Origin of the sequence: Cystobacter fuscus DSM 2262, assembly GCF_000335475.2 — a bacterium.
Lineage (GTDB): Bacteria > Myxococcota > Myxococcia > Myxococcales > Myxococcaceae > Cystobacter > Cystobacter fuscus.
On the sequence record NZ_ANAH02000022.1, the window covers coordinates 1 to 108472 of the forward strand.

90 protein-coding genes are annotated in these 108472 nt (G+C 68.7%); 51 read left to right on the top strand and 39 right to left on the bottom strand.

Annotated elements, in window-relative coordinates; translation table 11 throughout:
* Positions 1 to 1092: 1092 nt before the first annotated feature.
* The gene (locus D187_RS31030) at positions 1093 to 1695 is read left to right on the top strand and encodes a hypothetical protein (protein ID WP_002632052.1); all 603 of its coding nucleotides are present in this window, start codon (positions 1093 to 1095) and stop codon (positions 1693 to 1695) included.
* Positions 1696 to 3835: 2140 nt separating this feature from the next.
* On the top strand, positions 3836 to 5290 hold the full coding sequence (locus D187_RS31035; RefSeq protein WP_211241589.1) for a glycoside hydrolase family 43 protein: 1455 nt from the start codon (positions 3836 to 3838) through the stop codon (positions 5288 to 5290).
* A 187-nt stretch (positions 5291 to 5477) separates the two neighbouring features.
* Here D187_RS31035 and D187_RS31040 read toward each other — a convergent pair whose 3' ends face one another.
* Positions 5478 to 6230 (bottom strand): hypothetical protein, encoded by a 753-nt coding sequence (locus tag D187_RS31040; protein ID WP_245591865.1) that lies wholly within the window; start codon positions 6228 to 6230, stop codon positions 5478 to 5480.
* A gap of 358 nt (positions 6231 to 6588) precedes the next feature.
* Here D187_RS31040 and D187_RS59315 point away from each other — a divergent pair, with 358 nt between their 5' ends.
* Positions 6589 to 6765, top strand: a complete 177-nt coding sequence (locus D187_RS59315) for an ATP-binding protein (protein ID WP_155893710.1) — start codon at positions 6589 to 6591, stop codon at positions 6763 to 6765.
* A gap of 20 nt (positions 6766 to 6785) precedes the next feature.
* Here the strand turns inward: D187_RS59315 and D187_RS31045 are convergent, their stop codons facing one another.
* Positions 6786 to 7505: a DUF4386 domain-containing protein gene (locus tag D187_RS31045; RefSeq protein ID WP_002629559.1), complete on the bottom strand. Its 720-nt coding sequence runs from the start codon at positions 7503 to 7505 to the stop codon at positions 6786 to 6788.
* Between the two features lie 92 nt (positions 7506 to 7597).
* On the opposite strand from D187_RS31045, the gene D187_RS31050 reads away from it, so the two are divergent.
* On the top strand, positions 7598 to 8491 hold the full coding sequence (locus tag D187_RS31050; protein ID WP_002629560.1) for a LysR family transcriptional regulator: 894 nt from the start codon (positions 7598 to 7600) through the stop codon (positions 8489 to 8491).
* Positions 8492 to 8575: 84 nt separating this feature from the next.
* On the opposite strand, the gene D187_RS31055 is transcribed toward D187_RS31050, so the two are convergent.
* From D187_RS31055 to speD, 6 genes are read right to left on the bottom strand one after another with little or no spacing between them, the layout of a single operon-like run.
* Positions 8576 to 10210 (bottom strand): FAD-dependent oxidoreductase, encoded by a 1635-nt coding sequence (locus tag D187_RS31055; protein ID WP_002629561.1) that lies wholly within the window; start codon positions 10208 to 10210, stop codon positions 8576 to 8578.
* Positions 10201 to 11697 (bottom strand): polyamine aminopropyltransferase, encoded by a 1497-nt coding sequence (locus D187_RS31060; RefSeq protein ID WP_002629562.1) that lies wholly within the window; start codon positions 11695 to 11697, stop codon positions 10201 to 10203. Before D187_RS31060 ends, D187_RS31055 begins: the two co-directional genes overlap by 10 nt.
* Positions 11698 to 11722: 25 nt before the next feature.
* Complete coding sequence (locus D187_RS31065) at positions 11723 to 11950, bottom strand: DUF350 domain-containing protein (RefSeq protein WP_043432323.1); 228 nt, start codon at positions 11948 to 11950, stop codon at positions 11723 to 11725.
* 5 nt (positions 11951 to 11955) lie between these two features.
* Positions 11956 to 12135 carry a hypothetical protein gene (locus tag D187_RS31070; protein ID WP_002629564.1) on the bottom strand — a complete coding sequence of 60 codons (180 nt, stop codon included), beginning with the start codon at positions 12133 to 12135 and terminating at the stop codon, positions 11956 to 11958.
* A gap of 10 nt (positions 12136 to 12145) precedes the next feature.
* Positions 12146 to 14044, bottom strand: a complete 1899-nt coding sequence (locus D187_RS31075) for a DUF4178 domain-containing protein (RefSeq protein ID WP_043432284.1) — start codon at positions 14042 to 14044, stop codon at positions 12146 to 12148.
* Positions 14041 to 14427 (bottom strand): S-adenosylmethionine decarboxylase, encoded by a 387-nt coding sequence (speD, locus tag D187_RS31080; RefSeq protein ID WP_245591866.1) that lies wholly within the window; start codon positions 14425 to 14427, stop codon positions 14041 to 14043. Before speD ends, D187_RS31075 begins: the two co-directional genes overlap by 4 nt.
* A 129-nt stretch (positions 14428 to 14556) precedes the next feature.
* On the opposite strand from speD, the gene D187_RS31085 reads away from it, so the two are divergent.
* The 3 genes from D187_RS31085 to D187_RS31095 are packed head-to-tail and all read left to right on the top strand — an operon-like array spanning position 14557 to position 20553.
* Positions 14557 to 15516, top strand: a complete 960-nt coding sequence (locus D187_RS31085) for an alpha/beta fold hydrolase (protein WP_245591867.1) — start codon at positions 14557 to 14559, stop codon at positions 15514 to 15516.
* Between the two features lie 15 nt (positions 15517 to 15531).
* Complete coding sequence (locus D187_RS31090) at positions 15532 to 18978, top strand: WD40 repeat domain-containing serine/threonine protein kinase (RefSeq protein ID WP_002629568.1); 3447 nt, start codon at positions 15532 to 15534, stop codon at positions 18976 to 18978.
* A gap of 57 nt (positions 18979 to 19035) precedes the next feature.
* Positions 19036 to 20553 (top strand): vanadium-dependent haloperoxidase, encoded by a 1518-nt coding sequence (locus D187_RS31095; protein WP_002629569.1) that lies wholly within the window; start codon positions 19036 to 19038, stop codon positions 20551 to 20553.
* 7 nt (positions 20554 to 20560) lie between these two features.
* On the opposite strand, the gene D187_RS50620 is transcribed toward D187_RS31095, so the two are convergent.
* Complete coding sequence (locus D187_RS50620; RefSeq protein ID WP_002629570.1) at positions 20561 to 22444, bottom strand: ATP-binding protein; 1884 nt, start codon at positions 22442 to 22444, stop codon at positions 20561 to 20563.
* Positions 22445 to 22743: 299 nt separating this feature from the next.
* On the opposite strand from D187_RS50620, the gene D187_RS50625 reads away from it, so the two are divergent.
* Genes D187_RS50625 through agmC form a run of 3 tightly spaced genes read left to right on the top strand, consistent with a single transcriptional unit; the run spans position 22744 to position 27479 of the window.
* Complete coding sequence (locus tag D187_RS50625; RefSeq protein ID WP_155893715.1) at positions 22744 to 23559, top strand: cytochrome P450 family protein; 816 nt, start codon at positions 22744 to 22746, stop codon at positions 23557 to 23559.
* Entirely contained in the window at positions 23556 to 25412 is a 1857-nt protein-coding gene (locus tag D187_RS31110; RefSeq protein ID WP_002629572.1) for an OmpA family protein, read from the top strand. The genes D187_RS50625 and D187_RS31110 overlap by 4 nt, the downstream gene beginning before the upstream one ends.
* A 36-nt stretch (positions 25413 to 25448) precedes the next feature.
* On the top strand, positions 25449 to 27479 hold the full coding sequence (gene agmC / locus D187_RS31115) for an adventurous gliding motility protein AgmC (RefSeq protein WP_051256630.1): 2031 nt from the start codon (positions 25449 to 25451) through the stop codon (positions 27477 to 27479).
* 6 nt (positions 27480 to 27485) lie between these two features.
* Here the strand turns inward: agmC and D187_RS31120 are convergent, their stop codons facing one another.
* A complete protein-coding gene (locus D187_RS31120; RefSeq protein WP_043432290.1) occupies positions 27486 to 28070 on the bottom strand; it encodes a DJ-1/PfpI family protein in 585 nt (194 codons plus the stop codon).
* A 120-nt stretch (positions 28071 to 28190) separates the two neighbouring features.
* Here D187_RS31120 and lepB point away from each other — a divergent pair, with 120 nt between their 5' ends.
* Positions 28191 to 28868, top strand: coding sequence for a signal peptidase I (gene lepB, locus D187_RS31125; protein WP_020918402.1), 678 nt, complete (start codon positions 28191 to 28193; stop codon positions 28866 to 28868).
* Here lepB and D187_RS31130 read toward each other — a convergent pair.
* Positions 28858 to 29646, bottom strand: a complete 789-nt coding sequence (locus D187_RS31130; RefSeq protein WP_002629576.1) for an alpha/beta fold hydrolase — start codon at positions 29644 to 29646, stop codon at positions 28858 to 28860. The two genes, lepB and D187_RS31130, sit on opposite strands and share 11 nt — an antisense overlap.
* 305 nt (positions 29647 to 29951) lie before the next feature.
* Between D187_RS31130 and D187_RS31135 the strand changes: the two genes are divergently transcribed.
* The 4 genes from D187_RS31135 (at position 29952) to D187_RS31150 (ending at position 33736) form a co-directional block, all read left to right on the top strand.
* Positions 29952 to 30836: a hypothetical protein gene (locus D187_RS31135; protein WP_002629577.1), complete on the top strand. Its 885-nt coding sequence runs from the start codon at positions 29952 to 29954 to the stop codon at positions 30834 to 30836.
* A gap of 112 nt (positions 30837 to 30948) precedes the next feature.
* The gene (locus tag D187_RS31140) at positions 30949 to 32130 is read left to right on the top strand and encodes a HEAT repeat domain-containing protein (protein WP_002629578.1); all 1182 of its coding nucleotides are present in this window, start codon (positions 30949 to 30951) and stop codon (positions 32128 to 32130) included.
* Positions 32127 to 33140 carry a HEAT repeat domain-containing protein gene (locus tag D187_RS31145; RefSeq protein WP_002629579.1) on the top strand — a complete coding sequence of 338 codons (1014 nt, stop codon included), beginning with the start codon at positions 32127 to 32129 and terminating at the stop codon, positions 33138 to 33140. Before D187_RS31140 ends, D187_RS31145 begins: the two co-directional genes overlap by 4 nt.
* A gap of 53 nt (positions 33141 to 33193) precedes the next feature.
* Positions 33194 to 33736: a hypothetical protein gene (locus tag D187_RS31150; protein WP_002629580.1), complete on the top strand. Its 543-nt coding sequence runs from the start codon at positions 33194 to 33196 to the stop codon at positions 33734 to 33736.
* A 54-nt stretch (positions 33737 to 33790) separates the two neighbouring features.
* Here D187_RS31150 and D187_RS31155 read toward each other — a convergent pair whose 3' ends face one another.
* A complete protein-coding gene (locus tag D187_RS31155) occupies positions 33791 to 34504 on the bottom strand; it encodes a hypothetical protein (RefSeq protein WP_002629581.1) in 714 nt (237 codons plus the stop codon).
* A 151-nt stretch (positions 34505 to 34655) separates the two neighbouring features.
* Between D187_RS31155 and D187_RS31160 the strand changes: the two genes are divergently transcribed.
* Together D187_RS31160 and D187_RS31165 are read left to right on the top strand one after the other, a co-directional pair.
* Positions 34656 to 37382, top strand: a complete 2727-nt coding sequence (locus D187_RS31160; RefSeq protein ID WP_043432293.1) for a bifunctional acetate--CoA ligase family protein/GNAT family N-acetyltransferase — start codon at positions 34656 to 34658, stop codon at positions 37380 to 37382.
* Positions 37383 to 37677: 295 nt separating this feature from the next.
* Positions 37678 to 39987, top strand: coding sequence for a di-heme oxidoreductase family protein (locus tag D187_RS31165; RefSeq protein WP_020918403.1), 2310 nt, complete (start codon positions 37678 to 37680; stop codon positions 39985 to 39987).
* A gap of 50 nt (positions 39988 to 40037) precedes the next feature.
* Here D187_RS31165 and D187_RS31170 read toward each other — a convergent pair whose 3' ends face one another.
* Positions 40038 to 42713 carry a carboxypeptidase regulatory-like domain-containing protein gene (locus tag D187_RS31170; protein ID WP_002629585.1) on the bottom strand — a complete coding sequence of 892 codons (2676 nt, stop codon included), beginning with the start codon at positions 42711 to 42713 and terminating at the stop codon, positions 40038 to 40040.
* Between the two features lie 248 nt (positions 42714 to 42961).
* On the opposite strand from D187_RS31170, the gene D187_RS50630 reads away from it, so the two are divergent.
* Both D187_RS50630 and D187_RS31180 read left to right on the top strand, forming a co-directional pair.
* Positions 42962 to 43483 carry a MarR family winged helix-turn-helix transcriptional regulator gene (locus D187_RS50630; RefSeq protein WP_002629586.1) on the top strand — a complete coding sequence of 174 codons (522 nt, stop codon included), beginning with the start codon at positions 42962 to 42964 and terminating at the stop codon, positions 43481 to 43483.
* Positions 43484 to 43502: 19 nt separating this feature from the next.
* On the top strand, positions 43503 to 44912 hold the full coding sequence (locus D187_RS31180) for a cytochrome P450 family protein (protein ID WP_002629587.1): 1410 nt from the start codon (positions 43503 to 43505) through the stop codon (positions 44910 to 44912).
* Between the two features lie 62 nt (positions 44913 to 44974).
* Here D187_RS31180 and D187_RS50635 read toward each other — a convergent pair whose 3' ends face one another.
* A complete protein-coding gene (locus tag D187_RS50635; RefSeq protein WP_002629588.1) occupies positions 44975 to 48133 on the bottom strand; it encodes a lipase/acyltransferase domain-containing protein in 3159 nt (1052 codons plus the stop codon).
* A 206-nt stretch (positions 48134 to 48339) separates the two neighbouring features.
* Between D187_RS50635 and D187_RS31190 the strand changes: the two genes are divergently transcribed.
* The 3 genes from D187_RS31190 to D187_RS31200 are packed head-to-tail and all read left to right on the top strand — an operon-like array spanning position 48340 to position 50347.
* Entirely contained in the window at positions 48340 to 49152 is an 813-nt protein-coding gene (locus D187_RS31190; RefSeq protein ID WP_020918404.1) for a peptidylprolyl isomerase, read from the top strand.
* A 15-nt stretch (positions 49153 to 49167) separates the two neighbouring features.
* Complete coding sequence (locus tag D187_RS31195; RefSeq protein ID WP_002625848.1) at positions 49168 to 49902, top strand: alpha/beta hydrolase; 735 nt, start codon at positions 49168 to 49170, stop codon at positions 49900 to 49902.
* Between the two features lie 31 nt (positions 49903 to 49933).
* Complete coding sequence (locus D187_RS31200; RefSeq protein ID WP_002625847.1) at positions 49934 to 50347, top strand: secondary thiamine-phosphate synthase enzyme YjbQ; 414 nt, start codon at positions 49934 to 49936, stop codon at positions 50345 to 50347.
* Positions 50348 to 50371: 24 nt separating this feature from the next.
* Here D187_RS31200 and D187_RS31205 read toward each other — a convergent pair whose 3' ends face one another.
* Genes D187_RS31205 through D187_RS31215 form a run of 3 tightly spaced genes read right to left on the bottom strand, consistent with a single transcriptional unit; the run spans position 50372 to position 53466 of the window.
* The gene (locus tag D187_RS31205; RefSeq protein ID WP_002625846.1) at positions 50372 to 51709 is read right to left on the bottom strand and encodes a sigma-54-dependent transcriptional regulator; all 1338 of its coding nucleotides are present in this window, start codon (positions 51707 to 51709) and stop codon (positions 50372 to 50374) included.
* Positions 51710 to 53104 (bottom strand): sensor histidine kinase, encoded by a 1395-nt coding sequence (locus D187_RS31210; protein WP_002625845.1) that lies wholly within the window; start codon positions 53102 to 53104, stop codon positions 51710 to 51712.
* On the bottom strand, positions 53101 to 53466 hold the full coding sequence (locus D187_RS31215; RefSeq protein WP_051256631.1) for a hypothetical protein: 366 nt from the start codon (positions 53464 to 53466) through the stop codon (positions 53101 to 53103). The genes D187_RS31210 and D187_RS31215 overlap by 4 nt, the downstream gene beginning before the upstream one ends.
* A 375-nt stretch (positions 53467 to 53841) precedes the next feature.
* Between D187_RS31215 and D187_RS50640 the strand changes: the two genes are divergently transcribed.
* The gene (locus D187_RS50640) at positions 53842 to 54129 is read left to right on the top strand and encodes a hypothetical protein (protein WP_002625843.1); all 288 of its coding nucleotides are present in this window, start codon (positions 53842 to 53844) and stop codon (positions 54127 to 54129) included.
* 84 nt (positions 54130 to 54213) lie between these two features.
* On the opposite strand, the gene D187_RS31225 is transcribed toward D187_RS50640, so the two are convergent.
* Positions 54214 to 55008 carry a hypothetical protein gene (locus tag D187_RS31225; RefSeq protein ID WP_002625842.1) on the bottom strand — a complete coding sequence of 265 codons (795 nt, stop codon included), beginning with the start codon at positions 55006 to 55008 and terminating at the stop codon, positions 54214 to 54216.
* A gap of 190 nt (positions 55009 to 55198) precedes the next feature.
* On the opposite strand from D187_RS31225, the gene D187_RS31230 reads away from it, so the two are divergent.
* From D187_RS31230 to D187_RS31240, 3 genes are read left to right on the top strand one after another with little or no spacing between them, the layout of a single operon-like run.
* Positions 55199 to 55522 carry a hypothetical protein gene (locus D187_RS31230; protein WP_002625841.1) on the top strand — a complete coding sequence of 108 codons (324 nt, stop codon included), beginning with the start codon at positions 55199 to 55201 and terminating at the stop codon, positions 55520 to 55522.
* Between the two features lie 53 nt (positions 55523 to 55575).
* Positions 55576 to 58659 carry an MG2 domain-containing protein gene (locus tag D187_RS31235; RefSeq protein WP_002625840.1) on the top strand — a complete coding sequence of 1028 codons (3084 nt, stop codon included), beginning with the start codon at positions 55576 to 55578 and terminating at the stop codon, positions 58657 to 58659.
* Positions 58656 to 61016, top strand: coding sequence for an alpha-2-macroglobulin family protein (locus D187_RS31240; RefSeq protein WP_002625839.1), 2361 nt, complete (start codon positions 58656 to 58658; stop codon positions 61014 to 61016). The genes D187_RS31235 and D187_RS31240 overlap by 4 nt, the downstream gene beginning before the upstream one ends.
* 2 nt (positions 61017 to 61018) lie before the next feature.
* Here the strand turns inward: D187_RS31240 and D187_RS31245 are convergent, their stop codons facing one another.
* Positions 61019 to 61774: a class I SAM-dependent methyltransferase gene (locus D187_RS31245; RefSeq protein ID WP_002625838.1), complete on the bottom strand. Its 756-nt coding sequence runs from the start codon at positions 61772 to 61774 to the stop codon at positions 61019 to 61021.
* A gap of 196 nt (positions 61775 to 61970) precedes the next feature.
* Here D187_RS31245 and D187_RS31250 point away from each other — a divergent pair, with 196 nt between their 5' ends.
* The 4 genes from D187_RS31250 (at position 61971) to D187_RS31265 (ending at position 70145) form a co-directional block, all read left to right on the top strand.
* The gene (locus tag D187_RS31250) at positions 61971 to 63791 is read left to right on the top strand and encodes a serine/threonine-protein kinase (RefSeq protein ID WP_002625837.1); all 1821 of its coding nucleotides are present in this window, start codon (positions 61971 to 61973) and stop codon (positions 63789 to 63791) included.
* 71 nt (positions 63792 to 63862) lie between these two features.
* On the top strand, positions 63863 to 67639 hold the full coding sequence (locus tag D187_RS31255) for a DUF3858 domain-containing protein (RefSeq protein ID WP_002625836.1): 3777 nt from the start codon (positions 63863 to 63865) through the stop codon (positions 67637 to 67639).
* 198 nt (positions 67640 to 67837) lie between these two features.
* Complete coding sequence (locus tag D187_RS31260) at positions 67838 to 68947, top strand: glycoside hydrolase family 5 protein (RefSeq protein WP_245591868.1); 1110 nt, start codon at positions 67838 to 67840, stop codon at positions 68945 to 68947.
* A 103-nt stretch (positions 68948 to 69050) separates the two neighbouring features.
* Entirely contained in the window at positions 69051 to 70145 is a 1095-nt protein-coding gene (locus D187_RS31265; RefSeq protein WP_002625834.1) for a hypothetical protein, read from the top strand.
* A 194-nt stretch (positions 70146 to 70339) separates the two neighbouring features.
* Here D187_RS31265 and D187_RS31270 read toward each other — a convergent pair whose 3' ends face one another.
* Positions 70340 to 70741, bottom strand: a complete 402-nt coding sequence (locus D187_RS31270; protein WP_043432338.1) for a hypothetical protein — start codon at positions 70739 to 70741, stop codon at positions 70340 to 70342.
* Positions 70742 to 71393: 652 nt separating this feature from the next.
* Between D187_RS31270 and D187_RS31275 the strand changes: the two genes are divergently transcribed.
* Entirely contained in the window at positions 71394 to 74471 is a 3078-nt protein-coding gene (locus D187_RS31275) for a CHAT domain-containing tetratricopeptide repeat protein (RefSeq protein ID WP_002625832.1), read from the top strand.
* Between the two features lie 505 nt (positions 74472 to 74976).
* On the opposite strand, the gene D187_RS58240 is transcribed toward D187_RS31275, so the two are convergent.
* Positions 74977 to 75210: a hypothetical protein gene (locus D187_RS58240; RefSeq protein WP_002625831.1), complete on the bottom strand. Its 234-nt coding sequence runs from the start codon at positions 75208 to 75210 to the stop codon at positions 74977 to 74979.
* A 447-nt stretch (positions 75211 to 75657) separates the two neighbouring features.
* On the opposite strand from D187_RS58240, the gene D187_RS31285 reads away from it, so the two are divergent.
* The 3 genes from D187_RS31285 (at position 75658) to D187_RS58250 (ending at position 77935) form a co-directional block, all read left to right on the top strand.
* Positions 75658 to 76224: a TFIIB-type zinc ribbon-containing protein gene (locus tag D187_RS31285; RefSeq protein ID WP_162159717.1), complete on the top strand. Its 567-nt coding sequence runs from the start codon at positions 75658 to 75660 to the stop codon at positions 76222 to 76224.
* A gap of 182 nt (positions 76225 to 76406) precedes the next feature.
* Complete coding sequence (locus D187_RS58245) at positions 76407 to 77093, top strand: hypothetical protein (RefSeq protein WP_245591869.1); 687 nt, start codon at positions 76407 to 76409, stop codon at positions 77091 to 77093.
* Positions 77090 to 77935, top strand: a complete 846-nt coding sequence (locus D187_RS58250; RefSeq protein WP_002625828.1) for a hypothetical protein — start codon at positions 77090 to 77092, stop codon at positions 77933 to 77935. Before D187_RS58245 ends, D187_RS58250 begins: the two co-directional genes overlap by 4 nt.
* Before the next feature lie 129 nt (positions 77936 to 78064).
* Here the strand turns inward: D187_RS58250 and D187_RS50645 are convergent, their stop codons facing one another.
* Positions 78065 to 78238: an HD domain-containing protein gene (locus D187_RS50645; protein WP_081713935.1), complete on the bottom strand. Its 174-nt coding sequence runs from the start codon at positions 78236 to 78238 to the stop codon at positions 78065 to 78067.
* Positions 78239 to 78428: 190 nt separating this feature from the next.
* Here D187_RS50645 and D187_RS55610 point away from each other — a divergent pair, with 190 nt between their 5' ends.
* The gene (locus D187_RS55610; protein ID WP_020918405.1) at positions 78429 to 79730 is read left to right on the top strand and encodes a glycosyltransferase; all 1302 of its coding nucleotides are present in this window, start codon (positions 78429 to 78431) and stop codon (positions 79728 to 79730) included.
* A 45-nt stretch (positions 79731 to 79775) separates the two neighbouring features.
* Here the strand turns inward: D187_RS55610 and D187_RS31310 are convergent, their stop codons facing one another.
* The 3 genes from D187_RS31310 to D187_RS31320 all read right to left on the bottom strand — a co-directional run bounded on the left by D187_RS31310 (position 79776) and on the right by D187_RS31320 (position 81725).
* Positions 79776 to 80222 (bottom strand): GNAT family N-acetyltransferase, encoded by a 447-nt coding sequence (locus D187_RS31310; protein ID WP_002632418.1) that lies wholly within the window; start codon positions 80220 to 80222, stop codon positions 79776 to 79778.
* Between the two features lie 105 nt (positions 80223 to 80327).
* A complete protein-coding gene (locus D187_RS31315) occupies positions 80328 to 81128 on the bottom strand; it encodes a hypothetical protein (protein WP_002632419.1) in 801 nt (266 codons plus the stop codon).
* A gap of 195 nt (positions 81129 to 81323) precedes the next feature.
* On the bottom strand, positions 81324 to 81725 hold the full coding sequence (locus D187_RS31320) for a winged helix-turn-helix transcriptional regulator (protein WP_002632420.1): 402 nt from the start codon (positions 81723 to 81725) through the stop codon (positions 81324 to 81326).
* 100 nt (positions 81726 to 81825) lie between these two features.
* Between D187_RS31320 and D187_RS50650 the strand changes: the two genes are divergently transcribed.
* Positions 81826 to 82806 (top strand): MBL fold metallo-hydrolase, encoded by a 981-nt coding sequence (locus tag D187_RS50650; RefSeq protein WP_002632421.1) that lies wholly within the window; start codon positions 81826 to 81828, stop codon positions 82804 to 82806.
* Positions 82807 to 82881: 75 nt separating this feature from the next.
* Here D187_RS50650 and D187_RS31330 read toward each other — a convergent pair whose 3' ends face one another.
* Together D187_RS31330 and D187_RS31335 are read right to left on the bottom strand one after the other, a co-directional pair.
* A complete protein-coding gene (locus D187_RS31330; RefSeq protein WP_002632422.1) occupies positions 82882 to 83550 on the bottom strand; it encodes an NAD(P)-dependent oxidoreductase in 669 nt (222 codons plus the stop codon).
* A 68-nt stretch (positions 83551 to 83618) separates the two neighbouring features.
* Positions 83619 to 84092, bottom strand: coding sequence for an SRPBCC family protein (locus D187_RS31335; RefSeq protein ID WP_002632423.1), 474 nt, complete (start codon positions 84090 to 84092; stop codon positions 83619 to 83621).
* A gap of 168 nt (positions 84093 to 84260) precedes the next feature.
* Between D187_RS31335 and D187_RS31340 the strand changes: the two genes are divergently transcribed.
* A complete protein-coding gene (locus tag D187_RS31340; protein ID WP_043432307.1) occupies positions 84261 to 85154 on the top strand; it encodes a LysR family transcriptional regulator in 894 nt (297 codons plus the stop codon).
* A gap of 63 nt (positions 85155 to 85217) precedes the next feature.
* Here D187_RS31340 and D187_RS31345 read toward each other — a convergent pair whose 3' ends face one another.
* On the bottom strand, positions 85218 to 86060 hold the full coding sequence (locus D187_RS31345) for a nuclear transport factor 2 family protein (protein ID WP_002632425.1): 843 nt from the start codon (positions 86058 to 86060) through the stop codon (positions 85218 to 85220).
* Positions 86061 to 86154: 94 nt separating this feature from the next.
* Between D187_RS31345 and D187_RS31350 the strand changes: the two genes are divergently transcribed.
* Positions 86155 to 86805: a TetR/AcrR family transcriptional regulator gene (locus D187_RS31350; protein WP_002632426.1), complete on the top strand. Its 651-nt coding sequence runs from the start codon at positions 86155 to 86157 to the stop codon at positions 86803 to 86805.
* A 240-nt stretch (positions 86806 to 87045) separates the two neighbouring features.
* Positions 87046 to 87816 (top strand): carboxylesterase family protein, encoded by a 771-nt coding sequence (locus D187_RS31355; protein WP_002632427.1) that lies wholly within the window; start codon positions 87046 to 87048, stop codon positions 87814 to 87816.
* Between the two features lie 163 nt (positions 87817 to 87979).
* Here the strand turns inward: D187_RS31355 and D187_RS31360 are convergent, their stop codons facing one another.
* Positions 87980 to 88465, bottom strand: coding sequence for a MarR family winged helix-turn-helix transcriptional regulator (locus D187_RS31360; protein WP_002632428.1), 486 nt, complete (start codon positions 88463 to 88465; stop codon positions 87980 to 87982).
* A gap of 47 nt (positions 88466 to 88512) precedes the next feature.
* Between D187_RS31360 and D187_RS31365 the strand changes: the two genes are divergently transcribed.
* From D187_RS31365 to D187_RS31380, 4 genes are all read left to right on the top strand, one after another.
* Entirely contained in the window at positions 88513 to 90033 is a 1521-nt protein-coding gene (locus D187_RS31365; protein WP_002632429.1) for an FAD-dependent oxidoreductase, read from the top strand.
* A gap of 104 nt (positions 90034 to 90137) precedes the next feature.
* Positions 90138 to 90335, top strand: a complete 198-nt coding sequence (locus D187_RS31370; RefSeq protein WP_002632430.1) for a hypothetical protein — start codon at positions 90138 to 90140, stop codon at positions 90333 to 90335.
* Between the two features lie 292 nt (positions 90336 to 90627).
* Positions 90628 to 92784: an ATP-binding protein gene (locus D187_RS31375; protein WP_002632432.1), complete on the top strand. Its 2157-nt coding sequence runs from the start codon at positions 90628 to 90630 to the stop codon at positions 92782 to 92784.
* Complete coding sequence (locus D187_RS31380; RefSeq protein ID WP_002632433.1) at positions 92781 to 93260, top strand: response regulator; 480 nt, start codon at positions 92781 to 92783, stop codon at positions 93258 to 93260. The genes D187_RS31375 and D187_RS31380 overlap by 4 nt, the downstream gene beginning before the upstream one ends.
* On the opposite strand, the gene D187_RS55615 is transcribed toward D187_RS31380, so the two are convergent.
* Complete coding sequence (locus D187_RS55615; protein WP_002632434.1) at positions 93257 to 93430, bottom strand: hypothetical protein; 174 nt, start codon at positions 93428 to 93430, stop codon at positions 93257 to 93259. The two genes, D187_RS31380 and D187_RS55615, sit on opposite strands and share 4 nt — an antisense overlap.
* A 125-nt stretch (positions 93431 to 93555) precedes the next feature.
* Between D187_RS55615 and D187_RS31385 the strand changes: the two genes are divergently transcribed.
* Complete coding sequence (locus tag D187_RS31385; protein WP_081713932.1) at positions 93556 to 94662, top strand: YopT-type cysteine protease domain-containing protein; 1107 nt, start codon at positions 93556 to 93558, stop codon at positions 94660 to 94662.
* A gap of 179 nt (positions 94663 to 94841) precedes the next feature.
* Here D187_RS31385 and D187_RS31390 read toward each other — a convergent pair whose 3' ends face one another.
* Entirely contained in the window at positions 94842 to 95729 is an 888-nt protein-coding gene (locus D187_RS31390) for a LysR family transcriptional regulator (protein WP_043432314.1), read from the bottom strand.
* A 78-nt stretch (positions 95730 to 95807) separates the two neighbouring features.
* On the opposite strand from D187_RS31390, the gene D187_RS31395 reads away from it, so the two are divergent.
* Positions 95808 to 96599, top strand: coding sequence for an SDR family NAD(P)-dependent oxidoreductase (locus tag D187_RS31395; RefSeq protein ID WP_043432316.1), 792 nt, complete (start codon positions 95808 to 95810; stop codon positions 96597 to 96599).
* Positions 96600 to 97005: 406 nt separating this feature from the next.
* On the opposite strand, the gene D187_RS55620 is transcribed toward D187_RS31395, so the two are convergent.
* From D187_RS55620 to D187_RS59585, 3 genes are all read right to left on the bottom strand, one after another.
* Positions 97006 to 97149: a hypothetical protein gene (locus D187_RS55620; RefSeq protein WP_155893721.1), complete on the bottom strand. Its 144-nt coding sequence runs from the start codon at positions 97147 to 97149 to the stop codon at positions 97006 to 97008.
* 177 nt (positions 97150 to 97326) lie between these two features.
* Entirely contained in the window at positions 97327 to 97920 is a 594-nt protein-coding gene (locus D187_RS31405; RefSeq protein ID WP_002632439.1) for a peptidase inhibitor family I36 protein, read from the bottom strand.
* Between the two features lie 232 nt (positions 97921 to 98152).
* The gene (locus tag D187_RS59585; RefSeq protein WP_081713933.1) at positions 98153 to 98668 is read right to left on the bottom strand and encodes an aldo/keto reductase; all 516 of its coding nucleotides are present in this window, start codon (positions 98666 to 98668) and stop codon (positions 98153 to 98155) included.
* 91 nt (positions 98669 to 98759) lie between these two features.
* On the opposite strand from D187_RS59585, the gene D187_RS58900 reads away from it, so the two are divergent.
* Positions 98760 to 99479: a LysR family transcriptional regulator gene (locus D187_RS58900; RefSeq protein WP_002632441.1), complete on the top strand. Its 720-nt coding sequence runs from the start codon at positions 98760 to 98762 to the stop codon at positions 99477 to 99479.
* A gap of 116 nt (positions 99480 to 99595) precedes the next feature.
* Here D187_RS58900 and D187_RS31415 read toward each other — a convergent pair whose 3' ends face one another.
* Complete coding sequence (locus D187_RS31415) at positions 99596 to 101035, bottom strand: FG-GAP repeat domain-containing protein (protein ID WP_002632442.1); 1440 nt, start codon at positions 101033 to 101035, stop codon at positions 99596 to 99598.
* Positions 101036 to 101471: 436 nt separating this feature from the next.
* Here D187_RS31415 and D187_RS58905 point away from each other — a divergent pair, with 436 nt between their 5' ends.
* Complete coding sequence (locus D187_RS58905) at positions 101472 to 101693, top strand: hypothetical protein (protein WP_281171800.1); 222 nt, start codon at positions 101472 to 101474, stop codon at positions 101691 to 101693.
* Positions 101694 to 101744: 51 nt separating this feature from the next.
* Positions 101745 to 102611 carry a M57 family metalloprotease gene (locus tag D187_RS58910; protein WP_281171801.1) on the top strand — a complete coding sequence of 289 codons (867 nt, stop codon included), beginning with the start codon at positions 101745 to 101747 and terminating at the stop codon, positions 102609 to 102611.
* Here D187_RS58910 and D187_RS59320 read toward each other — a convergent pair.
* Both D187_RS59320 and D187_RS31430 read right to left on the bottom strand, forming a co-directional pair.
* Complete coding sequence (locus tag D187_RS59320) at positions 102562 to 103011, bottom strand: flavodoxin domain-containing protein (RefSeq protein ID WP_368665059.1); 450 nt, start codon at positions 103009 to 103011, stop codon at positions 102562 to 102564. The genes D187_RS58910 and D187_RS59320 overlap by 50 nt on opposite strands.
* A gap of 92 nt (positions 103012 to 103103) precedes the next feature.
* Complete coding sequence (locus tag D187_RS31430; RefSeq protein WP_002632445.1) at positions 103104 to 103580, bottom strand: MarR family winged helix-turn-helix transcriptional regulator; 477 nt, start codon at positions 103578 to 103580, stop codon at positions 103104 to 103106.
* Between the two features lie 313 nt (positions 103581 to 103893).
* On the opposite strand from D187_RS31430, the gene D187_RS31435 reads away from it, so the two are divergent.
* Positions 103894 to 104643, top strand: coding sequence for an SDR family NAD(P)-dependent oxidoreductase (locus D187_RS31435; RefSeq protein WP_002632446.1), 750 nt, complete (start codon positions 103894 to 103896; stop codon positions 104641 to 104643).
* A 54-nt stretch (positions 104644 to 104697) separates the two neighbouring features.
* On the opposite strand, the gene D187_RS31440 is transcribed toward D187_RS31435, so the two are convergent.
* Both D187_RS31440 and D187_RS31445 read right to left on the bottom strand, forming a co-directional pair.
* Entirely contained in the window at positions 104698 to 104907 is a 210-nt protein-coding gene (locus tag D187_RS31440) for a hypothetical protein (protein ID WP_245591872.1), read from the bottom strand.
* Between the two features lie 35 nt (positions 104908 to 104942).
* Positions 104943 to 105728: a helix-turn-helix domain-containing protein gene (locus tag D187_RS31445; RefSeq protein ID WP_162159719.1), complete on the bottom strand. Its 786-nt coding sequence runs from the start codon at positions 105726 to 105728 to the stop codon at positions 104943 to 104945.
* Between the two features lie 120 nt (positions 105729 to 105848).
* On the opposite strand from D187_RS31445, the gene D187_RS31450 reads away from it, so the two are divergent.
* Both D187_RS31450 and D187_RS50655 read left to right on the top strand, forming a co-directional pair.
* A complete protein-coding gene (locus tag D187_RS31450) occupies positions 105849 to 107264 on the top strand; it encodes an FAD-binding oxidoreductase (RefSeq protein ID WP_002632449.1) in 1416 nt (471 codons plus the stop codon).
* Positions 107261 to 108106, top strand: coding sequence for a class I SAM-dependent methyltransferase (locus D187_RS50655; protein ID WP_002632450.1), 846 nt, complete (start codon positions 107261 to 107263; stop codon positions 108104 to 108106). Before D187_RS31450 ends, D187_RS50655 begins: the two co-directional genes overlap by 4 nt.
* The last annotated feature ends 366 nt before the right edge of the window (positions 108107 to 108472 follow it).

Sequence of the window (108472 nt, forward strand, 5' to 3'; positions counted from 1 at the left end):
GTCGCCGCGCAGGCTGCAGGCCCAGCCGGCGCAGCGCGGGCGCCCGCTCCCCCAGCAGCTGCACCGGTTCTTCGGCAGCCAGGGCGGGCGCAAGGAGCGCTACGCGACGCTGCTCGTCGAGGCCCTCGCCCCGTCGGCACTGCCGGCACCGCTGCTGCACGCACTCGCCGGAGCATAGGAAGGACAGGAGCCCTCTTGGGCGTAGCGGGCGGGAGCAGAGCGGGAGATGAGGGACGCGGACGGGGAGCCCATGAGCCGCACGCCGGGCCGGCGCAGAAGCTTTTCATCTCCAGCAGACACACGCCAGCCCAGCCCAGCCCCCTTCCCAGGAGGGGCGCGGCAGGGGCCTGGCTCTCTTTGCTGGCTGTGGCGGCTCGAGCTTCAACACCCCGCGCTCTGGGGCCGCCCTCGCGCAGGGGCCAGGTGCGCACTCGCCGGGGGCTACCCCAGGTGCTCCACCATCGCTCTCTCCCCTGCTGCTCCCTTCACCTCCGCCAACACCCGCCGCCTGCCTCCACTCCTCTCTCTGGCGAACACTTCCACCGCGAATCTCCTGCGCAGTCGTTCTGCCCAGTCCACTCGCGCCGTCCTCTCCCTCCTCGCTTCCTTCCTGGTCTCTGCCTCAAGCGCCACTCTCTCCTTCTCTCCTGCTTGGGGGAGCGAACGTCCTGCGCAGCAGGCCGGCCCAAGCCAGTCGTGGCGTGCTCCTCTTCATCGGCTCCTCCACCATCTCTGCCAACGGCGGCGGATTCGCTTCTTCCGACCGTGCATCCATCCTCGCTTGAGGGAGGCGTAGGCAGAAGCGCTTGATTTCCCTCGTATTTTTTCGCCCCGAGGGGCCAGTAAATCGGCTCTGCACGGGAGCCCGCAGATTTTCTGCATGATTTCCCTCCTCGTCGGCTCATTCAATTTGAGGGGGACCTGCTCGGCCCCACGAAGTCGACCCGGGACGAGCCGAACACCCACTCATGCTGCACTGGGGAGCCAACAGATGACTGCTCCCCGTGGACGCGCAAGCACAACAGAGCCATCGGTACGCGCTCCATTCGAAGACCAAACGGCTTCCACCCGATGTCCCAAGAAAGAGAAGACATGCAAAACAAGATCGTCCTCGTCTCTGCTGGTTTCCTGCTCGCCGTAACCGGTTGTGGTGGCCCGGTGGACAGCCACGAGATGGAATTGGGCAGTGACACGAAGGGGCTCGGGCGCCCCGCTCAGCACTGCGTCTCCAAGGCCTTCGCACAGCCGATGGGCCTTCCCGCTCCCGAGAAACTCCCGGCCACCCAGTTCGAGTGCTTCAATACCTTCGCGGACGCCATCGCCCATGCGAGCAAGGGCGCCGTCCAGCTCCCCGCGAACGCCACGCCCCAGAACCTCAAGCAGGAGGACGAGGACCTGATGGTCGCCGCGGCGAACATCATCGCCGTGGAGTACGATGCCAACAACTTCACTGGCCCCACGTGGACCATCCAGAGCGACGTCACCTGCTCGATGGGGTACATGATCGGCTCTCCAGCCACGCCGCCTGGCTGGGACAACGTCATCTCGTCCGCACGATCCTACGCGGGGTGCAACAACGCGTATCACTACGAGAACGCCAATTACTCGGGCGCGTCCACCAACTGCTTCTCGACCTGCAGCTTCGCCAGCTTGTTGATGGACAACCAGACGTCGTCCATCATCTGGGCTCCGTAGAGAGCCCCTCCCGCATCTCGGCAGTCTCCCCCATCCGAGGCATGCCTGAGATGCATTCTGGGTAAGGGACTGCTGAGCGCGGTAGAGCCGGAGCGCTCCTTACACGCGCTTCGGCCATGCCGCGCCACCCTCCGCAGCCGCTCCACCTCTGCTTGCGTGGGCGGCGGCAACGCTTCGAAGCACACGGACCTATCCAGAGCACAGTTCGACCCTGACGCTGTCTCCAACATGTCTCCACGACAGGAGGGGCCCCCGGGGGACACATGGGACTGCCAGGGACTTCCCCGTGGACTCGAAGTGCCCGGGTTCACTCGCGATTGCTCGAAAGGCGTGTGCCGTCGCGAGTTTGGGGCACCCCTCCTCCACGGGTTCGAATCCCGTCGGGGACACAAAAGCCGAGGCCGGAAGCCGCTGAAATCTCAGTGGTTTACGGCCTTGGTGTTTTCAGGCCCAGACCCGTCTCCAGAATGTCTCCACGCTGGAGACTCTCTCCGCCCCTCCTCCAGCATCTGGATGGCGCGGTGCGCCCCACCCGCTTCTGGGCGGCGGCCATCCACGAGCGGACCGTCTGCTGGACACTGGGGTACCCTCCTCGCGGTAGAGCACCCCTTCTCCTGACCATGCACTGAGCCCAAAGGAATACAACCGCCCATGAACATCGTCATCACCGGAGCCAACCGCGGCATCGGCTTGGAACTGGTGCGCCAGTTCCTCGCGCGCGGAGACACCGTGCACGCTGGCGTCCGTGACCCCGCGAGCGCAGCCGAGCTCACCGCGCTCGGGCAACAACACGCGGGCCGTCTGAGCATAGGAAGGACAGGAGCCCTCTTGGGCGTAGCGGGCGGGAGCAGAGCGGGAGGTGAGGGACGCGGACTTGGAGCCCATGAGCCGCACGCCGGGCCGGCGCAGAAGCTTTTCATCTCCAGCAGACACACGCCAGCCCAGCCCAGCCCCCTTCCCAGGAGGGGCGCGGCAGGGGCCTGGCTCTCTTTGCTGGCTGTGGCGGCTTGAGCTTCAACACCCCGCGCTCTGGGGCCGCCCTCGCGCAGGGGCCAGGTGCGCACTCGCCGGGGGCTACCCCGATCCTCGCGTTGAGCAGCTCGATCTGGCGGATAGGCGGGAGAGAGGCCGTGTGGAGGGTGAGGGCTGGTGCAGAGGGGCCGAGAAGGGCCGCTGACGGAGGCCGCCCGAGCACTGCGCCAGGCCAGTGCAGAGGCCGCACAGCCCCCTTTGGGTACACGCCTGCTCAGGCCGCGCTCCCCTCAGGGGCGAGGCAGTGGGCTTGGGCCTGTGGGCCACCGCGGCCTGGCGCTCAACACCACGCGAGCTGCGCTGGCCCCTGCGCCGAGGCCCGCTTCGCAGGCCGCGTAGGTAGTTGCATGTGCTCCAAAATCGCGCGCACCCCACCGGGTGCCGTCAGGTACGCCAGCACCTGGCGCCTGCCTCCACAGCGGGCGCAGGCGAACACGTCCAGCGCGAACGTCCTGCCCAGCAGCCCGGCGAGAGTCCAATCGTGGCGCGCGCTCCTTCTTCGGCTCCTCCACCGTCACGGCCATTGACGGGCGCTCCTCCTCCGGCTCCGCAACGGCGTCTCACGGGTCGTCTGGATGAGTACAACCCCACCGTGTACCTGGTGTGGGGCAGGCTCCTTGCGCGCAATCATCACCCTGTCCTGGCGGGTATGTACTTGCTGTTGTCGGGGATGGCGACTCCCGAGGAGCGCGTGCTGTGCGAGCGGTTCAAACAACGGTGTCAAACAACGGTGTCAGAAGATGCACCCGAACCAGGTCGTCGCGGCGTTTCCCAGGTCCATCCGGACGCGGCGGGCACGGTGGCGCTTTCCCGAACAGGTGTACACGGATCTCGCCGAGGTGCCCTGTCCCGCGTGGTGGCGTCAACGCCCGAAACGGCCCTGAGTTGATCAATCCCTTCTCCGCCGTGGAATGACGCGCCCTGACGAGCGAGCGGAGGTCGCCGCGCTGGACGCACTGCGTCCACTCGGAGCACAAGCAGACAATCCGGAACACCACGACAGGGCCTTCACATCGGTGTCTCGATCGTGCATTGTGAGCGTTAACATTCGTCGATCCGGAACACACGAAAAGGGGCCCCCATGTCGAGACTCACGTGGCGTCGAGCGTTGCGATGGTGCCTTACCTGGCTGACCGCGGCGCCTCTGGCCCTCGCCCTGCTGGTCGCCATCGGCCTCTCCCCCCGGGCCGAGGCCGCCGAATCCTTCACCGGCTATCTCATGGTTCATTTCATCGGCGAGGGGCCTGAAGGGGAGCAGATCTATTTCTCCCACAGCCGCGACGGGTTGAGGTGGCGAGACCTCAATGGAGGCCGGCCCACCCTGCTCACCACGATTGGCACCCGGGGCGTGCGAGATCCCACGCTGGTCCGCTCCCCGGCGGGAGACCGGTATTGGATCGTGGCGACCGACCTGTGCATCGGCTGCGGCACCTCCTGGGGGCAATCCATCGACAATGGCAGCCGGAACCTCGTGGTGTGGGAGTCGACGGACCTGATCAACTGGTCCGCGCCCCGTCTGCTCAACGTCGCCTCCGCCATCTCCGATGCTCGCAACGCCTGGGCTCCGGAGGCCATCTGGAACCCGGCGACCAACGACTACGTCTTGTATTGGGCGAGCAACGTCCCGGTGAACGGACGGACCAAACACCGCATCTTCTACGCGCGCACCAGCGATTTCCGCACCCTCACCCAGCCGCAGGCCTACATCACGCCCCCCGGGACGGACGAGATCATCGACACGCAGATCATCGCGACCCCGACCAGCCCGAACGGCTATCGCTATTACCGCTCGAGCGCGACCGCGGGGCAGATCACGGTCGATGCCAGCAATGACATCCTCAGCGGCTGGACGAACCTGGGCAACCTGTCGCGCGCCGGGTATTCCAATGGTGCCACCCCGGGCACGATCGTCGTGGAGGGCCCGATGTGGGCACAGTCCAACGACGGCAGCGGGTGGAACCTGTGGCTCGACCAGTTCGCCACCGGGCGCGGCTACACCCCGGTCGCCACGAACGCTCCGGGCAACCTGGGCTCCTACTGGGGCCGTTCGGCGGGCGAGATCGACCTCGGCGCCACCACCAAGCGGCACGGGTTCATCATGAACCTCACCGCCGCCGAGGAGAGCCGGATCCTCGCCCAGTGGGGCAGTGCCACCATCAGCCGCCTGCGCTCCTACAACTTCTCCGACCGCTACATCCGTCACGCCGCCTTGCAGGGCCGCGTCGATGCCAATGTGCAGCCGTCCGAGGACGCTCAGTTCCGCGTGCGCACCGGCTGGGTGGGAGGCTCCGACTCCGTGTCGTTCGAGTCGGTCAATTTCCCCGGCTACTACCTACGCCACTCGGCCTTCGAGATCGTGCTCGCGCGCTACGACGGCTCGGCCCAGTTCCGCGCCGACGCCAGCTTCACCCGGGTCGCGGGGCTCGCCGACGCGAGCGCCTCGTCGTTCCGCTCGGTGAACTTCCCCGAGCGCTACCTGCGGCACTACAACCAGAAGCTGCGGATCGATCCCATCGACAGCAACCTCGCGGCCGCCGACGCGACCTACCGCGTGGTGCCCTGAGGGCCCGTTCGGGCCGGCCGGAATTCCCCCCCGGCCGGCTCGAACACCTCACCTACCGGGTCCGACGCTCCTGCCGCTCGCGGGCCTCGGTCTGCTTGCGGCGCGAGGCCTCGGCGTGGGACTCGGGCGGCACCAGCGCGTGGGGGCCCCGGCCGATCAAGTCCTCCCGGCCCGCCCAGAGAGGGTGTCAAAGAACTCGAGCGACGCGACCTGGCACCACCCGCGGCGGGAAGGAGAAAGGCGGAAAGGGCGCTGAGAAATCCCCTCGCCCCCAGCGAGCCGCCGCCTCTCGGAACGCCGCGACGAAAGTCCGGTACTGCTCACGCAACTCCCGCAGCGCCTGGCTCGTGGAGGCATGCCCCAAAGGCCGCGGGCTGCGCTTGAGGTGCTCGGGCCGGGTATGCGGGTGCTGGGCCCTCACGGCTCGCACACCGAGGACGGGCTTGTTCCTTGCGCGAGCCTCTACCTCCACTTCCTCCACCAGGGCCCGCACCGCACGCTGCCTCTCTTCCTCCCCCAGTCCCTTCCAGCACGGCAGGGGCGCCAGCTCCAACGCCACCGGCTCGGCCCATTCCTCGGCGAAGCGCCCCTCCCCCACTGCCAGCTCCTCGCTTCCCCGTTTGCTCCAGCGCTTCGTCCAGTTGAACCACCGGAACAGCCGCCGCGTCGACCCCAGCAACTGCGGCAGACACGTCAGGCCCGGCCATTCGGCGCTCCGCTCCACCAGCCCCTCCTTCACCCCGTGGGCCAGCACGTAACGCAGCCGGCCCACCAGTGCCGTGTCGTCCAGCACCGGCTCGGCCGAGTAGCGCCTCTCCCAGAAGCCGCCGCTCCAGTCCACCAGCCTCCCCACCTTCTTGGACAGGTTGGCTCTCAGGTACTGCATGAAGGAGGCGAGCGCGGCACCGCGTGCCCACACCAGCTGAAGCCGACAGGACATGCCCACCGAGAGGCCCGCGTCCGACGTGGCCGCCCATGAGTCGGAGCGCTCACCACGTCCGCCATGTTGCACGTATGTCGCAGGAGACTGCGGAATGACCTGGAACAGAGCGGGACAGGAGGGGTGGCGACGCCCAAGCATTCCAGGCGGTTGCGAGGTAAGGGCGCGATTCTGCTGGGAGTTTCGCATCGCCCGGCGTGGGTTCGATTCCCACCGCCTCCAAAGCGGAGGGGCCGAGGAGGGCCGCGGACAGAGGCCGGTCGAGCAGTGCGCCAGGCGGGTGGAGAGGCCGCGCAGCCCCCTTGAGTAGGCTGCGCTGCGCATCGCTCGAGGACAGCTCAGCCACTGCCACGTGGAGATGGGGCTGGCCGTGTTCCACGGCATCGTCACCGCCCATGGCGGCCGAAGAGAAGTGGAGAGTACGCCGGGGAAGGGCTCCTGCTTCACCCTGCATCTGCCTCGCGTCCCGCCCCCACCCGAGAGCGCCCGCTCCTCGCCGGCGGCTCCCATGCAGCCCCCTCGGCCGTCGCCCTGAACGCTGGTGCCGGACGGCGTTCAGGAGTGGGTGGCTTGCCTGGCTTCGAGCGCCGATGGGTTGAAGCCTTTTGCCAACAGCCATATCGGCATCAGGATGATCTCGAAAACCATGACCGGAATGGCGAGAATCGCTCCTCGGCCGCTCGGCGAGGTATCGATAACACCCAACAAAGGAAGTATGGCCATTGGCAACAACATGGCGTACCCAACGACACCGACCGCGGAAACGGGCCGTGGAACGAGCCGGGACTTCCACAGCAAGCTGGCAAGAATGACGCCGCCAAGACCCAGGAAAAACAACATCATGGGCGTCAAACACAGATACCTGGCCTGTTTGAGCAACAAGCCCGCCGTTTGATAATGGGCGGCATCCGCCGCGCCCGAGCTGATGTACTCCTGGCTCAGCGGGATGAGCAACAAGGCGCAGACGACGCCAATGACCAGGAAGACGCACTCCAACATCCGCATGCCCACGTACCCGAGGGCCAGGCTCTCATCGTGCTTCCTGAGGAGTGGAAACATGAGAAGCCCGATGAAGACAATGCCAATGTCATTGAGCAGCCAGAGGAGCACTCCGCTGACGACGGAGGCGCTCCTGGAAGAAACCGTGATCAGATAGTCAGGCGTATCGACGACGGAGTCCAAGAGCGTGCTGCCGGCGACACTGCCAAAGGCCGTGATCAAAAACAGGGAAGCGACCAATATTTCTGTTCTTCGGTGGGTTGCTTCGAGCGTCATGCATTGCTCCTGGTGGGCGGACATCACCCTACCCGTGCGAAAACAGGCGCCCAACGGGTGTTTTCGGGACACCTGCGTGCAAAAATGTGCGCATGGACTGGGACGACCTTCGCTACGTGCTGGCGATCCACCGCGAGAAGACGTTGTCCGGTGCCGCCGCCACCCTCGGGGTCTCCCGGACCACCGTCGGGCGGCGCCTGAAGGAGGCCGAGGATCGGCTGGGCGTCCGGCTCTTCGACCGCACCGAAGAAGGCTTCGCGGCCACGGCTGCCGGCGACGAGCTGGCCGAGACAGCGGTGCGCCTGGAGGCGGAGATCCACCTTGCCGAGGGGCGGCTTCTGGGCCGCGACGCCGAGCTCCGCGGGCGGCTGCGGGTCTCGACGGTGGACTTCGTGTTCACGGGTTTTCCCGAGGTGTTTTCCAGCTTCATCCAGCGCTATCCGGGAGTGGAGGTGACCCTCGGCGTGACCCATGAGCAGGTCTCGCTCATTCGCCGCGAGGCCGATGTGGCGCTGCGTCTGGACAACAATCCGGCGGATGGCCTGGTGGGCCGCCGCATCGGTCGATTGCAGTTCGAGGCCTACGCCGCGCGTTCACTCGTCGAGCGGGTGGGTCCCGGTGCCACCCTCGCGGACTTCCCGTGGCTCCATTCGGACGAGCGCTCCGACGGGCGTTGGCTCGATGACTGGCTGGCCCGGAACGCACCGGGGGCCAAGGTGTCGCTGCGTTCCGACGACTTCGCGGTCCGCCGGCGCGCGCTCTCGGCCGGCATGGGCGTCACCTTCCTGGCGTGCTTCGACGGCGACGCCGATCCAGGGCTGGTGCGCGTGGGGGCCCGCCTTTCCGACGAGGCGCGCGATCTCTGGGTGCTGACGCTGCCCGAGCTTCGCAACAACAGCCGCATTCGTGCCTTCATGGACCACGTCTACGACGCCTTCCAACCCCATCAACGCGCGCTAGAGGGGGCGCTCACCCCGGCCCCGTGAGCCAGGCCCGCTCTGGGAGTGCCAGGCGGCGGGGTCGATTCCCGCCGCCTCCATCCCGAGAAGCTCAGCAAGGTCAAGGGCAGCTCAGAGCCAGCTCGGGCTCTCGCGGCCGAGGCCCTTCAAGGCCCGCTCCGCCGCCTTCACACCGAACCAGTTGGCCTCCTCGAAGAGCGCCAGTCCTCCCAGGTCCGAGTGCGCGAAATGGAGCTGCTCGCCCAGGCTCTCCTGGGCGGCGAGGCGCTCCGGGCCCCACAGGAAGCCCGGCACGGGGCGCACCATCGCATGCCCCCAGCGCATGACCTCCAGCCGCCGGGCCCGCGAGGCGATGCCGGGATGCGCGGGCATCAAGTCGGCCATCACCAGCCCCTCCCAGTCGCCATAGCTCGCGGAGAGCACCTTCTGGCGCTCGGCCTTCATGTCCAGGCCCGCCATGGGCAGATACCAGGTGAGCACCGTGGGCCCCTGCTCGTCCATGCGCAGCCGCTGGTGCGTGGCCACCACGTAGCCCAGGCTGCGGCTCTCGTAGAGGACGTTGTCCCAGGACAGCGGAAAGCCGCGCGACAGCGGTGCCTCCGACAGCGTCAGGTTGGCCACCACCCACGGCCCATACTGGAAGGCACCGAGCCACTCGGGACGCCGCTCCCGCCAGGGCGCCACCAGGTGCGCGGCCACGAAGCGCGGACACGCCAGCACCACCTGCCGGGCCCGCCACGCCCGGGGCCGTCCCGTGCCCGCCTCCACCGCGTCCACCCGGCAGCCGTCCGGCCCCGGCGTCACCGTGTGCACCAACACGCCCGGCTCCACCTGCCCCGGAGGCAGCGCGGACAGGAGCTGGTGCACCAGGCGGCCATTGCCCTCGGGCCAGCTCAGGAAGCCCTCGCTGCGCTCCCCCTGCCCGTTCTGCCGGGCGGCGAAGTACCAGATGCCCGCCCACGCCGACACGCCCTCCGCCGTGGTGCCGTAGTCATCCCGGCACGCGTAGTCCACCAGCCACTTCAGCCGCGGCGAGCGGAAGCCCTCCGCCTCCAACCAGTGCGCGAAGGAGAGCTTGTCCAACGCCGTCCACTCGGCGTCATCGCTGGAGAGCGCCGTGGGCACCGCGAAGGCCTTGCGCCCACGCCCATCCCGCGCCGCCGCGAAGGCGTTCATCCGTGCCTCGAAGCGCCGCAGCTGCTCCAGGTCCTCGGTGCTGGCCCCCGCGCGCAGGTACAGGCCCTCGTACCACTCGCCCCGGTAGAAGATGCGCTCCTCGGGCTCGCTCACGAGCAGGGTCTCGTCGAAGGTGGGCTGGCCCTGGTCGTCCACGCCCGTCACCGCGTCCATCTCGCGCAGCAGCCGCATCACCGGGCCCGCGTCCACCAGGGGCGCCGGCAGGTAGTGCGCGCCCCACGGGTAGGCGGACACCGCGTTCTTCCCCGAGCGCGACGTGCCGCCCGCCTCCGCGTCCAGCTCCAGCACCCGCACGTCCTTCACGCCCGCGGCCGCCAGCCGCCACGCCGCGCTCAGGCCCGCCACCCCGCCGCCCACCACCAGCACGTCCACCGGCTGGGCCTCGGCCGCGAGCGGGAGCGGGCCCGCGCGCAACCGGTGGCCCGTGTCCACCACCCGGTCCACGAGCGCTCCGGGCACGGGCTCGCGCGGGGCCGTCTTGCGGCACGCGCTGGCCGCCACGGCCGAGCCGAGGAACGCGGCCACCAGCTCCCGCCGCGTCAGTTCCACCGCCGCCACTCCTCCTCGTAGTAGTGGACGAGCACCTGGTTGTTCAGCCGGTTCACCTCCGTGGGCAACGGGCCCATGTCCGGGGGGAACAGGAAGAGCGAGGCGTGGGTCTCCTCGGAGAGGAAGCGCAAGCCCTCCACCAGCGGCCGGCGCGGCGGCGTGCGCTCGTGGGCGACGAGCACGTAGCCCCACTCGCCGAACGAGGGCACCAGGGCGTGGTAGGGCTGGGTCCAGAAGCCCGCCGCCGCGAGCGTGGTGTTCACGCACCAGAAGGAGCGCCGGGCGTAGAGCGGCGAGGTGCTTTGGATGACGGCCACCCCGTCCGGCGCCAGCCGCTTCTTGAGCAGCCGGTAGAAGCCCGTGGTGTACAGCTTGCCCAGCGCGAAGTTGTTCGGATCCGGGAAGTCCACCACGATGACGTCCCAGGGCTCGCCGTGCTCACGCAGGAACTCCATGGCGTCGGTGTTGACGACGTGCATGCGCGGATCCGCGAGCGAGTGCGCGTTGAGCTCGGCCAGCTCGCCGTAGCGCGTGGCGAGCCCGGTCATCGCCGGATCCAGGTCCACCAGGGTGAGCGTCTTCACCTCGGGGTACTTGAGGATCTCCCGCGCCGCGAGCCCATCCCCGCCCCCGAGCACCAGCACGCGCTCGAGCTTGCCCGCGCGCACCAGGGCCGGGTGCACCAGCGCCTCGTGGTAGCGGTACTCGTCCACGCTGGCGAACTGGAGGTTGCCGTTGAGGTAGAGCGAGAAGCCCCGCTTGCCGCGCGTGAGGACGATGCGCTGGTAGGGCGAACTCGACGCGTGCACCACCTCGTCCGTGAAGAGGTGCTCCTCGGAGAAGTTGCTCAACCGGTCGCCCAGGACGAGCCCCACCATGAGCAGCAGGCTGAGCCCCACCGCCTTGACGCGCAGCCTTCCCGGGTGGGCGAGCACCGGCGCCAACAGCCACGTGCTCCACAGGCCCACCAGGGCGTTGAGCAGCCCGAAGAGCAGCGACGTGCGCACCAGGCCCAGCCTCGGCACGAACAGCAGGGGGAAGCTGATGCTCGCGGCGAGCGCGCCCAGGTAGTCGAACGTCAGCACCCGGCTGACCAGGTCCTTGAAGGCGAGCTGGTCCTTGAGCAGGCGCAAGAGCAGGGGGATTTCCAGGCCCACCAGGGTGCCGATGAGCAGCACGCTGCCGTAGAGCACCACGCGGAACACGTCCGTGAGCGCGAAGGTGAGGAAGAGCAGCGGCGCGCAGAACCCTCCCACCAGGGCCACGCCCAGCTCCACCTCCACGAAGCGCTGGGCCACGCCCCGATCGATGAAGCCCGACAGCCAGCTGCCGATGCCCATGGCGAACAGGTAGCAGCCAATCACCGTGGAGAACTGGGTGATGGAGTCACCGAGCAGGTAGCTCGCCAGCGCGCCGATGATGAGCTCGTAGATGAGCCCACAGGTGGCGATGACGAGGACGGTGACGAAGAGGAGCGTCTTGTTCACGGTGGAAACGGCCCGCCGCGAGGCGTCAACCCGAGATGGCCGCGGCCACGATGATGGCCAGGCCGATGATGAAGGAGCCCATGACGATGCCGAGCGCGGTGTTCTGGTCGACCTCGAGCTCCTTGTGCACGTCGAACGGCATGATGAAGCGGAACACGTACAGGCCCGCCACGAACACCGCCAGCCCCACCAGCGAGTACACGACGCTCGCCAGCAGGTTGTCCAGGTTCACCAATACGGCCAGCACACCCATCCGCATCACTTCCCTCCCATGAAACCGCCACTGCGGTAGCGCGATCCGCCAACGAAGAAGAAGCCGCCGCCCGAGCCGCGAGAAGAAGACGTCACCGTGCCCCGCTCCGCGCGGGTGAACGGCTCCCAGCCCCGGTACGCCATCAGCGCGTAGAGCACGACGATGATTCCACCGATGAACTTCATGACGCCTCCCTCACTCTCCCGAGCCGGAATCCAGGTTGCTCTCCGCCCAACGTGATGTCTCGAAGCTCGAGGCGCGGAAGACCGCGAACAGGGGCAGCACCCACAACACCACCAGCGCCCAGAAGAACCAGAGCGCGCGCGGGGTATCGCTCACGAGCTTCATCGTATAGCTCTGCCCCTGGGGCGTGCCGTCGAAGAGCGCCTGGGTGCGCAGCACATAGCGTCCGGGAGGCACCGAGGACAGGTGCTCGGTCTCCATCCGGTTTCCCTCGCTCCAGGAGCCATCCGAGTCGCTGCCGGAGTAGTAGCCCACCTCCTCGTAGAAGCCGATGACGTCGCCGCTCTGCTCGTTGACGAGCTCCGCCTGCACGCCCAGCCAGGAGTTGTTCACGGGCGCGGACAGCTCGGCGCGCACGTTGCCGTGCTTGTGGATGTCGAAGGGCTTGCTGAAGTGGATGGCCGAGGGCGTCCCCGAGCGGGCATCCGAATCCAACCGCACGGACTCCTCCAGCACGACCTCGTTGGCGGCGAGCACGTTGAGCACCAGGAAGACGGCGAGCAGGGCCAGGCTCCAGATGCCGGCCCACATCCAGGCGGGGCCGCTCGAGTGGGGATTGGGCTGGCTGGGCGCGATGCCCTGGGGCGCGGGCAGGGGCTCCTTCAGCCCGAAGGCCTCCTGGATGACGCCGGGCACGAGGTACTCGCCGAGCGTGTACGTCACCTCGTTCTCCGTCTCGTCCACGCTCACCGAGTACGGCGGCGCCACGTACTCCGTGGCGTGCGACGTCTCCCCGGCACGCACCTCCCAGTAGAACTCGCCGAGCACCGTCTCGGTGACGGCCTCCACGCTCTGGAAGGCCCGGTAGCGCTGGCCCTCGCGGTGCGCGGCGATGCCCGGAGCCACCGACACGTCGCCCGCGTCCAGGGGCGTGAGGAACACCCAGTGCCCGTTGGACTCCATGAGCCAGGTGAAGCCCCGCTCCCGGTTGAACAGGAGGTACTCCTCCCACGGGTAGCGCACCCCCTCCACCGTGCACGAGCGCACCAGGAAGCCGATGCAGATCCACTCGGTCCCATCCAGCTTCCCCCGCGCGCCCAGGGGAATGCGGGGCCCCGGGTCCGGCTTCTCCAGCAGTTGGAGGAAGGCGAGCTTGCCCTTGCGCACGTCCAGGAGCGCGCCGCAGTAGGGGCACGCCACGCGCTTGGTCTGATCCGGCGCGCGCAGCTCCAGGGGACCGTTGCACTGGGTGCAGCGCGCCTGCTGCAGCGCGACCTTCTTCACCCGGGGCCGGAGCTGATCCGGCGCGATGCCCAGCTCCGTGAGCTTCAGCTTCTTGCCGACATAGACCTCGGGGTCCGTCGACCACGTCCCGAAGTCCAGTGTCACGAAGACGCCCTTGGGCCCCGTGGCGTCCACGTAGTGGCTGTCCGCGCTGGGGTCCACGTCGTCGGGCAACTGGCCCTCGGCGGCCACCACGCGGCCATGCCCCCGCTCCTCCACCACGAGCCGGTGCCCCGCCAGGCTGAAGCGGTGGCCGGGCGGGAAGTCCTCGAGCGCCAGGCCCGGCTCGCTTCCGGAGGCGATGAGCAGGTGGAAGGCGCCCTCGGACTCGGAGAGCCAACCCGTGCGCCCGTCGTCGAACTCCACGTACCACTCGTCCCACGGGCCCGCGCCATGGTCCTTCTGCAGGTGCCCCACCAGCCGGTACGCGTCGCGCCCCAGCCGGCCCTCCGCGCCGAGCCGCAAGGGCGAGTCGGTCTCGACGATGGCGCCCACCTTGCCGTGGGCCTCGAGGGACGCGCCCTGGCGCGCCACCACCGTCTGGCAATGGCCACACACCACCACCTGCGCCGTGCCCGCGGAGAACTCCACCGCCGCCCCACACGAGGGACATGTCCCCTGCGTCACGTCTCCACCTCCCGGCGCAACTCCCGCACGCGGCAGGAGACCGCCCCCAGGTGGCGCATCGTCAGATCCTCGAAGTCCGGGCACAGCCGCGGCCGGCAGCAATAGACGTTGAGCGCGGCGAAGCCGTGCTCGGGGAAGGTGTGGATGGTCAGGTGGCTCTCCGCGAGCAGCGTGAGGCCGGTGATGCCCCCGGGCTCTGGAAACACGTGCCACTGCGGCTGTCCCATCACCTTCAGCTCCAGCAGCACGATGAGTTCCTCGAACAGGGCCTCGAGTCCTCGCGCGTCCTTCAGGCGCTCGGGCACGCACCCGCTCACGTCCACCAGCCATTCCTGTCCGGTCGTCAGGGCATTCCTCCCCTTGCAGCCCCTACCTTCTACCACGGTGTCCTCCCCTGGGGAGGGGGCGGAAGAAACGCGGAGCCCGGCCCTGGTACACTGCTCGTGCGCATGGCCCCGAAGGATCTGCTCCCCCCGACCCCGCCCCCCACCGTTCTTCCCACCCAGGAGCCCGTGCCGAAAAACGTGCCCGCGCCGAGCGCGGTGGCGCGGCTCTTGCGTTCCCTGCGCGCCCTGCCGGAGGCCCGTCACGACACCCCGGCGGGTGGCAGCACGGGCCTCGCCGGCTGGTTCAAGGCCGAGACGGCCCCGCCCACGGACATCACCGCGCGCTTCCACGAGGTCCATGCCCGGGTGCGTCAGGACGAGCGCGTGCTGCCCGACGAGGCGAAACGCCACCTGTACCTGCTGGTCAAGGGGATGCTCGGCGACGAGCTGCCCGGCTATCTCGAGGACAACCAGCTGCGGCTGGAGCAGCGGGGGCTGGAGACGCGCGAGGTGGCGGTGGACACCGAGGGGCGGCTCGTGGACAACGTGGCGGTGGTGCGCGAGGCGCTGCTGGACGCCCTCCACTTCGGCCGCACGGTGGTGCTGGTGGGCCACAGCAAGGGTGGCGTGGAGGCGATGAGCACGCTCGCGCTCTACCCGGAGCTGCGTCGGCACGTGCGCGCGGTGGTGGCGATGCAGCCGCCCTATGGCGGCTCGGTCATCGCCAATGATCTGGTGTCGACGCCCGCGCTGCGGCAGATGCTGGACGTGACCTTCCCCTCGCTCTTCCAGGGGGACGCGGCCTCGGTGGAGGACCTGTCCTACGCGCGGCGGATGGAGTTCGTGCGCCAGCACCCCTACCCCCTGGACATCCCCACCGTGGCGCTGGCCACCTCGCGGCTGTCGCGGCGCTCGTTGATGCGGCCCCTGTGCAGCTATGTCCAGGAGCGCTACGGCTGGGCCTGTGACGGACTGGTGGCGGCGCTGGACGCGGAGGTGCCCGGTTCACGCGTGGTGCGGCTGGCGGACATGGACCACGCCGAAGCCGCACTCACAGGCCTACCCGGCTTCGCCAACTACTTCCCCGGCTCGCTTACCGAGACGTTGATCGCCCTGGCGCTCGACTCCCGCGTCCAGGGGACCTAGAAGGCGCCGCTTCGTATGAGTCAGGGCAAGCCCGTCGAGACAGGTGTATCCACCAGCGGCGAGCCAGCCCCGTCCGAGACCGCTCCCGCGGACGCGCTTCTCCTCACGGGCGTGTCCGTGCGCGAGCAGGAGTCCTCCGGCATCGGAGAGGCGCCCACTCTGCGGGCGACCTCTCCAGCGGGTCTGGAGCAGCCCCCTCCCGGCCACCTGCTGCCCGTGGTGGACCCCGCGCACTACGCGCTCGTGGGGGAGCTCGCGCACGGCGGCATCGGCCGCATCCTGCGCGCGAGGGATCTGCGGCTCGGCCGGCCGGTGGCCATCAAGCAGATGCTGTCGCCCTCCCGGGGGGCCGAGTCGCGCTTCATGACCGAGGCGTTCGTCACCGCGCGGCTACAGCACCCCGCGATCGTGCCGGTGTACGAGGCGGGACGCTGGCCGAACGGCGAGCTCTTCTATTCGATGAAGCTCGTCTCCGGGCGCTCGCTGGCGGACGTGCTCGCCGAGCGCACGACGCTGGAGGAGCGACTGGCCCTGCTGCCCCACGTGCTGGCGGTGGCCGAGGCCATGGCCTACGCCCACTCCGAGCGCATCATCCACCGCGACCTCAAGCCGGCCAACATCCTGGTGGGAGGGTTCGGCGAGACGGTGGTCATCGACTGGGGCCTGGCCAAGGATCTCTCGCGCGCGGAGAACGCCACGCTCTCCCAGGCGCTCGTTCCCGAGGGCTCCTCGCCAGACGACGGCCTGACCCGGGTGGGCACGGTGATGGGGACGCCCGCGTACATGCCGCCGGAGCAGGCCGCGGGCCAGTCGGTGGACGAGCGCGCCGACGTCTACGCCCTGGGCGCAATCCTCTACCACCTGCTCGCGGGCACCCGTCCGTATGAGGGGAACACGTCGGATCAGGTGCTGGCGAAGGTGGTGAGCGGCCCCCCCCGGCCCCTGGCCCACCTGCAGGAGGGCATCCCGAGGGATCTGCTGGCCATCGTGAGCAAGGCGATGGCGCGCCATCCCGACGAGCGCTACGCCACGGCGCGCGAGATGGCGGAGGATCTGCGGCGCTTCCAGACGGGACAGATCGTCGGGGCGTACGAGTACTCGCGGATGGAGTTGCTGCGCCGTTTCGTGCGGCGCCACCGGGCCGCGCTGATGGTCACGGCGGTGGCCCTGTTGCTGCTCGCCACCCTGGGCGGGGAGAGCATCCGCCGGATTTCCGACCAGCGGGATGCCGCCCAGAAAGCCCGGCAGCAGGCGCAGGACCGCACCAATGAACTCCTGCTGACCAAGGCGCGTGATGACGCGGCGGATGCGCCCAACGAGGCCATCGAATCGCTGCGGGAACTCCCGTCCGGCTTCGAGAAGTGGTCCGCGGCGCGCACGATCGCCGCGGATGCCCAGGCCCATGGGTTCGCCACCGTGCTGCGCGATCATACCCAGCACATCAACGACATCGCCTTCATGGACGATGGCCAAACGCTCGTCTCCGCCAGCGACGACTCCACGTTGCGTGTGTGGGATCTCGAGCAGGGTGAGCAACTGCGCAAGCTGGAAGGTCACGAAGACGAGGTCTGGCGCGTCCGGATACTCCCGGGAGACCGGGGCTTCATCTCCAGCGACAAGCAGGGGCTCCTGCGCAAGTGGACTCCCACCTCCGAGAAGTCCACTGTCTTCGCGTCCCTGGGGAGTCCCGTGTCGGCGCTCACCGTGGGCTGTGGGGGCCGGTGCCTGCTCGCCGCCACCCAGACGGATGACGTCCTCCATCAATGGGACTTGTCCACGGGAGAGGCCCGTACGTTCCACACGGGCGTGCAGGGCATCGAGGAGCTGTTGGTGTCACCGCTCGGCCCCTGGGTGTTCGTGCGAGGCCACCGCAACGCGGCCTCGGCCCTGGGAAACCTGGAGCAGGGCACCTTCCAGGTGTTGAAGCAGACCCGGCCCACCGCCGGGGGGTTCTGCCCGGATGGCCGTCTCTTCACGGTGGACGCCCAGGGGGAACTCCACGCCTGGAAGCCAGGAACGCCCGAGGGACGTCTGCTCACGCGCAACCTGGGCATCGGCACGGCGCTCACCTTCGTGCCGGGCACGGCCTGGGTGGTGATCGGTACCCAGGAGGGAGTGATCCGGCTGTGGAACTTCGACACGGGTCAGCTGCGGGAACTCCACCATCACCAGGGGCTCGTCAACAGCCTGGACGTCACCTCGGATGGCCGCTATCTCGCCTCGGCCAGCGCCGATCGGACCGCGGCGCTCTGGGAACTCGCGACCGGGGAGCCCCGCGTGCTCCGAGGGCCCCGTCAACAAGCCCACCTCGTCCTGTTCTCGCCGGATGACCGGCGGCTGGCCGTGGCCAGCTACACCGGGCAGCTGCGCTCCTTCTCCCTGGAGACGAAGCTCCACCACGTGCTCTCGGCCGGTGCCGCCCCTCAAGTGTCGTTGGTGCTCTCCTCCAACGGCCAACGGCTGGCCACGATGTCCGAGCAAGGCGTCCTGCGGCTCCTCGATGCCCACTCGGGCAGGACCATCCAGGAGGTGCCCGGCTTCGCCCCGGAGGCGATGGGCTTCTCCCCGGATGGCCAGTGGCTGGCCGCGGGTGGACCCGATGGACGGGTCCACCTGTACTCCTCCGACACCGGAAACGAGCGGCACCTGCTGTCGGGGCATGAGGCCCCCGTCACGGCCGTCACCTTCTCCGGGAAGGAGCAGCAGCTCGCCTCGGCGGACGAGCACGGAGAGGTGTGGCTGTGGGAGCCTGGCTCTGGTCAGGGACACCGTCTCGGAACACACGGGGCCAAGGTGTGGCAGCTCGCGTTCTCTCCCAAGGGAGAGCACCTCGCCTCGGCGGGTGACAATGGCGAGGCACGGCTGTGGACCGTCGACACGGGCGAGTTCCGCTCCCTGCCCTTGCCCGGCCGCAAGAGCGCCGTGCGCGCCGTGGCCTTCTCCCCAGAGGGTGATCGCCTCGTCATGGGAGGCATGGATCAGCTCGTGTTCTGGGACCTGCGCAGTGGCGAGAGCCATCTCCAGGACACGAAAAAAGGAGACGTGCTGGAGCTGCGCTACTCACCCGGGGGCGACGTGGTGGCCAGCCGCAATCTCAGGGATGGCAACGTGATGCTCTGGGACGGACGGACGAGGGAATCACGCAACCTGCCCCGGGGACACCAGGGCGATGTCCTCGGCATCGCCTTCTCTCCGGACGGGACGCGCCTGGCCTCGGCGAGCCTCGACAAGACCGTGCGGCTGTGGGACCTGGCCACCGGGGAGAGCCGCGCGCTGCGAGGCCACACCGGATCCGTGGGGGCGGTGGCCTTCTTCCCGGACGGCAAGACGCTCGTCTCCACGGGCCAGGACGGTACCCTCCGGCTCTGGCCGGACAACCTGCCCCTGGAGCCTGAGGCCCTGCGTGAGTGGATGAATGGTTTCACGGAGGACAGACCGTCCCCCGAGAACTCCTGGCCCTGAGGCGGAATCTGTCAGACAGGGCGCGTAGAGGGTGAGGCTCACCCAGGAGAGTTCCGCATGCCTCGATCCAGACTGCTCCTCGCCTGTCTCGTCCCCCTGCTGCTCCTCGTCCCGTCCGCCCGAGCGGAGGAGACCCCCACCCCGGACGGAGGCCACCGGCCCTCCGCCGCGTACCGGTGGCTGGACATCGTGCTCGAGGCCACGGCGCGCGAAGTGGAGCGGCGCGGCGCGCGGCCCACGGTCATCTCCCGTGCCCACGCCATCTCGGTGACGGCCATGTACGACGCGTGGGCGGCCTATGACGCGCGCGCGGTGGGCACCCGGCTGGGAGGCAGCCTGCGCCGGCCCCTCGCCGAGCGGACCCTGGCCCGCAAGCAGAAGGCCATCGCCTACGCCACCTACCGCGCCCTCGTGGACCTCTATCCGGAGGATACCGTGTGGCTCGCGCAGCAGATGAGCGGCATGGGGTATGACCCCCACGACACCTCGACCGACCTCTCCACGCCCCAGGGGGTAGGCAACACCGCCGCGGCCGCGCTGCTCGCCTGGCGGCGGCACGATGGCGCCAACCAGTTCGGTGACGAGCCCGGCTCCAGCGGCGCCCCCTACTCCGACTACACCGGCTACGCGCCCGTCAATCCGCCCGACGTCATCATCGACCCCGACCGCTGGCAGCCCATCTCGTTCGATGATGGCCAGGGCGGCACCGTGACGCCCGGCTTCCTCACCCCCCATTGGTACAAGGTGCGGCCCTTCGCGCTCACCACCAGCGCCCAGTTCCGTCCGCCGCCTCCTCCCAAGGTGGGCTCGGCCCAGCTCGCCCAGGACGTGCAGCAGGTCATCGACTACAACGCGAACCTCACCCCGGAGCAGAAGGCGCTCGTCGAGTTCATGCGCGATGGCCCCCGCTCCACGGCCCAGTCCGGCCACTGGCTGCGCTTCGCCCAGGACGTGTCCCGCCGCGACCGGTACGGGCTGGACCGGGACGTGAAGCTCTTCTTCACCGTGGGCAACGCGGCGCTGGATGCCTTCATCGCCGCCTGGGAGGCCAAGCGCTACTACGACTCCTCCCGGCCCTGGACGCTCGTGCGCTACTACCACGCGGGTGACACGCTGCCAGGCTGGGTGGGGCCGGGCCAGGGCGTGGACTGGATTGGCGCCGAGCAGTGGCACCCGTACTCGCCCACCACGTTCATCACGCCGCCCTTCCCGGGCTATGTGTCGGGCCACAGCACGGTGAGCGCCGCGTGCGCCCGGGTGTTGGAGCTGTTCACGGGCAGCGACGCCTTCGGCAAGGTGGAGCAGCTCACCGCGGGGGCCCTCACCGAGCCGGGCTTCGCGTGCAACATCATCCAGCAGCGCGAGGGCGTGCCCTCCCAGGACACGCCCGAGGACTGCCAGGTGACGCTGGCGCTGCCCACCTTCAGCGAGACGGCGGAGCTGGCGGGCATCTCGCGGGTCATGGGCGGCTACCACATCCAGGCCGACAACACCGCGGGGCTGCAGCTCGGACGCCAGGTGGCCGACTTCCTCTGGCCCCGGGCGCGGGCCTACTGGGCGCCCGGAACGAACTGACGGACGCTCAAGACAACTCGAGCGAATGGGAGGGCCGCTGGTTCTCGCGGGGGCCCTCCACCGGCAGCACCAGCGTGAAGGTGGCCCCATGCCCCAACCCGGTGCTCGAGCAGGACAGACGCCCGTGCATCTCGGTGGCCGCCAGCGCGCTGATGTGCAGCCCGAAGCCGTGTCCGTGCTTCTTCGTCGTGAAGCCCTGGGAGAACAGGCGTGCCAGGTGCTCCGGCGCGATGCCCACGCCATTGTCGGAGAACTCGATGACGAGCTGGTCGCCTCCGCCGCCCAGGCGGATGCGGATGCGCAGACGCTTGTCCGAGATCTTGCTCTCCATGAGCGCGTGCCGGGCGTTGCTCAGCAGGTTGACGAGGATCTGCAGCAGGTTGTGGCGGTCCACGAGGATGGGGGGGACGTCGGCGTACTCCCGCACGAGGTGGATGCCCTGGCGCTCGATGGATCCGGCATGCAGGCGCAGGGCTTCCTCGATGAGCTGGGGCACCGGCAACCGCTCCAGCACTCCGCCGGCACGCGCGTACTGCTGCTGCATGACCACGATGGACTTGATGTGCTCGATGCCCTCGCTCAGCGCCCCCACCTCGTGGCGCAGCACCTCGCGCTCCTTCTCCAGTTCCTCCGCGAGCGCGAGCAGGTAGCCCGGAAGCCGCTGGCCGCGCGCATCCGTGGCGAGGAAGGACTCCAGTTCCTCGGAGTGTTGCCCCAGCAGGGTGGCGGCCTTGCGCAGGCCGGACAGGCGCGAGTGACGCAGCTGCTCGTTGAGGATGCCCGCCGAGATGTTGACGCTGTTGAGGGTGTTGCCCACGTTGTGCAGCACGCCGGTGGCGACCTCGGCCATGCCCGCGTAGCGAGAGACATCCACCAGGCTGCGGTGCATCTCACCCAGCCGGGCCTCCGCCAGCTTGCGCGCCGTGATGTCCCGCGCGGAGACGGTCAGCCCCATCACGCGGCCTTGCTCCCCCACGATGGGGCTGATGGAGATGTCCAGGACGACGTGGACGGGGTCCTCCAAGGGCTCCTCCGAGTGCTCCTCCTGCTCGAAGCGCAGGCGCTCCCCCGCGAGCACCCGGTTGAACCGCGGGTCCCATTGCAACTGGAGCTCTGGAGTGCGTGGGAAGCAGAAGCGCCGTCCGGGAACGAGTTCCTGTCCCTGCATCCGCCGGTAGAACTGGCGCATCGCCGTGTTGGCGGTGATGACCCGCAGCTGGGTGTCGAGTGAGAACACCAGGTCATCGGAACTCTCGATGAGGCTGCTCAATTTGCCCTCGCTCTCGCGCAGGGTCGCCAGGGTCCGCTCGAGCGCGTCGTGGGCGGTGTCACGCGAGGTGCTGTGCAGCGTGCTCAGCACCCACGAGCCCAGGAGGGAGACGGCCGCGGAGGCGCACATGACCGTGAACTCATCCAAGGGGATGGCCGTGAGACCAGGGGTGAAGCGCACCCGGTACATCGGATGGAGGAGGCCCAGACACACGGCGAGACAGCCCGTGACGAAGAGACCCAGGCGGGGTCCCAACAGATACACCGCGAACGCGGGAATCAGCATGCTCGAGGCGTGGAACCCCCCTTCGGGATGGGAGCTCAGGAAGATGGACACCACGTAGCTCACCACCATGGACAGGCACATGAACATCGCCGGCACGGTCAAGGAGCGGGCCCTGCGCGCCAGCAGCAGCGTCGCGGCGTAGCACCCGCTCAAGAGGAGCGTGGGGACCTCCGCGGCAGTGAAGGGCACGAGCAGCAGGTACGACACCCCGAACGGGAGCGCGAACAGGCAGGCGGCGATCAACACCCGCTGGCGGTGCAACTCCGAGGGGGGGGCCTTGCGCAGCGCATCCGAGAGGAACGCGTCCAGCAGGGAGGTGAGCCAGAGGTACCCCACTCGCGTCCCCCCTTGCCCCGATGACGTGGATGAACCGGAGCCTACGTGCTTCGAATCGGATGTGCTCGCCATGTTGATGTCGCGCTCGCCGCGAACCCCCCGTCAGAGGATAGCGCATGGACATGTCCAGCAGTGGACAGAGCCAGGCCAGCCTGCCATCGCTCGTCTGGTCCATACCAAGGGGGATGGGGGGAGCACCGTTGAGGCCCCTCGTCGAGACGGAGTCACCGCTCCTCGGAGGGACGAGGGGTCCGCGGGTGGCACGCAGAATGTGGGCCGTCAGCCGCCATGACGACGTGGTGGCGGTCCTCGAGGACACCCGGCGCTTCTCGTCGGTGGGGCTCGGCCGGAGCTTCCTGCCGCCCTGGTTGGAGCGAAACCCCGTGGCCGCCTCGCTGGTGATGAAGAATCCGCCCGAGCACACCCGGCTGCGCGGCCTCGTGAGCAGGGCCTTCAGCGGGGCCGCCCTCCAGCGGCTGGAGGCCCGGGTTCGCGCCATCGCGGAGGAGTTCGCCGAGGCGGTGGTGCGGCGGCGCGAAGTGGACTTCGTCGCCGCGTTCTCCCTGCGGCTGCCGGTGCGGGTGCTCAACCTCTTCTTCGGCCTGGAGCCGGAGCTGTGGCCGCGCATGCGCGTCTGGGCGGATGATCTGCTCAGCGTTCCCGCGTGCCACCCCACTCCCGAGCGCGGGGAGGGATTGGAGGCGGCAGGAGGTGTCCTGGTCCCAGTCGTACATCGCGCGAGGCCCCCTGAGCCTGCCGGTGCACTTCGACCCCCGCGCCGGAACGTAAAGCGCGAAAACGGGGGAGATCGCCGGGCCGTTGCCCGATGCACGGTTTGGATCCAGAACTGTTGGATCATGCCTCCCTCATTGGAATTCCCGGAAACAGAGAAGGACGAGTTGCGGGAATTCAGGCACTGTTTGTTTGCGCCTGATCCGCTTTTGACGGTAGAGGGGGGGATTGAGCCGATGGCAGAGCAGAGGAGAGATGCACGCCCGTGTTGGCATGTCGTATGCGCGGCGCTCACCGCACGAGCGGCCCTGAAGCCGCAGCACGACAGCGCGCCTCCCTGCTTTCCGCCAGGAATGTATCGACCCGATACGGAGAATCCATGAGTCACGCGAAGCCGACCCTCGCCACGCGACGGTTGGGGTACATGCGGCTGTCCGCCGTCGCCACCGGGCTGATCGCCGCCCTCGCATCCGCCCAACCCAAGGGCCTGGTGAGCTTCGAATTGGAGCGCCTGGAACTGAACCCCAACGGCCGGGGTTCGTTGGTGATGGGCACCGGTGAACTGCTGCCCGGAGGCGCCTTCCGCCTCTCGGTCGCGGGGCATTACGAGAAGAACCCCCTCGTGCTGTATTCGGACATGAGTCCGGTGGGCGCGGTGGTGGGAGACCGGGCCACCGCACACCTGTTGCTCGCCTGGACGCCGCTGCGCTGGCTCGAGCTGGGCGCGCACCTGCCCCTGGTGGCCTGGCAGCGCGGAGATGACCTGAGCGGCCGGGGCATCGGCACGCCGGCCACGACGGGCCTGGGCACGCCCTCGGCGCAGGTGCGCGTGGGACTGTTCGCGCAGCGCCGCGAGGCCCCGCTGGACCTGGCGCTCGAGCTGGGCGTGGGGCTGCCGGTGGGCAGCGTGGACACGCTCTCCCGGGACAACGCCTTCCGGATCTCGCCCAAGCTGTCACTGGGCCGGCGCTTCGGCGGGCTGCGCGCGGGCGTGGAGGCGGGCGTGCTGGTGCGGCCCCCGCAGGTGCTCATCGACGACGGCGCCGTCCAGGACGAGCTGGGCAACGAAGTGCGCCTGGGCGCGGTGGTCGCCACCACGGGCAAGGGGCTGCGCGGAGAGCTCAACGTGCGGGGCACGATTCCGCTCACCCAGCAGCAGAAGTCCTTGGAAGTGCTGCTCGGCTTGCGGATGCCGCTGGGCTCCTCGGCGGAGTTCTACGCCCTGGGAGGCCCGGGCTTCGGAGACACCACGGGGACGCCCTTCTTCCGGGCGCTGCTCGGCGTGGCCTTTGGCGGAATGGAGCCGGAGATCGAGCGGGGCGGCGCGCGCGACGACGATGGCGACGGCGTGCCCAACAGCGAGGACCAGTGCCCGAACGAGCCGGGTCCGGCCGCGCGCCAGGGCTGCCCGGTGCGGGACACGGACAACGACGGCATCGTCGACAGCGCGGACAAGTGCCCGAAGGAGCCGGGTCCGGCCGAGTTCCAGGGCTGCCCCACGAAGGACCGGGACGGAGACGGAGTCCTCGACACCGAGGACAAGTGCCCGACCGAGCCGGGTCCTGCCGAGCGCCAGGGCTGCCCGGTGAAGGACACGGACGGTGATGGGCTGCCGGACGAGCAGGACAAGTGCCCGCGGGAGACGGGCCCGGCCTCGCGCCAGGGCTGCCCGGTGAAGGACACGGACGGCGACGGCGTCGTGGACGAGCGTGACGCCTGCCCGACGCAGGTGGGTCTGGTGGAGCTGCGCGGCTGCCCGGCGAAGGACACGGACGGCGACACGGTGTCGGACCACCTGGACAACTGCCCCACGGAGAAGGGTCTGGCCAGCAACCAGGGCTGCCCCGCTCAGCAGGAGCAGCTGGTGGAGATCCAGAAGGACCAGCTGAAGATCAAGCAGTCGGTCTACTTCGCCACCAACAAGGCGGTCATCAAGCCGCGCTCGTTCAAGATGCTCAGTCAGATCGCCAAGATCATCCAGCAGCACCCGGAGATCGAGCAGATCGTCATCGAGGGCCACTCCGACTCCGTGGGCAACGCCGATGCCAACCGCAAGCTGTCGCTGGCGCGCGCGGAGTCGGTGAAGACCTACCTCGTGGAGAAGGGCGTGGAGGCCTCGCGGCTGCAGGCGAAGGGTTATGGACCCGACCGCCCCATCGCGCCCAACACGAACGCCAAAGGCCGCGCGGCCAACCGCCGCGTGGTGTTCACCATCGTCAACGAAGAGCACAAGTAGAAGCCGAGGGAATCAAAAGTCATGAGGAATCCATTCATGAAGCAGTGGCTCCCCGCCGCCGTGTGCGCGCTGGGCCTCGGCTCGACCACGGCGATGGCCGGGGCGGACACGATCGGTTTGGGTGAGGGACGTAACGGACCGAAAACGGTGTCCACGCCCAACACCATCATCAACAGCTACGCCCAGGTGACCGCGCCGCTGGTGGCCCAGGCCACGTCCATTCAGATCGGAGCCTGCAGGGGAGACCCGGCATGCTTCTTAGCGGGAGATCTGGTGCTGGTGTACCAGGCCACGGGCCTCCAGCCCGCGCCCGCGTCGGGGTCGCAAACCCCCATCGACTTGAGCAACAACGCCGTGGGGCAGTGGGAGTTCGCACGTCTGGCCTCGGTGGAGGCTGATCGGCTGACGCTGACGGAGCCGCTCATCCATGCCTACGCGGTGAACGAGACCCAGGTCATCCGGGTGCCGGAGTACACCCAGGTCACCATTACCGGGAGCATCACAGCCCCGGCTTGGGATGGGGCCACGGGCGGGTTCATCGCGTTCCTGGCCAAAGAGACGGTGAACAACGGGGGAGTGATCGACGCGAGCGGCCTTGGGTTCCGGGGAGGCCAGTTCATCCCTGGTGATCCCACGGCCAAGGGCTGCTCTGACTTGGATGAGGCAGCCCCCCTGGGCGCACGAAAGGGTGAGGGTATTGCAGGTGCCAGCCACTACAGCACTGGCTCGAACACCGGTCGCGGCAACGCGGCCAATGGTGCGGGAGGCGCCGTCTGCTTCAAGTCAGGGGGTGGCGGCGGAGGCAATGGCGGACTCGGTGGCCAGGGAGGACGTTCGGATTCGACTGACAACGGCGGACGCGACGTGGGAGGACGGGGAGGCGCGGCGCTCTCCTATGGAAACAGGACGACCTCCGATGCCTTCTTGAGACACCTCACGTTCGGCGGAGGCGGAGGAGCCGGGTATGGCGTCTCCCAAGCCGGCGCGGGTGGCGCGGGCGGAGGCATCGTCTTCTTTCGAGCCAGCCAGCTCTCGGGCGGCGGCCTCATCGACGCATCGGGGAGAGCGGGTGGTGCGAACACCACTGAGGGAGGAGGTGGAGGCGGTGCGGGTGGATCCATCTACGTGCGGATTGTCAGAGCCGCCACCTGCGGCAAGATTGCCGCGACGGGCGGTCTCGGGGGCGCATCGGACGCCTTCCGTGTGGGGCCCGGAGGTGGAGGGGGCGGCGGACACGTTCTGTTCCAGGCCGACCCGGGAAGCCCCTGTGCCCTCGACACGACGGGGTCTTCACCCGGAAACCAGAAGGATTCCTCGGCTCCTCCTAATAATGACGCGACGTATGGCGCGACGCCGGGCGGCACCACTCCAGCCGACGAGCTGAAGTACGGTTTCATCATCCCCGCGCCTCCGGCCGTGACCAGGGTTAGTCCGTATAACGGCAGCTTCATCAACAACGTCCGTCCCACCATCACGGGCACGGCCCGGGCCAACACTCCGGTGATCGTCTACCTGGATGGACAGGAAGTCGGCCGGGTCACCACTGACGCCGCGGGTCACTACACCCTTGACCTAACCAAGGACCTGCCTGAAGGCCCCCACTCGGTGGTGGCGATCGCGGCGATCGATGCCGTGCAGAGCCTCAACAGCGTGCCCGACACCTTCACCGTGGACATCACGCCCCCGGACACCAACTTCGTTACCCAGCCTGGGCGGTTCACGCGCGCGCGCGACGTGGCGTTCGAGTTCGGCTCGCCGGAAGAGAGCGTGACCTACCTGTGCAAGCTCGATGAGGCAGCCGACTTCACCCCCTGCAATCCATCGACGACCTTCAGCAACCTGCCCGATGGCCCTCACACGGTGCAGGTGTATGCCGTCGATCGCGCCGGCAACCGGGATGACACCCCCGCTGTCCACGAGTTCCAGATCACCGTCGCGGATCTCTCGCTGCTCGGAGATGGCATCGGCGGGTGCTCGGCCTCGGGGCAGGACGCCTCGTTGATCGCGCTGGGCCTGGGCGCTCTCGTGGCCGGGCTCCGGCGTCGCCGCCAGAGCCAGACCCACTAACACCACTCAGTGCTGGATGCGGGTGCCCAGCACCTGCAGGAAGCCCGCAATCCAGCGCGGGTGGCCGGGCCAGGCCGGCGAAGTCACGAGGTTGCCGTCCACCACCGCGTCATCCGCGGCCACCTCGACGAAGGTCCCCCGAGCCAGCGTCACCTCGGGGCCGCAGGCCGGGTAGGCCGTGCAACGCTTGCCCTCGAGCACTCCCGCCGCCGCCAGAATCTGCAATCCATGGCAGATCGCGGCGATGGGCTTGCGCGTCTCCCCGAAGTGGCGGACCACCTGGATCACCTTCGGGTTGAGGCGCAGGTACTCCGGCGCCCGGCCTCCGGGAACCACCAGACCATCGTACTGAGTGGCATCGACCTCGGAGAAGGTCGCGTTGAGGATGAAGTTGTGCCCGGGCTTCTCGCTGTACGTCTGCGCCCCGTCGAAGTCATGCACCGCGGTGCGCACGAAGTCGCCCTTCTTCTTCTCCGGGCAGACGGCGTGCACGGTGTGCCCCACGGCCTGCAGGGCCTGGAACGGCACCATCACCTCGTAGTCCTCCACATAGTCGCCCACCAGCATCAGCAGCTTCTTGCCTTGAGCCATCGTCTTCTCCGGGTTGGGGGTTGGGGGTGAATCGTCCGGAATCATACCGCCCGGAAACAGGGCCTGGGCAATGGGCGACGCCTTCACGCGTAGGGCGCTCCGATCCGCCCTGGAGGCCCCATGCAACGCCCCGCCGAAGCACCCCGCGCCCGCGGCCGATGGATGAAGCTCCTCGTCGATTTCTCTCCCCTGCTCCTGCTGCTCGTCGGCCGGGCCAGCCTCGCCGACCACTACCACGTGCCCTCCGGCTCCATGGAGCCCACGCTCCAGGTGAAGGATCACATCGTCGTGGACAAGCGCGCCTATGGCCTGCGCGTTCCGCTCACCCACCTCTGGCTCACCGAGAACGAACCCCAGCGCGGTGACGTCATCCTCTTCGACTCGCCCGTGGATGGACGCGTCATGGTCAAGCGGCTGGTGGGTGTGCCGGGTGACCGGATCGCCTTCGACGGCGAGTCGCTCCTGCTCAATGGCGAGCGCATCCCCCAACAGCTCACCCCGGACGGCGCGCGCCTCGAGTTCCTCCCGGGCGCCCTCCACCCGATCCACCCCGAGACGGACCAGGGCCCGCCCCTGAGCGAGGTGAAGGTGCCCGCGCGGCAATACCTCGTCCTCGGAGACCACCGGGGCAACTCGGCCGACAGCCGGTACTGGGGCTTCGTTCCCCGAGAGAACCTGCTGGGCCGGGCGGTGGCCGTCGTCTACAGCCAGCGCGAGGGGCTCTCCGCCGGGGAGCGCTGGTGGCTGCCGCTGATCCCGGAGGAAGGCACCGGCCTCGACCCGCGCCTCACCCGCTGAACTCCCGCATGAACTCCACCAGCGGTGGATTGAGCAGCTCCGGATGCGTCAGGGTGGGCGCATGCGCGGCGCCCGGAATGGGAACGTAGCGCGTGCGACCCCCGAGGGCGTCGACGAGCACCTGTGCCTCGGAGACGGGAATCGCCGCGTCGGCGAGGCCATGGAAGACGATGGCCGGGCAGCGGATCTCCCCGAGCCGGGGCTCGATGTCATCCCGCTCGAGGAGGTTGTTCGTCGCGGCGACGAAGGCGGCCTTGGGCGTCTGGCGCCACCGCTCGAGCCAGGGGCTGAGGAAGCGCGAGTCGCCGATGATGACCCGCGAATAGAGCTGGAGGATGTTCTCCATGGCGCCGGGAGTCCCCCACAGGTCTCGCACCTGCCGGTAGCCGGCACGGCCCTGCTCTCCGTCCATGCTTCCGCTGGTGCTCATCAACACGAGGCCGCGCACACGCTCGGGGTAGCGCAGCGCGACGCGCAGGGCGCAATAGCCACCCTGGGACAGGCCGCCGACGACCGCCCGCTGGATGCCCAGGTGGTCGAGCAACGCGATGCAGTCCGCGGCGGAGTCATAGAGGCTGAAGGGCTGGCCGTCCCACCGCGTGCGCCCGAAGCCCCGGGCGTCCCAGCGGATGACGCGGAACTCGGGGGCGAGCGCCTCGGCCTGCGCGTCGAACATGCGGCCGTCCATGAGGAAGCCATGTCCCAGGATGAGCACGGGACCCGGGCCGCCAGAGTCCTCGAAGTAGATGCCTTGGTGGTTGAGTTCGGCGATGGGCATGGAGCCCCACGCTACTCCACCCCCGCGTGCCCCCGAGGCTACACGGGGCCCGGCGAGGACTCCGGATGCCGTGGGCGAGCGCCAGAACTCCCAGGCCCGGAGCCCGGTCGTGAATTGAAAAACAACAGTGTACCTGGAAGCTGTGGTGCTCCAGACAACACTGGAAGAACGGTCTTCACCGTCCTCAGAGGGAAACAGGCGTTGGCCTGCTTCCTGCTCTGGGGTCAGGGCACGCTCCGCGAGTCCGCCGAGCTACCGTGAGGCATCGGCCTCGCGGTCCCCTCCCCCGGAAGAAGAGGACCCCCATGATCCGCACCCTGCTCCGCCCCTCCTCCCTGCTTCTCGCCTGTGTCCTCGCCTCGGGTTGTGGCCCCGCGCCCGAGCCCGAGCCCATGCCCACGCCCGAGAGCACCGCCGCCCAGCCCCTGCGCTGGCCGAAGTGGATCCGGGTCATCGGCGCCGACATCGTGGGAGCGGTCGAGGGGGCGCAAACGGGCGGTGCGATCGGCGCCGTCTTCGGCCCCGAGGGCGCCGTCATCGGGACCGTCGCGGGTGCCGTCATCTACGGGACCCAGGCCTCCGTCGAAGCCGCCTCCGCGACGACCACCACCCAGGGAGTGTCCGCGGGCAGCCGCGCGTCGAGCGATCCCTCCAACGCCCTCAACCCGTTCGATCACATCGGCAGGCACCACAACGTGGAACTGGACAACTCCGTGTCCATCATCGGCCCGGGAGGCTGCATCCCCAACCCCTTCCCCTTCCCCTTCCCGCGTGATCGCACCCAGGGCCCCCTCTGGGATTACGCGGCCAAGGCGTTGAATACCCCTCAGGAGTTCCTGGCGCTGCCCGAGTTCAAGGAGGGCTGGTACGACTCGCTCGACTTCGTCGCCTCGACCGCGAACGAGGACATCGAGACCTCCATCAAGAAGCGCGTGGAGAGCGGAAAGATGACGGCGGCCGTGGGCCAGCGGCTCACCCGCTACTTCACCACCGTCGCGCCCCTCGACACGGACAAGCTGATCGCGGCCACGAAGTCCTTCGAGAAGGAGACGCTCGCGGACAAGACCCTGACGGAGCAGGACCGCTCCACCCTGCTGAGCGGCTACTCCGTCGCGCGCTACAGCGCGGCGTACTGGGCCGACCAGGCCGCCCGGACGACCGCCTCGCCCTGGTGCGGCTGCAGCAAGTAATCCCTCACACCGCCGGTCCGCCCAGGCCACACGGAGAGCAGAAAAGCCGTTTATTCCAGAAATCTTGGAATATGATAATTGTTTGTGCTAACAGGTAAAGCCTGTTCAGCCCATGCAACGACCCATCTCCAAGGCCATCGGCACCCTCGGTGTGCTGCTGCTCATCGCCCTCGGAGTGGCGCTGATCTCGCGCCCTCCGGACTCCTCCCGGAGTGCCTCCGCGGAGGCGCCGGCCCCGCCGTCTTCCGTCCCGAGCGGCGCTCCCACCGCCGCCGCTCCACCCGGAGCGGCGAGCCCCGCCCTGCCCGGGGAGCGCAAGCCGAAGGAGGAGATCCTGCCCATGCCCGGGTGCTGGGAGGGCGTGGCGGAGTTCGACAAGAACGGCTCGCTGGACACCTTCCGCCAGGCGCTGAGCGCCGCGGCGGCGGCGGGGGACAGTGATCTGCTGCTCTACCTCCAGGAGCGGCTCACGGAGCTCATCGCGAACGACGCGGGCAAGGCGCTCCAGGTGCTCGAGTGGGCGGAGAAGTCCGCGCCGCCGGAGCTGGGCGTCTACATGGAGGCGATGAAGCACGCGCCCGCCGTCCAGCAGCCCCAGGTGGTCGAGCGCCTGCTGAAGATGGGCGAGGACCCGGGCGCGCAGCTCGGCACCCGCGCCGCCGCCGTGGACGCGCTGGAGACGCAGAAGCGCCTGTCCCCCACGAACATCCAGCGCCTCAAGGCGCTCGCGATGGAGCCGGCCACGGACTCGGCGGGCTGGGTGGCCACGCGCACCATCGGCCGGGTGATGAAGGAGGACTACGAGCGCACCGGCACCTTCGCTCCCTATTGGAACGAGCTGCTCGACGTGGGCGAGAAGTCCGAGGACCTGGCCGTGCGCCTGCTGGCGCTCGAGATGCCCTCCTACTCGGATCCCCTCATCGGCGACGAGACGATGGATCGGCTCGCGAGCATCATGCGCAAGGATCCCGAGCGGGACGTGCGCGAGATGGCCGCCTTCCGGCTCGCCGTCACCGGAGAGCCCCAGAAGGCCCTGGAGGCCTACCGCACGGCCTTCCCGCTGGAGAAGGATGAGTGCGTGCGCTGGGCCCTCTTCCGCTTCGCCGTGCGCGCCGGCGGACCCGAGGCCCTGCCCCTGCTCCAGCAGATGGCCGCACAGGACGCGCGCTTCGCGCAGGACTACCAGGACTTCAAACGGCTCTACGCCGAGGGCACCGTGGACTTCGCCCGGATCTGGCTCGGCGTCCAGGAGCGCCACCGCTGCACCATCGAGGAAGGGGCACCCCACCAATGATCTCCCCGCTCCCCTCCGCCCTCGCGAGGCGCGCGTCCTGGTGGCGCGCGACGCTCCTGGCCTCGGCCACCTGGCTGCTGCCCACCACCACCCACGCCGCCGAGGCCGCCACGCCCCTGCAGCAGACGGCGTGCTCGTTCTCCGGGATGATCGACGAGCTGCGCGTGGCGTTGAAATCGGGCTCGCCCGCCTACCGCAAGTACGCCCGGGAGCGGCTCAAGACCGCCGCGCGCGTCATGCCCGCGGACGAGCTGCGCGCGGCCGTGCAGGACGAGCGCGACCCGGACACCCTGGAGGCGCTGGGCATGGCGCTCGCCAGCAAGTCCTCGTTCACGGAGGACGCCACGCTCGTGCAGCCGCTGCTCGCCCGCGCGTCGGGCGACGCGGACCCCAAGGCCCGGGCCGCGGCGATCCGGGGCCTGCGGGGCACCGGCTCCGTGGATCTCATGACGAAGAACGGCGGCGTGGTGACGTACGAGCAGCTCATCCGCGACAGCGCCCCCGAGGTGCGTCAGGCCGTGGTGGACAACCTCATCCACGAGAGCGCCAAGGTGTACTTCGGCCACGAGCGCACCGTGTCCGAGGCGGCCGTGTCCGCGGCGCTGGCCTCGAAGGATCCCCAGGCGGCCGCGAAGCTGCTGTCCGAGGTGTCCATGGAGGCGGTGGGCCACGACACGGTGGAGCGGTTGCGCCAGCAGCTGCGCTCGGACGACCCCGCCCTGCGCGGGGCGGCGGCCACGGCGCTCGGCGGCGTGCCGGGAGCCGAGTCCTCCGCCATGCGCAACGCCCTCGTGTCGCTCTACCGCGACGAGAAGGATCCGGCGGTGCGCAAGGCGGCGCTGCAGGGGCTCGTGCGGCTGGGCATGGGGGGTGCCCGCTCCACGCTCGAGTCCCTGCGAGGCGTGGCCCCCGGGATGGATCCGGAGATCGACGCCTGGCAGTCCGCGCTCAAGCTCGGGCTGCAGGAGTGGCACCTGTTGCTGCGCGAGAAGGAGCGCCTGCGCAGGTAGCGGCTGTCTCACCCCCGTAGTCCCGCAGCGCAGTGCCCCCCCGAGGAGGACGTATGAACATGAAGAAGGTGATGTACACCGCCAGCGCCCTGCTGGCCGGCTGGGCTGGAGTGGCCATCGCGGCGAGCGCCAAGGGCCCCATCTGCGAGCCCAACGCCCGCGTGAACTCGACGACGTACTACAGCTGCAACGGCGGCAGCCACACGGCGCTCGACATCAGCAACGGCACGTGCGGTGAGTGGAACCACCGCGGCATGCTCGCGGGCAGCTTCGCCTACAAGTACTACGGCGGCTGTGGCGCGGCGTGCTACGGCTCGACCTGTAACGGCGGCGCGGGCAATTACTACGTCGTCTCCGGCGGCAGCGGCTGGGAGTTCCGCCAGCTCCACATCTACGCCAACGTCAGCTCCGGCACGAAGACGTGCGACGGCTGCGCCCTGGGCCTGGTGGGCGGCACCGGCGAAGCCACCGGTCCCCACGTGCACGCGGACAACCGCCAGTACGGCACCCGCAAGTCCGCCTGGTACACCAGCAAGGGCACCACCTGCGGCACCACCGGCAACTGCACCACGGTGATCGGCGCCCCCTCGCTGTAGACCCCGCGCGCCCCGTTCCGCTCGCCGTCGCCGGGCGGAACGGTCACGCGTTGCTCAGGGCGCGTAGGAGAACGTCGTGGTGGAACGCACGCGCCGCCTGATGAACAGCACGCCGCCCTCGCCGGTGGCGAGGATGCGCGTCAACTCCCGGCCCTGCGCTCCAGACGCATCGAAATCCAAGGTGATGTCCACCTTGTCCGCGAGCTTCGGCAGTTGCGTGGGACGGGTGCTGATGCGCAGCAGCTCACCCCGGCTCCCATCCACCAGGGCCTCGCCCACGAGCCCATCCGGGCACTTGCTGCCCTCCTTGGGCGCGAAGGCGATGCGCAGCAGGTTGGGCCGCCGGGAGTCCGGGCCCTTCACCTCGAAGCGGTAGCGGCCCTGCTCCCTCGGGGAGAAGGGAAGGTAGTCGAGCTGGAATTGCTTCTCCTTGCTCTCGGCCCGGGCCTTCTCCTCCTTCGCGCGCTGCTCCCTCACCTTCTCGGTGATGTCCTGTCCATCCTGCGTGGCACGCACCACCGTGGAGGCTCGCTTGCCCTCGCGCCACTCGTTGCGCTCCACGGACTCCAGGCGGGACTTCGTCTTGCCCTCGTCGTCGAGCTCTTCCCACACCGTGGTGGCCAGCGTGGTCCGGCCCTGTCTGCGTTGCTCGCGCGCCTGTTCCGCCGCCGCCAGGCGCGGGAGCAGCTCCGTCAGGGGATCCTCATTCGCCAGGACGGAAAGCGGCAGGAAGAAGGACAACGCCATGGACCAGTAAGGGAAGCGCATGCGCGAAAAGCTACTCCTCCCTCTGGAAACGCCAGCCTCCCTGGAGTCTGGGTACGCCCAGGCACGTGACAACTGACACGCAGACAACGCCCCATGGCGGGGCTGTTCGTCCATTATTGAATCGCCCGGAGGAGCAGCCCAAAAACGCGCCATGGATCCGACGAACCGTCCGCCCCCCAGCGACCCGTCGTACGACCTGCTGCACCAGCGAGACCGCCATCCGCTCGACGCCCTCTTCGCGCCGCGCAGCGTGGCGGTGATTGGGGCGAGCGAGAAGCCAGGGAGCGTGGGACGCACGCTGCTGTGGAACCTCATCAGCAGCCCCTTCGGGGGCACCGTCTACCCCATCAATCCCAAGCGCAAGAACGTGCTGGGCATCACCGCCTGGCCCTCGTTGCGCGCGCTGCCGGAGCCGGTGGAGCTGGCCGTCATCGCGACCCCGGCGGCCACGGTGCCCGACGTGATGCGCGAGTGCGCCGAGGTGGGGGTGAAGAACGCCCTCATCATCTCCGCGGGCTTCAAGGAGGTGGGCGGCGAGGGCGCGCGGCTGGAGCAGGAGGTGCTGGAGCTCGCCCGGCGGGCGCGCATCCGGGTGCTCGGCCCCAACTGCCTGGGCGTGATGCGGCCACCCAACGGGCTCAACGCCACCTTCGCGGGGAGCGTGGCGCGGCCGGGCAACGTGGCCTTCATCAGTCAGAGTGGCGCGCTGCTCACGGCCATCCTCGACTGGAGCCAGCGCGAGGCCGTGGGCTTCAGCGCCATCGTGTCCCTGGGCTCGATGATGGACGTGGGCTGGGGCGACATCATCGACTACCTCGGGGATGACCCGCGCACGCGCAGCATCCTCATCTACATGGAGTCCGTGGGCGACGCGCGCTCGTTCCTGTCGGCGGCGCGCGCGGTGGCGCTGCACAAGCCCATCATCGTCATCAAGGCGGGGCGCACCGCCCAGGCGGCCGCGGCGGCGGCCTCGCACACGGGCTCGCTGGTGGGCAGCGACGAGGTGCTCAGCGCCGCCTTCCGCCGCGCGGGCGTGCTGCGCGTGGACTCCATCGCGGACCTCTTCTACATGGCCGAGGTGCTCGCCCGGCAGCCGCGCCCCGACGGACGCCGCCTCACCGTGCTCACCAACGCCGGAGGCCCCGGCGTGCTGGCCACGGACGCGCTGGTGATGGGAGGCGGAGAGTTGGCGCGGCTGTCGGACACCACGCGCGAGCAGCTCACCACCTTCCTGCCGCCCGCCTGGAGCCACGGCAACCCGGTGGACATCCTCGGCGACGCCGACCCCGAGCGCTACGCGCGGGCACTCAAGGTCACGGGCGCGGACGAGAACAGCGATGGCCTGCTCGTCATCCTCACGCCCCAGGACATGACGAAGCCCACGCAGACGGCGGAGTTGCTCAAGCCCTACGCGCGCATGGGCAAACCCATCATCGCCAGTTGGATGGGCGGCTCGGAGGTGAGCGCGGGCGAGCGCATCCTCAACGACGCGGGGATTCCCACGTTCGGCTACCCGGACACGGCCGCGCGCATCTTCAATTACATGTGGCGCTACTCGTACAACCTGGCGGGCTTGTACGAGACCCCCGTGCTGACGGAGGAGCCCGAGCGGCGCGAGGAGGCCGAGGCGCTCATCCGCGAGGCACGCCGCGCGGGCCGCACGATGCTCACGGAGTACGAGTCCAAGCGGCTGCTGGCGGCCTATGGGATTCCCACGGTGGAGACCCGGCTGGCGTCGAGCGCGGACGAGGCGGTGCGCGAGGCCCGGGCGCTGGGCTTTCCCGTGGTGGTCAAGCTCAACTCCCAGCACGTCACCCACAAGACGGACGTGGGCGGGGTGCGACTGGACCTGCGCACGGAGGAGGCGGTGCGCGAGGCCTTCGACGGCATCCGCCAGAAGCTCGAGGAGATGGGACAGCCGGACGCCTTCCAGGGCGTGACGGTGCAGCCCATGGTGAAGCTGGACGGCTACGAGCTCATCCTGGGCAGTGGGCTGGACGCGCAATTCGGGCCGGTGTTGCTGTTTGGCACCGGCGGCACGCTAGTGGAGGTGTTCAGGGATCGGGCGCTGGGCCTGCCCCCGCTCAACACCACGCTGGCGCGGCGGATGATGGAGCAGACGCGCATCCACGAGGCCCTGCGCGGCGTGCGCGGACGCAAGCCGGTGGACCTGGCGGCTCTGCAGAAGCTGATGGTGCGCTTCAGCCACCTGGTGGTGGAGCAACGCCTCATCAAGGAGGTGGACATCAACCCGCTGCTCGTCTCGGAGGAGCGGATGATCGCGCTGGATGCGCGCGTGGTGCTGCACGGGCCCGAGGTGACGGAGGCCGAGCTGCCCCGGCTGGCCATCCTCCCCTACCCCCAGCGCTACGTGGACCGGTGGCGGGCGAGTGACGGCGAGGAGCTGCACATCCGCCCCATCCGGCCCGAGGACGAGCCGAAGATGGTGGAGTTCCACCACACACTCTCCGAGCAGTCGGTGTTCCTGCGCTACGCGGGGATGATGAAGCTGGACCAGCGCGTGGCGCACGAGCGGCTCGCGCGCATCTGCTTCATCGACTACGGGCGGGAGATGGCGCTGCTGGCCACCCGGGCGGACGGTACGGTGCTCGGGGTGGGACGGCTCACGCGCCTGCCCGGAACGGAGGCCGCGGAGTTCGCCCTGCTCATCAGCGACGTGGTGCAGCGCCAGGGCCTGGGCTCGGAGATGCTCCAGCGACTGGTGACGGTGGGCCGCGACTGGGGCCTGCGCTACATCGTGGCGGACATCCTGTCGCGCAATGGCGCGATGCAGCACGTCTGCCGCAAGCTGGGCTTCCACATCCACGAGGGGGAGCTCGGGGATGATATGGTCAAGGCCGTGAAGAAGCTGGACTGAGGGTTCCTCCCCCCGGTCCGCGCGAGAGCGGGATGGCGGCCCACCGGAGGGGCACCCCCGCGGTGGCTTTGCGGACACGATTCAGCACGTGGACCCGGGCGAACCGACTTGTCGGTTGCGAAACAACCAGGAGCCCCGGGGGGCCCTGTGTTGCGCACCGCGTCCAGCGATTGAATTCTCATAAAATAATTCAATAGCTGGACTTAACCCTAAAAATCATTTTTCTTCTTCCTCTGCTTTCGCAGGAATCCGTTTGGTTTCGGCGCAACCTGGCTGAGGAGGACGAAGCACCACCATGAAATACAAAATCACTGGACTCGCCGTCGCGATGATGGTCACCGGCCTGTGGGCGGGTGAAGGTGTCGCGGCCCCCGCATCTGGAGTGCAGGGCTCGGGCACCTCCGCCATCGCGTACATCAACACCACGTCCTGGGCGGACATCCACTACCGCGTCAACAACGGCGGCCAGATCAACGTCCGCATGGTGGTCACCAACGGGCGCAATGAACATACCATCACCAACCTGACCAGCGGCGCCACCGTCGACTACAACTTCACGTATTGGGACACCGCGTGCAACTGCGCCTATGACACGGCGGCGGCCCGGTATGTCCATGGCAGCGCGACGCCGGACGCGGGCACTCCCGACGCGGGGACGCCGGACTCGGGAACGCCGGACTCGGGCACTCCCGACGCGGGCGGCCCCCAGGACGCGGGCACTCCGGACTCGGGCACCTTCGACGGCGGCGGCACCACCAACGTGGTGCCCCTGTTCAACAGCGGCACGGCCCTGGAGCCCGTCCTCGTGGAGAACACGTCCACGGCGATCATCACCCACGTGGGCGACCGCGTGCGCGACCGCCATGCCCGTGAGTCCCAATTCCAGGCATACGATCACTTCCTCAGCCTGTATTTCAACAACCGCACGTTCTACCTCGACATCATCGACGAGGTCGCCAAGGGAGGCACCCAGGTCAAGGTCAACATGACGACCACCTACCCCCATGAGGGCACCAACTTCCGCGCCTTCTTCCGGGGCATCAACACCACGGCGGAGTACTGGCACAACGGCACCTTCACCCGCACGACGGATGATTATCATTACACCGCCAGCGTGGGTTACAACGCCAAGGAGGGCCGGGCGATCAAGGTGGGCGATCGCATGGAGATCGAAGTGGGCGTCTTCCTGCGGCAGCCGGTGGAAGGACGCTTCAACTACTACTCCAGCACCATGCTCTACATCGTCGGCACCGGCGGCATCGTCCCGTTCGAGGGCGTGGGCTCCACCCTGGACTCCTTCCCGCTGCCGGAGACCGCCTGGAGCGGTGGCCGGACCACGCTCAACTACCCCTACTCGAACGAGCCCTCCAAGCGCTTCATGCAGCTGGCGACGAACCTGGCGCCCGTGAACGCGCAGCCCTTCGTCGAGGGCCGCCGCATCCACCACACCCACTTCGGGGACGGCACCCACTCCGAGTCGGGCAACCCCGTGTTCACCACGCAGGTGGGCAAGCTGGGGGTCAACTACGTGGCGGAGTCCTGTGTCGCCTGCCACAAGAACAACGGCCGCGGCCTGCCCCAGGCCACCAACACCACGCTCACCAACATGGTGGTCAAGGTGGGACGCGTCAGCGGAAGCACCGTCACCGCGGATCCGCAGATTGGCGCCAAGCTCCAGCCGCGCAGCACCAGCGGCACGCCCGAGGCCGACGTGCGCATCTCCGGCTGGACCACCACCAGTGGCCAGTTCGCCGATGGGACGGCCTACCAGCTGCGCAAGCCGACCTACAGCTTCTCCAACGTCATCCCCACGCACTTCTCGGCGCGCGCCACCCCGCAGCTCGTCGGTATCGGCCTGCTGGAGGCCGTGCCCGAGACCGCCATCGCCGCCCTGTCCGACCCCAATGACAGCAATGGCGACGGCATCTCCGGACGCATGAGCAACGTGAAGGATCCCCAGACGGGCGAGCTGCGCATGGGCCGCTTCGGCTGGAAGGCGGGCCTGGCGCGCGTGCGCCACCAGGTCGCCGATGCCTTCAATGGCGACATGGGCGTCACCACGTCCGTCTACAAGTCGCTGGACTGCGGCGCGTCGCAGCAGGGCTGCGCGGGCACCAGCACCGAGCTGAGCGATCAGGACCTCGACAAGCTCGTCCGCTACATCTCGCTGCTGGGCGTGCCGGCCCGCCGCAACCTGAACGACACCCAGGCCCAGCGTGGCGAGACGCTCTTCCAGAGCGCGGGCTGCGCGAGCTGCCACAAGGCGTCCCTCACCACGAGCGCCTACCACCCGAACTCCGAGCTGCGCGGCCAGACGATCCGCCCCTACACGGACCTGCTGCTGCACGACATGGGCACGGGCCTGGCCGACAGCCTGCCGGAGAACAACGCGTCGGGCTCGGAGTGGCGCACCGCTCCGCTGTGGGGCATCGGCCTGACGGCGGGCGTGAGCGGCGGCGAGGCCTACCTGCACGATGGCCGCGCGCGCACCTTGTCCGAGGCCATCCTCTGGCACGGCGGTGAGGCCGAGGCCTCCAAGCAGTCCTTCGTCAGGATGTCCGCCGCGGACCGCGACGCCTTGATCAAGTTCCTGCAGAGCATCTGACGCACCCGTCGTCTCCGCCGCCGGGGGGCACTCCCCCGGCGGCGCCTTGCCTACCGGCGCTTGTCGGCGCCGGAAGCCCGACGCGACTCGATTGGAATGTCCCCCACATCGAGCAACTGACCAGGCACCAGCGTCACCGGATGATGGCCGTGAGGAAGTCCGCGCACCTGGAACTCCAAGGTGCCTTCTCCCGAGGAGAGGTCCTCCAGCGTGAAGCGCCCATCCGCGCGGGTGCTGGAGGCGCGGTAGCGCTGTTCCTTCAGGAAGACGAACGCTCTGGCCAGGGGAGCGTTCGTGGCGGCATCCACGACCCGGCCTCGGACGGCCGCCGCCGGCCCCACCAGGACCGTCACCTCCTCCCCCTTGCGCTCCACGGGAGACAGACGGATTTGCCCGATCGAGCCCTCCAAGGTCCGCACCGCCAGCGTCACGGTGTCATCGGGCACGTCCGGCAACTCGAAGCGATCTCCGTGAAACTCGCGGGTGTCCCAGCCCGAGGGGTACTTCCATTCCGGGAGCTGCATGCTCAGGACGAAACCCCGCACGGGTTGGCCATCCCTCCGCACGACCCGGCCGCGCACCGGCGCCTCGGGCCGCAACGTCACCGCCACCTGCTGCTCGCCGCGCTTCACCTCCTGCCGCGCCTCTCCCACGCGCCCTCCGTTCTTCGCGGTCACCACGAGCCGCCTGGCCTTCTCGCCTTCCAGCACGAAGGAGAAGTGGAAGCGCCCCTTCTCGTCCGCGACCGCGGGGCCACTCGGGCCGCCCCCGCTCGGGAGTTCCTCGATGAAGAGCCGGAGCTTGGCACCGGGGGAAGGGGTCCCATCCGGCTCGACAACCAGGCCCTTGATGCGCAGGACCTCTCCCAAGCCTTCCCACCACGGCAGCTCGGTCTGCATGGTTCGTCCCGCCTCGACATCCACCTTCGGCCAGACGGGTTGGCGGCCGAGATAGCTTGCATCCGAGAGGACATGCACATCGTAGGAGCCCCGCGGTAACACCACCTTGAAGCGCCCGGTGGGATCCAGCCGGGACCAGCCGCTCCGATGGAAGACAGAGGAAGATGCGGGTCCTTTCGGTTGAACCGCCACCTCCAATGGCACGGAAGGAGGCGAGCCCCGCGCCGTGCGCACCACGCCCTCGAGCGTGCCAGCCCCCTGAAAGGTGAAGTCCACCCGGGTCGTCTCTTCTGCCTTCACGTCCACGGGCTGGCCCAGCCCCACGTCCACGCCCTCCGGGAGGAAGGCGATGAACTCGCGGCCGATGTCCCTTCCCTGGATGCGGTAGTACCCCTCGGCGTCGGTGCGAGCATCGGCGTTGGTGCGCCCCCACCTGCCCGCCCAACGCGAGCCCCCCTGCACCCACACGCCTGGCAACGGCGCTCCGGCGGCATCCCGCACCTGGCCTTCCACCGTGCCCGTGCCCTTGAGGTTGAGCTTGAGCGGGAAGCGCTCACCCGCGGCCACCATCAACCCCCGGCGCGTGAGCCGCGAATAGCCTGGCGCATCCACCACCAGCTCGTAGGTGCCGCCGGCGGCCAGGCCCTTCAGGGAGAACAATCCCGCGCGGTCCGTCACCCCGCTTGCCGCGTCTCCCCGATGGCCCGCGCGGCGGACGCTCACACGAGCCCCCTCCACGGAGAAGCCCGTGGACCACGCGAGGACCCGGCCCTCCAGTGTCGCCCCCGGCTCGAGCCGGATCCGCACGTCCCGCACCGCCTCCCCCGCCCACACGAAGAGGGGCTTGTCCACCGAGCCCGCCTCGGTCCCGTGCCGCGCGGAAAGAAGATAGGCGCCGGTGCTCACCTCGGCGGAGAAGCCGCCTCTCTCGTCCGTGGTGAGTGGCTGGGGAGAGGGCCCGCTCACCCGCACCTCGGCATTCGCCACGGGCTGGCCCTGGGCATCCACGACGAAGCCCTGGATCACCCCCGCCCGCTCCAACGCCACCGTCAGCGGCGCCGCCGCGGGGAGCACCACCTTGTCCAGCACCTTGGGCGCCCGCCCCGGGGCCCGCGCTTCCAGCAGGTAGGATCCCGCGGAGAGCCCCTCGATGTGGAAGTCTCCCCGCTCGTTGCTCATGGCGTGCACCTGCTCCTCGCGCGGAGCTTCGGGGCCCAAGCCATCGCCCAGCAGCCCGCCATACGCCGTGAGGACGAGCTCCACCCGGGGCACCGGCTCACTCGTCCTCGCCACCACCGTGCGGCCGGTGAGGGAGTGGCCCGGCGCCAACTCGAGGCGCAGGTTCGTGCGCGCCTCGCCATAGGGGCGCACCACCCGCCACGACACGGCGCGGCCCTCGGCATGGACGGCGACCAGATAGGCCCCGGGCCGCGAGGCGAGCCATGCCCGGCCCTGAGCATCCGTGGTGCCGGTGCTCGCCAGCCGCCACGCCACCTCGCCAAGGCCCCGGTCCCGCGCGCCGCGCCAGTACAACCGGACGTCGGCTCCGGAGACTGGACGCCCGTCCGCGAGCACCTCCACCTCCAGCACCCCCTCATCCTCCGTGGGAGGCTCGGCCAGCGGCGGCGTACTGCCCGCCTCCGCATCACCGCGCGCGCCCTCGTCCTCGGGGCTCTCTGGCTGCAGGATCAGACCCGCCCGGCTCTTCAATTCCGGCCGCGGAGCCGGGGCGTCACCCTCCGTGAGGTCCGCGCTTCCCCAGAGTCCAAGCCACAGGAGGAGGATCACTCCCACCATGGCCACCACCACGAGCGTGAGGCTGCGCATACCCAATGTCCGCCCCCAGAGAGGACACCACTCTATCCGGAGAGGGATTCCGCCCAGCGCCCCCCACCCTCCCCGGCGAGGGCCACGGCCCCTGGAGGTCCCCCCGTCGTTCTTCTTCCAACACACGGTTCGCTCCCCTCCCCACCCACCAGGCACGAACATTCCCTGGCGGGAAGTGGTTTGCCTGTCATACCTTTTGCCAGGTAAAACACCGGATGCAGGCGAACCCATCACGAGACGCCAGGCCCATGCGCCAGACCCTGACCTCCCAGCCCGCCAACGCGTACGCGCTCCAGGCGCTCCAGCTCATTCCCCGGCTGTACCGGTGGGCGGTGGCGAGCATGCAGGCCAACCACCTGGGCCGGGACTTGAGCCTGCGCCAGCTGGGCGTGCTCTACGCGCTCCGGGAAGGCGAGTCCTCACCAGGACAACTGGCGCGCCGATTGCGCGTCACGCCCGCGGTGGTCACGGGGTTGCTCGATCGCCTGGAGCGTCAGGGCTACGTGCGGCGCGAGGCCGAACCCACGGACCGGCGGCGCTTCCGGCTGGTGCTGACGGAGAACGGACTCGCGGTGAGCCTGGAGGTCCAGCAGGCGCTGGCCACCGAGTTGACCGCCCAGTTCGCGAGCGCCTCCCCGGAGCAACTCCAGGAGCTGGGCCGCTCGATGCAACTGGTGGAGCGGGCGCTGCTCTCCCTGGAAGAGCGCACGCCGCCCGCCCTCCTCGACGAGGAGGAGCCGGTGAAGAAGCCGAAGGCAAGACGCAAGTGACACCAACGAGGAAGACACCATGGCGACGAATCCCGTGAACGAACAGAAGACGCAGGCGGAGAGTGGGCCTACGCCCCAGGCCACCTGCCCCATGAAGGCCCTGCGCGAGGCGCCGCGCTGCCCCGCGCTCCTCGACAAGGAGAACCCGGAGTTCCTCGCCCGCGCGTACGCCACCTACGCGGACCTGCGAGCCCAGGCCCCCATCGTGCGCACCTCGTTCGGCCACGGCTTCGCGGACGCGGTGCTTCCGGGGGGCGCGAAGCGGCCGGAGTCCGGCAGCCACCCGGCCAAGGAGCGCCTCTTCGTGACCCGCTACGACGAGGTGGTGGAGGCGCTGCTCGAAGATCGCCTCTCGTCCGACTTCCGCACGTCCCTGACGCCGGAACAGCGCGCGAACCTGCAGTACATGCCCGAGGAGATCCGCCCCCTCGCCTACAGCCTGCTGATGTTGGATCCGCCCGACCACACGCGACTGCGCAAGCTCGTCCAACCCAACTTCACCGCGCGCACCATGGAGACGCTCCGGCCGCGCGTCCAGCGCATCGCCGACACCCTGCTCGACCAGGTGGAGCGCGCGGCCGCCGAGCGCGGAGAGCGCGAGGGGGAGCGCCGGATGGATCTGCTCCACACGTTCGCCTACCCGATGCCCATCACCGTCATCAGCGACATGCTCGGCATTCCCGAGGAGGATCGGCAGAAGGTGCACGGCTGGGCGGAGAGCCTGCTCGGTGCGGATCGGCGTGACGCCGCGATGGACGAGCTGCGGCGGGGCAGCCTGCGGGAGTTCGCCCGGTACCTGGATGGCTTGTTCGAGCGAAAGCGGCGCGAGCCCACCGAGGACATGATCAGCCAGATGGTCCACGCCCAGGACGAAGGGGACAAGCTCAACCACCAGGAGATGGTGTCCATGGTGTTCATCCTCTTCTTCGCCGGGCACGTGACGACCGTGAACCTGATTGGCAGCGGCGTGGTGGCGCTGCTCACCCATCCGGATCAGCTCGAGCGCTTCCTGGCCGACCCCACCCACCTCTCCAAGGGCGCGGTCGAGGAGACGCTGCGCTACTGGGGCCCGGTCGACTACATGTCCACGCCGCGCATCATCAAGGAGGACATGGAGCTGGCGGGCACGCACCTGCCCCAGGGGGAGAAGCTGTCGGTGGGACTCGCGTCGGCCAACCGCGATCCCCAGCAATTCCCCAACCCGGACGTGTTCGACATCACCCGTCCGAACGCGCACCGCAACCTGGCCTTCGGCAAGGGCATCCACATCTGCATTGGCGCGCCCCTGGCCCGCCTGGAGGGGCAGATCGCCTTCGAGACCTTGTTCCGGCGCTACCCGCGCATGCGCCTGGAGGTGCCCTTCGAGTCGCTGCGGTGGAACACCGGCTCCGGCCTGCGCGGCTTCGACCGGGTGCCCGTGCGCTTCTAGTCAGCGCCCCGGCACCCCACCCGCGTCCGCCCACCCGGGGACGCGGTGGAGGAGGCCGCGCCTCACGCCCTGGGAGGCGCCGGGTGCGGCGGGGAGAAACGCGCCATCACATCCCCCACGTACACGTAGGACAGGAACGTGGGAGACGTCTTCGCCTCGCGCTGGCGCAGACGCCGCAGGGACTCGCCCACGCTGATGCGCTCCTCCATCAGGTCCCCCACCAGGTGCTCCACCGCGCTGCGCGCGTGCGCGTCCTGCACCGGCCACAAGGGCGCGATGAAGCCCGCGAAACGCTCGCTCACGAACGTCTCCGCCCAACCCCCAATGCCTCCCAGCAGCTCCGTGGCGGCGCCCACCTCGCAGGCGTTGAAGATGACGAGCGGCCGGGACTTCTGCCCCAGCATCGTGAGCGAGTTGCGCACCTCGAGCGTCTGCAGGGTGCCATCCTCGAGGAACACCCGCGAGGGCGACACCTCGTTGTTCGCGCTGTACTTGCCGTGTCCGGCGAAGTGCAGCACGCCCACCGAGCGCGGATAGCCGCCCGTCAGCAGGCTCAGGATGGGCTGGCGCCTTCCGGCCACCCGCACCGCGCGGAAGCGCTTGGACAACTGCCGCGACTCCTCCTGCGCCTGCGGCAGGGGCGCCAGGTGCGGGTGGAACTGGTAGTCCGGCGCCACCGTGAGGATGTCCCCCTGCGTCAGCCGCGCCGACATCGACGTCTGGTAGTCGAGCAGCCAGCGCGCCACCGGGTGCTCCATGCACAACAGCTCCGCGCCCGGCACATCCACCGGCGCCATCAGCTCCCAGGGCACGTGCGGATCATCGGTGATGAACTGGATGGGAAAGCCCGGCCCATACTGCTTGCGCAGCGCCTTGAACGTCTCCCGGAAAGCACTCGGCGTGCGCTGGTAGAGCAGCTTGCCCAGCCCGAGGAACCAGGCGTAGTGCTCGCCCGAGCGCAGCTCGCGCGCCGTGCTGGCCACGCTCTGGAAGAACGCCGCCGGATCCGACCCCAGGTTGAGGTCTCCGGAGAGCCGGGCCGGCAATCCCTCACACGGCACGCCCACGTGGAGCATCCAGTACAGCCGCTGGGGGTTGGAGGGATCCAACCGGTGGATCTGCACCGTCAGGTGGGGCTTCTGGGCCCCCGCGTCCACGGCGAAGACCCCTCGCTCCTCCTCCCCGTCACTCGCGGAGGCCGACACGCCCCCGCCGGACGAGGACGCCGAGGGGGCGCGTGACGGGCCCTGACCCGGATTGCCCGTGCCCGTGGACACGATGGGGACGCGCCGACGGGCCGCTCCGCAGAAGCGCCCCTGGTACTCGAAGGTGGCCACCAGGGTGAGCTCGCCCGAGGCCCCCGCGTTGACGGTGCCGAAGAGGGTCACCGGCTTGGAGCTGTCATTGCGCCGCACCACCACCTCGCCCGTGTCCTCACCCGGCTTGAACGTCATCTCCGCGCACAACAGGCGCACCTGGATGGGCAACTCCTTCCAGTCCTCGGCAAGGCCGGAGAGCGACACCCCCGCGGACTCCGACTCCGCGCCCACCTCGATGATCGACAGGTCCACCTTCACGGCGAGCTCCTCGCCCGGGCGCGCGGCCGTGCGCGGCTCCACCGAGGGGTAGCGGGTGATGGTGCGCCCCTCGTCCCGCGCCGAGAGCTTCGCGGCGAGGTCCTCCTCCGTGACCGGGGCGGAGAACGACTCCGAGCGCCACTCCGACGTCAAGCTGCCGCCATGGCCCACCACGAACTCCAGCGGCTCCGCCTCCTCGGGCAGCTCCCCCTCCCGGTGAAAGACGGCGAAGACGTCGCTCACCGGGATGACCCCGGGGCCGCCCTTGACGGTCACGCGATAGAGTCCGGGCGGCAATGGAGCCAGCGTCCCCTCATGCATCCCATCCGGGCCCCGGACGAGCGGCACGGAGAAGGGCTCCGCCGTCTTCACGTTGCCGACATACGCCCGCAGCGACACGGGCTCGGTGGAAGGCCGCACGCGGATGACCACGGGCTCGTCTTGCGCGAACGCATCCTCGATGCTCAGCGAGAGCATGCTCGGCGCGGGTCCGAACAACGATTCGCGGCACTTGTCGAGCGAGTCGCGGTACTTGTCGAGCGCGAGGTGCTGGCCGGTGATGAGTCCCTCCACGTGCGCCAGCACCTCGAAGGCGTTCTGCAGCGAGGCGTGGGACGTGGAGCTGTACATGGCGCGCTCCTGGCTGCGCGCCTCCAGCGGCATCGCGGCCACGCGCGGCACCGTGCCATCGCCGCCGTGGTCCTTGCCATCCGGCTCGCTCATCAGCATCTCCACGGCCCCGGACGCGCTGATGCGTGCCCCTTGCAACGTCGGCTGGAAGGTGCCCACCACGGGGTAGAGGTGGTAGCCCCGCTTGGGATCGAGGTACCCGTCCTCCCTCTCGTTCTTCTGCATGGCGTGCTCGATCTCCCGCTGGAAGGCGAGGCCCTGGGCGGCGCGCACGGGGTCGAGCTGGCCCAGTCCCTGGACCTCGCCCGGACGCACGAGCCGCCCGTCCGCCAGCTGCACGCAGGGGTAGATGGGCAGGAGCTGGTACGCCGAGGGCAGCGAGCGCACCATCTCCGACAGGTCCACGAGGTTCACCGGCCCCAGGTTCTTGCGGAAGCCCAGCGCGAGCGCCTGCAGGGCCATGAAGGAGCCGCGGTGGGGCGTGCCGAAGGTGATGAGCGCGCGCGTGTCCTTCCACCCGCCGAGGCACTCGAGGAAGTAGCGCGACACGATGCCACCCATGGAGTGGCCCACGAGGATGAGCCGCGCGTCGGGCGAGCCGCCATTGCGCTGGCGCCACGTGCCGAGCCAGCGCTCGGACTCCTTGGCCAGCCGATTCGCGGTGTGGCGGATGTCTTGCCGCCAATCGTAGGGGAACTCGAAGAAGTTGGAGCCCGGGATGAGGCCGAGCCGGCTCACGAGCATCTCCGACACGCGGGTGTAGCCGTCCACCTTCCAGAACCCGGGGATGAGGTGCGTGTCGGGGAGCACGGCGGTGGCCTCCACCCCGTCATCCACGAAACCTCCCTTGCCGTCGGACTTCAGGGTGAGGGACTTCACGCTGCCCGCGCCGCTGAAGAGCGCCCGGAAGATGGCCCCACCGGACAGGCCCCAGATCTCCTTGTCGTCCCGCTTGAGCACACTGCCGAGCAGACCGGGCAGCAACACGACGACATCCTTGATGACGGCGGCCATGGCTTCCTCCTGAGGGAGTGGGGCTCCTGGACCCGAGTACGCAGGGGACCCAGGAGGTCTGACGATAGCCGGAATCGTATGGTTCCCCTCCGACCCATCCGCGCCCGGGGAGCGTGGGGGACTGAACGCTTGAGCCGCCACGCCCCGGCATCTTCCCGGAGCGTTCCGGTTGCGAGCGCGGCTTCGCTCTGTAGGATGCCCGCCCCATGCGCACGAAATTCCTGACGACGGGACTCCTCCTCCTCACCACCCTGACGGCCTGCAAGGACAACCCGCCGCAGACCACCCCTCCGGCGGCGCCCCCCGCCAACACGACGGCGCAGCAGGCCACGCCGCCGCCCGCGACCCCGCCGCCCGCCACCCCTCCCCCCGCCGAGCCCCCGGCGGGCACGCAGGCCGACGCGGCGCCCCAGGAGCACGGTGCCAGCGCGGCGCCCCGGACCCAGGCCCCCGCCGAGAACCCCGGCCCCTGGCAGAAGAAGGCGCTCAGCGGGCAGGAACTGTTCGCCACGTTTCAGACCAACCAGGGCGACATCGTGGTGAAGCTCTTCTCCAAGGACGCGCCGCTCACCGTGGCCAACTTCGTGGGCCTGTCCACCGGCGAGCAGAAGTGGACGGATCCACGCTCGGGTCAGCAGAAGGAGAACACGCCGCTGTACCAGAACGTCATCTTCCACCGCGTCATCCCCGAGTTCATGATCCAGGGGGGAGATCCGCTGGGCCAGGGCATTGGAACGCCGGGCTACAACTTCGAGGACGAGTTCAAGAGCGGCCGCACGTTCGACAAGCCGGGCATCCTCGCCATGGCCAACCGAGGCCCGGGCACCAACGGCAGCCAGTTCTTCATCACCGTGTCCACGCCCCAGCACCTCAATGGCCGGCACACCATCTTCGGCGAGGTGGTGAAGGGCTATGAGGTGGTGGAGAAGATCTCCCGGGTGGAGACGGCGGGAGGGAACAAGCCGACGAAGGACGTGGTGCTCAAGAAGGTCGCCATCAGCGACCAGCAGCCGAAGTAAGGGAGGACACGCACCATGCGACGAGTGAGCACGAAGCTGGGCGAGTTGGACTGCCAGGTGTTCGACGCGGTGCCGGAGGGAACGAGCCCGGAGCTGGCGGTGGTGCTGTGCCACGGCTACGGGGCCCCCGCGACGGACCTCGTGCCACTGGCGCGCGAGCTGGCGCAGTTGCAGCCCGAGCTGGGCGCCAAGGTCCGCTTCGTCTTCCCCGCGGCGCCCCTGTCGCTCGCGGCCATGGGGATGCCGTCCGCGCGGGCGTGGTTCCACCTGCCCCCGGAGGTGTTGATGGGGCAGGAGCGGGACTGGAAGAAGTTCGCGGTGTCCGTGCCCGAGGGGCTGGCGCAGGCGCGGCGGGGATTGATGGGCCTGCTGTCCGCGCTGTCGGCGGCGACGAAGCTGCCCTATGGGCGCATCGTCCTGGGAGGCTTCAGCCAGGGCGGCATGGTGACGACGGACCTGGCGCTGCGGTTGGAGGAGGCTCCGGCGGGATTGTGCATCCTGTCGGGGGCGCTCATCTGCCAGGACGAGTGGAAGCAGCGGGCCGAGCGGCGCAAGGGCCTGCCGGTGTTGCAGGGGCACGGGCGCCACGACGACATCCTGCCGTTCCATCAGGCCGAGTCGCTGAGGGATCTGCTGAAGAACGCGGGCCTGCTCGTGGACTTCGTGCCCTTCGACGGGCCGCACACCATCGATCCGGACGAGCTGGCGAAGCTGGCGGAGTTCCTCCACGTCCGCTTGTTGAAGCGCTGAGCGGGAAAGAGCCCCGGAAGAGGAGCGAGCCATGTACCACGCCAGGGAATTGACGGTGGCCACGCGAGGCCGGGGCTTCTACGACATCACGGACGAGGTGCAGCGGGCGGTGGCGGCGAGCGGCGCACGCGACGGCCTGTGCACCATCTTCCTGCACCACACGAGCGCCTCGCTGCTGCTGTGCGAGAACGCGGATCCGGACGTGAGAAAGGACCTGGAGTCCTTCTTCTCGCGGCTGGTGAAGGATGGGGATCCGCTCTTCGTCCACGACGCGGAAGGGCCAGATGACATGCCCGCGCACGTGCGCACGGTGCTGACGCAAAACTCCATCAGCGTGCCCATCAAGGGGGGCGAGGCCAGCCTGGGCACGTGGCAGGGCCTCTACGTCTGGGAGCACCGCACCGCGGCCCACCAGCGCCGGGTGACGGTCTCCATCGTGAGCTGAAGCAACTGAGCGGGGGCCAAGGCCCTACTCCTCGGACTCCTGGGCCTCCAGCAGCTTGTAGAGTGTCTTGCGGTCCACGCCCAGCAGGCGCGCCGCCTCGCTCTTGTTGCCGCCCACGTGCTGGAGCACATGGGCCGCGTAGCGCCGGGACAGCTCGGCCAGGCTCGGCATGTCCCCGGCGAGGCCGCTGAGCTTCTTGGGCGCGTCGCCGATGGGCTCGGGAAAGTCCTGGGGCCCCAGCACGCCCGTCACGTTGAGCGCGAGCGCCCGCGCCACCACGTTCTCCAACTGCCGCACGTTGCCTGGCCAGTCATATGCCGCCAGCCGGGCCATCGCCTCGCCCGCCACCACCGGCGCCACCCCGCCCCGCGCGTGCAGCGCCGCGAAGTGCTCCACCAACGCCGCGATGTCCTCGCGCCGCTCGCGCAGGGGCGGCAGGTGCAGGTGCACCACGTCCAGGCGGTAGAGCAGATCCTCGCGGAACAGCCCCTCGGCCACCCGCGCCTTCAAGTCCTTGTTCGTCGCCGCCACCACCCGCACGTCCACCTTCACGGGCGCGCTCTCGCCCACGCGGCGGATCTCCCCCTCCTGCAACGCGCGAAGCAATTGCGCCTGCACCTTGGGGCCCACGTCGCCAATCTCGTCGAGGAAGAGCGTGCCGCCGTGCGCCTCCTCGAAGAGGCCTCGCCGCGCCCCCGTGGCGCCGGTGAACGAGCCGCGGGCATGGCCGAACAGCTCGCTCTCCATGAGGGACTCGGAGATGGCGCCGCAGTCCACCGGGATGAAGGGCCCGGCCGTGCGCGGCGAGCGCCGGTGCAGCGCCCGCGCCACCATCTCCTTGCCCGTGCCCGTCTCGCCGGTGATGAGCACCGGCACCGACGTGGCCGCCGCCCGCGCCACCTGCTTGTACACCTCGAGCAACCCCGGGCTGCGGCCCACCATGGCGCCGCGCTCCACCTGCTTGCGCAGCGAGCGGTTCTCCTCCACCAGCCGCTTCTGCTCCAACGCCCGCCGCGCCACGCGCACGATGGCGTCCACGTCGAAGGGCTTGGACAGGTAGTCGAAGGCGCCCTGCTGGATGCTGTCCAGCGCGCCCTCGATGTTGCCAAACGCCGTCACCACGATGACGGGCGTGTCCGGCAGGTGCGCGCGCACCTCGTGCAACACGAGCAGTCCGTCGCCCGCGTTGGGCATCGCCATGTCGGTGAACACCAGGTCGAACGGACCCTCTTCCGCCATGCGCGCCGCGGCCATCTTCGGATCCGAGGCCTGCGTCACCTCGCCGAGCATGCCGAGCAGGCGCTTGAGCAGATCCCTCGCGTGGGGATCATCGTCGACGACGAGGATGCGCGCCGGATTCATCTAGGCCGCTCCTCGCTGGGCCACGGGCGCCGCCTCGGCCACGAGGGGAAAGCGCACCGTCACCCGGGTGCCCTCGCCCGGCGCCGAGCGCAGTTGCAACGAGCCCTCGTGCGCCTCCACCAGACGCCGGGTGGTCGCCAGGCCCAACCCGTGCCCGGGAATGCCCCGCGTCTCCGGCGAGCGGAAGAAGGGCTGGAAGAGCTTGCCCTGGGTGTCCTCGCTCATGCCCATGCCATTGTCGACGACCTCGAACACCGCCTCGCCTCCCTCACGCGCCACCCGCACGCTCACCCGCGCGTCGGACCGGCCCGCCGTGTACTTCACCGCGTTGGATAGCAGGTTCTGCGCGATGATCTGCAAGAGCTGCGAGGGGCACATCACCTTCACGCCAGAACTCAACTCGCGCTCCAGGGCCACGCCCTGCGCCGCCGCCGTCTGGCTCACCTCCAACAGGAGCGTGCTCACCGCCGTGTCCAGCTCGCCCACCACGGGCTCGCCCCGGGTGCCCGCGCGGCAGAAGCGCAAGAGCGCCTCGATGAGCTCGCCCATGCGCACCGCGCTCGACTCGCACAGCGACACGAGCTCCAGCGCCTGCGGCTCCTTCACCGCGCCCGAGCGGCGCAAGAGCGTCAGGTAGCCCTTGAGCGGCGACAGCGGGCCCATCAGGTCGTGCGCCACGCGCCGCGTGAAGGCGTCCAGCTCCTGGTTGCGCCGGTCCAGCTCCTCCATCTGCGCCTGGATCGTCTTGCCCTGCCGCTTGATGACCGAGGTGATGCGCCAGACCACCGACAGGGACACCAGCATCGCCAGCAGCGTCACCGCGCCGCCGAAGGCCAGGTTGCGCGTGCGCAGCGCCGCCAGATGGTCGAGCAACTGGCGGCCCTCCTCCGCGTTCTCCCGGTTGAGATGGCCCGCCAGTCCGTCGATCTCCTCGGCCAGGGGACGCACCTGTTCCACCAGATGGTGCCGGGCCCGCTCCGCCTCCTGACGATTGGAGAGCACCGCCGCGGCCCGCACCTGCTCGGCCAGGCGCGTGCACGCCATGTTGAAGCGCTCCCACACGACGAGGCGTTCTCCCTTGGGCAGGCCGCGCGTGTACGCGAGCGTCGCGTCACGCACGTCCGCGAGGATGTCCTCCATCACCTCGTTGGCCGCCTGGCGCTCCTCGTCGTTGCTGGCCCGGATGTGGGCCTCGATGGCGGACTCCAGTGAAATGGCGTCCACACGGATGCGGCCGATGAGTCCCGCCCGGTCCAACGACTCCTGGAAGCGCGCGGCCACCTCATGGCTCGTGCGAACCTCCGTCCAGAGGAAGAAGGCAGCCACGGCCGACAGCAACATCACCGCGAACAGGAAGCCCGCGCGGTAGACCCGGATCGAAGGAGAGGACTTCACGGCGTGCTGGCGGACTCGGCGGGAGGAGGAGAAGGCGGGAGCAGGGGCGGAATGGGCAGCGGCTGCGGCTGGCTGCGCCGCCGCGCCCGGGACAGCGCCGACTGGTACCACACGTCCTCCAGCTCCTCCTGGATGGCCGTCAGCTCGCGCTGCTTCGTCACCAACTGCGCGTTGTGCTCCACCAACGTGTGCCGCTCCGCCTGCACCCGCTCCAGCTCGTCCTGCCACAACGGCGGAAGCAACACCTGCTCGGCGCGCTCCAGGTTCACCACCTCCAGCGCGCTCTCCACCGCGGCGAGCCGCATGGCCAGCGCTTCCACCCGCTCGCGCTCTTCCTCATACCGGCGCTTCCACTGATCCATGTCCTCCGACACTGGAGGTGGTGCGGTTACCTTTGGGGTCACGCACCCGACCTCCAACCCACACATGACCACCGTGATGAAGAGGTACCGCATGCCTTCGCTCCCGTCCTCCGCCGCGCGTCATGCGCCTCAGGGCTAGACCGGGCTCTACCTTGGCCGGCTGACAAGGCCAGCATCCCCAAGATGGAGGGTCACGTCAAAGAGCGCGGTGGGTTTGTGGGGAGGGTGCCCCCAAGCCGGGCAGGCGACATGGGGAGAATCTCCGCAATCCAACACCACGGCCCCTGGGAAGAGGCCGTGGCACGGCGGGTGCTCTGTCACGCGGATGAAACGTCGCACTCAAGCGACGGTTCATCGTCCTTCCGGAGCCCGACCATGAAGAACGTCCTCGCCGCCGTTGTGCTGTCCGCGTCGCTGTCCGCGTTTGCTTCCGAGCCCACCAAGGCCGCTCCGGCTCCCGCCGCCGCTCCCGCTCCCGCCGCCGCTCCGGCTCCCTCGCTGAAGGGCGAGGCCCAGGCCGAGGGCATCAAGGCCGAGGCCCAGCCCGAGGCCGCCCCCACGACGGAGACGAAGACCGAGACGAAGACCACCAAGAAGTCCACCAAGAAGACCACGGCTCCGAAGGCCCCGGCCACCGAGACCAAGGCCGCCGAGACCAAGTAGTTCGTCTTCTCGAGCCGCATCGTCCGAGGGCGCCCCCATTCCGGGAGGCGCCCTCGTCGTTTTCAGCTCAAAGCGCCCGCCGGCTCATGGGCTCCCGAGGTCGGTGGTGCTGAAGTACTCCTCGCGCTGGACCGTGAAAGGCACCTCGGTGCCGTCCTCGAGGCGTCCCGTCCAGGCCGCGCCCGCGACAGGTCGATGGCTCGCGTCGTTCGGGAGGCTGGCGGTCACGGGCACCGCGCTCCCTCGCGCATGGCCGAGCGCCGCGGAGCGCGTCTCCAGGCGGAGAATCTGATCGAAGTCCGGAGCGCGGCGGGCGACGTGGACGCCGAACCACTCTCCCTCCCGGCCGAACACCCGGTAGCTCGCCGAGGACGGCGCCGGGTCGGTGGGTCGCAGCGCCTCGACCATGAGCAGACGCTGGACCGTGAACGACACCTTCGCCGCGCTGTCCGCGGAAGGAAGCGGCGTTCCGCCCTGCTCGAAGTGACCGTGGTAGAGCTTGCCGTCCAGCGTGGAGCCCGGCTTCAACGAGGCCAGGGCGAAGGGCTCCGGCTCGAAGGTCACGAGCGGGCTGCCCGCGGCCCGGTCCGCGTCGTAGAGGCGGCGCCCCGCTTCATCCAGGCGGGCCTCGATGACGATCTGCCAGGCATGGAGGCCGTGCCACATGGGCAGGTGGTAGAGGTAGAGGCCCTGGTCTCCAAAGACAACCATGCCATGCACGCCCGCGCGCGTGGACACGGCCAGGGCCGAGGGCTCGCCGACCTCCCGCGCGCGCGACACGCCAGGCGCGGCCCGTTCACTTCCACGACAGGCCAGCAGACCCACGCACAGACCCATCACGCACGGCTTGCCCAACCGCCACACCCACTGAGACGACATCCAGCAGACTCCTCGCCAGGCGCGCTCCCTCCACGGAGCCACGACGGGGCCCGCGCGTAGCACTTGTCCTCGTCCCCGGCCAGCAGCCCCGGGTGGAGGGCGGGCCGTTCCCCGGATTGCCTGGAGCTTCTTTTTCTCCCAACATGCCGCCGGCTTGCCGTTGCACCTCCTTCACCCCACGAGACCGCCCATGTCGCAGACGACTCCGAACTCCTCCGCGCTTCCCACCGAGCCCCCCGAGCTGGCGGCCAGGCGGGAGCAGTTGCTGGCCACCCTGGAGAAGGAGGCGAAGGTGGCCACCGGCACCGCCGAGCCCGTCCTGCGCAAGATGCACGAGCTGCTCGCCAACACCCAGCCGGGCGCGCCGTTCAACCCGGCGCTCTACGAGGACGTCAAGAGCGCGTTCGTGAACTTCACGCAGGCGCCCGTGTTCCCGCCTCCCGCCATCATCATGGAGTGTCTGGCGTTCATGCAGGAGCGGCAGGTGGCGTTCATCTCCGCCACCCAGCGTTGAACCCCCCAGGTACACCGCCCCACCCCGTGGCGTAGACTGGCCACGGAGGGTCGATGAACATCCGTTCCAATCGCCGGGTCACGCTCGGCATCGCCACGCTCGTCATCCTGCTCGGCATCTGGTGGATGGCCGTGGACGATTGCGTGTCCACCTGGATCTTCCAGGGGGTGAAGATGCCGCGGTGTCCGGACGGGCACATGCGACAGACCGTGACCCTGGACGTCCAGGGACTCGCCCGCGAGGCCACGGGGAGCGTCACCGTCGGGGCCCTCGCCCATGGTGTCACCCGGGACGGCGGCACGCTGCAATCCGCGGTGCGCCGCCTGGAGCCCACCCTGTTCCTCGTGGATGCCGAGGGCAAGGAGACTCCGCTTCCCGTCGAGAGTCCCTGGGAGCGGCAGAAGCCCGGCTTCGCCCAGAGTGCCCGGGTGAAGCTGCCCGCCCTGCCGGACGGGGATTACCGGCTGCGCGCCCGCGTCGACTCGCCGCTGGGCACGGACACCGTGGACGCCCGCCTTGCCCTCTACTCTCCCGCCCGCGTCCAGGTGCTCACCGATCGGCCCCTCTACGAGCCCGGCCACGTGGTGCGCTTTCGCGCCGTGGTGCTGCGCGCCCGGGACCTGGCTCCCCTCGATGGGCGCCCCGGCTCCTGGTTCGTGAGCGATCCCTCGGGAGAAACCCTGCTCGAGCAGCGCATGCCGGCGGGCCCCTGGGGCGTGGTGTCCGGAGAGTTCCCGCTCGACCGCGGCGCGGCCACCGGCTCCTGGAAGGTGTCCTGGACGAGCGGAGACACCTCCGGCGAGGCGTCCTTCCAGGTGAAGCCCTTCACCCTGCCCCGCTTCCAGGTGGAGGCCCAGGGCACGAAGCCCTTCTGGCGCGCGGGCGACTCGCCCCTCGTCGAGGGCCGGGTCCTCTACACCTCGGGAGCCCCCGTGGCCGGCGCCGCCGTGAAGGTGGACTGGCACGCCTCGGGCCGCTGGCCTCCGCCCACCGCGTGGCTCGACGCGAACGCCCGCGACGGGCTGCCCCGCGAGGCCCGCACGGACGCCGCGGGACGCTTCCGCCTCCAACTGCCGCGCGTGCCCTTCGATCTGCGCGGCCAGGCCACCCTCTCCGCGACACTGTCCGCCACGGACCCGGCGGGAGACCAGGTGCGAGGCGCCACCTCGGTGCTGCTCGCCGAGGACGCCCTCTCCGTGTCGGCGGTGACGGAGCTGTCGGACGGCCTGGTGGACGGCTACAGCAACCGCGTCTACCTGCGCGCCACCACCGCCGACGGCCGGCTGTTGCCCGGCGCCGAGCTCACCGTGCGCCGCGCGTGGGACCCCAACGACGAGGGCATGCGCGCGGTGACGGACGAGGACGGCGTGGCCGCCTTCCAGCTCGATCCGGGCCCGCCCATCAACGTCGTGCTGCCCGCCATGCCGGTGCGCCCCGCTCCCCGGCCCCCTCCGGTGCGGCTCGACGGGTTGAGGGATCTGCTCGCCGACGAGGGCGACGCCTCCCTGGAGGATCAGCTCGCCGTGGAGCGGTGGTTGGAGCCCCTGCGCCCCTGCGCCCGCTTCGTCTCGCCCGACGCGGGTTCCTTCGAGGTCCAGCTCGGCCTGCGCGTCACGGCGGGAGGCGCGGTGGTGGACGTCACCGCGGAGGACTCGCCGCTGGCCTCCTGCGCCGCCGCGATCCTGCGCACGCGCACCCTGCCTCCCGGCCGCGAGCGCATGCTGGGGCTCGGCCTGAGCCTGACAGAGCCAGGACTGCCCTCGCTCGGCTTCGAGGTGCGCGAACTCTCCGACGCCAGCGAGGGGCTCGAGGAGGCGCTGCACCGCGCGGTGCTCGATGCGCGCGAGTGCTTGCCCGCGGACTTGTCGCTCTCCGCGCCGCTGCCCGCGGTGCTCACCTGGCGCACGCGTCCAGGCAAGCGCGAGGTGGAAGTGGGCTGGACGTCCCCACGCGCCCAGGAGGACTCGCTGCCCACCACCCACCTCGCCTGCATCCAGTCGCGCTTCACGGGGATGCGACTGAGCGGGGAGCCCGGCCACGCCATGGGCATCGTGCGCTTCACCGCCGAGCCCGCCTCCCGCGGCTCCGAGGGCGCCGCCCCCCAGGAGACGACGATGCTGGGCTACGAGCTGAAGGTGAGCGCGAAGGACGCGACGGGGGAGCTCGGCGCCACGACGTGGACCGCATCGCCCGCGCCATTGCCTCCCACGCGCCTGCGCGCCTCGCCCGTGCTCGCCCAGGCCGGAGGGGACGTGAGCATCGAGCTGCTGCGCAGCCCGGACTTCGTGGGGGGGCTGCCCGAGGAACTCGAACTCCAGGCGGGAGACAGGACGCTCCGGGCGAAGGTGGAGCGGACGGGGACGGTGCCGGTGGCGCGCTTCTCCCTGCCCACCAGCTTCGAGGGTTGGGCCGAGGCCTCCTGGAACGGGGCCGTGGCGCGCGTGTACGTGGCGCCCCAGGCACGACTCTCGCTGGAGGTGTCGCCGGACAAGGCGGCCTATGCCCCCGGCGAGCTGGCCCACCTCCAGGTGAACACGTGGGTGGACGGCCGCAAGGGCCCGGCGGCGGTGGGCCTCTTCGGCGTGGACGAGAGCCTGTCACAGCTCGTGGCCCTGCCGGACGCGGACGCGTTGGATGGAATGCGGCCGGCGCCCTCGGTGCCCTCGCCCGCCTTCGGGGTGCTGGACAGCACGGCGCTCGTCATGGGGCGCATCCGGGGCGCCAACGCCGCCGCCGCCACGCTGCTGCGCGTGAGGGGCGTACCCACGCGCGACGACGGGGAACGGACCCTGTCCTTCTCGGCACGGACGCCCTTCGAGCCCGACGTGGAGTTGACCGAGCCCTTCTACCGGGTGCTCTCCGAGCTCACGGTGCGGGTGCGCGCCTGGGAGGAGTCCGCGCCCCAGGGCGAGACGCTGTCGCCCGAGGGGCTCGCGCGGCAATGGGAGCAGGCGCTCGCGGCCTGTGAACAGCGGGGCGAGAAGGTCACGGACGCCTACGGCCGCCGGTTGAGGTTGTCGCAACTGCCCCAGGAGCTGCTCGCCCTCACGGATCCGCGCGCGGTGGTGGTGAACGGGACGCGGTTGCCTCAGGACATCGAGAATTGGGGCGCATGGGTCGCCCGGGAGTCGCCATGAAGCGCCACATCCTCGTGGGAGCGGGGGGCCTCGTCGTGGGCATCCTGCTGACCCTGTTCGTCCTGGGCATCATGATGCCGCGCCTCTCACCGGAGCCGGACATGCGGGCGGCGGAGTCCATGATGGAGCCAGTCATGCAGGCCGCTCCCTCCACCCCCTCTCCCGAGGAGGAGCTCGATGAGCAATCGCCCAGGGGAATCGGCATCGCGCCCGGGCGCGGAGGAGCGCGCAATCGGAGCCCGGCCGCGTTCGGGATGATGAAGAAGGAGATGAGTAAGGGAGCCGGGGGAGCGATGGCGCCCCCTCCTCCGCCGCCCCCCGCCCCCATGGCCGAGCAGCAGGAAGCGGCGGCCCCCTCGGGACGGGCGTGGTTCCCCGAGACGTTCCTCTTCGAGCCCCTGGTGGTGACGGACGCATCGGGCGAGGCCTCGGTGCCCGTGAAGGTGCCGGACAGGCTGACGCGCTGGCGGGTGCTGGCGCTGGCGCATTCGCGCTCGGGGGCCCAGGCCGGAGCGGTGAGCACCTTCGCGAGCTCGCTGCCCACCTACGTGGATCCGGTGTTGCCCGCCTTCCTGAGGGCCGGAGACGTGGTGCGCATGCCGGTGCAGGTGGTGAACACCACGGGCACCGCGGTGACGCGCGCGCTGAAGGTGGAGGCCCAGGGAGTGGCGGTGGAGGGCGGCACGCGCACGGTGACGGTGCCGGCGGCGGGCAGCGTGGTGGAGTACGTGACGCTGCGCGCGGCGAGGCCGGGGCCGGTGACGGTGCGGGCCGCGCTGGAGGGAGCGGACTCGGTGGAGCGCGGCTTCGAGGTGTGGCCCACGGGCCAGCGGGTGCGCGAGACCCGCGGCGGCACCCTGGCCGCGCCGCGCACGCTGGAGCTGGTGGGGGCCGCGTCCCCGGTGGAGGGCAGCGAGCGGGTGCGGCTGCTCGTCTTCCCGGGGGCGCTGGGCGTGCTGCGCTCGGAGCTGGCGGCGGCGCCCGGCCGCACGGGCGAGGCCGAGGACGCCTATGCGCTGCTGCTCACCGGGCGTGCCCCGGCGCTGCTCCAGGGCCTGGGCGGGACGGTGGAGCCGCGCTCGCTCGAGCAGGCGTCGGTGCTCGCGGGCCAGCGGGTGCTCCGGGCCGGACGCGCGCCGGACGTGGCGACGGCGACCCTGCTCGCCGAGGCGGCGCTGGTCCACCCGGGCAACCCCGTGCTGGCACGGCTCGGCGAGCGCCTGTCCGAGCAGGTGGCGCGGGCCCAGCGTCCGGATGGAACGTGCCAGGGCGGCGAGGGGTGGACGTTGCAGCGGCTGCTGGTGGCCACGGCGGAGTGCACCCGGGTGATGCGCGCCGGGATGGGCACGGACGCGGGCCGCCGGCGGGCCTCGGCCTTCGGGGCGCGCGCGGCGGGTGCCTTCGAGCGCTCCCTGTCACGGATCCGGGACGGGTACACGGCGGCGGCGGTGCTGGCCAGCGGAGCGGTGTCCGGCTCGGTCCGGGACACGCTGCGTGGGCGGGTACGCGAGGCGCTCCAGCGGCGGCCGGATGGCGCGGCGTACCTCCCCGTGCCAGCGGGCGTGGTGCGCGCGGATGGACGGGTCCCCTCGGAGGCCGAGGCCACCGCGCTCGCGGTGCTGGCGCTGGTGGAGGACAAGCAAGCGCCGCTCGCGGACCTGGGCACCTCGCTGCTCGCGGACTACCGGCCCGAGTCCGGCTGGGGCGACGGGCGAGCCAACCTCGCCGGGCTCCAGGCCGTGCTGGCCCTCTTCAAGGAGCCGCTGCCTTCTCAGGTCCGGGTGGTGCTGGAGCGGGATGGCCAGCCGGTGACGGAAGGGACCTTCGACGCGAAGGCGCTGCGCGAGGTGCTCGCGCTGGAGGCGGAGGCACCCGGTTCCACGGGCCCGCACACCTGGAGCGTGCGCGCGGAGCCCGCGGTGCCGGGGCTGGGCTTCGCCCTGACGCTGGCCGCCCGCGTGCCCTGGCGCGCGAGCGAGCCGGGCCATGGGCTGGAGCTCGCCATGAAGGTCGCGGCGGACGCGAAGGTGGGGATGCCCGTGGAGGTGACGCTCCAGGCGGCTTCTCCGGCGGGCCTGGAGCTCACGCTGCGCCAGGAGCTGCCCGCGGGGGTGCAGGTGGATCACCCGAGCCTGGAGGAACTGGTGCGGCAGGGCCGGGTGGCGGCCTACGACGTGGAGGACGGAGCGGTGAGCCTCACCCTGCCGCCGCGCGGCGCCGCCGAGCCCTTCACGGCCCGGTTCCGGGTGGTGCCCACGCTCGCCGGCACGTTGCAGGCGGGCGCCTCCAGCCTCTCGCTCGTGGGGAGCGAGAACACGGCCTTCCGCGTGGTGCCCACCACCTGGACGATCCGCTGAACCTACGGCTTGGGGATGAGGATGAGATCATCCCCCTGCCGCAGGCGGTACACCCCGTCCGAATCCCGGCAGCGCCCGGCGTGATCGCGAATCCTGGCATCGAGAGCGCGCGCCTCGTCGTCGCTCAGGGCGGCGAGCTGCCGCGCGGTGTAACAGTCCTCGAACACGAAGAAGCGGCAGAGCGTGTACATCTCCTCGAAGGTGGTCGCGGAGAAGCCGTTCCGGGTCTCGACCACCTCGAACGGGAGCTGCTTGTCCTTCAGGATGGCCTTGAGCTGCTCGCTGGTGATCACCGTCTGGGTGAAGTCGCGATGCAGCTCGTAGTTCTGCCCGCGGGCCGAGCCGAGGACGACCAGACAGTAGCCCCCCGGGCGCACGAACGAGAGCAGCCGATCGATGGCCCCACCCCAGTCGGACACGGGCACGTGGTACAGCATGTGCGAGCAGAGGACGAGCTCGTACTGCTCGGACGATTGAAAGCTCTCCAGCGTCCCGTGGATGAGCCGGGCCCCCGGGAGATCGAACGCGCCGAGCTGCTCCCGGTTGGGCTCGAGCAGGGTGAGCGAGCCGAAGTGCGGCGCGAGCCGCCGGGCAATGGCGCCCGGCCCCGCGCCGACATCGAGCAGCGACGGACGCGCGGGCAGCCGGGAGAGCAGACTCCGCTCCACCCACTGCCCGATGTTCTCGGGGTGCAGGGCCGTCCTGCCGAGCAGGTGGAAGGCGGTGGCGTACTCCTGGGGAGACAACGTGATGTTCATGGCGTGAGGTCCTCGGAGGTCAGCCTAACACCCACCACACGCTCGACCCGGAGCACACGGCATTCCCCGCAACCCACGCGTGTAGGAGAAGGGTGACGCACACGCGACACCCCTGCCCGCTCCCTCGCTGGCGAGGCGGCCATGGCTTCTGGCGTCCGCGCGCGATCGGTTCTGATAGCCTACGCGCCCGCCTGCCATGTCCTCGCTCGACGCCACCGCCACTTCCATCAGCCGGACGCTCGATCCGGATCTCATTCCAGGCTACCGGCTGGAGAAACTCGTTGGAGCCGGGGGCATGGGCGAGGTGCACAAGGCCACCCAGCTCTCGCTCGGCCGCACCGTGGCGGTCAAGCTGCTCAGCCAGCAGCTCGCCCAGGACGAGAGCTTCGTCGCGCGCTTCCAGAAGGAGGCCGCGGCGCTCGCCACCCTGCACCACCCGCACATCGTGTCCATCGTCGACAAGGGCAGCACGCCGACGACGTACTACTTGGTGATGGAGTTCGTGGACGGGCCCTCGCTGCGCGAGCGCATGCGCCAGCCGCCCGAGGATCCCTTCGAGCACCTGCGGATCATGATGCAGATCTGCCGGGCCATCGAGTACGCGCACAACCGGGGCGTCATCCACCGCGACCTCAAGCCGGAGAACATCCTCTTCGACATGCAGGGAGGCGACCTGCCCAAGGTGACGGACTTCGGGCTCGCCTCGTTCCTCGAGGACAGCAGCACGCGCTTCGCCCTCACCAGCACGCACGTGGCCATGGGGACGCTGTCCTATATGGCGCCCGAGCAGCGCGTGGACGCGAAGAACGCGGATGGCCGCGCGGACATCTTCGCGCTCGGCCTCATCTTCTACGAGATGCTCGTGGGGGAGCTGCCCGCGGGCCACTATGATCCGCCCTCGCGCCGCAAGCCGGGGGTGGACCCCAAGCTGGATGGCATCATCGACCGGTGCCTCAAGCAGCAGCCCGAGGAGCGCTACCCGAACGTCACCGCGCTCATCCGGGATATCGAACCGCTCATCCCCCACTACACCACCATCGCGCCGGCGAAGCTCAGCCGGGTGCAGCGCGCGAAGCGGGTGGCGGGGCGCGTGGTGCGCACCTGCCTGCAGGTGGTCGCCACGGTGATGGTGATCGCGTCCGTGGGCATCCTGGGCGTGGCGTGGATGCGCAGCGGGGAGAAGCGCGTGGAGCGCACCCCGGGCGCCGCGCTCACCGCGGACCTCGGACTGCCCGCCGCGTCGTCCCTCGCCGGACGGTTGATGACGGTGGAGGGCGAGACGCGCCGGGTGACGCTCGGGGAAGGCCCCGACAAGCCCTCGGTGCTCGTGTCGGGCCGCCCCCTGTCGCTGGAGGATCGCACCATCGTCTTCCCTTCGGTGGTGGGCCAGTCCCGCGTGGGACTCATGCGCGTGGACGTGCGCAGCATGCGCGGCAGCCGCGCCCGCTTCTCCGCGCGAGTGGATGCCCGCGAGCCCGAGCCCACCCTCGCCAACCGCCTGCGCTCCTTCAAGCACGGGGAGGCGCCGGACCCCGAGGTCGCCCTGCTGCTGCTCGGCAGCACGGGCCGCTACGTGGCCCTGGTGTACAGCGGCGCGGGGGCCCCGCTGCGGCTGGAGTGGAACCTCGGCGAGAAGCGCGGAATCATGCTCGGCGAGGATTCGCCCGACGGGCCCGTGCAGCTGTCGCTGGAGGTGGACGACGAAGGCGTGCTCGTCGCCTCGGTGGGGACCAAGGAGGACCAGCGCCCCATGGGCGAGCCCCTGCACCTGGGAACGGACTGGCAGAGCAGGCGCTTCGGCGACGAGCCCGTGCCGGCGCTCGGCTGCATCGAGGGCAGGTGTCAGGCGGAGAACTTCACCTATCAGGTGTGGCCCGCGCCCAAGCAGTCCACCACCGCCCAGCTCACCCCGCCGCCGCAGGTCTCCCGGCCACCGCAGGTCTCCCGGCCGGCCGCCGCCCCGGCGAAGCGCGCCCCCCCCAAGTCCAGTTCCTCGAAGGGCAAGCGCTCGAAATAGGCAAGTGCGCGGCCCTCCGCTGCATGCGGATGTGGCCCGGACCCGGGCTTTGAACTATCCCTGGGTCCTCTATGCGCACGCTCATCCGCACCCACCTCGCGCTCCTGCTCGTCACCGGCCTCGTGGCCGGCTGTGCCGCTCACTCCCCCGCCTCCTCCGAGGTGCTCGAACGGGCCGCCACGGCGGCGCGCAATGGGGCTTCCGCTTCGCGCACCCTCGCCTTCGCGGGCTTCCATTCCTGGCTGGTGCAAGGGGATGTGGCAACCGCCCAGGGCCGCTTCGACGAGGCCATCTCCAAGGACCCGGCCGAGCCCTACTCCCTCTACGGTCAGCACCTGCTCGCGCGCCGCGCCGCCCAACCCCGCCGGGCGCTCGACGCCGCGCTGGCGGTGGTCACCCGGGCGCCCCGTCATCCGCTGGCGGTGCCCTCGGCGCGCTACGTGCTGGAGTCGGTGGGCGTGTCGCCCGCGCTGGATGAGATCATCCTCACCGGCCTGCTCGCCGCGCTCGACGCCGGTGCCGCCGGGGAAGCCGCCCAACTGCTGCGCGCGGCCCAGCTCTCGGTGATGGCCTCGCGGCCGGACCGGGCCGCCCAGACGCAGGTGCTCCAGGATCTCGGCGCCGCGGACACGGCCACGCTGCTCGGGCCCTTCTCCGCCTGGCACCTGCTCACCTTCGACGAGCCGCTCGCGCCGGAGAAGGACGGCTCGCTCGCGGGCCCCTTCACCGGCCCCTTCGGCACGCTCGCGCCGCGCATCCTCCACGCGCCCGACGGCCGCCTGGACATCGCGGGCGAGACGAGCCCGGGAGATGTCTACCTGATGGCGGCGGACGTGGAGGTGCCCGAGGCGGGCGTCTACGTGGTACGAGCCGCGTCCGCCTCCTCGTACAAGCTGATGCTGGATGGGCAGCCCGTGCTCGAACGGCGGGCCTTCGCGCGCACCGCGTCCACCGTGGCCGCGCGCTCCCTGCAGCTCGGCGCGGGCCGGCACCGCGTGCTCGTCAAACTGCTGCGCGACCAGCGCCAGGCCTCCGTGTCCCTCACGCTGACGCGCGCGGATGGGCGCCCTTCCGCCCTGCGCTACAGCGCCGCCACCGGGCCCGCGCCCGCCTCGTGGGGCAGTGGACCCAAGGAAGCGCGCGCGGAGCTCGTCTACCCGCGCGCCGAGGACCTGTCCGCGGCGCTCACGGCCGAGGCGGGCACCCTGCTCGCGGACTTCATCGCGGTGCGCGACGGCATGTCGAGGGATCCCGACGGCGCCTGGCGGCTGATGACGCGCCTGGCGAAGCTCTCGCAGACCCCGGCCGTGCTGTCGCTGCGCGCGGAGCTGGCCGTGCAGGACCGGACCATCCCCAGCAAGGTGGCGCGCGGACGCGCGACGCGAGACCTGGAGGCGGTGCTGGCCAAGGACGCGAGCGACGTGGTGGCGCTGATGGTGCGCGCCGAGCTGTCCCTCGGCGACAACCAGCCCACCACGGCACTGGAGACGCTCAAGGTGGCGCGCAAGGCGGCGACGCCCACGGGCTGGCCCGTGATGATGATGGAGGCGCGCGCGGCGGTGGCCCTGGAGCTGGACAGCACGGCGGAGGAGAGCCTGGCGGCGGCGCTCCAGGTGCAGCCGGGCCTGTGCGAGGCCCAGGGGCTGCGCTACAACCTGGCCAAACGCCGCGACGCGGTGGCGCGCACGGACGAGCTGATCACCTCGCTGGAGGGCTGCCCGGGCTCGCTCGCGCGGGCGGCCGAGCACGCGCGGATGCGCGGCGACCTGGAGCGCACCGTCACCCTCTACCGGGAGCAGCTCACGCGCAATCCCGGGGACGGCACCACCGCCCTGTCGCTGGCGGCCGCGCAGGTGGCCCTGCGCCGGTTCGACGATGCCACCGCCACGCTCAAGGAGCTGAGCCTGCTGTGGCCGCGCAACCCCCGGGTGTTGGAGAAGTGGGCGGACGTGCGGGAGCTGGCCGGAGACGCCGCCGGGGCGCTCGCCCTGCGTGAGCAGTCGCTCCTGTTGGATGGGGACAACCTGTCGCTGCGCCGCGCCGTCACGCGCGCGAAGACGGGGCAGGAGGTATTGCAGGCGCACGCCATCAACGGGCGCGAGGCCATCCGCGACTACGAGCAGAACCACGGCCCCGAGGACAGCTCCGCCGCCTACGTGCTGGACGCGGCCGCCACCCAGGTCTTCCCGGATGGCTCCCAGGTCACCCGCATCCACATCATCCAGAAGGCGCTGGAGCAGAGCGGCGTGCAGGAGATCGCCGAGGTGAACCTGCCCTCGGGCGCGCAGCCGCTCGCGGTGCGCACCCTCAAGGCCAATGGCACCGTGCTGGAGCCGGAGAGCATCGAGGGCAAGGACAGCGTCAGCCTGCCGGGTGTGCAGGTGGGCGACTACGTGGAGATCGAGTACCTGCTGGCGGAGCCCTCGCGCGGACCGGCGCAGCCGGGCTTCAAGGCGTCGGACTTCTACTTCAGCGTGGCGAGCATGCCGGACCACCGCGCCACGTACACGGTGGTGGCGCCCAAGGGCACGGGCATGAAGGTGGACGCGCACAACGTCCGGGTGCCGCCGCCCACGGTGAAGGGCGACGAGGAGCTGTTCACCCACGAGGTGCGCGGGGTGCCGCCCCTCATCCCCGAGCCGGATGGCCCCTCGAGCAAGGAATACCTGCCCTTCGTGGTGGTGGGCGCGGGCACCACGGGCAATGACAAGCTGGTGGCGGTGTACGCGGACAGCTTCCTGGAGCGGGGCGCGCTCAACTGGGAGCTGGAGGCCTTCGCGCGCGAGGCGGCCGGGGACAAGCGCGGGCTGGAGGCGGCCCAGGCGCTGTACGCGGCGGTGATGAAGCGCTTCAGTGGCCGGGACGCGGGGCTGACGCAGTCGGCGGCGTCCACGGTGGCGCAGGACCGGGGCAGCCGCATGTGGGCGCTCAAGACGGGGCTGGAGGTGTTGGGGATTCCCACGCGCCTGGCGGCGGTGCGCACCTTCTCGGTGGACCCGGCGGAGTACCTCTTCCCCGAGGAGTCGCTGCTGCCCTACATCGCGCTGCGCGCCGAGGTGCCGGGCACGGGGCCGGTGTGGCTGGACACCACCACGCGCTACGCGCCCTTCGGCCAGCTGCCCGAGACGGCTCTGGGCGAGCGGGACGCGTACCTGCTGCCCGAGCCGGGCCGGGCCCTGGAGAAGGTGAAGACGCCGAAGCTCGAGCCGCAGCCGGGCAAGCAGGTGAAGCTGGAGCTGGAGCTGGACGGGAACGGCCAGCTCGTGGGCCGCGGAGAGGAAGTCTACACGGGCTACGACGCGGCCCAGCTCGCGGAGGCCTTCGAGGCCATCTCCGGCGACCGCCGGCGGCAGGCCCTCCAGAACGCGGTGGGCCGCTACTTCAACGGGGCGGAGCTGACCGAGCTGAAGTTCGATCGCGAGGAGCAGGTGGGCGCCCCCTTCACGGTGCGCTACGGCTTCAAGGCCGCGAACTTCGCGCGCGCGAGCGGCGGGACGCTGGTGCTGCCGCCCATCACCATGCCCGCGACGCTGGGACGGCAGTACGTGCAGCTGAGCACGCGCACCGTGCCTCTGCTCATCGACGACACCGAGGCGAGCACCACGCGGGTGAGCCTGAAGATGCCCTCGGGCTACCGGCTGGCGGATCCCCAGGCGCAACTGAAGACGGAGAGCCCCTTCGGCCGGCTGCTGCGCACGGAGAAGCAGGAGGGCAACACGCTCACCCTCGACGAAACACTGCGCGTGGAACGAGGCCGCATCGCGGTGAAACAGTACGAGGACTTCGCGCACTTCGCGGGCGAAGTGGACCTCATCCAGTCGCGTGACCTGGTGCTCGTGAAGCAATAGCTGGACGGCACCGGCAGCCTACCCGCTCCCCACTGGCTTCCTTTTCAACCAATATGTTAAAAACCGAGAAAACGGGGAAAACCCACCTATTGGTAAGCCAATGAGTTATCCTGCGCCCGCTTGACGATGAGCCAAGCCGCGCGGGTGTCTGTCTGAAAGACACCCGCGACGACATTGCATCCATCTCGAGAGGCGCGCATGAAGAGGAATCCGGTTTCAGGCGGTAGGGGTCTGAGCGGCTGGCGGGGTCTGTGTCTGGCGGTCCACCTGTCGCTCCTCGGCGGGTGCGGGATCCAGGAGCCGCCCCCTCCCGGGGAACAGCCTCCAGTGGTGGAGCCTGGCCCCACCACCCCCACCTCCCCCGCCACTCCGGCCGACGACCCCGCCACTCCCACCCACCCGACTCCGGCGCCGCTCGCCTCGCCCGTGGCCACGAATGGCCAGCTCAAGGTGGTGGGCAATCAAATCCAGAACCAGAATGGCGTGGCCGTCCAGCTCAAGGGAATGAGCCTCTTCTGGAGCCAGTGGGGCAGCGCGTTCTACAACGCCTCCGTCGTCAACTCGCTCGCGGACAACTGGAAGGTCACCGTGGTGCGCGCCGCCATGGCCGTGGAGGAAGGCGGCTATCTCACCAATCCAGCGGCGGAGAAGGCCCGGGTGAAGACCGTCGTCGACGCGGCCATCGCCAAGGGCATCTACGTCATCATCGACTGGCATGATCACAGCGCCACGCAGCACACCGCGCAGTCCAAGGCGTTCTTCACCGAGATGGCGCAGCTCTACAAGAACACCCCCAACGTCATCTTCGAGATCTTCAACGAGCCGGACAACGAGTCCTGGAGCGAGGTGCGCGCCTACGCCGTGGAAATCATTGGCGCCATCCGCGGCGCCGGCGCTCCCAACCTCGTGGTGGTGGGCACGCCGACCTGGTCACAGGGCGTGGACGCGGCCGCCAGCAATCCCATCACCCAGTACCCCAACGTGGCCTATACGCTGCACTTCTACGCGGGCACGCACGGACAATGGCTGCGCGACAGGGCGGCCGCGGCGCTGTCCAGGGGCATCGCCCTGTTCGTGACGGAGTTCGGCACCTGCGACGCGTCCGGCAATGGCAATCTCAACCTCAACGAGAGCCAGCTGTGGATCGACTTCATGAACAGCCGCAAGCTGAGCTGGGCCAACTGGTCGCTGCACGACAAGCCCGAGACTGCCTCCGCGCTCGTCCCCGGCGCGAGCACCACCGGTAACTGGCCCGCCTCGGCCCTCACGCCCTCCGGCACCTTCATCAAGCAGAAGCTGTTGCAGTAATCCGCGACGGGCGGGAGGCCTGAAGCTCCCGGGCCTCCCGCCCGCACCGGCTTGATCCGAAAGAACGCATGGTTCGCGCGTTCCCTCCTGACAGGGTATCCACATGAGAAAAGATACGGCAGCTCGTCAACCCTCCCAAGCTGAAGCCCTCACCCGCACGAAGCCCTCGTTTCACGCCGCTTCGGCCCTCCTCCTCTCCGCCGCCCTGGCCGGCTGCGGCGGCTCGCCCGGCGAGGCGGGCGTCGCGGGCGCGAGTCTGGAGGAAGGCCAGGCGGAGAGCGCGCTCGAGCTCCGCGAAGGCTCGGGGGGCGACACCACCTCCGCCCCCACGCTCGCGTGCGCGCCGCTGTGCAATGGGAGCTGCACCCCCATCGATCTCGCGACCATCAACACCAACGGCGCCATTAATATCGCGCTGACGGACCAGTACGTGTACTACGGCGGCGGCTATGGCTCCGAGGTCAGCAACGACGAGGTAGGCAGGGTCCCCAAGGCCGGCGGCGCGAAGACCGTCCTCATCAATCGGCTCACCTACGTGACCGAGCTCGTGGGAAGCGGCCCATACGCCTACTTCTCCGGCAGTGGTCGCGGCCTCGGGAGCAACTTGAACAGGGTGAACCCTGACGGCACCATCACCGCGCTGCCGGTCACTGGCGGCTACCCGTCGGGGGTGGCGGTGGACTCGACCCATATCTACTGGATCGGCAACAATCAATACAACATCTACGCCCAGCCGCTCTCGGGCGGGACCGCTTCCCTGGTCGTCCCTCATGATCCTGTTCAGGGCGGGCTGCGGACGTCATTGTTCGCGGACGGCGATAGCCTGTACTATCGCGAACTCGGCTCTCTCTCTTCCACCATGAAGGCGCCCAAGTCTGGCGCCGCGGCGCCGATCAAGCTCACTCGCACGAGCTGGTATCTCGACTTCGACGACGCCAACGTCTACTACGCCGCGAGCGGGGTCTACAGAATTCCCAAGAGCGGCGGCACCGCCGTCAAGCTCGCCGCCACGGGGACGAGGGTCGTCGTCGATAGCGAGAGGATCTACTGGCTCGATGGAACAGCCCTCCGGGCGATGTGCAAGGACGGCACCGGCGCCCAGGTCCTGGCGTCCACCGGCGAGTCTTATAACCTCGCCGTGGACAGCACGGGGGTCTACTGGGCTGGCGAGGGCAAGATCCGGAAGATCGCGAAGTAGCCCGGCAGCGCAGCGCGGGGGCGAGCTCGGGAAGGGAGTGCGCGCTTGACCCCTGCGCTCCAGGAGGTGTCAGAGAACTTGTTCCGCTCCCTCGCCGCCTACGAGTCGTCTGACACCTCTCAGCAGACACCTCTCAGCAGCGAACACCTCTCAGCGCACACGCCCTCAACAGGCCTTCCATCCTTCCTATAGGCCTAGTCCACGCAAAGCGCCGCCTGCAGCTTGCCGTCCTCCACGGTGGCGAAGCAGCCACAGGGATCGTTGCTGACCTGGCAGGTTCCGGTGACGGGCGCGTCGGCGGGCGGTTGGCCGTCGGCCGTGTAGCGGCAGGATCCCTGGCAGTCGTCGCCGTCGCGGCAGGCCTTGCCCGCGTCGGCGTAGGGGATGACGCACATCGGGCGGGCCAGCATGCACACGGGGCGGACGGTCCCGCCCTTGGCGGCGCAGGCCTTCGCGTCGATGGCGGGCGTAGGGCCGCCGGGCTGAGCCGGGTGGGAGGCGCCGTCCGGCGCTGGGTGGATCGGCTGCGGGTCGGTGGCTGCTGGCGTGGCGCAGGCGGCGAGGGCGAGAACGGCGGCGAGGATCAGGCGGCGCATGGGGAGAGGATAGCGGGGCCAGCCGCAGGGGTCATCCCTGCCCTGAACGGGACGGATGACAAAGAAAACCTCCGGCGCCTTCATCTGAATGTGGAGGCGGCAGGAATCGAACCCACGCCGGGCGGTGCGAAACTCCCAGCAGAATCGCGCCCTTACCTCGTGACCGCCCGGAATGATTGGAAGTCGGTATCCCGCCACGTCCCCGCTGTGTCCTGCGCTGTCCCAGTACATTCCGCAGGCTCCTGCGACATATTGCGGCAGACACGTGAGGCCCGGCCACTCGGCGCTCTTCGCCACCAGACCCTCTTTCACCCCAGGGGCCAGCACGTAGCGCGACCGGCCTACCAGGGCCGTGTCGTCCAGCCGACTTCCTGACGTGCGGAGACCGCGCGCCGTCTGGACTCACGGGATTGACAATCTTGACGGTTCTTGTCGGACCTCGTGGCGTCTAGGCTCAACCGGTTGTCGTGATGATGGAAGCGGAACGAGGCGCGTTTGAATACAAGGCGCTCATCTGTTTCCCCTCGGGGACCGGTCGTCCAATCATTCCCATCTTCTATTCAGCCGAACCGCGAGCACGGTCCCTCGAGAGTTGTCTTCAGCGGCGAGAGGGATTGGTATTGGTGGGCTGTCTTCGAGATTCGGGGAAGAGATGAGCCAGGTTTTCGGATGGATGCTGGTGGTGAACCTCTGCTGCGCGGTCGGAGCGGCAGCTGGAGAGGAACTGTCGGATGCTCGGCTCCAGGAGGCACAGACGGCCTTCGACGAGGCGACGAAGCTCCGGGAGGAGGGCAAGTACGCCGACGCCTTCGCGCGGGCGGAGCATGCACTCACGCTCCGGGAGGAGTTGCTCGGGGGCTCGCATCCCCTGGTCGGCAAGAGCCTGAACCAGCTCGGGGCCTTTTACGCCAACGGTGGGGGCGGAGACCGTGGCCGGAGTGAGTCCCTTCTCCTGCGCGCGCTCGGGATCCTGGAAGCGACGCTGGGCAAGAACCATCCGGACGTTGCCACCTCTCTGTACTTCTTGAGCCTGTCCTACGAGGAGCGGGGCGAGTATGAGCAGGCGGAAGCCTCCGCCAGGCGCGCCCTCGCCATTCGGGAGGAAACCCTGGGCAAGGACCATCCGGATGTCTCCAGGGCACTCGGTCGTCTGGCCCGCATCTATCGAGAACAGGGATTGTACAGTCGGGCCGAGCCACTCCTTCTCCGCTCGCTCGCCATCGCGGAGCGGACTCTCGGCGAGAATCATCCAGGCGTCGGTAACGCGCTCAACGGCCTCGCCATCCTCTACTGGAAGCAAGGGTTGTATGACCAGGCCGAGCCGCTCTATCAACGCTCGCTCGCCATTCAGGAGGCAGCGCGCGGTAGGAACCATCCCGAGGTGGCTCCGGCTCTCGGCAATCTCGCTCTCTTGTACATGGAGCAGGGGTTGTATGCTCAGGCCGAGCCGCTCTTTCTGCGAAGTCTGGCGCTCCGCGAACAAGCAATGGGCAAGAGCGACCCCGTGGTCGCCCACGTGCTTCAGCAGTTGGCCGTGCTTTACATGAGGAAAGGATTGCCCGATCGGGCCGAGCCGCTCCTTCAGCGTGCGCTGGCGATCTGGGAGTCCCTGGACAAAAACCATCCCGACGCCGTCTACCCGACCGTCACCCTCTCCAATCTCTATTGGAGGCAGGGGTTGTACGCGCGTGCCGAGTCGATCCTTCAACGCGCGCTCGTGCTCTGCGAGTCGTCCCTGGGCAAGCATCCCCTGGTCGCCATCCTGTACAACAATCTGGCCAACCTCTACCTGGATCAGGGGCGGTACGACCGGGCCGAGCCATACGCCCGGCGCGCGCTCGCCATCCGCGAAGCGACCCTGAGCCCGAATCATCCCGATGTCGCCGCCTCGCTCAGGACACTCGGCGAGCTCCATTTGTTCCGGCGCCGGAGCCGCGACGCCTTGCCGCTCCTCACGCGCGCATTCGCCATGGTCGAGTTGCGTCTGCGTCATGAGGCGCTCGGCTTCTCCGAGTCGCGCCTGGCCACGTTCCTCCAGTACCTTCGAGAAGAGGAGGAGCGCATCTACGCGCTCCAGCGCGCGAACCCGGAAGATGCGGGTGTGCGGCGCCTGGCCCTCACCGCGGCCCTGCTCCTGAAGGGCCGCTCCGTCGATGAAACGGCCAAGACCTCGCGTGTCATCTACAGGAGCCTGGGCGCCGAGGCTCACGACATGTTCGAGCGACTGCGTGGGCTCCGCACCCAGCTGACCCAGCTCACGCTCGAGGGCCCCGGCTCGCTCGCCCCCGCGGAGCACCAACGGCGGCTGAGGGAACTCACCCACCAGTGCGATGCCCTCGAGGCCGAACTCGCCCAGCGCTCGGCGCCTCTGCGCGCGCTGGCCGCGCTGCCAGGACCGGAGGTCATCGTGGACCGGGTGGCGGCGGCCCTCCCGCGCGACAGCGCGCTCCTCGAACTCATCTCCTATACGGACCGTCCGCTCGCCCCCAAGGCCGGACACTCGAAGGCGCAGCCTCCGGGTCAGCAGCGCTATCTGGCCCTGGTGCTCTTCCCCAATGGGCGTACCCGTGCCCTCGACCTCGGACCGGCGGCTCCCATCGATACCGCCGCCACAGCCCTGCGTGACGCCCTCGCTCGCCGTGATGCCGCGTTTCAGGCCCCCGCCCAAGTGCTCTATCAACGGGCCTTCCGGCCGCTACTGCCGCTGCTGGGAGACACCCGCCACGTCTTCCTCTCCACGGATGGCCAGCTGGGCCTGGTGCCCTTCACGGCCCTCCATGATGGGCGCCAGTTCCTCGTCGACTCCTTCGACTTCACCTATCTCACCTCCGGGAAGGATCTGCTGCCGCGCTCCCAGCAAGAGGCGCCCTCCCACTCCGTGGTCGTCGTCGCGGATCCGGACTTCGGTGCCCTGCTCCCAGCGCCATCCGCTTCTCCCGCGAACGCGGCGACCCCCGCCGGGCGCTCCTCCTCGCTGGACTCGTTCTTCTCCACGCTGCGCGCGGACGTGGCGGAACACCCATGGACTCCACTGCCCGGCTCGCGCCAGGAGGCCGAGGCCATCCAGCGGCTCGTACCCCAGGCGCAGCTCTTCCTGGGCGCCGAGGCGACCAAGGAGCGGCTGCTGCACCTGCCGACGCCCGGCGTGTTGCACCTCGCCACGCATGGCTTCTTCCTCGAGGCCGCCCCCGCGCCCGAGGGCTCGCGCGGCCTTGGCCACTTCGGTGCGATGGGAGATGGCGCGCCCGTGCCGCTCTCGGCCAACGCGTTGCTGCGCTCTGGCCTGGTCCTCGCGGGTGCCTCGGCGCCCTCAGCCTCCAGCACCGCGAGGACTCCGCCCGAAGTCGCTCTTGTGACGGCTCTCGAGTTGGCGGGCCTGAACCTGTGGGGCACGCAGCTGGTGGTGCTGTCGGCGTGTGACACGGGAAGAGGCGACGTGAAGATTGGCCAGGGCGTCTACGGGCTGCGCCGGGCCTTCGTCGCGGCGGGAGCGGAGACGGTCGTCATGAGCCTGTGGAAGGTGAATGACGAGACGACGCGCGAGCTGATGGAGGCCTACTACCGCAACCTGCTGACGGGACAGGGCAGGGCCGCCGCGCTGCGAGAGGCCATGCGCTCGCTGCGAGCCACCCGACCCCATCCGCACTACTGGGCGCCCTTCATCGCCGTGGGCCGAGACGCTCCGCTGCGCGGACTGGGGCCCACCGCGCCGGAGCCGCCGGAGAAATAGCCCGCGGATTTCGTGCATGATTGCCCAGGTCACCGGCTCCTCGCGTTTGCGGGCCAGGGCTTCACGTCCACCCAAACGAACTCGCAGGAGAGAGAGCTCCCTGCAGCAGCGACTGCGCTGGACGGCGGTCGACGTGCGGCCTCCTCCTCCCCGAAAGCAGCCCTGGTGCGCCTTCCTGGAGGGCTTCTCCCGGGGAAGGTGTCAAAGGGCTCGTCGCCTGCGAATCGCCTGACACCCTTCCCGGCCCGAGCATCTCAAGCGCAACCCGCGACCGTTGGGGCAGGCCTCCACGCGCCAGGCGCTGCGAGAGTTGCGTGAGCAGTACCGCACCTTCGTCACGGCGTTACGACAGGCGGCGGCTCGTTGGAGGCGGGGGGACTTTTCAGCGCCCTTTCCGCCTTTTTCATTCCCGCCACCTGTTGTGTCAGGTCACATCGCTCGAATTCTTTGACACCCTCGAGACACCCTCGAAGAGCAGAGCCGGGCGCCAAGGGCCCCACGCTCCTCACTGCCCGAGCGACGAGGGCGGCTGCTTCGCGCTGAAGGCGGGCGAGTAGCACTTGTCCTGGTGCTCGTAGAGCACGTCCGGGCACGGGGCCTTCAACTCGTGAGGCAACCAGCAGGCACCGACCAACTCGACCTCGGCGTAGCGATGGCAGGGAGGGCGCTTCTGTCCCTTGAAGGGCTCGCGCGGCAGCGGACGGGCGAGTACGGATTGCCCCGCGTCCGCGGTGTCCACGAGCCCGCCATGGGTGGGCGTGTCCGGATTTTCGCCCGCTGCGGGCTCCTCATAGCTCCCAGGCGCGGGCGGGGCGCTCGCCAAAGGCTCTGGGCACTCGGGAGTTGGGGACACCGAGGCCAGACGCACCCTGAGAAGGTGTCCTGAGAAGGTGTCTGAGAAGGTGTCAGACGATTTGTACGGACGCTTCGTAAGAAACTCCAGGAGGTGTCTCCAGGAGGTGTCTGTCTCCAGGAGGTGTCAGAGAACTTGTTCCGATCCCTCACCGCCTACGAGTCGTCTGACACCTCTCAGCGGCCGGTCTGACACCTCTCAGCGGCCGGCGGGCCGGCGGGCTGACGCGGTAGATGGGCGCGGCGAGCACGCCCACGACCCCGCCGGGCGTTGACTGCGCTCCCGTGAAAGGAGCGCGGGCATTCACGCGGCCCGGGCCATAGAATGCATGGCATGTACTTGGTCCCAAGCAAGCCCCCCGCTCCCAGCTGCCCGGAGTGTGGCATTCCGCTGCACGGCCGGAGCACGCGTGAGGGCACCCTGCAGGTGTGTCCCCGGTGCCAGGGCCACTGGGACGCCCGTCCCCAGACGTCGCTCACCCCCCTGCTCACCCAGGCGCTGGAGCAACGCTCGCGGTGGACCCGCGAGGGGCTCTGTGCCCGGGGTCGGCACGAGTCCCGGCCTCCCGACGAGCACTGTTCCCGCTGCCCCGAGGCCTCCCATCGCTGCCCCTCGTGTGCCGCGCGGCTGTTCCCCAGCGAGCTGCGGGGTCAACCGATCGAGGTGTGTCCGCGCTGTCCGGGCCTGTGGATGAGCGCGAGAGCCTGGGTCGCATTGCGCCAGGAACCCGCTCTGGCCTCCCTCGCCGTGAACCTGGGCGCTGGGGGCAGCATCCAGCGGGGTCCCTCTCCCTGGCCCCAGCGGGTGGCGGTCCTCGTCGGCCTCGTGGGCACGGCCGCCGTGTCGGGCGCCTTCGAAGGGCTCCTCCACCTGCTCTGGTCCCTCTTCCGGGGCGGTTGAGTCGACTCATGCCGTCCTTCTACGCTCTGGCGCATGACCCTCCATCGCCCCCTGACGGATCGGCTGCGCGACAGCACCGGCGTGGGCCCGGGGAAGGAGTCAAAGGGGCTCGTCGCCTGCAAATCGTCTGACACCCTTCCCGGGTGGTTCCGCCGTGGAGCCATTCGGGAGATGCTGCCCTCATGAGAACGGTCTCGGTGACACAGCGGGCGATGGCGATGAGCCTTGCCTTCGTACTTGTTTCCTGTAGTGCGGCGCGCCCTCCAGCGATCGGACCCACCGGGCCCCGGGACCTGACCAGGTACGTGATTGTTCTTGAGCGACGAGCAGATGGGCAGGTAGAGCACGCCTGGATTCCGCTGAAGGAATTCGATCTGACGAAGTTCCAGCACGCCATGAACACGATGAACGTCCGTCGAGACATCGTGCGGGTCTCCTCGTCGGGCTTGAATGCGTATTGCGAGGGGCGGCGTGCACAGTGCGAACAGGACTGTCTCAAGAGTAGCAGGCCATTCGCGATTGGTCGCCGCAAATACATGGACACCAGGGGGCAACCGTGGCGCATTGCCAGGGGGTGGTGGTGTCCGGAAAACTGCATGGATGCTTTTGTTGAATGCACGAAGGGCCGCGGCGAGTGGGCAGAGGAGTACGCAGCCGAGTTCGATGCGGTAGAACCCGCCATTGACTGGCTCAAGAAGCATCGCAGGGAGATTGCCGTGGGCACCGTCGTGGTCATTGCCGGTGTCGCCTTCGCCGTCGTGGCCGCTGGTTCGGCAGGCGCGGTACTCGTTCTGACGCCAATCCTGGTCATGGCGGAACGCTCCCCGGGAATGCTCTCCGGAATCGAGCTCGCGGAGGTGTGCAGGTGACAATCTTCGAGGAGCTCACAGGCGCGACGCTTTTCATCGGGACCCGGCGGCGAGCAGCGGAGGCGAAGGGTCGACAGGACGAAGAGAAGCTCTGGCGCTATGTACGCGCATTCAACCACTTCGTCCTCATTACCGGCCAGATCTACCGATTCGAAGACTCACTCGAGGGCAAGGTTCCAACGGAACGTCCTCCCGTCAGCGCACACCTGGGCAAGCATGAGGGGATGCTCGTGGAGCCGGCGGTGGAACTGCTGCTCAAGACCCTGGACGAAACACCCGAGCTCGAACAGAAGCAGCATGTGCGCCTTCTCATCGCCCTCCTCGACTTCATCGCCCGGACTGGACAGCTCGATGAGGCCGAGGACTACTTCATCAATCAACTGGACCATGCCCCAATGGCCATCGCGCACTTCACCAGCCATGAGGAAGCCGAGGCCTGGATGAAGAGCGTCGCAGAACCACCGAGCCCGGTCCGCATCCTCATCGGCGATGCGTATTACCAATTCTGGTATACGCGTGAGGACAATACGCGCGGGATGTATCGCGAATATTGCATAGAGCCGGTGCTGGAGGCGCTGACCGCCAGGGGAATCCCCCCGCGGACTCCTTCGTTCGCCACACACGTGGAGGCGAAGGAATGGTTGATGAGCCACCCAGCCAATCCCTATGCCTTCGTGGTAATCGCCGGGGAGCACTACTTGGCGGTGCATCACCCGAGGCTGAAGCGTCACTCCCTCCACCACGTGGCGTCAGCCCTGAAAGACTGGGAGGAACGCAAGAGGGCCGTGGAGCTCGATACGGCCCTGGAGGCCGCGGCTCCGTCGGATGGAGCCGATGAGTAGCTAGACGCACGGCGGCTCGCGGGGGAGGGTTATGGGTGATGTGGCTGAGAAGGTGTCAGACAATTTGTACGGGACGATTCGTAAGAACTTGTTCCGCTCCCTCGCCGTCTACGAGTCGTCTGACACCTCTCAGGCGGCCTCGTACTCCTCCCAGAGGGCGAGGTACTCGGCGCGGCATGGGCGCTCGGAGAAGACGCGCGAGACGGCTTCCCGCTCGCGCCGCAGCTTCTCCTCGCGGCTCACACCGTCATGGGGAGTGATGTCTCCCGCGCGCGCCTCGCTCGCGTCGTGTAGCAGCGCCATGCGCACCAGCCCCCCCCGCTCGGGGTGGGATGCGCCCTTTTTCCAATTCTCTCATAAGCTGAATATCGCCAAATATCCAACTTCGAATTGCGGTGAGTGAAATCCAATTCTATTCATCATCGCAACTTGGAGTTGCGGTCCATCGCGTGTGCGGAGGGGACCGTTTGCGACTTCTTGGGGGAGAACGACCATGACATCCACGAATGATGCATCCCGGAGACCCGCGACCTTCCTGCTGGCGAGCTCGGGGGCGCCGGGGCATCTGCTTCGCGTCCTGGACCTCGCGCAGCAGCTCACCGCTCGGGGCAACCGGGTGCTGTTCAAGGCGAAGGCGAGCCTGGCGGCCGATGTGAAGGCCGTCGGCGCGGAGCACCTGCCTCATGAGCGGGTGCTCGACGTCCAGGACATTGGCGATCTCGCCCAGTTCACGAGTCTGCCGCCCTGGATGCCGTCGGTCCCCTTCGGCATCACGATGTTCCGGAGCATCGGCCAGGCGAACAACGTCCAGCTCGCGCGAGAGCTGGAGCCTGTCTTGAAGCGCGAGAAGGTGGACTGCGTGGTCCACGACTTCTTCGAGCTGGGCGCGGCCTGGGCCGCCGAGCGCGCCGGCATTCCCTGGGCGAGCGCCGGGAACATGGGTACGGTCCTCACGGCGGATGAGCTGCCGCTGATCTTCAGCACGATGCCGTCCATGAAGCACTTCTTCCGGTTCCCCGCGCTGATGCACCTGCTGATGGGCCAGCTGATGCCGTTGAACGAGGCGAGGGCCCAGCTCGGTCTGTCCCCCTATCGTGGCCGCTCGGCGCACCTCGTCCAGGCCGCGGCCTCGCCCAAGCTCCACATCATCATGGGCCACCGGGGACTCGCCGGGGGCATTTCGCTGCGCGACAACCAGCTCTTCGTCGGGCCAACGACCGCCAACAGCTCCACGAGCCGCAAGGAAGCGCCGCACGTCGAGCCCGGGACCGTGATCGTCAGCACGACGACGACCCATGCGGACAATGGCTTGTTCCGGCGCGTGTTGGAGGCGGTCTCGCCCATGAACGTCCCCGTGCTCGCCACGGCCGCGGGGGCCCAGGACATCCCCTCCGGGCTCGGCTCCCACATCCGTATCGAGCGCTACGTTCCCCACGACGAGGTGTTCCCCAAGGCCCGGGCGTTGATCACCCACGGGGGTTGGGGCGCGGTGGGTCGCGCCCTGTACACGGGTCTGCCCATGCTGGTCATCCCCCTCGTTGGAGACCAGACCCTCAACGCGTCACTGGTCGAGCGCGCGGGGCTCGGGCGCTACCTGCCCTTGGAGAAGGCGACTCCCGAGCGGATCCGCTCCGAGTTGCAGGCGCTCCTTGCCGACGAGTCGCTGCGGGCCCGCGCCCGGAAGGTCTCCTCGGAGATTCAGCAGCTCAAGAGCGGGCAGGTCGCCGCGCGTGCCCTCGAGAAGCTGGCCTTCGAGGGGAACGTGGACGTCGAGAGCATTTCCGCCGCGGCCTAGATTCCGTCGTCGCCACCGCGGACAGCCTTTTGAAGCTCGGGCTGGTCAGGCCAGTTGCATGAGGACTTCGGTCATTCCATCCTCGTGAACCTGATTCCCGGAGATCACGGCCTGGAATCCACACTTCTCGAGGACGCGGATCGACCCGGCGTTGTGGGAAGCGACCCACGCATTCAGCGGCCGGGTGCGCTCGAGCGCGAGAAACTCCGAGAGCGCCCGGGTTGCGATGCCTTTGCCCCAGTGCTCGCGCCCGATCCAATAGCCCACGAGGCGTTTGGCATCCTGCTCCCAACTGCCGATGTTCCCGACGACCACGCCGCCCACCACGATGGTGCGGCTGAGGTTTTCAGGGCGGAGAACGTTCGTGCGCCAGTGGGTCATGAACGCATCGCGCTCCCGCGATTCAAACGCGGCCATGCGCAGCGCCTCGGGGTCGCGCTGGTGTTCGAAGAAGATCGGAAGGTCCTCATCGGTGACGGTGCGGAGGATCATTGTGTGGAGGCAGGAGGCAGGTCTTGGCGTACGTGAAGGGAGCAGGAGGGGTGAGAGCGATTCTGGAGCACCTGGGGTTGCCGATTGCCGGGCGCCCCGGGCTCCTCACTGCCCGAGCGACGAGGGCGGCGGCTTCGCGCTGAAGGCGGGCGAGTAGCATTCACCCTCGTGCTCATAGAGCACGTCCGGGCACGGGGCCTTCAACTTGTGAGGCAACCAGCAGGCACCGACCAACTCGACCTCGGCGTAGCGATGGCAGGGAGGGCGCTTCTGTCCCTTGAAGGGCTCGCGCGGCAGCGGACGGGCGAGTACGGATTGCCCCGCGTCCGCGGTGTCCACGAGCCCGCCATGGGTGGGCATGTCCGGATTGTCGCCCGCCGCGGGCTCCTCGTGGCTCCCATACGCGGGCGGGGCGCTCGCCAAAGGCTCCGGGGTGTTGGGGGTTGGGCAAACCGAGGCCAGACGCACCAGCGCGAAGAGAAGGGCGCACACCATGGCGGCACTCGCCATGCCCCACCCCAGGCTCCACCGGAGGCGGGGCTCGTGGGTGTCGGACACTGCGCGGGCCATGCGCCGCACTTCCTCGAGCACACTCTCCAACGTGAGCAGCAGCGATTCCGCCGACTGCCTGTCCAGGGCCCTGGCCCAGTCGGTGTGCTCCACTTCCATGGCGGAGTAGCCCCGCGAGGCCCAGGAGCCGAAGATCACCCGCCAGTCCTTGCGCGCTGCCGCGTCCTCCTTGGCGGCGTGCTTGCGCACCAGGGCCGTGGCCCCGCTCGTCTCGTGCGTGGCCAGGTAGAGTTCCTCCTGGCTGTCATGGGACTGCTGCACCTGCTCCTGAATCACGTACGGCCCCAATCGCTCCGGTTCATCCCCGCTCGCTTCGGACTTCTTCTCCTCGTCCATGCTTGCTCCTCCTCCCTGACCTCCCCGCCCGCGGGTGGCCAGGAGCCATGGTGTTCGCATGGACCGCGCCTGACTTCCAGGAGGTACTCGGTTCGTCAGGTGGGGGCCTACTCCTGGGGAAGGTGTCTGGCGAAGTCTCGGAGAAGGCGTCTCCACACCCTTTCTGGGACACCCTTCCTGGCCGGGCGCGGAAGGTCATGGCCGGCCGACGGTCTTCTTCTCCGCGCGGTCGAATGCGTCGCGGGCCTGCTGGACCTCGGGACGATGGCGCTGGGCCCACAGGGCGAGCTCGGCCACGGGGGCGAGCAGGGTGTGTCCGAAGGGCGTGAGGTCGTAGTCGACGCGCGGCGGATTCGTCGGGGTCACGGTGCGCTTCACCATGCCGTCGCGTTCCAGGCCGCGCAGGGTGAGGGTCAACATGCGCTGCGAGATGCCCTCGATGGCGCGCTTCAACTCACTGAAGCGCTGGGGGCCCTCCCCGAGGATGACAATCAACAGAACGCTCCACTTGTCGCCGATGCGCGTGAGGATCTCGCGCGTCGCCAGACAGTCCGCATCGAAGCGCCCGGTAATCTTCCCCTTCCCTGGTGACTTCAATGTGCCTCCTTGTCGAGCGGTGCCCGGAACCGCAACATGCCGCCGCTTCCGAAAAGTAACCAGGAACACGAAAGTAACCAAGTCCTCTCGAGGAATCCCCATGTCCATTCGAACCCGTGTCGTCCTCGCCCTGTCGTCCCTGTTGCTCGCGCCGCTCGCGCGGGCGGAGCCTCCGCCGTCCGCACAGCCTGTCATTCACGAGGATCAGCTCAAGAAGCTCGGTGAGCAGCGGCTTCCGGACCCCCTCGTTCGTGTCGATCAGCTCAAGAAGATCAGCGCGCACGTGTCCATCATCCCGGACGGCGGCGTCCCCCTGGTCCCCAACGTCGGCTTCATCCTCGGCGACAAGGCGCTGCTCGTGGTGGACACGGGCCTGGGTGCTCGCAACGGGGCCGCGGTGGCCCGGGTGGCGAAGCGGCTCGCCGACAAGCGCCGCATCTACCTCGTGACCACCCACGCCCATCCCGAGCACGACCTGGGCGCCCAGGCGTTCCCGGCGAACATCACGATGATCCGCTCCGAGGGCGAGGAGAAGGACATCGCGGAGTCTGGCCTCTCCCTGGCGCAGATGTTCTCGCGCATGTCCCCGGTCAATGCCGAGCTGCTCAAGGACGCGCGGTTCCGTGAGGCGGACATCACCTTCCAGGACACGCTGGACCTGGACCTGGGCGCGCTGCGCGTACGCCTGCTGGCCTTCGGCCCGAACCACACGCGGGGCGACACCGGCGTTTGGATCGAAGCCGACCGGGTGCTCTTCTCCGGCGACGTGGCGATGCAGTACACGGCCGCGTTCGCCAGCCCCTCGTCCACCTTCGCCCACTGGCGCAAGACACTCGACGAGGTGGAGGCGCTCAAGCCCTCGATCATCGTGCCCAGCCACGGCCCCGTGGGCGGCCTGGAGTTCGTCGCGGGCTACCGGGACTTCTTCACCTCCATCCAGGAGCGCACGGTGGCGGCCAAGAAGGCGGGCCGCACCGTGGACCAGGCCGTGGCGGAGATCACGAAGGACCTGTCCAGCCGCTACCTCGACCCGATGCGCCTGGATTGGGCGATTCGGGCCGCCTACGCGGAATTCAACTGACCGTCGTGCCAGGCGCTATTGGACGTGATCACTCGCGGAGAGGGACCACGGGGCTGATGGCTCGCTGAGTGACTTTCACCATGTGATCAACGGGGAACGATGCACCCAGGTGTCGTCGCGCACCTGGTCCAAAGCAAACCTCGCGACGTCCGCTCGCGATATGGCTCCGCCATGGAAGCTGGAGAGATCCGTGAGCGCGCGGATCGTGTCGCGGCTGGGCTTGTTGGTCAGGACGGAGGGGCGAACGAGAACCCAGTCGAGCCCGCTGTCCCTGACGATAGCCTCCTGCCGATTCTTGTCGGCGTACACCTTGCGCAAGAGAAGCGGGAAAATCAGGTTGTCGAAAAGAAAGCCGCCGTGCCCAGCACTGTCACCGGCGCCAATCCCCGTGATGCAGACCAGACGTGAGACTTGCTCGATCTTCATTGCGCTCACGAGCGCCCGCGTCGCGGTCGAGAGAAGCGTCACCTCGCGGAACGGGCTGGCCGGTGTGCCGAGTACACTGACGACGGCGTCCCGGCCCTTGAGCGCCTGGCGCAAGGCCATCTCGTCGCGGGCGTCTCCGACGATGAGCGTCGCCCCCTTGAGCTCACTCGCCTTCTCGGCTGAGCGCACGAGCGCGGTGACGTCGTACCCTCGCGCCACCGCCTGGCTGACGATCAGGCGGCCGGTGCCGCCGGTCGCTCCAAGGACCAGTAACTTCGGTGGGGGTGTCCGGATGTTGTCGGTTACGGAATCTCGCATGGTAGCTACCTCGGAAAAGCGGGACGCCTCCTGGGAGGCAGTCCCGTCGTTCATGTCCCTGGTGATGATCAAAGCCGGCCCTCCGCGAGCAGTCCGCGGGTCCGTTTCAGCGTTGACAGCAAGGCGCTCTTGTAGCCCTTGTCGCCGTTCATCCATTCTTGTTCGGCCTGCTCTTCGGGGCCGTTCGGCGCCTTGCCGCGCAGGCCGAGATAGCAGTAGAACCGAAGTTGAAGCGCGCCGGCTTCGTCCTCGAACAGCTCGTTGATGATCGCGCCTTCGCGCGGACCGGTGACCTGGAAGAAGGTCACCTTGCTCTCTGGCTCGAAGGTGATGATTTCGCGCAAATCATCGCCTGCGATCGTGGCTTCACGCACGATGTGCGTCACGCGCTCCTCCACGACCTCGCAACGGGTGCAGATGTTGGGCGGGAGAAACAGACGGGCGTCGCGGGCCTTGAGGACCAGGCCTTTCCATGCCTGCGCGCGGGTCAGCGGGGTCTCGCCCTCCGGATTCACCGGAACCGTGGCGGTTGAATAGATCATGATGGAATTCCTTGTTGTTGGGGTTGCGTATGGCCTGTGGTCAGGCCGAGGCCGCGACCTTGGAGGCGAAGTCGCGAGACCTGTAAATTAGCGATCCACCGCTGGGCCGACAGATGGTATCTTTGGACGGGCCGTCTCACTGGTGGAACGGTCTCCCTGGTGGAACGAATGGATCTGCTTGCCCTCGCTGATTTCAATCTCGTCGCCCGGCACGGAGGGTTCGGACGAGCCGCACGCGCCGCTGGGCGCCCGAAGGCGACCCTGTCCCGCCGGGTCGCGGAACTGGAGGCCAGCCTCGACCTGCGCCTGTTCGAGCGCGGGGCGCGCACACTGAAGCTCACCGAGGAAGGACGGGCGCTCTTCGAGCGAACGGGGGCATTGCTCACCGAGCTCGACGAGACCGCGGCGGCGATCGCTTCGGGTGGGGAAAGGCCGCGAGGCAAGTTGCGGATTAGCGCGCCTCTGCTCTTCTCGCAGACCGCGATGGGTAAGCTCGCGGCCGGCTTCGCGCTGAAATATCCGGAGGTCCGGCTCGAGATCACGACGGAAGATCGGACCGTCGACATTGTCGAGGAAGGTTATGATCTGGTCATCCGGGTCAATCCGGATCCGGATGAAAGCCTTGTCGGACGAATCCTTCTGCGCGATCGGCTGATAGTCGTCGCGAGCCCGGGCCTCGCTCGACCGGCGGCCAAGGTCGCTGTTCCGGCTGTGGTGCGGGGGGCGGGCGACCGGAGTGCAGCCTGGGATGTGCTGGGGCCCACTGGAAGATCACGCATCGCGATAGAGCCAGTCCTTCGCCTGTCATCGCTCATCATGGTCCGCGATGCTGTCCGAGCGGGCGTTGGCGCCGGACGCCTCCCCGTGTCACTCGTCAGTCACGATCTGGCTGCCGGCACGCTGGTGCATTGGGGTGATGCAGACGGGCCAGACATCGCCCTGTGGACGCTCTATCCATCGCGGCGGCTGCTGAGCGCGCGTGTCTCCGCCTTCCTCGACTATTTGAAGGAAGCTTTTCCCATGGGAACGCCTGACGAGCTGGCGGCCTATATCGGGGCGTAAGACGGGTCTCGATCGGGCTCTACCAGACGTAGGAACCGTGCGAAGGCCCCGCCCCTGCCAGAGTCAGGGGTCTGTCGCCCTTGCCACCGCGAAGCTGTCCTCGAAGAGCCGGTAACGAACGATCAGGCCGTTGCGTATCGACAGGTGCAAGGCAAATTCACTCTCGATGATTTTGCCTGTGCGCTTGACGCGTGATGCCAGCGCACCCAGCGCCACGGCCTCGTCGCCGTCGACGACGAGCGAGCGGACCTCGAAGCGGAGCGGTTCGACCTGTTCTCGAAGCGCGCGGAAGAAGTCCGCGACGCCACCTCGCCCCGTTCTTCTCCCTATCCAGGGGACCCTCCGGGTGTCGCCTGGGATATCCCAATCGACCTCCTCACTGAACAGCGACGCGATGGCGTCCGGCTCCGCTCCCGCTCGCAGGCGTGCGAAATAAGCGCTGGCGATGGCGCGGGTATCCGTGTGTTCCGCGGGTTTGCCCCGGAGGAGCCGGACGCGCTCCAGGTCCGCGCTGGTGAAGTCCGGATCGACATAGATATGAACGCGCCGGATCAGCGGCCCCTCGAACTCGAAGACATTGCAGAAGCGGCCCTGGGATATCTCGTTGTCCGGCCAGCGCACACCGCCGCGCGTCACGCCGTGCTCCGTCCCCTCGACCACGATGCTGTCGCCCGAGACCACGTAACGGAAGCCCTCGATATCGTGCTCGATGCTTTCCAGGTAGCTCGTGAGCAGCTGCGAGAATCGTGCGAGCCCGGCCTTGCCTCGGCTCACGCCAAACTTGGGGAAGAACAACTGCACGTCGTCGGTGAAGAGCTCCATGACTCCAGGGTCTCTGCGATCCACCTTCCTGAAATAGTCCTGGACCGCCTTCAACCGGCTGTTGCTGTCGGGTTGCTCCGCCATATCGCCCCTTTATGTAGAACCGGCTACAGAAATAGGGAGCTTGCTGGGGAGCGTCAAGAGATTCTATAATCTCGGCTACAGAAATAGGGCCGACATGACGAATCGAGGAAGACCCCGGAGTTTCGACCGCGATCTCGCACTGCGACGGGCGTTGGAGGTGTTCTGGGCCAAGGGGTACGAAGGCGCACAGATCGCCGATCTCACCTTGGCCATGGGAATCAATCCACCGAGCTTCTACGCGGCCTTCGGTTCGAAGGAGGCCGCTTTTCGCGAGGCGCTCGAGTTGTATCTGGGCACGTCTGGCGCCGGCAGCATGCGAGTCCTGGACGAGGTGGCGACAGTCCAGGAGGCCATCGAGGCCATGTTGAGGGAGAGCGTGGAGAGCGCACTGGCCGCTCCCCACGCGAAGGGCTGTCTGGTTGTCCTGGGGCTCGTCAACTGCGCTCCGGACAACGCGCCGCTCGGCGGCCACCTCGCGGAGATGAGGCACACCACCTTCAGGCGGCTCCAGCAGCGAATCGAGCGGGGAGTGCGGGACGGAGACCTGCCCGCCCACGTCGACACGAAGGCCCTGGCCGCCTTCTATTGCACCGTCATGCAGGGCTTGTCGCTACGGGCCAGGGATGGAGCCTCTCGCGAGGAGCTCCTCGGCACGGTGACCTTGTCGATGAGCACCCTGAACGCCCACAAAACCCCCTCTCCGGCGAATCGCCGGAACAGCCGCACTGGAGCGAGACGCGTCTGACCCATGTACATCGACCATTTGCGAGTCTCTCATCGAGATCGTTGCAGGGAATGATGGCGACGAGGCGATGCCGCAGCTCCATCGATCAAGCTCCTTCACGCCACGAGCTGGCCCTGGACAGCTGGACGAGCAGAACCGATACGAACCCACCATGGAATACCAGTAAAAACAGATTAACCCTTGTTGTTTGTAAGACATTCAGGTAGACAGATCCTCCACTCCATCAGAGAGGACCTGTGTATGGCCATCGTGAATCGTGTCCTATTGATTCTGGTTGTCTGTGCCGCGCAGCTCGCATGGGCCGCTCCGGGCCAGATCGTTGCTCGTCCCATCGGGACGGTGTCGGGGATCAACTACGGTTTCTGGGAGTACCTGCCCCAGGACTACGATGACGATCCGGAGGCGACGTTCCCGCTCGTGATCTTCCTGGGAGGGCTCGGCGAGGCGGGCGATGGAAGTGCCGGTACCACGACGGGGCTCGAGAAGCTCATGAGTCCCACCGCTCCGCCAAAACTCATCCGCAATGGGCGGCATTTCCCGTTCGTGTTGATCTCACCGCAGCGCTTCAACGCCTGGTGGAGCAACGCGGAGCTCGACGCGGTGCTCGAGTTCGCGAAGAGCCACTACCGCGTCGCTCCCTCGCGAGTCTATCTCACGGGGATCTCCGCGGGAGCCATCGTGACCTGGACCTATGCGGCGGCCCATCCCCAGAAGCTCGCCGCCATCGTCCCCATCGCTGGCAATGGCAATGGCGTCAACGTCTGCGCGCTGTGGGATGTGCCGGTGTGGGCGTTCCACGGCACCAGTGACGGGACTGTTTCGTATTGGGGCTCGGTCGATCCGGTCAACAAGCTCAACACCATCTGCACCCCGCGGGCGAGTCCTCCCGCGCAGCTCACGCTCTATTCGGGTGTCGGGCATGACTCCTGGGGGCGCACCTACAGCGGCTCGGCGGGCCACGACATCTATACGTGGATGCTTGGCTACTCCCGCCCTCAGGCCGCTGAATAGTTCCCCCAAACCCAGGGGTGGACCCAACACAGCATCTGCGCCGCCCGGCCACCTCACGCGCGGCAATGACCGGGTGCTCATCCACGGTGATGGCGTGCGCGTTCAACAGCAACGCCCCTGTGACGAGCGCTGCGATTGCGACGACGCCGCGACCTCCACTCCGTCAAGGGGCGGCCGGCGGCTCCTCGCTCATGACGTCGGCCAGCATCCGCATCAACCGGACCAGTTCGTTGAAGTCCTTGAGCGTCCAGTCGCGGAACAAGGTCAATGCCATTTCCTCGCGGGCGGCATCGACGGCGTCCGTCGCCGCCTTCCCACGCGGGGTGATGATCGCCTCGCGTACCCTTTTGTCGGCCGAGCCCGCGCGGCGGTCGACGAGTCCGAGTTCCTCCAGCCTCGCCACCTGGCGGCTGACGGTGGTGTAGTCGCGCCCGACGCGACCGGCGAGATCGCCCACGCCGATCGGCCCCAGCCGCTCGACCAGCACGAGGAGCGGGAAGAGCGCACGCTCGAGCTTCAGTCCCGCCATCTCCAGCAGCGCCACGTCGCGCTCAGGGCGGTTCATCACGCTCACGATGTCGATCAGCGCTCGATGCAGCTCGGGTAGGGACGCCTTGATATGTGCATCATGCACATTTTTCGTTGACACGCGCTCATCTCCTGTAGATATGTGCATAATACACATAGGAGGTGACTGTGGAAGAGCAAAGCCCGATCGCGGTTTTGATCTGCGGTGCCGGTGCCGCCGGTCTCACCCTCGCCATCGACCTGGCACGGCGGGGTGTGCCATTCCGGCTGATCGAGAAGAGGGCTCGTCCGTTCCCCGGTTCGCGGGGCAAGGGGATCCAGCCGCGGACGCAGGAGGTGTTCGAGGATCTCGGCATCATCGACCGGCTCGTGGCGGCCGGCGGCGTCTACCCGCCGTCGCGGGAATATCGTGACGACGGCGGCCATGCCGAATCGGACATGGTCGAGCCCCAGGAGCCGACACCGGCCGAGCCCTACCACCTCGCGCTGATGGTCCCGCAGTTCCTGACCGAGCGGGTGATGCGCGAGCGGCTCGCCGAGTTCGGCCATCATGTCGAGTTCGGATGCGAGCTGGTCGGTTTCGAGCAGGACGCGAGTGGGGTGACGGCGCGCCTCGTGGGTCCCGAGGGCGAGCAGACCGTGCGTGCCCGCTATCTCGTTGGGGCGGACGGAGGGCGCAGCTTCGTGCGAGGCGCGCTCGGCGTGGATTTTCCCGGCAAGACGCTGGGCGTGCGCGCCATGGTGGCGGATGTCCTGCTGACCGGGCTCGACCGTGATGCCTGGCACCAGTTCAACAGGGGTGACATGGAGCGGCAGGTTTCTGTCTGCCCGCTCGCCGGAACCGATCTCTTCCAGCTCCAGGCCCCCATCCCGCTCGAGGGCGAGGTCGACCTCTCGGCCGAGGGGCTCGAGCGGATGGTCGCCAGTCGCACCGGTCGAAGCGGCATCCGCGTACAGTCGGTGTCGTGGGCGTCGGCCTACACGATGAATGCGCGGCTCGCCGAGCGCTATCGCGTCGGTCGGGTGTTCCTGGTCGGCGATGCCGCCCACATCCATCCGCCGACGGGAGGACAGGGCCTCAATACCAGCGTCCAGGACGCCTACAATCTCGGATGGAAGCTCGCGGCGGTGCTCGGCGGCGCTGCGGAGCGCCTGCTCGACAGCTATGAGGAGGAGCGGCGCCCGGTCGCGGAGGCGGTGCTCGGCCTTTCGACCCGCCTGCTCGACGCGATGAAGCGCGGAGTGAACCGTCGAACCCGCGACGTCCGTCAGCTCGACATCGGTTATCCGGAATCGTCGCTGGCGCTCGGGTCATCCGCGCGTCCCGGTGGTTTGTTGGCCGGAGCTCGTGCACCGGACGCGCCCCTGCGCGGAGCCGCTGGCTGCTCCCGACGCCTGTTCGAGCTGTTCGCTGGCCCGCACTGGACGCTGGTGGGTTTCGAAACAAAGCCAGACATCGTCGCGCCACGACGCGGACTGCGCATCCACGAGGTCGGGGTCGGCCGCGAGTTGTCGGACGAAGCGGGGCATCTGCGCGAGGCCTACGGTCTTGCTCCTGGCGAATGGGTGCTCGTGCGGCCAGATGGCTATGTCGGCGCGATCGTCGCCTCCGAGGAGGCCCCTACGCTCGACAGCTATCTCGCGGGGGTTGGTCTGGCGGTCGAAGGAGCAGAAGTGAGGACGGCATGAACCTGGAACTGGCAGGCACGTTGTCCTTGTCCTCCGGGGAGGCGGTCACGGCGGGGTGGCGGCGGCCGAGCTTGCGATAGAGCGTCTTGCGATCCACGCCGAGGATGCTGACACCTCTCAGGCACGCCCAGGCCTGCTTCCGCCGCGCCCAGGGCGTGGGGGTGAAGGTGGAGGGCCCGAGCGCCGCGGCCTTCGGCCTCATCATCGAGTCCATGTACCAGGGCACTGCGCTTCCGGGGCCGGCTGCTGTGGCTGTCGGGCCACCCGTGGCGCGCGGCGGCAGGCGTTCAAGCGCGGCGTGAAACTGGCGCAGGCCCTGGGCATGCCCTACGAGGAAGCGCTGTGTGGGTGGGAGCTGGGCGGGGGCTCCGAGCGAGAGGCGGCCTTCACCCGGGCCCACGAGGGCTTCAACCGCTTGGGGTGCGTGGAGCCCGCGCGCCGGGTGGGGGCGTTGCGCGCGTCCGGCGCCGCCCGGGCGGGCCGAGGGGAATACCGAAGTCCTTTATCGTGTCGGATGCGATCGCGCACATCCACGCCGCCGTCACAGCCAGACACGTGCTCACCATGCCACACCTGCCTCCTCCGCATTCGCCCATGGCCCGCTCGACGCTCATCAAGATGGGGGTGCGCATCGCGGTGGTCATCGCGCTGTCGACGTTCTTCAGCTTCCTGCACATGCGGCAGACGCTGCGGGCCGAGGCCCTGACGCAGCTCTCCCAGTACGTGGAGCAGCGCGGCACCCAGGAGGAGTCCATCTTCCTGCTGGCCGAGGATACCCAGTCGCTGCTCGCCCGAGACATGGAGGAGCGGGTGCGCGCCGCCCCAGCTCCTGACGAGGACGCGCGCTTCGACCGCCTGTTCACGCGGCTGCCCGACGGCACCGTGCGCACCCGGCCCGCGGGCTCCGAGGGCACGCCGAGGGTGGGCGCCTTCATCCCCCCGGGCGTCGCGCTGGATGCCGGGCTGCGCCACCGCGTCCTGGTCGCGCATGACGTGCTCGCCCAGTACGGCCCCGCCTTCCGCGTCCGCTTCGTCGACACCTTCATCACCCTGCCCGAGGGGCCGATGCTCACCTACTGGCCCGAGCGCCCCAACATCAACCTGGAGGTCGAGTCCGGCTTCAATCCGCTCACCCTGGAGTACTTCCAGACGAGCCTGCCCGGCAACAACCCCACGCGGCGGCCAGTTTGGACCCGGGTCTCCAAGGAGGAGGTCTCCGCGAAGTGGATGGTCACGGTCACCACGCCCCTGGACGTGGACGGCCGTTACGTGGCGGCCCTCAGCCATGACGTCATGCTCGAGGAGCTGATCCGCCGCACCCTCAATGACCACCTGCCCCAGTCGTACAACATCCTCTTGCGCGACGACGGCGAGCTCATCGCCCATCCGCGGATGAAGGCGTCCGGCGGGCAGCTCATGAGCGAAGAGGATCAGGAGCACCTGCGCGAGATCATGGAGCGCGTGGGAAACCGCCAGGGCGCGCCCGTGGTGGAGCTGCCCTCTCAAGGGGTGTGGCTCGCCGTGGCGAGGCTGCACGGCACGGACTGGAACTTCGTCACCGTGCTGCCCGAGCACGTGGTGTCCCGGCCCGCCCTCCAGGCGGCGCGCATCGTGCTGCTGCTCGGCGTGCTGTCGCTGCTCCTGGAGCTGCTCCTCATGTCCTGGGTGCTGCGCAAGCAGATCAGCCAGCCTCTGATGGACTTCACCCAGGCCACCGCGCGCATCTCCTCGGGCGACTTCCAGGTGAACCTGGACACCGCGCGCGAGGACGAGCTGGGCCAGCTGGCCAAGGCCTTCGGGGCCATGGCCACCCGGCTGCGCCGCCGCGAGGAGGACCTGCGCGCGGCCAACGAGGGGCTCGAGCAGCGCGTGGAGGAGCGCACGCGCGAGCTCAAGTCAGTCCACCAGCAGCTGGTGCAGACGGCGCGCCGCACGGGCATGGCGGAGATCGCCACCAACGTGCTGCACAACGTGGGCAACGTGCTCAACAGCGTCTACACGTCCTCCCAGGTCGCCAAGGAGCGCGTGCTGGGCATGCGCCTGGACCATGTGAGCCGGGTGGCCCAGATGCTCCAGGCGCGGCAGGCCAATCTCGCCGTCTTCCTCACCGAGGACGAGCGGGGCAAGCTGCTCACGCCCTTTCTCGACAAGCTCGGCCAGAACCTGATGGACGAGCGCCAGGAGGTCATCTCCCTGTTGGAGGACGTCGGCCGCTACACCGAGCACATCGGGGAGATCGTCAAGGTGCAGCAGGACTACGCCCGCACGCCGCGCCTGTACGAGCCGGTGGTGCTCTCGGAGCTGGTGGAGGACGCGCTGCGCATCAACGCCGCGGGCCTCACGCGCCACCACGTGACGGTGGAGCAGCGGCTGGAGCCCGTGCCGCCCATCGTCACGGACAAGCACAAGATGTTGATGATCCTCGTCAACCTGGTGAGCAACGCCAAGTACGCGCTGGATCCCGTGCCCGAGGATTCGCGGCGCCTCGTCGTGCTGCTACGGCGCTCCGCCGAGGGCTCCATCCACATCGCCCTGAGCGACAACGGCATGGGCATCGCGCCCGAGCTGCTCACGCGCATCTTCCAGTATGGCTTCACCACGCGCGAGGAGGGGCATGGCTTTGGCCTGCACTCGAGCGCTCTGGCGGCCCAGGAACTGGGCGGCACCCTCAGGGTGGAGAGCGAGGGCCCCGGCCGGGGCGCCACCTTCACGCTGGTGATTCCCCCACCCCCTGCCCAGGCGGAGACATGAGCACGCACCCGAACCCCAGGCGCCTCCTCGTCATCGACGACTCGGAGGCCATCCACACCGACTTCCGCCGCATCCTCACCGACGAGCCGCTCAAGAGCCGGGGCGAGCTGGACCTGATGGCCGACGCGCTCTTCGGTCCCGAGGCGGCGGGCTCCAGCGTGGACAAGACGGTGGTGGAGGTGGATTCCGCCTACCAGGGCGAGGAGGGCGTGGCCCGGGTGCGCGAGGCGCTGGCCGCGGGCCGGCCCTATGCCCTGGTCTTCCTCGACTACCGGATGCCCCCGGGCTGGAACGGCGCCGAGACGCTGCGGCACCTGCGGCAGGTGGCTCCCACGCTGCCGGTGGTGCTCTGCTCGGCCTACTCGGACTACTCCTGGGCGGAGCTGCAGGCGGAGTTCGGCGAGTCCCGGCTCCTGCGCCAGCTGCGCAAGCCCTTCAACCGGCAGCAGGTGCGCGAGCTGGCCCTGGGTGACTAGAAGCAGCCCTCGCGCAGGTTGATGCCGTACTCCAGGTAGGCCTTGAGGCAGGCCACCGGGGACGCGCTATCGCTTGAGGACCACGAAGGTGTCGTCGGCAAGTGGTTCTGGCACGCCGTGCCATGGCGCCGCACCGGGTTCTCGTATTCGGAGAAAACGAGCCAGACCACGATTGTTTCCAACGAGTCTTTATTTTCCGTTTGCGCCGCTTATACTACATCCGCCGCATTCCCTGCACATTGGAAGACCGGGGCTCGCGCACCAGAGACCGGAGACAGCGGCGCGGAGGACTCTCATGGATGGAATCAGGAACAAGTCGCCCGGACGGTACGCCCCCGCGAGGCAGTCGGGTCAATCTCATGTCCCGGCCAATGTGACGAGGTCTCCCCAATCGTACCCGACACAAGGGCCGGCGCCGACCTCGACCCCGGGCTACCCGGAACAGAGTCAGTACGCTGGGCGGTCGTCGCGAACGTCCCCTTCTTCCCACCACCAGACGCCGTCGCCCCAGGAACAGGCCGCGTACAGTGCACGCACTGGTACAGTGGGCTATGGGCGCGCCTCGCGGACGCCCTCTCCGCCCCCTCCCGCGGTTCCGCCGTGGGGGGTCAAGCCCAACATCCAGCAGTTCTGTGCGGATGTCGCGAAGGAGAACAAGGGGACCCGTCTCACCCAATTCACAGCCCAGGGCTCCTGCCCCGGTACGAATGGTGGGGTCTGCAACGCCATGACCGAGGAGTGGATCAAGCAGGGCGCCCGGAATTCCTCCATGGACCAGGCCTCGGCGGCTTTTACCCAGTCACTGCATCACGGCATGCCGCAACTGATTGACAGGCAAGAGCGATTCAATGGCCGGATGGATGCGCTGCGGAATGAAATGCTGCAGAACAAGGCCGAGAGTGAGCAGCACATGCAGGATCTGCAGGAACTCACCCCTCACATCCAGGCGATGCAAGCGGGGCGGCTCTCGCCCAAGAAGGCGAATCAGGTGAGGAAGTGGGTGGATCAGCTGGAGTCGGACATGCAGGCCACCCAACAAAAGGTCGCCAATACGGGTGCCAGGCTCGCCGAGGCCGAGAAAAACGAGGCGGCGCGCCTCGGAGGAAGGCTGCCGCACACCCAGATGGTGAGCAACAAGAACATCACCCATGACTTCGCCCATGACCTGGACGCCGCCACCCAGAGACCGGGCTTCTATTCCCTGTCTGTGCATTCGAAGGACGGAGGGCCTGGGCACGTCATGGGCATCGAGGTGGGGCCCCATGGTTGCAAGTTCATGGACCCGAACACCGGCGAGTTCGTCATGAAGGATCGCAAGGCCATGCTCAATGTGGCCACGGATCACATTGCCTCGCTCTATATGAATAGCAACGACCGGTTCTCGGTCAGCCACTTCGGGTGATGTGAAGGCAGGCGCCGGGTGTTGGCGCACGGAGCTTCTCGGCGCATCCTGGGTTGTTTTTTCCGCACAAATCGGATTGCTTCGTCGAAGCAATCCTTGTCCGGTCCTGGAAACCCCTCGACGGGACCCCAATGAAGCCGGGGTTCCGGTGCACGCGCTGCTCGCGTCCCCCGGGCATTTCAACGGCGGGTCATGAAGTCGATGAAGGAGCGCACCGCTCCAGTGAGCTGGCGGCGGCTGGGATAGGTGAGGTAGAAACCATCGAACCGCGGCGACCACGATTCCAACACCCGCACCAGCTTGCCCTTCACGAGGAGCGGCTCGACCGAGTCGTCGATGGTGTACGCGAGACCTGCTCCGTCTTGCGCGGCGCGCAACTGGACGGCGAGGTTGTCGACCACCAACGTGCCGTCGACGGGCAGGCTCACGCTCTTGCCGCGCCGCTCGAATTCCCAACGGGTGGCGATGCCATCGGGGCGCCGGGTGCCGATGCAGCGGTGATGCTTGAGCTCGAACGGGGTCTGCGGCGTGCCGCGCGTGCGGAGGTACTTCGGTGATGCGACGACGTAGACCTGCCGGCGGCCGCCGAGCCTGAGCGCGACCATGTCCTTCTCGAGGCGCTCCCCGAGCCGCACGCCGAGGTCGTAACCGCCGCCAGCGAGGTCGACCGTCGAGGAGTTCACGCTCAGCTCGACCTTCACTTCGGGATGGCGGTCGAAGAATTCGCCGAGCACCGGTGCAATCAACGACACCGCCGCCGAGTGTGCGGAGTTGATCTTCACCGTGCCTACCGGCCGGTCGCGGAAGTCTTCGACGACGAGCACTGCCGCATCGAGCTCGCGCAGCGCCGGCCTCAGTCGCTGGAGCAGATGGAGGCCAGCTTCGGTCGGACTCACGCTCCGCGTGGTGCGGTTGAGGAGCCGGACGCCCAAGCGCGTCTCGAGTCGGCGAACGGTGACGCTGAGGACCGGGGCCGTGGTGCGGAGTTCCCGCGCGGCGCGCGCGAAACTCCGGTGCGTTGCGACGGCCTCGAAGGCCGAAAGGTCAGCGAATTCGGGTCCGCGCATTCATTCGTTCTCACGAAAGACAGTCATTCGTGACGTGCATCTTCCGGATCCGACGTGCCGGACGCAAATTCAGCGCTCATGAACATGGAACTTCAGGGGAAACGGGCATTGGTGACGGGCTCCACTTCGGGGCTCGGCGAAGCCATCGCGAAGCAGCTGGCGGCGGAGGGTGTGACGGTCATCGTGCACGGCCGCGACGCGACACGGGCCAGACAGGTGGTCGAGGCCATCGGCGCCGCTGGTGGACGCGCGGAGATGGCCCTCGGAGACCTTTCCACTGACGCGGGGGCCGATGCGGTGCGCGCGGCGGTGGAGGGGGATATCGACATCCTGGTGAACAACGCCGGCGGCTACGCACATGTGGGATGGCTGAAGGCAACGCCGGAGCAGTGGGCCGACGTGTGGCAGCAGAACGTGATCTCCGGCGTGCGGATGATTCGGCACTTCGTTCCCGGAATGCGGGCGCGTGGTTGGGGCCGGGTCATCACCATCGGTGGTGGACTCGCAACACAGCCGGCGCCGACGCAGCCGCACTACAACGCGACACTCGCGGCCCGGCACAACCTCGCGGTCTCGCTCTCGCGTGAGCTCGCGGGAAGTGGCGTGACGTCGAACGCGGTCGCTCCCGGGGCGATTCGGGTGCCAGCGATCGAGGGCTTCATGCGGCACGTGGCCGAAGCGCACGGTTGGGGCACGCAGTGGGATGAGATCGAGCGCGCCGCCGTTCGTGAATTCATTCCCAACGACGTGGGTCGTCTGGGCCGGCCGGAAGAAGTGGCGAATGCGGTGGTGTTCCTGGCGAGCCCTCGCGCGGCGTATGTGACCGGTGCGGTGTTGCGCGTCGACGGCGGGACCATTCGCAGCGTGTGACCTGGTTCAGGTGTCAAAGGACTCGAAACGAGGGACTTGAGCCCCCGGGAAGGTGTCCCGAGCGAGAAGGTGTCCCCGGAGGGGTCGCGTGTTCGTGGTGCTGTAAAGCGCGAAGGAAAGCCGTGTCCCGACGGTTCGCCGTTTCAAGGTCGTCATCACTTGGTGTGTTAGTCTCTTGTTCGCTAGACAATGAGGCACGGGTGGCTTGTCAAGCCGCCTCCGGGAGGCCTGGATGAGGGCAGAGAGGAGGGTGGGTGCCGGCGTCCGAATATCCGCGCGACGCACGACGAACATCGGAATGCGCGTGCCGTCCTTCGAATGGTAGAAGCGCTGCTCGACCACGATGCGATCGAGATCGATCGCAACCTCGGGCCTGGCCCAGATCGTGAGGATACGGCGAGCGACATCAGTCATCGCCGGCACGGTAGAGGCGTGGACCGTCCGACGTGCCATCGACGGAGGTCAACGCCAACCGCGCCGCGCGGATGGCGAGGCCCTCACTGAAGGGCGAGAACTTCAGGTACGGCTCGAGCCGGGGCGAGCCAGCCACCCTCAGCACCGGGGACGAACCGAAGGTGTGCCCATGGCGGAGTGAAGGGTCGCGAACACTCGCGCCCGTTCCCGGCAACCCGTTGTGATCAGGGAAGCAACGAGTCTCGGGCTGTTCGATCCGGAACCCTCGCTCCCCTCACCCCGTTCCTCTTCCAGAGGGGAGCGCTACTCGTGGTTACCCCCCGCGACTCACCGAGGAGAACTGGTCATTGAAGACGTCACCCACATACCAGGTGTTCTCCGAATAGGGGATCGGACCGCCGAAGGCGCCGGAGTCGTAACCGGCGTTCTGGAAGAATCTGGCCGAGCATCCCGAGACGACCTGGACGGCGCTGATCCTATCATTCCAGCCGATGCTCCCAAGGTTGGAGTAGTCGTAGAAGAGCGTGAAGCTGGAGCCGGAATACCCGAAGTGCTCCCAGATCGTGGCGTACTGGGTCCCATGGGTGCCGCAGGCCTGCGCGGACACCTTCCCCGACTCGAGGCTCGCCATCATCTCCGGATGAGAGTCGTAGCAGGAGATGATGCCGTGCCCCAGGTGGTCATCGCAGCTCACCGCCTCTCGGTTCCGCAGCAGCCACTCCAGGGACACCTGGGTTCCGCGGTAGGAGGCCATCACTCCGGACCCCCCCTCCTCGGGGAGCTGGCTCTCCTCCGGCCCGCAGCCCACGGGAGCCACCAGCAGCAGGCCGAGGAGGCCCGCCCAACGCGCTCCACGCGGATTCCTGTCGAAGGACTTGTTGTTCATCTTCGTGTTCATGCGTTCCATGGAGTGTCTCTCTTTCGTCCTGGTTGGGTGAGTGATTCCGTTCACCAGTTCCAAACCCCTGCTCGGCCCTGGTGAGACTCACTCTGCCCAGGACGTCGGGAGAACGCTGTGCGCCGATTCACTGTATAGCCGTGAAGCCCGTCATGGACTCGAGGCCGGCAGCGCATCCAGGACGACAGGCTTGAGCATCCCACCGGAATGCCGTGGTTGGACGCGCAGCTCGACACCTGCGTCACGGCGGGCTGGTGTCCGAGGGCATCTGGGTCAGAGCACTCCAAAACCGGGACCTACCGGCGGCCCGGGCTCGTCCGGAACCACGTGGGCTCGGACCGGACCGTCGTGCCTCCCGTGAACATGCCGCCGGTGAAGAAGGCCTCCTCGAAGAAGTGGTACGGATGGACGAGCTCGGGGCGGCTGGCGGCATCCAGGCGCTCGGCGAGCGGGGCCGGAATCTCCACGTCGAGGGCGCGAAGGTTGCTCTCGAGCCGTCCCGCCCGCCGTGTTGCGCGAAGTACTCGCCGATGAGCTGCTCGCTGGTGCCGCCCGTATAGCCGTCCGCCGTGTCCAGGAAGTTACCGCCCGCCTCCAGGTAGCGCGCCAGGATGCGGTGGGCGGTTTCCTTCGGGCTGCCCCAGCCCCACTCGGTGCCGAAGGTCATGGTGCCCAGGCACAGCGGGCTCACGCGCAGGCCACTGCGGCCCAGCAGGTGGTACTGCGCCAGCGAGTCGATTCGAGGTGTCGTCGTCATGTGTCTCCCCTGTGGATGGCTTCAAACTGCCTTCCAGGGACCCCGAAATGAAGAGGCGGAATCCGCACACACTCTTTAGAATTTCTTAGAAATGGCCCTCACGCCCCTCAATGCCCTGGCCGTGTTCGTCACCGTCGCCCGGCGTCGCAGCTTCACCCAGGCCGCGAAGGAGCTCGGGGTCTCCTCCTCCGCGGTGAGTCAGGCCGTGCGCCAGTTGGAGGAGAAGCTGGGACACGCGCTGCTCGCCCGCACCACGCGCAGCGTGTCACTCACCGAGGCCGGGCGCCAGCTCCTGGAAGACGCCGCGCCGGGTCTCCAATCAGCGCTGGCGGCGCTCGAGCACCTGTCCGCCGATACCACGCAGCTCACGGGCTCGCTTCGCCTGTCGGTGCCCGCGTTCTCGCTGCCGCTCGTGGTCGAGCCCATGTTGGCGAAATTCCTCGAAGTCCATCCACATGTCCACGTCGACGTGTCCGTGCAGGACCGGTTCGTCAACATCGTCCTCTCTGGTCTCCTGTTGGTGGCCCTCGCGTCCGTGAAATGCATGCGTGGTGCCACGACTCCACCCGCTCCCGAAGACACGGCCTCGCCCGCTCCCCCAGGGAGCAGCACAGGAGGCGAGCGTGGCGCCGGAGGCAGGGGCGAGCAAGGACAGGACGCCGCCAGGAGACCAGGTCCTGGTGGCGGGAGGCTCGCTCGGGCCCTACGACCCAGGCCACGCGGAGGTGTACGACCCGAGCATAGGAAGGATGGAAGGCCTGTGGAGAGGTGGTGGACTGGAGCGGAGGGGCCGATGACCATTCAGTGGTGAATCGTCAGAGACCTTGGTTTCGTGCCAACCATGCCGATCAGGCTTCGCGTGAACTGCCTCCTGTTGGTTGTCAGGAGGCAGTTCACATGATGGGTGCACGTTCCGCCGTGCGAGCCTCAGTAGTTGGCCAAGGGGTTCGACACCACGTACATGCGCATGTCTTTGCACCGGCGTGCGAAGAGGTACTTCGGCTGACCAGCGACTGCGCGGACCAACGCGTAGCTGGCGCTGCCTCCTGCGTTGTTCGCGAGCGGCCAGTCGCCAATGAATGACACCGCGGGGCTGTAGTTATGGTTCGACCAGTTCCAGGTGAACTGGCTGCCGGACCAGTCCACGGTGGTGGCCCAGCTCGCACTCGGGCCCTTCTGGATGAAGAACCACTCGTCACGAGAGTCCAGCTGGTCGATGTTGCCCACCAGCAACGCGCCACTGTTGGCCTGCGGGTAGCCCACGCCAGCGATGTTGTTGGCCCCATAGGTGCTCCAGGCCCAATTGAAGCCGTTATTGGCGAAGTTGAAGGTCGTCGCCCAACCGCTCAGCCCCAGGACCTCGTCCTGGCCATCACCGTTGGTGTCGCCGCCGTTGCGCAGGCTGGACCGGTAGCCATACATTCCGTGAGACGTGCTGCCGTACGTGCTCCAGACCCAGTCCCAACTGCTGCCATTGAACCGGAAGAGCGTGATCCACCCGTTCGGGTTCACGCCGAGGATCTCATCCTTGTTGACGGGCGAGTTCCCGCTGTTGTTGACGGTGTCGAAGTTGCCGACCACGAGGTATCCGCCCCCGTTGGCATGCGCGTAGAGCTGGTCCTGGGTGCTGCCATTGCTGCTCCAGCCCCAGTTCCACGTGCCGTTGTCGAAGTGGAACATCGTCACCCACGAGGAGACACCCAGCACCTCGTCCTTGCCGTCTCCGTCGAAGTCGCCGACGACGAGGTTGTTGCGGTACGGGTAGATGCCGCCGCCCGCGCTGGAGCTGCCGTAGTTGCTCCAGCCCCACTCCCAGTCGTTGTTGTGCCAGTGGAACAGGGTCATCCACCCACTCGTGCTGACGGCGAGGATGTCCTCGGCGCCGTCTCCGTCGAAGTCACCGATGTAGTGCTTGGAATAGCCCGCGAGACCCGACTGGCTTGAGGCCGTCCAGACCTTCTGCCAGCCAGGGCTTTGACCGCCGACGGTCACCGTGAGCGTGCTGGAGTCCGCCACCTGGCCCAAAATGTTATAGATACGGAAGGTCACCGTGACCGTCTGGCCGGGCGTGACGTTCGAGGGAAGGATGCCGCTGAGGATGACGTTCGAGCTGCCGATGATCTGCTGGTAGGCACCGGCGACGACACCGTTCCAGGAGGCCTGGAGGTTCTGGATGGTGAAGGGCCCAGACTGCGACAGCGTCATGCGATACATGCCAGAGGCCAGGGCTCCGGAATACGAGCCGTTGGAGTTCACGAAGTTCTGGCCGGAGGGCACCACTGGTTCCGGACAGAACGACACCGTCGCCGCGGAGGAGGCACCGGGCAACACGAGGGCGAGCGCGAGCAGGATCAGAGGAAGACGCATGCAGGTGGGAGCTTCGTGATTTCTCATGAGGGGCCTCGGAGGAGTGCCCTGCGTGGCCTTGTGGCCCGGCGCAGGTGGACAACGAGGCGTCACCAAGCACCGACTGTGCCAGCAGCCAACACGCGCTCGCTCTCCGTCGTCTCCAGGGACAGATGTCCTGTCTCTGTTGCAGCCCAGGCGACAAAACCCGCCTCGCCTGTGACCGCGCTGGTTACAAGTCGGCAGCGCGGCTTCTCCACCGCCTGGCGTACTGCTCGGCCGGCTCCCGCCCGCGGCCCTCCTCGGCCCCTCTGACACCATCACAGCATGCCGGTCCTCCGCATCGAAGTTCGGACCAATCGCTTATGGCAAAATCCATTCCGTTGCGCTAGCAACGAGTTGCCGGGAGGTCGCCACGAGGCAGCGATCCCGGAGATGCGTTCACCAAGGGGTTTCCATGTTTCCAAGAAGCGTCGTACTTGCGGCGGGATGTATTGCATTGACGTTCGGGTGCTCCGGACAACCCGATGAGACGCAGGAGATCGTCGGCAATCTGGTCAAGGCGGGGTTCCCTGCCAATGACATCATGATCGTCGACGGGAAGGTCTACGTCGGGCGGGACGCCGAGGTGTCCCTGGCCGCGTCGCGCGAGATGCTCGGAACCGGCGACACCACCTAGGAGCAATACCGCACCAACAACCTCATCAGCACGTCGCTGTCGAAGATCTGCATCAACGGCTCGACGTTCACCGGCGCGTTCAGCACGGCGCTCGATCTGGCCATCCAGAACTACGACGAGCTGCCACTCACCTTCGCCATGGCGCGCACGCCGAGCACCGGCTGCAGCTTCACCATCAACGCGGTGCTCCAGCCGGGCATGGTGGGAGGATCCGCCGGTTTCCCGTCGGGCGGGCTGCCGTACTCGACGATCAACATCGGTGCCGGACTCGCCTCGTACAGCGTCGACGTCATCGAGCACGTCATCACGCACGAGCTCGGCCACACCATCGGGTTCCGCCACACGGACTACTACAACCGCAGCATCAGCTGCGGCTCCGGCGGTAACGAGGGCGACGCTGGCGTCGGCGCCATTCACATCCCGGGCACGCCGACCAGGGCGAACGTCGGCGGCTCGCTCATGAACTCCTGCTTCCGTTCTGTCGAGACAGGCGAGTTCGCCTCCAGCGACATTACCGCGCTGAAGGCGTTGTACCTCGCGCAGAACAGCGCCTGGCAGTCGGCACCTCAGTTCACTCCGCCCTTCCATCTCTCCTCGGACACCGTGGGCGACCTGGGTGGCCGCTTCGTCGACCTCAACGGCGATGGCCGGGCCGATTTCGCCTACTACCGCTGGATTGACGGGTCCAACCAGCAAGCGGGGGCCTACCTCAACACCGCTGGCACTGGAGCGTTTGTCACGAGCAGAGCTGGCGGACGTGAAGCCAGCGGGAGGGGTGAGCGCGATGGTGGAGCACCTGGGCTTGCCCCCGGCAGGTGCGAGCCTGACCCCGGCGCGAGCGCCACCCCAGGGCGCCTGGTGTTGAGGCTTACGCGGCCACAGCCCAGAGACCTGGTGCCCCTGCCGCGCCCCTCATGAGAGGCAGGCCTGGACAGGCATGCCCAAGGAGGCTGCCTGGCCTCTCCACCGGCCCGGCGCACAGCTCGGCCGGCTCCCGTCCGCGGCCCTCCTCCGCCCCTCTGCACCAGCCCTCCCCCTCAACACGTCCTCTATCCTGCCTATACGTCACGTCAGCCGTGGCAGCCTGATGCGCAGCCCACGCCGCGTTGTTGTCGATGACAGCCTGCGGAGGGAGCTCGGCGACCTGCCGCACCCGGACCTCTGCGCCCAGCGCCTCCGCCTCGTCCCTGATCTCCTTCGCGATGTTCGTCCCGGTTCCGGTCGACGAGTAGTAGATGATCGCGATCTTCGTAGCTTCCATGGTTCCTTCATCCGTCAGCATGTGAGGTGATGTATCACCCTGCCCAGGATGATACATCACCACTCAGCGACGCGTGACCCGCTCGGACAGCATGCGGGCGGAGTCCAGGGAAGAGGGTGAGCGCGCCACCTCGACGGGGCGCGTCGACGTCATTCCGCGAGGTCGGACTCCCGCCCGTCCTTCTCGTCGATGTTGTCGAGAACCGCCTCCGCCACATCGGCCAAGACGTCCAGTTGCCGTGGGCTGAGCACGTCGAAGAACACCTCCCGGATGTCCTGAAGGTGGCGCGGGGCCGCGGCCTGGATGATCTCGCGCCCCGCCTCGGTGAGAGCGACCACGCTCCCGCGGCTATCGTCTTGGCAGGCATGCCGCTCGATGAGGCCGCGGGTGGCCATTCGCGACACCTGATGGATGAGCCGCGTTTTCTCCCAGCGCAGCAGATCGCGCAGCTCGAACACCCGGAGCCGGCCGTCGGGTTGTTGGAAGAGCCCGAACAAGACCGCGAAATCGGCCCAGGAGAGCCCGCTGTCCTGCATGAGCTGTCGACTGATGTGACGGCGCAGGTCGTCCTGCATCCTGAGCAGCCCCGACCATGCGCGTCGCTCACGTTCGTCAAGCTCCTTCATTCAGGTTGCCCTCCACTGTTGTCACGGTTGTCGCGCCCACTCGCATGAGCGCCTCGAGATTCACGATACGCGGGCCCCATCGATGGCGACGGACCGCCGATGCCTCGCGAGCTGCGCGACCCACGCCGTGCGCTGTTGACAAGCGGATATGGGTGATAAATCATATAAGCAGGAAGGTGATATATCACCTATCCACGAGCACGCACCGAGCATGGCTGCTCACGGGACGGGGAGCCCCTCTCGTGGAGGACGTCGTCCGCGACACGGACATCGCGCAGGGATGACACCCCCGCGCACGGAGAAAGGAACCACCATGGGAAGGGTAGAAGGGCGCACTGCCATCGTCACGGGCGGAGGCAAGGGGATGGGCGCGGCCACGGTGCGCCTCCTCGCCGCGGAGGGCGCCAACGTGATCGCGGCCGATGTCGACATCGCGAGCGCCGAGGCGCTCGCCGGCGAACTCGGCCCGAAGGTGACCGCCGCCACTCTCGACGTCAGGTCGCCGGAGTCCTGGTCAGCTGTGGTCGACGGCGCCGAACGGCGCTTCGGTACGGTCGACATCCTCGTCAACAACGCCGGGATCGCCGACCCTGGCGAGCTGAAGGACTGGGATCTCGCACGGATGCAGCGGATGCTGGACGTCAACCTCATCGGTGTGTTCAACGGTGTTCAGGCCGTCGCACCGGGAATGCGGAAGCTCAAGCGGGGTTCGATCGTCAACATCGGCTCGGTGGGCGGCTTCCAGGGCATCCCGCGGATGTCCGGCTACGTCATCGCCAAATGGGGCGTCCGCGGACTCACGAAGACCGCAGCGCTGGAACTCGGCCCATACGGGATCCGCGTCAACGCGGTGCACCCCGGGCAGACCAGGACGCCCATGACCGCCGACGTCGTGTTCGACACCAGCGGCATCGCCCTCGGCCGTGTCGGTGAGCCCGAGGACATCGCGCGCGCCGTGCTCTTCTTCGCTTCCGACGACTCCAGTTTCGTCACCGGTGCGGAGCTCGCCGTCGACGGCGGTCAGCTCGCGGGCCCGGCTGACTACTCAGGGCTGCCCAGGTAGTGGGCGCTCTGCCCATGAGGTGCACCCCCATCGTTCCCTGCCTGGGGCCGGCGTCTACTTGCGCGCCGGCCCCAGCAATTGCGGCAGGCACGTGAGACCCGGCCACTCCGCGCTCCTCTCCACCAGACCCTCCTTCACCCCATGGGCCAGCACGTAGCGCAGCCGTCCCACCAGCGCCGTGTCGTCCAGCACCGGCTCCGCCGAGTAGCGCCGCTCCCAGAAACCTCCACTCCAGTCCACCAGCTTGCCCACCTTAGCGGCCAACCGAGAGCGCCCGCACGCCGCCTGAGGCGGCACCGTCAGCGGCGGCGCGCGCGAGGCGCCGCGGGGAGCTGGGCCGGCTTCGCCGCTGCATCCGCCCGCAGACTGTCCACGATCGAGAACACCCACGGGCGCATCGCCAGCAGCAGGCCGACGCTGTTCCGGCGCTCCGCCGGGAGCGTGACGTCCAGGTCCGCGGCTTCGCGGAACTCCGCGACCACGCGTTCCAGCCTGCGGCGGAGTTGCGCGACTGACGCGTCGCCGAGTTCGCGCAGCTCCAGCGTGAACAGCGCGCCGGGCCCGTCGAAGCGGTCGCGCAGGAACTCCTCGCTGGCCATGTGCATGTAGCGCGCGCGCACCGGGCCATCGTCGCGCCAGGCGAAGTCGCGCGGCACGCGCAACCGCACGTGGTCGCCCGGCAGCAGTTCGATCAGGTCGAGCCGGTCCAGCGCGGCCAGCAACCGTGTGGACTCCACACGGTCCAGCGCGAACGCCTCGCGCACCGCGTCGACGCGCCAGCCCTGGCAGAGCAGGTGGAACATCGTCATCAGCCGCGGCGCATCGGCCAGCGCGGCTTCCTGCACTGGCGACAGGTGCGTGCGTGCGTCGCGCGTCCCGCGCGCGATCCGCGCCAGCTCGAAGAAGTCGATGTCGAGCCGCGCGCAGACGTCCTCGAGCCGGGCGAGGTCCATCCGCCCCGACGACAGCATCCGCTTCACGGTCGGCTCCGACACGCCCAGCGCCTCGGCGAGGTCCGCGTAGCGCCAGCCCCGCGCCTTGAGCAGCTGCTTCAGCGCGGTCATCAATCGGCTTCGATCGTTCATGGCCCCTTCCGTGGCGTGGCGTGCCCCGTTGGGGATCATATCCTGATACTTCCGCGGATCCGATTGCGCCAGAAGATACCCGTTGGCACCGTTGCGGCTTCCGACCCGCAAGGACGCGCCATGCACCCCACCCGCGCCGCCACGCGCCGCACGATCCTCAACGACATCCATTCCCACCTCAACGCGACCGAGGTGGCCGGTGTGCTCACGCCAGCCTCGGTGCTCGAGACCTGCGCCGCCGTGCGCGATTGTGCCCGCCACGGCCGCCCGCTGATCACCGTCGGCACCCGCCACGCGATGGGCGGTCAGCAGTTTCTCTCCGACGGGCTCGTCCTCGACACCGCCGGCCTCGACCGAATCCTCGACTTCGACCCGGTGCGCGGCCTCGTCACGGTCGAGGCCGGTGTCCGCTGGCCGGCGCTGCTCGACTGGCTCGCCGCGCATCCCGACAACCACGCCGGCTGGACCATCCGCCAGAAACAGACCGGCGCCGACCAGTTCAGCCTCGGCGGCGCGCTCGCCTCGAACATCCACGGCCGCGGGCTGCTATTCGCGCCGTTCGTCGAGGATGTCGAATCGATCGTGCTGGTGGACGCGGACGGGCGTTGCGTCGAGGCGGACCGGGCGAACGAGTCGGCGCTGTTCGCGCTCGTGGCCGGCGGCTACGGGCTGTTCGGCGTCGTGGTCCGGCTGCGCCTGCGCCTCGAACGCCGGCAGACCCTGCGGCGCGAGGTACGCCTGTGCCGCAGCGCGGACCTGATGGTGGCGTTCGACGCCGCGATCGCGGCCGGCTGCCGCTTCGGCGACTTCCAGTTCGCGATCGACCCCGCGCACGACGACTTCCTCGACCTCGGCGTGCTGTCCTGCTACCGCCCGGTCTCCGGCCCCGCGCCGGAGGCCAGCACGCAGAAGCACCTCGGGCCGTCCGACTTCGCCGGGCTGTTGCTCCTCGCGCACACGGAACCCTCGCGCGCGTTCGACGCCTATGCCGCATTCTACCTGTCGACGCACGGACAGCGCTATGCCTCGGACACGCAGCAGACCGGCGTCTACCTCGACGGCTACCACCTCGCGGTGGACACGGCTCTCGGTCACCGCGGGTCGGAGATGATCACCGAGCTCTACGTGCCGCGCGAGCGGTTGGCCGACTTCATGGCGCGCGCAGCCGACTCACTGCGCCGGCACCGTGCACGGCCGATCTACGGCACGGTGCGCCTCATCGAGCGCGATCCGACGAGCCTGCTCGCATGGGCGCGGGAACCCTGGGCCTGCATCGTGCTCAACCTGCACGTCCACCATGACGCCGATGGCATCGCCGCGGCGGCCGGCGCCTTCCGCGCGCTGATCGACGATGCGCTCGCGTTCGGCGGCAGCTACTACCTGACCTACCACCGCTGGGCCACGCGCGAGCAGCTGGAGGCCGCGCACCCGCGCATCCACGCGTTCCTCGCGGAAAAGGACGCGCGCGATCCCGCCGGCCGCTGGGACAGCGACTGGCACCGCCACCTGCGCACCCTGCTGGAGGGCCGCGCGTGACCACCATCACGACCGCCATGCTTGTCGCCGCGGCGACCGTCCGCGATGGGCGGCGCTCGCCGCCATTGGATGTCGACATCGCGCGTGGCTGCCTGCGCGCCAGCGGTGCGGGCGGCCGCTTCCTGCTCGGCCTCGCCGACAACGCCGTCGGGCGCCTCCTGCTCGGCCTCGTCGAGCGCCTCGGCGTGCCCGCGCTCGGGGCCCACTTCGCATGGCGCAAGCGGTACATCCGCGACTGGACCGACTTCGCCTGCGGCACCTGGGCGCGCCAGCTGGTGGTGCTCGGCGCAGGGTTCGACGGTCTCGCGGCCGGCATGGTGCGGCGCCATCCGCGCCTGGTCGCGTTCGAGGTCGACCGTCCCGCGAGCCTGGCAACCAAGGCCCGTGCGCTGCGGGCGCTGGATGCGGCCTGTCCGCGCCATGTTCTGCTGCCGGGCGACCTCGCGCGCACGCCGTTGCCCGCATTGCTGTCGGGCGTGCCGGCGTTCGATCCGGCGCGGCCGACGCTGTTCGTCGCCGAGGGACTCCTGATGTATCTCGATCGCGCCCAGGTCGCGGACCTGTTCGCCGGCATGCGCGACGCCTGCGGGAGCACGCCCGAGGTCATCGCGACCGCCATGCTCTGCCCGCCCGGCGGGCGTCCGGCGTTCCTGCGCGCGCGGCGCTGGGTCACGGGTTGGCTGCGCGCGCGCGGCGAACCGTTCCGTTGGGGCATCGCGCCCGGCGCGCTCGCGCGCACCATGGCCGCGTGCGGGCTACAGGTGCACCGGGTCGCGGATGCCGACGACGCCGCCGCGCCCGATCCGTCACCCGGCGAACTGCTGTTCCGCGGGCATCTGTAGGCGAGCGCGGCCGCGATCGCGGCCTGACCACCTCCGTCTCCCAGTCATGGCGGGCACGCTCTCCTTGCGCGTCCATGGCGACCTCTCACCAACGCGACTTCACCCTCGATCCGCCGGACATCGAAATGCCCGGGGGATGCACACAAACCGCGAGAGAGCCACCTGAGCTCATCAACCTCGAGTTCAGCCGTGCCAGCGGTCGTGGAGTGCTGGCGTACGTGAACGAGGCGGGAGGGGTGCGAGCGATTTCGGAGCACCTGGGACTGCCCCCGGCAGGTGCGAGCCTGACCCCGGCGCCTAGGAAGGTGTCAAAGGACTCGTTCCGACATCTCGTCACCTGTCGGGTAGACCGGGGCAGTTGCCCAC

What these genes read in the sequence shown, in the direction of transcription:
- D187_RS31030 (WP_002632052.1), top strand. Translation starts at nt 1,093, where the DNA reads ATGCAAAACAAGATCGTCCTCGTCTCTGCTGGTTTCCTGCTCGCCGTA.
- D187_RS31040 (WP_245591865.1), bottom strand. Translation starts at nt 6,230, where the DNA reads ATGTCCTGTCGGCTTCAGCTGGTGTGGGCACGCGGTGCCGCGCTCGCC.
- D187_RS59315 (WP_155893710.1), top strand. Translation starts at nt 6,589, where the DNA reads ATGGGGCTGGCCGTGTTCCACGGCATCGTCACCGCCCATGGCGGCCGA.
- D187_RS31045 (WP_002629559.1), bottom strand. Translation starts at nt 7,505, where the DNA reads ATGACGCTCGAAGCAACCCACCGAAGAACAGAAATATTGGTCGCTTCC.
- D187_RS31050 (WP_002629560.1), top strand. Translation starts at nt 7,598, where the DNA reads ATGGACTGGGACGACCTTCGCTACGTGCTGGCGATCCACCGCGAGAAG.
- D187_RS31065 (WP_043432323.1), bottom strand. Translation starts at nt 11,950, where the DNA reads ATGGGTGTGCTGGCCGTATTGGTGAACCTGGACAACCTGCTGGCGAGC.
- D187_RS31070 (WP_002629564.1), bottom strand. Translation starts at nt 12,135, where the DNA reads ATGAAGTTCATCGGTGGAATCATCGTCGTGCTCTACGCGCTGATGGCG.
- D187_RS31090 (WP_002629568.1), top strand. Translation starts at nt 15,532, where the DNA reads ATGAGTCAGGGCAAGCCCGTCGAGACAGGTGTATCCACCAGCGGCGAG.
- D187_RS31095 (WP_002629569.1), top strand. Translation starts at nt 19,036, where the DNA reads ATGCCTCGATCCAGACTGCTCCTCGCCTGTCTCGTCCCCCTGCTGCTC.
- D187_RS31110 (WP_002629572.1), top strand. Translation starts at nt 23,556, where the DNA reads ATGAGTCACGCGAAGCCGACCCTCGCCACGCGACGGTTGGGGTACATG.
- agmC (WP_051256630.1), top strand. Translation starts at nt 25,449, where the DNA reads ATGAAGCAGTGGCTCCCCGCCGCCGTGTGCGCGCTGGGCCTCGGCTCG.
- D187_RS31120 (WP_043432290.1), bottom strand. Translation starts at nt 28,070, where the DNA reads ATGGCTCAAGGCAAGAAGCTGCTGATGCTGGTGGGCGACTATGTGGAG.
- lepB (WP_020918402.1), top strand. Translation starts at nt 28,191, where the DNA reads ATGCAACGCCCCGCCGAAGCACCCCGCGCCCGCGGCCGATGGATGAAG.
- D187_RS31130 (WP_002629576.1), bottom strand. Translation starts at nt 29,646, where the DNA reads ATGCCCATCGCCGAACTCAACCACCAAGGCATCTACTTCGAGGACTCT.
- D187_RS31135 (WP_002629577.1), top strand. Translation starts at nt 29,952, where the DNA reads ATGATCCGCACCCTGCTCCGCCCCTCCTCCCTGCTTCTCGCCTGTGTC.
- D187_RS31140 (WP_002629578.1), top strand. Translation starts at nt 30,949, where the DNA reads ATGCAACGACCCATCTCCAAGGCCATCGGCACCCTCGGTGTGCTGCTG.
- D187_RS31145 (WP_002629579.1), top strand. Translation starts at nt 32,127, where the DNA reads ATGATCTCCCCGCTCCCCTCCGCCCTCGCGAGGCGCGCGTCCTGGTGG.
- D187_RS31150 (WP_002629580.1), top strand. Translation starts at nt 33,194, where the DNA reads ATGAACATGAAGAAGGTGATGTACACCGCCAGCGCCCTGCTGGCCGGC.
- D187_RS31155 (WP_002629581.1), bottom strand. Translation starts at nt 34,504, where the DNA reads ATGCGCTTCCCTTACTGGTCCATGGCGTTGTCCTTCTTCCTGCCGCTT.
- D187_RS31160 (WP_043432293.1), top strand. Translation starts at nt 34,656, where the DNA reads ATGGATCCGACGAACCGTCCGCCCCCCAGCGACCCGTCGTACGACCTG.
- D187_RS31165 (WP_020918403.1), top strand. Translation starts at nt 37,678, where the DNA reads ATGAAATACAAAATCACTGGACTCGCCGTCGCGATGATGGTCACCGGC.
- D187_RS31170 (WP_002629585.1), bottom strand. Translation starts at nt 42,713, where the DNA reads ATGCGCAGCCTCACGCTCGTGGTGGTGGCCATGGTGGGAGTGATCCTC.
- D187_RS50630 (WP_002629586.1), top strand. Translation starts at nt 42,962, where the DNA reads ATGCGCCAGACCCTGACCTCCCAGCCCGCCAACGCGTACGCGCTCCAG.
- D187_RS31180 (WP_002629587.1), top strand. Translation starts at nt 43,503, where the DNA reads ATGGCGACGAATCCCGTGAACGAACAGAAGACGCAGGCGGAGAGTGGG.
- D187_RS50635 (WP_002629588.1), bottom strand. Translation starts at nt 48,133, where the DNA reads ATGGCCGCCGTCATCAAGGATGTCGTCGTGTTGCTGCCCGGTCTGCTC.
- D187_RS31190 (WP_020918404.1), top strand. Translation starts at nt 48,340, where the DNA reads ATGCGCACGAAATTCCTGACGACGGGACTCCTCCTCCTCACCACCCTG.
- D187_RS31195 (WP_002625848.1), top strand. Translation starts at nt 49,168, where the DNA reads ATGCGACGAGTGAGCACGAAGCTGGGCGAGTTGGACTGCCAGGTGTTC.
- D187_RS31200 (WP_002625847.1), top strand. Translation starts at nt 49,934, where the DNA reads ATGTACCACGCCAGGGAATTGACGGTGGCCACGCGAGGCCGGGGCTTC.
- D187_RS31205 (WP_002625846.1), bottom strand. Translation starts at nt 51,709, where the DNA reads ATGAATCCGGCGCGCATCCTCGTCGTCGACGATGATCCCCACGCGAGG.
- D187_RS31215 (WP_051256631.1), bottom strand. Translation starts at nt 53,466, where the DNA reads ATGGATCAGTGGAAGCGCCGGTATGAGGAAGAGCGCGAGCGGGTGGAA.
- D187_RS50640 (WP_002625843.1), top strand. Translation starts at nt 53,842, where the DNA reads ATGAAGAACGTCCTCGCCGCCGTTGTGCTGTCCGCGTCGCTGTCCGCG.
- D187_RS31225 (WP_002625842.1), bottom strand. Translation starts at nt 55,008, where the DNA reads ATGTCGTCTCAGTGGGTGTGGCGGTTGGGCAAGCCGTGCGTGATGGGT.
- D187_RS31230 (WP_002625841.1), top strand. Translation starts at nt 55,199, where the DNA reads ATGTCGCAGACGACTCCGAACTCCTCCGCGCTTCCCACCGAGCCCCCC.
- D187_RS31235 (WP_002625840.1), top strand. Translation starts at nt 55,576, where the DNA reads ATGAACATCCGTTCCAATCGCCGGGTCACGCTCGGCATCGCCACGCTC.
- D187_RS31240 (WP_002625839.1), top strand. Translation starts at nt 58,656, where the DNA reads ATGAAGCGCCACATCCTCGTGGGAGCGGGGGGCCTCGTCGTGGGCATC.
- D187_RS31245 (WP_002625838.1), bottom strand. Translation starts at nt 61,774, where the DNA reads ATGAACATCACGTTGTCTCCCCAGGAGTACGCCACCGCCTTCCACCTG.
- D187_RS31250 (WP_002625837.1), top strand. Translation starts at nt 61,971, where the DNA reads ATGTCCTCGCTCGACGCCACCGCCACTTCCATCAGCCGGACGCTCGAT.
- D187_RS31255 (WP_002625836.1), top strand. Translation starts at nt 63,863, where the DNA reads ATGCGCACGCTCATCCGCACCCACCTCGCGCTCCTGCTCGTCACCGGC.
- D187_RS31260 (WP_245591868.1), top strand. Translation starts at nt 67,838, where the DNA reads ATGAAGAGGAATCCGGTTTCAGGCGGTAGGGGTCTGAGCGGCTGGCGG.
- D187_RS31265 (WP_002625834.1), top strand. Translation starts at nt 69,051, where the DNA reads ATGAGAAAAGATACGGCAGCTCGTCAACCCTCCCAAGCTGAAGCCCTC.
- D187_RS31270 (WP_043432338.1), bottom strand. Translation starts at nt 70,741, where the DNA reads ATGCGCCGCCTGATCCTCGCCGCCGTTCTCGCCCTCGCCGCCTGCGCC.
- D187_RS31275 (WP_002625832.1), top strand. Translation starts at nt 71,394, where the DNA reads ATGAGCCAGGTTTTCGGATGGATGCTGGTGGTGAACCTCTGCTGCGCG.
- D187_RS31285 (WP_162159717.1), top strand. Translation starts at nt 75,658, where the DNA reads ATGTACTTGGTCCCAAGCAAGCCCCCCGCTCCCAGCTGCCCGGAGTGT.
- D187_RS58245 (WP_245591869.1), top strand. Translation starts at nt 76,407, where the DNA reads ATGAGAACGGTCTCGGTGACACAGCGGGCGATGGCGATGAGCCTTGCC.
- D187_RS50645 (WP_081713935.1), bottom strand. Translation starts at nt 78,238, where the DNA reads ATGGCGCTGCTACACGACGCGAGCGAGGCGCGCGCGGGAGACATCACT.
- D187_RS55610 (WP_020918405.1), top strand. Translation starts at nt 78,429, where the DNA reads ATGACATCCACGAATGATGCATCCCGGAGACCCGCGACCTTCCTGCTG.
- D187_RS31310 (WP_002632418.1), bottom strand. Translation starts at nt 80,222, where the DNA reads ATGATCCTCCGCACCGTCACCGATGAGGACCTTCCGATCTTCTTCGAA.
- D187_RS31315 (WP_002632419.1), bottom strand. Translation starts at nt 81,128, where the DNA reads ATGGACGAGGAGAAGAAGTCCGAAGCGAGCGGGGATGAACCGGAGCGA.
- D187_RS50650 (WP_002632421.1), top strand. Translation starts at nt 81,826, where the DNA reads ATGTCCATTCGAACCCGTGTCGTCCTCGCCCTGTCGTCCCTGTTGCTC.
- D187_RS31330 (WP_002632422.1), bottom strand. Translation starts at nt 83,550, where the DNA reads ATGCGAGATTCCGTAACCGACAACATCCGGACACCCCCACCGAAGTTA.
- D187_RS31335 (WP_002632423.1), bottom strand. Translation starts at nt 84,092, where the DNA reads ATGATCTATTCAACCGCCACGGTTCCGGTGAATCCGGAGGGCGAGACC.
- D187_RS31340 (WP_043432307.1), top strand. Translation starts at nt 84,261, where the DNA reads ATGGATCTGCTTGCCCTCGCTGATTTCAATCTCGTCGCCCGGCACGGA.
- D187_RS31345 (WP_002632425.1), bottom strand. Translation starts at nt 86,060, where the DNA reads ATGGCGGAGCAACCCGACAGCAACAGCCGGTTGAAGGCGGTCCAGGAC.
- D187_RS31350 (WP_002632426.1), top strand. Translation starts at nt 86,155, where the DNA reads ATGACGAATCGAGGAAGACCCCGGAGTTTCGACCGCGATCTCGCACTG.
- D187_RS31355 (WP_002632427.1), top strand. Translation starts at nt 87,046, where the DNA reads ATGGCCATCGTGAATCGTGTCCTATTGATTCTGGTTGTCTGTGCCGCG.
- D187_RS31370 (WP_002632430.1), top strand. Translation starts at nt 90,138, where the DNA reads ATGCTGACACCTCTCAGGCACGCCCAGGCCTGCTTCCGCCGCGCCCAG.
- D187_RS31375 (WP_002632432.1), top strand. Translation starts at nt 90,628, where the DNA reads ATGGCCCGCTCGACGCTCATCAAGATGGGGGTGCGCATCGCGGTGGTC.
- D187_RS31380 (WP_002632433.1), top strand. Translation starts at nt 92,781, where the DNA reads ATGAGCACGCACCCGAACCCCAGGCGCCTCCTCGTCATCGACGACTCG.
- D187_RS31385 (WP_081713932.1), top strand. Translation starts at nt 93,556, where the DNA reads ATGGATGGAATCAGGAACAAGTCGCCCGGACGGTACGCCCCCGCGAGG.
- D187_RS31390 (WP_043432314.1), bottom strand. Translation starts at nt 95,729, where the DNA reads ATGCGCGGACCCGAATTCGCTGACCTTTCGGCCTTCGAGGCCGTCGCA.
- D187_RS31395 (WP_043432316.1), top strand. Translation starts at nt 95,808, where the DNA reads ATGAACATGGAACTTCAGGGGAAACGGGCATTGGTGACGGGCTCCACT.
- D187_RS31405 (WP_002632439.1), bottom strand. Translation starts at nt 97,920, where the DNA reads ATGGAACGCATGAACACGAAGATGAACAACAAGTCCTTCGACAGGAAT.
- D187_RS59585 (WP_081713933.1), bottom strand. Translation starts at nt 98,668, where the DNA reads ATGACGACGACACCTCGAATCGACTCGCTGGCGCAGTACCACCTGCTG.
- D187_RS58900 (WP_002632441.1), top strand. Translation starts at nt 98,760, where the DNA reads ATGGCCCTCACGCCCCTCAATGCCCTGGCCGTGTTCGTCACCGTCGCC.
- D187_RS31415 (WP_002632442.1), bottom strand. Translation starts at nt 101,035, where the DNA reads ATGCGTCTTCCTCTGATCCTGCTCGCGCTCGCCCTCGTGTTGCCCGGT.
- D187_RS58905 (WP_281171800.1), top strand. Translation starts at nt 101,472, where the DNA reads ATGTTTCCAAGAAGCGTCGTACTTGCGGCGGGATGTATTGCATTGACG.
- D187_RS59320 (WP_368665059.1), bottom strand. Translation starts at nt 103,011, where the DNA reads ATGTATCATCCTGGGCAGGGTGATACATCACCTCACATGCTGACGGAT.
- D187_RS31430 (WP_002632445.1), bottom strand. Translation starts at nt 103,580, where the DNA reads ATGAAGGAGCTTGACGAACGTGAGCGACGCGCATGGTCGGGGCTGCTC.
- D187_RS31435 (WP_002632446.1), top strand. Translation starts at nt 103,894, where the DNA reads ATGGGAAGGGTAGAAGGGCGCACTGCCATCGTCACGGGCGGAGGCAAG.
- D187_RS31445 (WP_162159719.1), bottom strand. Translation starts at nt 105,728, where the DNA reads ATGAACGATCGAAGCCGATTGATGACCGCGCTGAAGCAGCTGCTCAAG.
- D187_RS31450 (WP_002632449.1), top strand. Translation starts at nt 105,849, where the DNA reads ATGCACCCCACCCGCGCCGCCACGCGCCGCACGATCCTCAACGACATC.